General features: G+C 37.3%; 135 protein-coding genes, 1 pseudogene and 1 riboswitch (2 of these 137 running past the window's edge). Of the genes and pseudogenes, 102 read left to right on the top strand and 34 right to left on the bottom strand.

Annotated features, from left to right (window positions below; genetic code table 11):
* On the top strand, positions 1-511 hold the 3' portion of the coding sequence (locus MY533_RS19080; protein ID WP_132363425.1) for a radical SAM/SPASM domain-containing protein. Its footprint begins 365 nt before the window's first position; the window shows 511 of its 876 coding nt (coding positions 366-876); its start codon lies off the left edge, out of view; it ends in the stop codon at positions 509-511.
* 139 nt (positions 512-650) lie between these two features.
* Here MY533_RS19080 and MY533_RS19075 read toward each other — a convergent pair whose 3' ends face one another.
* A complete protein-coding gene (locus MY533_RS19075; protein WP_132363424.1) occupies positions 651-1,040 on the bottom strand; it encodes a helix-turn-helix domain-containing protein in 390 nt (129 codons plus the stop codon).
* Between the two features lie 193 nt (positions 1,041-1,233).
* Here MY533_RS19075 and MY533_RS19070 point away from each other — a divergent pair, with 193 nt between their 5' ends.
* Entirely contained in the window at positions 1,234-1,866 is a 633-nt protein-coding gene (locus MY533_RS19070; protein WP_248717190.1) for a restriction endonuclease subunit S, read from the top strand.
* Positions 1,867-2,034: 168 nt separating this feature from the next.
* Here MY533_RS19070 and MY533_RS19065 read toward each other — a convergent pair whose 3' ends face one another.
* Entirely contained in the window at positions 2,035-3,708 is a 1,674-nt protein-coding gene (locus MY533_RS19065; RefSeq protein ID WP_248717189.1) for a ribonuclease J, read from the bottom strand.
* 182 nt (positions 3,709-3,890) lie between these two features.
* Here MY533_RS19065 and MY533_RS19060 point away from each other — a divergent pair, with 182 nt between their 5' ends.
* A complete protein-coding gene (locus tag MY533_RS19060; RefSeq protein WP_248717188.1) occupies positions 3,891-4,655 on the top strand; it encodes a DUF2935 domain-containing protein in 765 nt (254 codons plus the stop codon).
* A gap of 247 nt (positions 4,656-4,902) precedes the next feature.
* Here MY533_RS19060 and MY533_RS19055 read toward each other — a convergent pair whose 3' ends face one another.
* Positions 4,903-5,397: a L,D-transpeptidase family protein gene (locus tag MY533_RS19055; protein WP_248717187.1), complete on the bottom strand. Its 495-nt coding sequence runs from the start codon at positions 5,395-5,397 to the stop codon at positions 4,903-4,905.
* A gap of 148 nt (positions 5,398-5,545) precedes the next feature.
* Between MY533_RS19055 and MY533_RS19050 the strand changes: the two genes are divergently transcribed.
* The 5 genes from MY533_RS19050 to MY533_RS19030 all read left to right on the top strand — a co-directional run bounded on the left by MY533_RS19050 (position 5,546) and on the right by MY533_RS19030 (position 7,367).
* Complete coding sequence (locus MY533_RS19050; protein WP_142510125.1) at positions 5,546-5,779, top strand: hypothetical protein; 234 nt, start codon at positions 5,546-5,548, stop codon at positions 5,777-5,779.
* A 44-nt stretch (positions 5,780-5,823) separates the two neighbouring features.
* Positions 5,824-6,036 carry a hypothetical protein gene (locus MY533_RS19045; RefSeq protein ID WP_248719248.1) on the top strand — a complete coding sequence of 71 codons (213 nt, stop codon included), beginning with the start codon at positions 5,824-5,826 and terminating at the stop codon, positions 6,034-6,036.
* Positions 6,037-6,051: 15 nt separating this feature from the next.
* On the top strand, positions 6,052-6,249 hold the full coding sequence (locus MY533_RS19040; RefSeq protein WP_142510126.1) for a gamma-type small acid-soluble spore protein: 198 nt from the start codon (positions 6,052-6,054) through the stop codon (positions 6,247-6,249).
* Positions 6,250-6,366: 117 nt separating this feature from the next.
* Positions 6,367-6,537: a cysteine-rich CWC family protein gene (locus tag MY533_RS19035; RefSeq protein ID WP_132363410.1), complete on the top strand. Its 171-nt coding sequence runs from the start codon at positions 6,367-6,369 to the stop codon at positions 6,535-6,537.
* Between the two features lie 248 nt (positions 6,538-6,785).
* Positions 6,786-7,367, top strand: coding sequence for a DUF305 domain-containing protein (locus tag MY533_RS19030; protein WP_248717186.1), 582 nt, complete (start codon positions 6,786-6,788; stop codon positions 7,365-7,367).
* A 98-nt stretch (positions 7,368-7,465) separates the two neighbouring features.
* On the opposite strand, the gene MY533_RS19025 is transcribed toward MY533_RS19030, so the two are convergent.
* Positions 7,466-8,062 (bottom strand): metallophosphoesterase family protein, encoded by a 597-nt coding sequence (locus MY533_RS19025; RefSeq protein ID WP_248717185.1) that lies wholly within the window; start codon positions 8,060-8,062, stop codon positions 7,466-7,468.
* Positions 8,063-8,628: 566 nt separating this feature from the next.
* Here MY533_RS19025 and MY533_RS19020 point away from each other — a divergent pair.
* The 9 genes from MY533_RS19020 to MY533_RS18980 all read left to right on the top strand — a co-directional run bounded on the left by MY533_RS19020 (position 8,629) and on the right by MY533_RS18980 (position 21,677).
* Entirely contained in the window at positions 8,629-10,125 is a 1,497-nt protein-coding gene (locus MY533_RS19020; protein WP_248719247.1) for a class I adenylate-forming enzyme family protein, read from the top strand.
* A gap of 394 nt (positions 10,126-10,519) precedes the next feature.
* Positions 10,520-11,509 (top strand): C39 family peptidase, encoded by a 990-nt coding sequence (locus MY533_RS19015; protein WP_248717184.1) that lies wholly within the window; start codon positions 10,520-10,522, stop codon positions 11,507-11,509.
* Between the two features lie 120 nt (positions 11,510-11,629).
* Positions 11,630-12,859, top strand: coding sequence for a carboxylate--amine ligase (locus MY533_RS19010; RefSeq protein ID WP_248717183.1), 1,230 nt, complete (start codon positions 11,630-11,632; stop codon positions 12,857-12,859).
* On the top strand, positions 12,859-13,572 hold the full coding sequence (locus MY533_RS19005; RefSeq protein ID WP_248717182.1) for a cysteate racemase: 714 nt from the start codon (positions 12,859-12,861) through the stop codon (positions 13,570-13,572). The genes MY533_RS19010 and MY533_RS19005 overlap by 1 nt, the downstream gene beginning before the upstream one ends.
* 237 nt (positions 13,573-13,809) lie before the next feature.
* Positions 13,810-14,958, top strand: coding sequence for a DEAD/DEAH box helicase (locus tag MY533_RS19000; RefSeq protein WP_248717181.1), 1,149 nt, complete (start codon positions 13,810-13,812; stop codon positions 14,956-14,958).
* 1 nt (position 14,959) lies between these two features.
* Positions 14,960-16,189: an aminopeptidase gene (locus MY533_RS18995; RefSeq protein WP_248717180.1), complete on the top strand. Its 1,230-nt coding sequence runs from the start codon at positions 14,960-14,962 to the stop codon at positions 16,187-16,189.
* Positions 16,190-16,219: 30 nt separating this feature from the next.
* The gene (locus MY533_RS18990; RefSeq protein WP_248717179.1) at positions 16,220-17,161 is read left to right on the top strand and encodes an SGNH/GDSL hydrolase family protein; all 942 of its coding nucleotides are present in this window, start codon (positions 16,220-16,222) and stop codon (positions 17,159-17,161) included.
* Between the two features lie 281 nt (positions 17,162-17,442).
* Positions 17,443-18,600, top strand: a complete 1,158-nt coding sequence (locus tag MY533_RS18985; protein WP_248717178.1) for an exonuclease SbcCD subunit D — start codon at positions 17,443-17,445, stop codon at positions 18,598-18,600.
* On the top strand, positions 18,597-21,677 hold the full coding sequence (locus MY533_RS18980) for an SbcC/MukB-like Walker B domain-containing protein (RefSeq protein WP_248717177.1): 3,081 nt from the start codon (positions 18,597-18,599) through the stop codon (positions 21,675-21,677). Before MY533_RS18985 ends, MY533_RS18980 begins: the two co-directional genes overlap by 4 nt.
* Before the next feature lie 213 nt (positions 21,678-21,890).
* On the opposite strand, the gene MY533_RS18975 is transcribed toward MY533_RS18980, so the two are convergent.
* Complete coding sequence (locus MY533_RS18975; protein ID WP_248717176.1) at positions 21,891-22,226, bottom strand: magnetosome magnetite crystal formation protein family; 336 nt, start codon at positions 22,224-22,226, stop codon at positions 21,891-21,893.
* A gap of 122 nt (positions 22,227-22,348) precedes the next feature.
* Positions 22,349-22,457, top strand: a riboswitch (TPP riboswitch).
* 128 nt (positions 22,458-22,585) lie between these two features.
* Between MY533_RS18975 and thiT the strand changes: the two genes are divergently transcribed.
* From thiT to map, 6 genes are all read left to right on the top strand, one after another.
* Complete coding sequence (gene thiT / locus MY533_RS18970) at positions 22,586-23,146, top strand: energy-coupled thiamine transporter ThiT (RefSeq protein WP_248717175.1); 561 nt, start codon at positions 22,586-22,588, stop codon at positions 23,144-23,146.
* A 239-nt stretch (positions 23,147-23,385) separates the two neighbouring features.
* Positions 23,386-24,000 carry a hypothetical protein gene (locus MY533_RS18965; RefSeq protein WP_248717174.1) on the top strand — a complete coding sequence of 205 codons (615 nt, stop codon included), beginning with the start codon at positions 23,386-23,388 and terminating at the stop codon, positions 23,998-24,000.
* Between the two features lie 505 nt (positions 24,001-24,505).
* Positions 24,506-24,958, top strand: a complete 453-nt coding sequence (locus tag MY533_RS18960) for an SMI1/KNR4 family protein (RefSeq protein ID WP_256469475.1) — start codon at positions 24,506-24,508, stop codon at positions 24,956-24,958.
* A gap of 322 nt (positions 24,959-25,280) precedes the next feature.
* On the top strand, positions 25,281-25,544 hold the full coding sequence (locus MY533_RS18955; protein ID WP_248717173.1) for a CPCC family cysteine-rich protein: 264 nt from the start codon (positions 25,281-25,283) through the stop codon (positions 25,542-25,544).
* Positions 25,545-25,706: 162 nt separating this feature from the next.
* On the top strand, positions 25,707-26,279 hold the full coding sequence (locus MY533_RS18950) for a hypothetical protein (protein ID WP_248717172.1): 573 nt from the start codon (positions 25,707-25,709) through the stop codon (positions 26,277-26,279).
* Between the two features lie 531 nt (positions 26,280-26,810).
* Positions 26,811-27,566, top strand: a complete 756-nt coding sequence (map, locus tag MY533_RS18945; RefSeq protein ID WP_132363372.1) for a type I methionyl aminopeptidase — start codon at positions 26,811-26,813, stop codon at positions 27,564-27,566.
* 26 nt (positions 27,567-27,592) lie between these two features.
* Here map and MY533_RS18940 read toward each other — a convergent pair whose 3' ends face one another.
* The gene (locus MY533_RS18940) at positions 27,593-28,306 is read right to left on the bottom strand and encodes a hypothetical protein (RefSeq protein WP_248717171.1); all 714 of its coding nucleotides are present in this window, start codon (positions 28,304-28,306) and stop codon (positions 27,593-27,595) included.
* 200 nt (positions 28,307-28,506) lie between these two features.
* Here MY533_RS18940 and MY533_RS18935 point away from each other — a divergent pair, with 200 nt between their 5' ends.
* Both MY533_RS18935 and MY533_RS18930 read left to right on the top strand, forming a co-directional pair.
* Positions 28,507-29,337 carry a polyphosphate kinase 2 family protein gene (locus MY533_RS18935; RefSeq protein WP_248717170.1) on the top strand — a complete coding sequence of 277 codons (831 nt, stop codon included), beginning with the start codon at positions 28,507-28,509 and terminating at the stop codon, positions 29,335-29,337.
* Positions 29,338-29,499: 162 nt separating this feature from the next.
* Positions 29,500-30,087, top strand: a complete 588-nt coding sequence (locus tag MY533_RS18930; RefSeq protein ID WP_248717169.1) for a GNAT family N-acetyltransferase — start codon at positions 29,500-29,502, stop codon at positions 30,085-30,087.
* Between the two features lie 50 nt (positions 30,088-30,137).
* On the opposite strand, the gene MY533_RS18925 is transcribed toward MY533_RS18930, so the two are convergent.
* Together MY533_RS18925 and MY533_RS22205 are read right to left on the bottom strand one after the other, a co-directional pair.
* On the bottom strand, positions 30,138-30,701 hold the full coding sequence (locus MY533_RS18925) for a beta-class carbonic anhydrase (RefSeq protein ID WP_248717168.1): 564 nt from the start codon (positions 30,699-30,701) through the stop codon (positions 30,138-30,140).
* A 193-nt stretch (positions 30,702-30,894) separates the two neighbouring features.
* Entirely contained in the window at positions 30,895-31,029 is a 135-nt protein-coding gene (locus tag MY533_RS22205) for a hypothetical protein (RefSeq protein WP_256469474.1), read from the bottom strand.
* An 829-nt stretch (positions 31,030-31,858) separates the two neighbouring features.
* Between MY533_RS22205 and motA the strand changes: the two genes are divergently transcribed.
* Together motA and motB are read left to right on the top strand one after the other, a co-directional pair.
* Complete coding sequence (gene motA / locus MY533_RS18920; RefSeq protein WP_248717167.1) at positions 31,859-32,662, top strand: flagellar motor stator protein MotA; 804 nt, start codon at positions 31,859-31,861, stop codon at positions 32,660-32,662.
* Positions 32,646-33,416, top strand: a complete 771-nt coding sequence (motB, locus tag MY533_RS18915) for a flagellar motor protein MotB (protein ID WP_248717166.1) — start codon at positions 32,646-32,648, stop codon at positions 33,414-33,416. Before motA ends, motB begins: the two co-directional genes overlap by 17 nt.
* 67 nt (positions 33,417-33,483) lie before the next feature.
* Here motB and MY533_RS18910 read toward each other — a convergent pair whose 3' ends face one another.
* On the bottom strand, positions 33,484-33,705 hold the full coding sequence (locus MY533_RS18910; protein ID WP_049668842.1) for a DUF1128 domain-containing protein: 222 nt from the start codon (positions 33,703-33,705) through the stop codon (positions 33,484-33,486).
* 551 nt (positions 33,706-34,256) lie between these two features.
* Between MY533_RS18910 and MY533_RS18905 the strand changes: the two genes are divergently transcribed.
* On the top strand, positions 34,257-34,583 hold the full coding sequence (locus MY533_RS18905) for a YtxH domain-containing protein (protein WP_132363360.1): 327 nt from the start codon (positions 34,257-34,259) through the stop codon (positions 34,581-34,583).
* Between the two features lie 23 nt (positions 34,584-34,606).
* Positions 34,607-35,545, top strand: coding sequence for a YihY/virulence factor BrkB family protein (locus tag MY533_RS18900; protein WP_132363358.1), 939 nt, complete (start codon positions 34,607-34,609; stop codon positions 35,543-35,545).
* A gap of 55 nt (positions 35,546-35,600) precedes the next feature.
* Here the strand turns inward: MY533_RS18900 and MY533_RS18895 are convergent, their stop codons facing one another.
* Together MY533_RS18895 and MY533_RS18890 are read right to left on the bottom strand one after the other, a co-directional pair.
* Positions 35,601-37,505, bottom strand: coding sequence for a heavy metal translocating P-type ATPase (locus MY533_RS18895; RefSeq protein ID WP_248717165.1), 1,905 nt, complete (start codon positions 37,503-37,505; stop codon positions 35,601-35,603).
* A gap of 489 nt (positions 37,506-37,994) precedes the next feature.
* Positions 37,995-39,533, bottom strand: a complete 1,539-nt coding sequence (locus MY533_RS18890; RefSeq protein ID WP_132363354.1) for a fumarate hydratase — start codon at positions 39,531-39,533, stop codon at positions 37,995-37,997.
* Positions 39,534-39,779: 246 nt separating this feature from the next.
* On the opposite strand from MY533_RS18890, the gene MY533_RS18885 reads away from it, so the two are divergent.
* Positions 39,780-40,568 (top strand): YwqG family protein, encoded by a 789-nt coding sequence (locus MY533_RS18885; protein ID WP_248717164.1) that lies wholly within the window; start codon positions 39,780-39,782, stop codon positions 40,566-40,568.
* Positions 40,569-40,621: 53 nt separating this feature from the next.
* Here the strand turns inward: MY533_RS18885 and MY533_RS18880 are convergent, their stop codons facing one another.
* On the bottom strand, positions 40,622-40,807 hold the full coding sequence (locus tag MY533_RS18880) for an SE1561 family protein (protein WP_049668848.1): 186 nt from the start codon (positions 40,805-40,807) through the stop codon (positions 40,622-40,624).
* Positions 40,808-41,176: 369 nt separating this feature from the next.
* Between MY533_RS18880 and MY533_RS18875 the strand changes: the two genes are divergently transcribed.
* Positions 41,177-42,355: an MFS transporter gene (locus MY533_RS18875; RefSeq protein WP_248719244.1), complete on the top strand. Its 1,179-nt coding sequence runs from the start codon at positions 41,177-41,179 to the stop codon at positions 42,353-42,355.
* Positions 42,356-42,817: 462 nt separating this feature from the next.
* On the opposite strand, the gene MY533_RS18870 is transcribed toward MY533_RS18875, so the two are convergent.
* Both MY533_RS18870 and MY533_RS18865 read right to left on the bottom strand, forming a co-directional pair.
* On the bottom strand, positions 42,818-44,245 hold the full coding sequence (locus MY533_RS18870) for a recombinase family protein (RefSeq protein ID WP_248717163.1): 1,428 nt from the start codon (positions 44,243-44,245) through the stop codon (positions 42,818-42,820).
* 82 nt (positions 44,246-44,327) lie between these two features.
* Positions 44,328-45,005, bottom strand: a complete 678-nt coding sequence (locus MY533_RS18865; RefSeq protein WP_248717162.1) for a LexA family protein — start codon at positions 45,003-45,005, stop codon at positions 44,328-44,330.
* A gap of 154 nt (positions 45,006-45,159) precedes the next feature.
* On the opposite strand from MY533_RS18865, the gene MY533_RS18860 reads away from it, so the two are divergent.
* The 45 genes from MY533_RS18860 to MY533_RS18640 all read left to right on the top strand — a co-directional run bounded on the left by MY533_RS18860 (position 45,160) and on the right by MY533_RS18640 (position 72,223).
* Positions 45,160-45,387 carry a helix-turn-helix domain-containing protein gene (locus MY533_RS18860; RefSeq protein WP_248717161.1) on the top strand — a complete coding sequence of 76 codons (228 nt, stop codon included), beginning with the start codon at positions 45,160-45,162 and terminating at the stop codon, positions 45,385-45,387.
* 139 nt (positions 45,388-45,526) lie between these two features.
* Complete coding sequence (locus MY533_RS18855; RefSeq protein ID WP_248717160.1) at positions 45,527-45,679, top strand: hypothetical protein; 153 nt, start codon at positions 45,527-45,529, stop codon at positions 45,677-45,679.
* Positions 45,680-45,710: 31 nt separating this feature from the next.
* Positions 45,711-45,980, top strand: a complete 270-nt coding sequence (locus MY533_RS18850) for a hypothetical protein (protein WP_248717159.1) — start codon at positions 45,711-45,713, stop codon at positions 45,978-45,980.
* A gap of 22 nt (positions 45,981-46,002) precedes the next feature.
* Entirely contained in the window at positions 46,003-46,353 is a 351-nt protein-coding gene (locus MY533_RS18845; protein WP_248717158.1) for a hypothetical protein, read from the top strand.
* Between the two features lie 287 nt (positions 46,354-46,640).
* Entirely contained in the window at positions 46,641-47,564 is a 924-nt protein-coding gene (locus tag MY533_RS18840) for a rolling circle replication-associated protein (protein WP_248717157.1), read from the top strand.
* On the top strand, positions 47,536-48,312 hold the full coding sequence (locus tag MY533_RS18835) for a ParA family protein (protein ID WP_248717156.1): 777 nt from the start codon (positions 47,536-47,538) through the stop codon (positions 48,310-48,312). Before MY533_RS18840 ends, MY533_RS18835 begins: the two co-directional genes overlap by 29 nt.
* A 30-nt stretch (positions 48,313-48,342) precedes the next feature.
* Positions 48,343-49,320, top strand: a complete 978-nt coding sequence (locus MY533_RS18830) for a ParB/RepB/Spo0J family partition protein (RefSeq protein WP_248717155.1) — start codon at positions 48,343-48,345, stop codon at positions 49,318-49,320.
* 11 nt (positions 49,321-49,331) lie between these two features.
* Positions 49,332-49,589, top strand: coding sequence for a hypothetical protein (locus MY533_RS18825; protein ID WP_248717154.1), 258 nt, complete (start codon positions 49,332-49,334; stop codon positions 49,587-49,589).
* 15 nt (positions 49,590-49,604) lie between these two features.
* Positions 49,605-50,171, top strand: coding sequence for a Holliday junction resolvase RecU (locus MY533_RS18820; protein ID WP_248717153.1), 567 nt, complete (start codon positions 49,605-49,607; stop codon positions 50,169-50,171).
* 17 nt (positions 50,172-50,188) lie between these two features.
* Positions 50,189-50,416 carry a MucR family transcriptional regulator gene (locus tag MY533_RS18815; RefSeq protein ID WP_248717152.1) on the top strand — a complete coding sequence of 76 codons (228 nt, stop codon included), beginning with the start codon at positions 50,189-50,191 and terminating at the stop codon, positions 50,414-50,416.
* The gene (locus tag MY533_RS18810; protein ID WP_248717151.1) at positions 50,416-50,730 is read left to right on the top strand and encodes a hypothetical protein; all 315 of its coding nucleotides are present in this window, start codon (positions 50,416-50,418) and stop codon (positions 50,728-50,730) included. Before MY533_RS18815 ends, MY533_RS18810 begins: the two co-directional genes overlap by 1 nt.
* Positions 50,731-50,878: 148 nt before the next feature.
* Positions 50,879-51,073 (top strand): hypothetical protein, encoded by a 195-nt coding sequence (locus MY533_RS18805; protein WP_248717150.1) that lies wholly within the window; start codon positions 50,879-50,881, stop codon positions 51,071-51,073.
* 75 nt (positions 51,074-51,148) lie between these two features.
* Positions 51,149-51,667 (top strand): hypothetical protein, encoded by a 519-nt coding sequence (locus tag MY533_RS18800; protein ID WP_248717149.1) that lies wholly within the window; start codon positions 51,149-51,151, stop codon positions 51,665-51,667.
* 206 nt (positions 51,668-51,873) lie between these two features.
* Positions 51,874-52,038 carry a hypothetical protein gene (locus tag MY533_RS18795; protein ID WP_248717148.1) on the top strand — a complete coding sequence of 55 codons (165 nt, stop codon included), beginning with the start codon at positions 51,874-51,876 and terminating at the stop codon, positions 52,036-52,038.
* Positions 52,039-52,091: 53 nt separating this feature from the next.
* A complete protein-coding gene (locus MY533_RS18790) occupies positions 52,092-52,493 on the top strand; it encodes a hypothetical protein (RefSeq protein WP_248717147.1) in 402 nt (133 codons plus the stop codon).
* On the top strand, positions 52,465-52,770 hold the full coding sequence (locus MY533_RS18785) for a hypothetical protein (protein ID WP_248717146.1): 306 nt from the start codon (positions 52,465-52,467) through the stop codon (positions 52,768-52,770). Before MY533_RS18790 ends, MY533_RS18785 begins: the two co-directional genes overlap by 29 nt.
* Complete coding sequence (locus MY533_RS18780; RefSeq protein ID WP_248717145.1) at positions 52,767-53,114, top strand: HNH endonuclease; 348 nt, start codon at positions 52,767-52,769, stop codon at positions 53,112-53,114. The genes MY533_RS18785 and MY533_RS18780 overlap by 4 nt, the downstream gene beginning before the upstream one ends.
* Positions 53,115-53,247: 133 nt before the next feature.
* The gene (locus MY533_RS18775; RefSeq protein ID WP_248717144.1) at positions 53,248-53,772 is read left to right on the top strand and encodes a phage terminase small subunit-related protein; all 525 of its coding nucleotides are present in this window, start codon (positions 53,248-53,250) and stop codon (positions 53,770-53,772) included.
* Positions 53,769-55,514, top strand: coding sequence for a terminase large subunit (locus tag MY533_RS18770; protein WP_248717143.1), 1,746 nt, complete (start codon positions 53,769-53,771; stop codon positions 55,512-55,514). Before MY533_RS18775 ends, MY533_RS18770 begins: the two co-directional genes overlap by 4 nt.
* A 14-nt stretch (positions 55,515-55,528) precedes the next feature.
* Positions 55,529-56,737 (top strand): phage portal protein, encoded by a 1,209-nt coding sequence (locus MY533_RS18765; protein ID WP_248717142.1) that lies wholly within the window; start codon positions 55,529-55,531, stop codon positions 56,735-56,737.
* Positions 56,706-57,287, top strand: coding sequence for an HK97 family phage prohead protease (locus tag MY533_RS18760; protein ID WP_248717141.1), 582 nt, complete (start codon positions 56,706-56,708; stop codon positions 57,285-57,287). The genes MY533_RS18765 and MY533_RS18760 overlap by 32 nt, the downstream gene beginning before the upstream one ends.
* A complete protein-coding gene (locus MY533_RS18755; RefSeq protein ID WP_248717140.1) occupies positions 57,277-58,644 on the top strand; it encodes a phage major capsid protein in 1,368 nt (455 codons plus the stop codon). Before MY533_RS18760 ends, MY533_RS18755 begins: the two co-directional genes overlap by 11 nt.
* Before the next feature lie 4 nt (positions 58,645-58,648).
* Positions 58,649-58,909 carry a head-tail connector protein gene (locus tag MY533_RS18750; protein ID WP_248717139.1) on the top strand — a complete coding sequence of 87 codons (261 nt, stop codon included), beginning with the start codon at positions 58,649-58,651 and terminating at the stop codon, positions 58,907-58,909.
* Positions 58,887-59,225 carry a phage head closure protein gene (locus MY533_RS18745; protein WP_248717138.1) on the top strand — a complete coding sequence of 113 codons (339 nt, stop codon included), beginning with the start codon at positions 58,887-58,889 and terminating at the stop codon, positions 59,223-59,225. Before MY533_RS18750 ends, MY533_RS18745 begins: the two co-directional genes overlap by 23 nt.
* Positions 59,222-59,650 carry an HK97 gp10 family phage protein gene (locus MY533_RS18740; protein WP_248717137.1) on the top strand — a complete coding sequence of 143 codons (429 nt, stop codon included), beginning with the start codon at positions 59,222-59,224 and terminating at the stop codon, positions 59,648-59,650. Before MY533_RS18745 ends, MY533_RS18740 begins: the two co-directional genes overlap by 4 nt.
* Positions 59,647-60,129 carry a phage tail terminator family protein gene (locus MY533_RS18735; protein WP_248717136.1) on the top strand — a complete coding sequence of 161 codons (483 nt, stop codon included), beginning with the start codon at positions 59,647-59,649 and terminating at the stop codon, positions 60,127-60,129. Before MY533_RS18740 ends, MY533_RS18735 begins: the two co-directional genes overlap by 4 nt.
* A gap of 3 nt (positions 60,130-60,132) precedes the next feature.
* Entirely contained in the window at positions 60,133-61,191 is a 1,059-nt protein-coding gene (locus MY533_RS18730) for a phage tail sheath subtilisin-like domain-containing protein (RefSeq protein WP_248717135.1), read from the top strand.
* A gap of 13 nt (positions 61,192-61,204) precedes the next feature.
* Positions 61,205-61,639: a phage tail tube protein gene (locus MY533_RS18725; RefSeq protein ID WP_248717134.1), complete on the top strand. Its 435-nt coding sequence runs from the start codon at positions 61,205-61,207 to the stop codon at positions 61,637-61,639.
* A 24-nt stretch (positions 61,640-61,663) separates the two neighbouring features.
* Positions 61,664-62,056, top strand: coding sequence for a phage tail assembly chaperone (locus tag MY533_RS18720; RefSeq protein ID WP_248717133.1), 393 nt, complete (start codon positions 61,664-61,666; stop codon positions 62,054-62,056).
* A 209-nt stretch (positions 62,057-62,265) separates the two neighbouring features.
* Complete coding sequence (locus MY533_RS18715) at positions 62,266-64,290, top strand: phage tail tape measure protein (RefSeq protein ID WP_248717132.1); 2,025 nt, start codon at positions 62,266-62,268, stop codon at positions 64,288-64,290.
* 13 nt (positions 64,291-64,303) lie between these two features.
* Complete coding sequence (locus MY533_RS18710) at positions 64,304-64,723, top strand: hypothetical protein (RefSeq protein WP_248717131.1); 420 nt, start codon at positions 64,304-64,306, stop codon at positions 64,721-64,723.
* A gap of 2 nt (positions 64,724-64,725) precedes the next feature.
* Entirely contained in the window at positions 64,726-65,703 is a 978-nt protein-coding gene (locus tag MY533_RS18705; protein ID WP_248717130.1) for an XkdQ/YqbQ family protein, read from the top strand.
* Positions 65,704-66,063: a DUF2577 domain-containing protein gene (locus MY533_RS18700; RefSeq protein WP_248717129.1), complete on the top strand. Its 360-nt coding sequence runs from the start codon at positions 65,704-65,706 to the stop codon at positions 66,061-66,063.
* Entirely contained in the window at positions 66,063-66,509 is a 447-nt protein-coding gene (locus tag MY533_RS18695) for a DUF2634 domain-containing protein (RefSeq protein WP_248717128.1), read from the top strand. Before MY533_RS18700 ends, MY533_RS18695 begins: the two co-directional genes overlap by 1 nt.
* A complete protein-coding gene (locus MY533_RS18690; protein WP_248717127.1) occupies positions 66,510-67,553 on the top strand; it encodes a baseplate J/gp47 family protein in 1,044 nt (347 codons plus the stop codon).
* On the top strand, positions 67,550-67,897 hold the full coding sequence (locus tag MY533_RS18685; RefSeq protein ID WP_248717126.1) for a phage tail fiber protein: 348 nt from the start codon (positions 67,550-67,552) through the stop codon (positions 67,895-67,897). The genes MY533_RS18690 and MY533_RS18685 overlap by 4 nt, the downstream gene beginning before the upstream one ends.
* An 8-nt stretch (positions 67,898-67,905) precedes the next feature.
* Positions 67,906-68,721, top strand: coding sequence for a putative phage tail protein (locus MY533_RS18680; protein ID WP_248717125.1), 816 nt, complete (start codon positions 67,906-67,908; stop codon positions 68,719-68,721).
* A complete protein-coding gene (locus MY533_RS18675) occupies positions 68,721-69,059 on the top strand; it encodes a hypothetical protein (protein WP_248717124.1) in 339 nt (112 codons plus the stop codon). Before MY533_RS18680 ends, MY533_RS18675 begins: the two co-directional genes overlap by 1 nt.
* Entirely contained in the window at positions 69,059-69,913 is an 855-nt protein-coding gene (locus MY533_RS18670; protein WP_248717123.1) for a glycine-rich domain-containing protein, read from the top strand. Before MY533_RS18675 ends, MY533_RS18670 begins: the two co-directional genes overlap by 1 nt.
* Before the next feature lie 11 nt (positions 69,914-69,924).
* Positions 69,925-70,194, top strand: a complete 270-nt coding sequence (locus tag MY533_RS18665) for a hypothetical protein (protein WP_248717122.1) — start codon at positions 69,925-69,927, stop codon at positions 70,192-70,194.
* Between the two features lie 12 nt (positions 70,195-70,206).
* Positions 70,207-70,386, top strand: a complete 180-nt coding sequence (locus MY533_RS18660; protein ID WP_248717121.1) for a hypothetical protein — start codon at positions 70,207-70,209, stop codon at positions 70,384-70,386.
* Between the two features lie 66 nt (positions 70,387-70,452).
* Entirely contained in the window at positions 70,453-70,740 is a 288-nt protein-coding gene (locus MY533_RS18655) for a hypothetical protein (protein ID WP_248717120.1), read from the top strand.
* Positions 70,730-70,990, top strand: a complete 261-nt coding sequence (locus MY533_RS18650) for a phage holin (protein ID WP_248717119.1) — start codon at positions 70,730-70,732, stop codon at positions 70,988-70,990. Before MY533_RS18655 ends, MY533_RS18650 begins: the two co-directional genes overlap by 11 nt.
* Positions 70,990-71,733, top strand: coding sequence for an N-acetylmuramoyl-L-alanine amidase (locus tag MY533_RS18645; RefSeq protein ID WP_248717118.1), 744 nt, complete (start codon positions 70,990-70,992; stop codon positions 71,731-71,733). Before MY533_RS18650 ends, MY533_RS18645 begins: the two co-directional genes overlap by 1 nt.
* Positions 71,734-71,866: 133 nt before the next feature.
* Positions 71,867-72,223 (top strand): YhjD family protein, encoded by a 357-nt coding sequence (locus tag MY533_RS18640; protein WP_248717117.1) that lies wholly within the window; start codon positions 71,867-71,869, stop codon positions 72,221-72,223.
* A 448-nt stretch (positions 72,224-72,671) separates the two neighbouring features.
* On the opposite strand, the gene MY533_RS18635 is transcribed toward MY533_RS18640, so the two are convergent.
* From MY533_RS18635 to MY533_RS18615, 5 genes are all read right to left on the bottom strand, one after another.
* On the bottom strand, positions 72,672-72,887 hold the full coding sequence (locus tag MY533_RS18635) for a hypothetical protein (protein ID WP_248717116.1): 216 nt from the start codon (positions 72,885-72,887) through the stop codon (positions 72,672-72,674).
* Between the two features lie 96 nt (positions 72,888-72,983).
* Complete coding sequence (locus MY533_RS18630) at positions 72,984-73,505, bottom strand: PH domain-containing protein (RefSeq protein WP_248717115.1); 522 nt, start codon at positions 73,503-73,505, stop codon at positions 72,984-72,986.
* A gap of 62 nt (positions 73,506-73,567) precedes the next feature.
* Positions 73,568-74,065 (bottom strand): hypothetical protein, encoded by a 498-nt coding sequence (locus MY533_RS18625; protein WP_248717114.1) that lies wholly within the window; start codon positions 74,063-74,065, stop codon positions 73,568-73,570.
* Positions 74,066-74,189: 124 nt separating this feature from the next.
* Complete coding sequence (locus MY533_RS18620; RefSeq protein WP_248717113.1) at positions 74,190-74,690, bottom strand: hypothetical protein; 501 nt, start codon at positions 74,688-74,690, stop codon at positions 74,190-74,192.
* Between the two features lie 16 nt (positions 74,691-74,706).
* The gene (locus MY533_RS18615) at positions 74,707-74,916 is read right to left on the bottom strand and encodes a helix-turn-helix domain-containing protein (protein ID WP_248717112.1); all 210 of its coding nucleotides are present in this window, start codon (positions 74,914-74,916) and stop codon (positions 74,707-74,709) included.
* A 147-nt stretch (positions 74,917-75,063) separates the two neighbouring features.
* Here MY533_RS18615 and MY533_RS18610 point away from each other — a divergent pair, with 147 nt between their 5' ends.
* The 3 genes from MY533_RS18610 to MY533_RS18600 all read left to right on the top strand — a co-directional run bounded on the left by MY533_RS18610 (position 75,064) and on the right by MY533_RS18600 (position 77,018).
* Positions 75,064-75,240 carry a hypothetical protein gene (locus MY533_RS18610; RefSeq protein WP_248717111.1) on the top strand — a complete coding sequence of 59 codons (177 nt, stop codon included), beginning with the start codon at positions 75,064-75,066 and terminating at the stop codon, positions 75,238-75,240.
* 31 nt (positions 75,241-75,271) lie between these two features.
* Positions 75,272-76,168, top strand: a complete 897-nt coding sequence (locus MY533_RS18605; RefSeq protein ID WP_248717110.1) for a helix-turn-helix domain-containing protein — start codon at positions 75,272-75,274, stop codon at positions 76,166-76,168.
* 382 nt (positions 76,169-76,550) lie between these two features.
* Positions 76,551-77,018, top strand: a complete 468-nt coding sequence (locus tag MY533_RS18600; protein WP_248717109.1) for a GIY-YIG nuclease family protein — start codon at positions 76,551-76,553, stop codon at positions 77,016-77,018.
* A 330-nt stretch (positions 77,019-77,348) separates the two neighbouring features.
* On the opposite strand, the gene rlmD is transcribed toward MY533_RS18600, so the two are convergent.
* A complete protein-coding gene (gene rlmD, locus MY533_RS18595; RefSeq protein WP_248717108.1) occupies positions 77,349-78,728 on the bottom strand; it encodes a 23S rRNA (uracil(1939)-C(5))-methyltransferase RlmD in 1,380 nt (459 codons plus the stop codon).
* Between the two features lie 44 nt (positions 78,729-78,772).
* On the bottom strand, positions 78,773-79,591 hold the full coding sequence (locus MY533_RS18590) for a polysaccharide deacetylase family protein (protein WP_248717107.1): 819 nt from the start codon (positions 79,589-79,591) through the stop codon (positions 78,773-78,775).
* 169 nt (positions 79,592-79,760) lie between these two features.
* On the opposite strand from MY533_RS18590, the gene recX reads away from it, so the two are divergent.
* Genes recX through MY533_RS18575 form a run of 3 tightly spaced genes read left to right on the top strand, consistent with a single transcriptional unit; the run spans position 79,761 to position 81,160 of the window.
* The gene (recX, locus tag MY533_RS18585; protein WP_132363346.1) at positions 79,761-80,564 is read left to right on the top strand and encodes a recombination regulator RecX; all 804 of its coding nucleotides are present in this window, start codon (positions 79,761-79,763) and stop codon (positions 80,562-80,564) included.
* Positions 80,561-80,890 carry a YfhH family protein gene (locus tag MY533_RS18580; RefSeq protein WP_053483069.1) on the top strand — a complete coding sequence of 110 codons (330 nt, stop codon included), beginning with the start codon at positions 80,561-80,563 and terminating at the stop codon, positions 80,888-80,890. Before recX ends, MY533_RS18580 begins: the two co-directional genes overlap by 4 nt.
* Complete coding sequence (locus MY533_RS18575) at positions 80,891-81,160, top strand: YfhJ family protein (protein WP_132363344.1); 270 nt, start codon at positions 80,891-80,893, stop codon at positions 81,158-81,160.
* Between the two features lie 39 nt (positions 81,161-81,199).
* Here MY533_RS18575 and MY533_RS18570 read toward each other — a convergent pair whose 3' ends face one another.
* A complete protein-coding gene (locus MY533_RS18570; RefSeq protein ID WP_248717106.1) occupies positions 81,200-82,186 on the bottom strand; it encodes a metal-dependent hydrolase in 987 nt (328 codons plus the stop codon).
* Positions 82,187-82,394: 208 nt separating this feature from the next.
* Here MY533_RS18570 and mutY point away from each other — a divergent pair, with 208 nt between their 5' ends.
* The 9 genes from mutY (at position 82,395) to nikC (ending at position 92,939) form a co-directional block, all read left to right on the top strand.
* Positions 82,395-83,429 (top strand): A/G-specific adenine glycosylase, encoded by a 1,035-nt coding sequence (mutY, locus tag MY533_RS18565; protein WP_248717105.1) that lies wholly within the window; start codon positions 82,395-82,397, stop codon positions 83,427-83,429.
* Between the two features lie 85 nt (positions 83,430-83,514).
* Positions 83,515-83,694, top strand: a complete 180-nt coding sequence (locus MY533_RS18560) for a gamma-type small acid-soluble spore protein (RefSeq protein WP_142510774.1) — start codon at positions 83,515-83,517, stop codon at positions 83,692-83,694.
* Positions 83,695-84,026: 332 nt separating this feature from the next.
* Complete coding sequence (locus tag MY533_RS18555) at positions 84,027-84,572, top strand: nucleoside tri-diphosphate phosphatase (RefSeq protein ID WP_248717104.1); 546 nt, start codon at positions 84,027-84,029, stop codon at positions 84,570-84,572.
* Positions 84,573-84,774: 202 nt separating this feature from the next.
* Positions 84,775-86,520 (top strand): ABC transporter ATP-binding protein, encoded by a 1,746-nt coding sequence (locus tag MY533_RS18550; protein ID WP_305883962.1) that lies wholly within the window; start codon positions 84,775-84,777, stop codon positions 86,518-86,520.
* A 608-nt stretch (positions 86,521-87,128) separates the two neighbouring features.
* Positions 87,129-88,142, top strand: a complete 1,014-nt coding sequence (locus MY533_RS18545) for an ABC transporter ATP-binding protein (RefSeq protein WP_248717103.1) — start codon at positions 87,129-87,131, stop codon at positions 88,140-88,142.
* Positions 88,117-89,106, top strand: a complete 990-nt coding sequence (locus tag MY533_RS18540) for an ABC transporter ATP-binding protein (RefSeq protein ID WP_248717102.1) — start codon at positions 88,117-88,119, stop codon at positions 89,104-89,106. Before MY533_RS18545 ends, MY533_RS18540 begins: the two co-directional genes overlap by 26 nt.
* Before the next feature lie 21 nt (positions 89,107-89,127).
* Entirely contained in the window at positions 89,128-90,744 is a 1,617-nt protein-coding gene (locus MY533_RS18535) for an ABC transporter substrate-binding protein (protein WP_248717101.1), read from the top strand.
* A gap of 281 nt (positions 90,745-91,025) precedes the next feature.
* Positions 91,026-92,030, top strand: coding sequence for an ABC transporter permease (locus MY533_RS18530; RefSeq protein WP_132363326.1), 1,005 nt, complete (start codon positions 91,026-91,028; stop codon positions 92,028-92,030).
* A 15-nt stretch (positions 92,031-92,045) separates the two neighbouring features.
* On the top strand, positions 92,046-92,939 hold the full coding sequence (gene nikC, locus MY533_RS18525) for a nickel transporter permease (RefSeq protein WP_132363324.1): 894 nt from the start codon (positions 92,046-92,048) through the stop codon (positions 92,937-92,939).
* A 194-nt stretch (positions 92,940-93,133) separates the two neighbouring features.
* Here nikC and MY533_RS18520 read toward each other — a convergent pair whose 3' ends face one another.
* Together MY533_RS18520 and MY533_RS18515 are read right to left on the bottom strand one after the other, a co-directional pair.
* Positions 93,134-94,222 carry an FUSC family protein gene (locus MY533_RS18520; protein WP_248717100.1) on the bottom strand — a complete coding sequence of 363 codons (1,089 nt, stop codon included), beginning with the start codon at positions 94,220-94,222 and terminating at the stop codon, positions 93,134-93,136.
* A gap of 194 nt (positions 94,223-94,416) precedes the next feature.
* Positions 94,417-95,703: a glutamate-1-semialdehyde 2,1-aminomutase gene (locus MY533_RS18515; RefSeq protein ID WP_248717099.1), complete on the bottom strand. Its 1,287-nt coding sequence runs from the start codon at positions 95,701-95,703 to the stop codon at positions 94,417-94,419.
* A 131-nt stretch (positions 95,704-95,834) separates the two neighbouring features.
* Here MY533_RS18515 and bcp point away from each other — a divergent pair, with 131 nt between their 5' ends.
* The 3 genes from bcp to perR all read left to right on the top strand — a co-directional run bounded on the left by bcp (position 95,835) and on the right by perR (position 97,809).
* Positions 95,835-96,311 (top strand): thioredoxin-dependent thiol peroxidase, encoded by a 477-nt coding sequence (gene bcp, locus MY533_RS18510; protein ID WP_248717098.1) that lies wholly within the window; start codon positions 95,835-95,837, stop codon positions 96,309-96,311.
* The gene (locus MY533_RS18505) at positions 96,308-97,252 is read left to right on the top strand and encodes a D-2-hydroxyacid dehydrogenase (protein ID WP_248717097.1); all 945 of its coding nucleotides are present in this window, start codon (positions 96,308-96,310) and stop codon (positions 97,250-97,252) included. The genes bcp and MY533_RS18505 overlap by 4 nt, the downstream gene beginning before the upstream one ends.
* Before the next feature lie 113 nt (positions 97,253-97,365).
* Positions 97,366-97,809 (top strand): peroxide-responsive transcriptional repressor PerR, encoded by a 444-nt coding sequence (gene perR, locus MY533_RS18500; RefSeq protein WP_132363287.1) that lies wholly within the window; start codon positions 97,366-97,368, stop codon positions 97,807-97,809.
* 56 nt (positions 97,810-97,865) lie between these two features.
* Here the strand turns inward: perR and MY533_RS18495 are convergent.
* From MY533_RS18495 to MY533_RS18485, 3 genes and pseudogenes are all read right to left on the bottom strand, one after another.
* Positions 97,866-98,096: pseudogene (locus MY533_RS18495) on the bottom strand (IS3 family transposase); the annotation flags it as partial.
* The gene (locus tag MY533_RS18490; RefSeq protein ID WP_248717096.1) at positions 98,090-98,284 is read right to left on the bottom strand and encodes an HTH domain-containing protein; all 195 of its coding nucleotides are present in this window, start codon (positions 98,282-98,284) and stop codon (positions 98,090-98,092) included. The pseudogene MY533_RS18495 and the gene MY533_RS18490, both read right to left, overlap by 7 nt.
* A gap of 103 nt (positions 98,285-98,387) precedes the next feature.
* Positions 98,388-98,738 carry a YgzB family protein gene (locus MY533_RS18485; protein ID WP_132363284.1) on the bottom strand — a complete coding sequence of 117 codons (351 nt, stop codon included), beginning with the start codon at positions 98,736-98,738 and terminating at the stop codon, positions 98,388-98,390.
* Between the two features lie 209 nt (positions 98,739-98,947).
* Here MY533_RS18485 and MY533_RS18480 point away from each other — a divergent pair, with 209 nt between their 5' ends.
* Positions 98,948-99,841, top strand: a complete 894-nt coding sequence (locus MY533_RS18480; protein ID WP_132363281.1) for a nucleotidyltransferase-like protein — start codon at positions 98,948-98,950, stop codon at positions 99,839-99,841.
* 115 nt (positions 99,842-99,956) lie between these two features.
* Here the strand turns inward: MY533_RS18480 and MY533_RS18475 are convergent, their stop codons facing one another.
* The gene (locus MY533_RS18475) at positions 99,957-100,358 is read right to left on the bottom strand and encodes a hypothetical protein (protein WP_248717095.1); all 402 of its coding nucleotides are present in this window, start codon (positions 100,356-100,358) and stop codon (positions 99,957-99,959) included.
* Between the two features lie 211 nt (positions 100,359-100,569).
* Between MY533_RS18475 and MY533_RS18470 the strand changes: the two genes are divergently transcribed.
* The 7 genes from MY533_RS18470 to MY533_RS18440 all read left to right on the top strand — a co-directional run bounded on the left by MY533_RS18470 (position 100,570) and on the right by MY533_RS18440 (position 108,814).
* Positions 100,570-101,601, top strand: a complete 1,032-nt coding sequence (locus MY533_RS18470) for a sugar-binding transcriptional regulator (RefSeq protein ID WP_248717094.1) — start codon at positions 100,570-100,572, stop codon at positions 101,599-101,601.
* A 116-nt stretch (positions 101,602-101,717) separates the two neighbouring features.
* Positions 101,718-102,734: a type I glyceraldehyde-3-phosphate dehydrogenase gene (gene gap / locus MY533_RS18465; protein ID WP_132361980.1), complete on the top strand. Its 1,017-nt coding sequence runs from the start codon at positions 101,718-101,720 to the stop codon at positions 102,732-102,734.
* Positions 102,735-103,148: 414 nt separating this feature from the next.
* The gene (gene pgk / locus MY533_RS18460; RefSeq protein WP_248717093.1) at positions 103,149-104,333 is read left to right on the top strand and encodes a phosphoglycerate kinase; all 1,185 of its coding nucleotides are present in this window, start codon (positions 103,149-103,151) and stop codon (positions 104,331-104,333) included.
* Positions 104,334-104,363: 30 nt separating this feature from the next.
* The gene (gene tpiA, locus MY533_RS18455) at positions 104,364-105,125 is read left to right on the top strand and encodes a triose-phosphate isomerase (RefSeq protein ID WP_248719242.1); all 762 of its coding nucleotides are present in this window, start codon (positions 104,364-104,366) and stop codon (positions 105,123-105,125) included.
* Positions 105,118-106,659: a 2,3-bisphosphoglycerate-independent phosphoglycerate mutase gene (gene gpmI / locus MY533_RS18450; RefSeq protein ID WP_248717092.1), complete on the top strand. Its 1,542-nt coding sequence runs from the start codon at positions 105,118-105,120 to the stop codon at positions 106,657-106,659. The genes tpiA and gpmI overlap by 8 nt, the downstream gene beginning before the upstream one ends.
* Positions 106,660-106,661: 2 nt before the next feature.
* Positions 106,662-107,954 (top strand): phosphopyruvate hydratase, encoded by a 1,293-nt coding sequence (eno, locus tag MY533_RS18445; protein ID WP_132361974.1) that lies wholly within the window; start codon positions 106,662-106,664, stop codon positions 107,952-107,954.
* Positions 107,955-108,301: 347 nt separating this feature from the next.
* On the top strand, positions 108,302-108,814 hold the full coding sequence (locus tag MY533_RS18440; protein WP_248717091.1) for a GNAT family N-acetyltransferase: 513 nt from the start codon (positions 108,302-108,304) through the stop codon (positions 108,812-108,814).
* A gap of 295 nt (positions 108,815-109,109) precedes the next feature.
* Here MY533_RS18440 and dltD read toward each other — a convergent pair whose 3' ends face one another.
* The 6 genes from dltD to MY533_RS18410 form a co-directional block, all read right to left on the bottom strand.
* Complete coding sequence (gene dltD / locus MY533_RS18435) at positions 109,110-110,285, bottom strand: D-alanyl-lipoteichoic acid biosynthesis protein DltD (protein WP_248717090.1); 1,176 nt, start codon at positions 110,283-110,285, stop codon at positions 109,110-109,112.
* Positions 110,282-110,515: a D-alanine--poly(phosphoribitol) ligase subunit 2 gene (gene dltC, locus MY533_RS18430; RefSeq protein ID WP_053485840.1), complete on the bottom strand. Its 234-nt coding sequence runs from the start codon at positions 110,513-110,515 to the stop codon at positions 110,282-110,284. Before dltC ends, dltD begins: the two co-directional genes overlap by 4 nt.
* A 62-nt stretch (positions 110,516-110,577) precedes the next feature.
* Complete coding sequence (dltB, locus tag MY533_RS18425; protein ID WP_248717089.1) at positions 110,578-111,741, bottom strand: D-alanyl-lipoteichoic acid biosynthesis protein DltB; 1,164 nt, start codon at positions 111,739-111,741, stop codon at positions 110,578-110,580.
* Positions 111,738-113,210 carry a D-alanine--poly(phosphoribitol) ligase subunit DltA gene (gene dltA / locus MY533_RS18420; protein WP_248717088.1) on the bottom strand — a complete coding sequence of 491 codons (1,473 nt, stop codon included), beginning with the start codon at positions 113,208-113,210 and terminating at the stop codon, positions 111,738-111,740. Before dltA ends, dltB begins: the two co-directional genes overlap by 4 nt.
* 18 nt (positions 113,211-113,228) lie before the next feature.
* Positions 113,229-113,366, bottom strand: a complete 138-nt coding sequence (locus tag MY533_RS18415) for a teichoic acid D-Ala incorporation-associated protein DltX (protein WP_132361964.1) — start codon at positions 113,364-113,366, stop codon at positions 113,229-113,231.
* Between the two features lie 620 nt (positions 113,367-113,986).
* On the bottom strand, positions 113,987-114,251 hold the 3' end of the coding sequence (locus MY533_RS18410; protein ID WP_248717087.1) for an alkaline phosphatase. The gene runs 1,376 nt beyond the window's last position; the window shows 265 of its 1,641 coding nt (coding positions 1,377-1,641); its start codon lies beyond the right edge, outside the window; its stop codon occupies positions 113,987-113,989.

Raw genomic sequence — 114,251 nt, 5'->3', positions numbered from 1 at the left:
ATATTTAGGGGATATATTAGATTTTGTGCGTGCTTCGAAAGACTATAATACGATTATTTCATATCGATTATGGAATTTACAAAAGGATCATGTAACAGATATTGCAGCACGGAGAAATCGTGAAACGCTTGAAATTCTAGAAAATGAATATAATCTTGATTATCGCATCGAAGAAAAAGTGCAGCCTGGTAAAGGGGTAAAGATTGCTAATAATATTTATTTAAATCAGGATCATGAATTCAAGTGGCCAAGCTTACTGGAAGCGGAGGATGAAGGCAAAGGCTTTTGCCATGCACTACGAAGCCAAGCCGCTATTTTAGTGGACGGTACAGTAGTGCCTTGCTGTCTTGATGGTGAGGGCGTTATTAATTTGGGAAATGTGAATGAGCAATCCTTTACAGACATTGTTCAAGGACAACGGGCAAATAATATTGTCGACGGATTTTCACGTAGAGAAGCTGTAGAAGAGCTATGCAGAAAATGTGGCTATCGTCAAAAGTTTGGAATGTAAAAAAAGATCCATTTGGTTGTAGACTAAATGGATCTTTTATATGGTTAAAACAATGGCATGCCACCATGATAAAACAGGCTCATCACCAATGGATGATATCGGTTGAAAAAATAAGGCTAGCCATCAAACAGCTCCAACGTTATTGATTATTGGAGCTGTTTTTCTTTGATTGTGAATCAATAGTATCTAAAAAATCCTTCGTAATGCGTACTACGTATTTCACTTCGTCTAAATTGCGCTCCCTTAATACTGATCGATGTATATCAAGCATAAGATTTTTTTCTTCAATATCAGTAACACCGGATAATTTTTGAAAATTAAAAAGCTCCTCAGGGGCAATATCTAATGCTTTCATTAGCGTTTCTAAAGTGCTTAATGTGATATTAGACTGTCCGTGTTCAATGTTTGAGATTCGTCCTTTACTAAAACCTAGTTTCCCCGTTTTTTCTGCCACTTCTTCCTGACTAAGCCCTTTAGATACCCTAATAATACGGAGTTGTTCGCCTACTAGCTTTAAAAAGTCTGACATATGATTCACCTCTATGTAAAAAGCTAGTGAAAAACATTAAAAATGCCTATACCATTATAGTGGTATAATAGAGATAATGTTCTAATAAAATGGTACAATGATTGATGGTAAGTTTTTATTGGGAGAAAAGCCATGTGTAAAACGGTGTTGATTTATTCTTAGAAGCTTGTTTTAGAGATTGGAGGATTCATGCATGGTAAAGCGTTATCGATTAGATGAAGTTGCTAAAATAGAAGAGGGGAAAATAGTACCGACGAACAAGTATTTTACAAACGTCGGAGTCCCCCTAATTACAGCAGAAAATTTAAAAAAGTTAATGCTAAATGGTAATATTGAACAATTACCAAAAGTTAATATTACATTGAAAGAACATTTAAAGTGTTCACTAGTACCAGCTAAAACCATCATTTTTACGAAAGCTAATTTGAAGGAAGCAAATAAATATATTTATCAATGCGAAACTGAAATGTGTATTACAAATGATATCGTCGCTATTATTCCAAATGAAACAATTATTTTGAGTGATTATTTATTACACTTTCTCAAATGGTATCAAATTCATAAAGAATGGCATCATTTGTACGATATACCTATAGATATCCCGATGTTAGCTGTTCAACAGAAAATGGTGCAAATTTTAAATAAGATTCAGTTTTTATTAAAGAATAAAGAATCTTTAATGGCAGCTGTAGAAGTGTTACCACAAAATTTTCACAATTTCTCGATGCAAATAGAAAATCACTCAAAAAGTTTACATCATGGGTTTAATCAGGCTCAGCATCGTTATGATGTTATGCTACATAAAATTTTTAAGGGTGAGCATTAAAAAATTGCACAATAATCATTCTTTATCTTCACAGGAATTAGCTAAAATAAATTTAGTCGGTGTAAAGGTCAACATCTTTCACACCGACTTTCATCAATTATGTCGAGGCATAATTGTACCTGTCGCTATGCTTTTAATTCAAAAGACATCATAAAACATATGCCTGAGTTAAATTTCGATAATTATTGGTAAAATCATTGGTTTTCTTTTTGTTTGTGTAAATAGATATTGACCGACAGCTCTTTTCATTTCTCTTTTTAAGACATGGATTGACTGCTTAGTTTCTTCCTGCAGCTCATTGACCGTTTCTTTGACGAGAACATTTACTTTCGTTAACAGCTCCTCAAAGTCTTTGGCATAAACAAAGCCTCGTGAAATTGTATCCGGTTCTGAAATGAAGGTGCCATCTATTTTATTAAGTGTTATAACGATAACGAGCATGCCGTCTTCTGATAGCTGTTTGCGATCTCGTAAAACAATTCCTTCGACTTCACCAATTCCGATACCGTCGACATACGTATCACCTGAAGGGATTTTACGTGTTTGCCTAGCCATAGCATTTTCAATATCTACAACATCCCCGTTTTTCATAATAAATGTATGCCCTCTTTTGACACCAACGGACTCAGCTAACAAACGGTGCTGATGTAACATACGGAATTCTCCATGAATCGGAATAAAAAATTTAGGCTTCATTAGCGTCAGCATTAGTTTTAAATCTTCCTGGTAGCCATGACCTGAAACGTGCATACCTGTATGACTAGCCGAACCATAAATAACCTTTGCACCTAGCTGGAATAAATTATCAACAATCCGTGAAACACCCTTTTCATTTCCTGGAATAGGGGATGAAGCTAAGATAACTGTGTCATCAGGTAAAATTTTCACTTCACGATGATTTCCATTTGCTAAGCGAGAGAGTGCAGCTAATGGTTCACCTTGACTACCCGTACATAACACAACAACTTCTTCGGGTGGAAGATATTTCACCTCACGAGCATCTATTAACATATCCTCTGGAATGTTTAAATAGCCTCGCTCAAGCGCAACATCCACAACATTCACCATACTCCGACCAAGTAAGGCAAGCTTTCTATTTGTCGTAATCGTTGCATCTACAATTTGCTGTATGCGATTAACATTAGAAGCGAAAGTAGAGATAACAATTTTACGCTCGGCATGTAAAAATGCATCTTCTATATGACCACCGACAAGCTTCTCTGAAGGAGTTAAACCAGGTCGTTCAGCATTCGTACTTTCAGAAATAAGTACTAGCACGCCTTCTGATCCTATCTCGGACATTTTATGAATATCTGCAAACTGATTATTGACAGGCGTTAAATCAAATTTAAAATCTCCAGTGTGTACGACATTTCCTTCGGGTGTATTTATAACGATACCTAAGCAATCAGGTATACTATGGTTTGTTCTAAAGAAACCAACATCAACTTGTCCGAAATTTAATGATGAATCGGAGCGAATTTCTATTAATTCAGTCTCTCTTAAAAGCTTATGTTCTTTCAGCTTTAGCTCGATTAAACCAAGAGTAAAACGTGTTGCATAAATAGGGACATTTATTTTTTTTAACAGATAAGGGATACCGCCGATATGATCCTCATGTCCATGAGTTACAATTAATGCTTTGATTTTCTCTTTATTTTCCAGTAAGTACGTAATATCAGGAATTATTAAATCGATACCTAGTAGGCTTTCGTCTGGAAATTTAGCGCCGCAGTCGATAATTAACATCTCATTCCCGTACTGTACTACATACATATTTTTGCCAATCTCATTAATGCCTCCTAAGGCGAAAATCGATAATGTATTGTCTTTTGTGGACAAGCATATCCCCTCCTAATTTTTTTCAGTATGTTCCTTTAATGAAAATTCAGCATTAGTAGTATAGCTTTAAGCGTTTCATCCTATACGAAAAGACCATTTTAGGTTTAGCATTAATATTAGATTTTCATGAAGAATAGAATAGAATAGAATAGAAGAACGTAAAGAATAAAGGGGATGACTGGTTGTCGAATTACTTACAACATGCAGTGTTTGAACATAGGTTTTGGCTAAGGATATTGAAAGACCATTCTCAATTTATTCATGATTCCTTGTATCCATCGGAAACAGAGGATATTAAAAGAGCGAGCGCATTTATTCTCAAATTTTCTCAGCTTCTTGCTTATGTTAATTCGATAGATGCCAGTAATGCGGTGTCCTTCTCACTTACAGTCGATGAAGCTGTAGAACAACTAAAGCAATTTAAATTTTATTTGCTTAGAAAGCAATTAACGGGAAATATTAATATCCATCTACCACCTACTTTTATTAATCATATGGTGAATGAATTAGAGGAGTATCAAAATGTCCTTAGCTATCTGAAGAAGGGAGAAGTCCCGCCAATCTTTCATGAGCTACATCATCATTTACTCTGGCTGTTAGATGCATCAGGACATGCAGGTATCATTCATGACGATCTGGATGGTGTAGAAAGAAGGTTGAGACAAAAAAGTACTACCTTTGCTCAACATTTTGAACAATTTTATTTAAAGGCAGTGGAGCTTACAGGATATTTGCGTTCAAATATAGACTCATTCCCCGCATTAACTCGCTTTAATCATGATGTGGATATAGAAATGGGATTATTCAAAACTTTTTTACGGGAGTTAGAGGAGATGGAGTTAAGTGCAGAAGTATTAGGTACATTTACAGCTCTAATGGCGGATCATATGCTAAGAGAGGAGCAATACTATTTATCGAAGCTTGCACAATCTAGAGGTGAAGGTTAATTTGCAAGATGAATCGCTGATAAACATCAAAGAATCGCTGATAAAACCAAGTAAATCGCTGATAAACATCAAAGAATCGCTGATAAAACCAGGTAAATCGCTGATAAACATCAAAAAATCGCTGATAAAATGATGGCAATCTGAAGGTTTCAGGTTGCTTTTTTTATTCCGATAAATCAGCATAATGTACCGATAAAACTAAAAAACATTCCGATAAATCTAGGAATGTTTTTAGTCTGGCAGATTTTTATGGATGAATAAAAACTCCAGTACCGATTGGAACGATGCTGGCGAGCTCTTCGACATCCTTATTATGCATGCGGATACAGCCACGTGAAACGGCATGACCGATTGAGCTAGGATTATTAGTTCCGTGAATTCCGTAATGTTCTTTAGATAAACTCATCCACATTGTCCCAAACGGACCACCAGGATTTGGATCCTTATTAATGATTATAAAATGGCCAGTAGGTGTATCATGTAACATCCTACCGACTGCTATTGGATATTGCTTTTGAAGAACATTATTCTTATATAATCGTAGCCATCGATTTTCAGTAGAAATATCTATTCTATAAGGGATAGTATTTGGATTAGGAAATCCAGGTATAACGATTTGTTGTCCTATATAAAGTACATTCGGATCTAGCCCTGGGTTAGCAGCCATTATGGACGCTAATGGCGTACGATAATTTCTCGCTATTTGGGACAAGGTTTCGCCTGCTCTAACTGTATGGATCAAAATCATCACCTCCTATAAAGTGGTTGCTTTAATACAGGTTATGCCGAAGAAATAGAAAATACCTTTATATTTTTATAAGGATAGCAACTACAGTTAGTTGGACATGATAAGCAGTAACAAACCATATCCGGTAATCGAGGAGATCTAGATGAAAGAATTTAAAATTACTTATTTTTTTGATGAACTACATTATGTAAGGAGATTTATCCATATAGAATCACAGGAAAAGGCAGAGGCATTAGTTCGCAGTGAACGAGATCAATATATATCCTTTACAGATAGTAGAGGGATGTATCATGAGCTGCATACAAGACATGTTCGGGTCATTCAAATATCTGAATATCATCGCATCGATAAAAGCTCGAAAACGAAAGACACATGATTTGTCCAACACTGCACATGCTATAAGTAAAGGAGTGAGTAATGATGGACTTAGAAAAAAACATACCACATGAAAAAAAGATGTTTATGAACTTATCGAGTAAGGATAAGCCAGATATGGTAGATTCTGATAATATAAGTCTTTTCGATTTACACGAAGATATGCAAACGGTTGATCCTATACCGGTTAGAGAGCTCAATAAAAGAGTAGAACGAGAAGGCGATGAATTAATTGAATTGCAGCCGGATGAATTATAGGAGGTAGGGATTTGTATGACTGATCATAATGAAGCTCAGTTTACTTCTGCTGGAACAAATATTAATGAAGTAAAAAGAAAAAATGCAGAAGGTGGGTTATCTTATAATGAAGTGAAAAAGCTGCTAGCCCAAAGAGGTGGGGCTGGTACGGAAATATATAGTGATACAGATGTCGAAGAAGTAAAGCAACAGATTCATGGGAAAAAGCAATAAGCTAATTGGGGAGGAGTATGAAAAAGTACTCCTTTTTTATTTTGTAAGGATGAAAAAATCACTGATAAAAACTTCACTTTACTTTACAATGAAAAGTAAATGTATGGAGGTGTCCGAATGGAGGAAAAACGTTGCCCGTTATGTGGACAAGATAATCATTGTGGGGTAGTAAATGGGCAAAAGGATTGCTGGTGTATGACAAAGAGTTTCCCTAAAGAAATCCTTGAAGCAGTACCTAAAGAGCAATGTATTTGTCAAAAGTGCCTGGATACATACAAAAAAGATTAAACATATCCACGTTTTTAGTTTGTTCTATGCACGACTTCCACGATTCTGTTGGTTCTTCGTGCAATCAATTATGCCTCGCCTCGACATAATTGCGCTGACGCATCGCTTTCGCTGTCGTACAGAAAACACTCGCAGAAAGAAGTTAAAAATATTTTAATGCTGTTACAAAACAATAGAGATCAGTTGGTACAATTGTCTACCGCACAACAACCTATCGGACATATATTACTCTGAAAGGAGTGTGTCTAATGACTAAAACAGTTTTACTCAGTAATGTAACAAAGGTTTATTTAGAGGAAAACCAAAGGATCCTCGATAAAATGATTCAGGGCATGACCTATGTGACAATTACATGTAGTATTTCAGATAATTTTATTAAGCAAATATTACCGCATCAAGTAGCTGCTATTAGATTGTCGGAAAATGTTTTGCGATACACGACAAATATACTTGTACAAAATCTCGCGTTAGAAATAATAGCAACAAGTACGGAGACTGTTGAATGCCTCGAAGCGATACAAAATAGATGCTGTATCGTACAAAATTCGGAATGTGAATTGTACGATTATATGTGTGCTTTTAAGGAAATTACTGGGGCTATGTTCCAAGCAATGAGTTTACCGCCAGTTTCCAATAATATTAATATAAACTTCCTGCGAGCAATGATTGTTCACCATCAAGCGGGCGTTCGACTAGCGCAAAACGTTTTAAGGTTCTGTATTTGCCAAGAATTAATACCAATCCTTCGAAATATGATTCAAACTATGTGCGATCGTATTTGCGAAATGGAAAAATTACTAGATGCTTTAAAGGATTGCGAGAATTGCTAGTTTGAACGGAACATTTACAAAGTGAAAAAACGCTAGAGTCAAAGTCGATTTTAGCGTTTTTTTATGACAGCAAAACTCAAACGCTTGATGAAAAATAATCAAGCATTCTCAACAGAAGGTGCGCGCATAAATGTTACTGTTCGTTTGTTACTATCGTAAAGACACCACTCTCGATGATCAACAACCGATCCAACATTGATACCGTATTGCTTTTCTTGTAATGCGATTGGTTGGCCATAGCGAATACGAATAGGTAGCTTTTTATTGCGATGATAAAGACCTGATTCATGACTATGCCCGAAGAAAAGAAGCGATTTTGTAAATGGCGGAAATGTTGGTTGCCAAGTAACACTCCATTTGAATTGATGTCCATGCATAAGTGTTGCACCATCAATCTCCATAGTTTCAGGTAACTCTGTAAATCGTTCAATGCCAGTTACACGTGTAATACGCTCTTCCTGATTGCCACGAATAGAGGGGAATGTTAGTAAATTTTCAAAATCATTTTCTACTATTGCAGCTTTTTGTAGCGGTATACCCGACATTGTTTGAGCCTTTTTCTTACTTACAGTACATTCGTATAAATCACCTAATCCCAATACCTTTGCATCTTCCGCAGTTTGCTGAATATGGGCTAGAACCGCCTTAGTATCTTCTATATTAGAATGTAAATCTCCTAAAAGTGCGTACAGCATTTTAAATCATGCCTTTCATTAATTATGCCTCGGCATAATTGTGTGACATCCGCCGGGCTTAAACTTCTTTCAGCAAATGTGTGAAACCTACTGACAAGTAATCTCTCGAAGCTACACTTTCGCTCAAAAGACATTTGTTGAAAGAAGTTAATCATTATACAAATATCATACACCTAACAGAAATTGATAGAAAAGTAAAATGTATAAATATATTTAGTTACATATGGATTATATGTTGGTACATGACCATAACGTCGAGTTAATTCCCGTTCTGAGCTGTATACTTTCCTAGAATTGTCCGATGAGCCGCTTAGGCCAATAGATATTTGTACAAAGGCATTATCATTTAGCCTGCATTCCTCAATTGCTAATCTCAAAGAGTTATTTGTCTCCCTCGATTCAATTTTTCCGCATGACCTATGATTTAACAAAATGAGCCTTAATAAGTATAGAAAAATTGCCAACAATTTCATAGATTGATAAAATATAATTGTAATTTTCTGAATCTTCAAGATAATCCTACATGTTATGAAGGACATGAATATTATTAATCTGGGGGGCTTATGATGACGATGTTAATGACAGATATGCTACAAAAATATGCTATGCAGCAACCAAATGGGATTGCAACAGTTTACGATGGGACAAAGCTATCCTATAGTGAGTTTTATAAAAGTGCCGAAACATTCGCTGCATACTTACAAGAGCAAGGTTTTAAAAAAGATGATGTAATTGCATTATATACGCTCAACTCAGATTTATTTTTAATCGCTTATATCGGTGTTCAGTTAGCAGGCTATGTTGTCATGCCCATTAATACAAAACTAGCAGCTCCAGAGGTCGAATTTATTTTTAATCATTCAGAAGCTAAAGGACTTATTTATGATGAAAGGTTAGAGGATGTACTTGCAACTATTGGCTATCCGTTTCAACATATTGTAGGGCTCGATGTAATGAAAGACGTCATTAAAAACTATCCCGGTCAAAGAAAAGCTATCAAATTGGAGCCTCATGATACTAGTGTTGTTATGTATACTTCTGGGACGACGGGTAAACCAAAAGGAGTAATGCTAACTCATCAAAATATTGTATCAACTGCGGACATATGGTCGTCCTCAATGGATATGACCAATGAGGATAGAATGTTTATTTGTACGCCTTTATTTCATTGTGCAGGTCTTCATGTATTTGCGATGCCGATGTTTTATAAAGGCGGTACAATAGTTATAGAAGAGGCTTTTTCTTCGACTAACACATTAGAACAGTTAGTTGTTACAGATTCAACAATTTTCTTTGGTGTTCCGTCAATGTATACAATTATTTTAAATACACCTAACTTTAAGGAACATACATTTAAAAATTTACGTTTATTATGTTACGGAGCGGCACCGATGCCTTATGAGCTTGTTAAGCAAGTGAAGGAGGCATTTCCTAATGTGAAAGTACAAAACCTGTACGGACAAACTGAAAATACTCCTGCCACCACTTCTCTTTTAGATGCTGATGCATTGACAAAGATTGGATCAGTGGGAAAACCATTAGCCCAAACGGACGTCCGTGTTGTTGATAGCTTTGGTGAAACGGTGCCAGCGGGTGAGGTAGGAGAAATTTGTGTCAAAGGACCACAAGTTATGAAAGGTTATTTACGTAATCCTGAAGAAACAGCTAGAGCCATTAAAGATGGTTGGCTCTATTCAGGAGATTTAGGGCGTTTTGATGAAGACGGTTATCTCTATATTGTTGATCGTAAAAAAGATATGATCATTCGAGGTGGCGAAAATATTTATCCTATCGAGGTTGAAGAGGTTTTATATCAACTACCAGAAATTTTAGAGGCTGCCGTTGTCGGTTTTCCACATGAAGTATATGGCGAAGTTCCGAAAGCGTTTGTCGTATTGAAGGAAGGTAAGTCTTCCGATGAAGAGGCGATATTGGCGTATTGTCGGACTCAGCTCGCGAAGTATAAAGTGCCACATGAAATTGAATTTTTAACTGAATTACCACGTAATGCTTCTGGGAAAGTTTTGAAGCATACATTACGACCAAGAGTAAGTACGCCATAACGTGTAAAACAGTTTGATAAAATATGAAAATAGCAAACGAAGTAATACCTTAATCAGACGCACAATATAGAGATGCTTTTGTGTAGGGGAAATAGGTTAGGCCTGGTGCGCAATTGCGTTCGAGGCTTTAGGTAAACAGATATTTATGACGCCAAGCGTAGTGCTATCGTAGCGGCAGCTGCATGAAATTGGTTACTCAGTCGTTGTTGCTGTCGCTTCGCTTTCGCACAGATAAATTGCCACGTGACGTGACGTTCTTAGAGTGTTTGGACAACCGCTAATAGAAGTTAAAAATAGGAACGTCTATGAAATTAGCGTATAATAGAGTCTGCGACAAATTGAAATAATAGAATTGAAGTAATTGTCTTCAAACAAGATAGGAGCGGAATTTGTCTTGTGGACGGGGGATAAACGCCTTTTACTAATAGGTTTAATGATAATCATGCTACTACTTTCGGGTTGCCATCCGTTTTCGCAGCAGGAAATACAAAACAAAGGATTAACGGTGTTAACGGTAGAGTTTAATAGTGGTGCGCCCATACCTAACCTGTATATTACTGCTACAGATGTAGAGTCAGGTGAGGTAGTAGAGGATGCGGTTGGCTCTGAAGAGGGTGAAGCAATATTTTCGAAGCTAATAGCGGGACGAAAATATGCTATAGCTGCAACTACGCTTGAAAATAGTACGAAAAATGATGGCTATACGACAATCGAAAATTTTACATATGATGCGACAAAGCCGTATTATCGATTGGAGACACATTTTTCAAGGGACGAGCAAGAGCTGGATGTACCAGTTGTTATGCAAAAACCTGAACTACCACATGGCTGTGAAATAACATCATTAACGGCTGTATTAAATTATTATGGGCTAGACGTTACGAAGCTAGAAATGGCTGATAACTATTTACCAAAGCAAAAAATTAGAACTATAGACGGACAACGATTTGGTCCAAATCCGGCACAGGCTTTTGCAGGAAATCCTCGTGATAAAGCACATGGTATGTATGTCTTTGCAGCTCCGATTGTCAAAGCCGCAGAGGCAGTAATAGCAGATAAACAAGCAGATTTACGAGTGACAAATAAGAGTGGTGCCTCGCAGGACGAAATTTTACAGCTTGTTCGGGAGGGAGTCCCTGTTGTAACTTGGGTTACATTAGATTTATCAGAGCCCCAAAGAAAGCTAGCTAAGGGCTGGATCTATGAAGGTGAAAAAGTGCTGCATGCCGCGTATATGAACTTGCATGCTGTTGTTTTAACTGGGCATTTAGGCGATAAAGTTGTTGTTATGGACCCATTAAAAGGCTTTGTCACTTATAATGTGGATCAGTTTTTTAAAAGCTATAAAGAGTTAGGTGAACAAGCTGTAGCCGTTCATAAATGATTCAAAGAAGAGTTGTAAGGCGTACAAGGAAAGTATGTTACACTTGTAAAAAAGGCTTGTTAATGGGGATGCCCCCACGTTATATGAGAGCCTAATAAAAGCTAAAGGGAGTTGAGTAGAATGGCCATTGAGCACGCTTTTTTACCGGTTTTATTAGGAGATGAAATGAATGCTTACGGCATGGCAAGAGCATTTTACGAGTCCTATGGCGTTAAACCACTTGCATTAAATCATACGAATATGGAGAAAATACAGCAGAGTGATTTATTAATATTTCGTGAAGTTCCAAGACTCCATATTGAAGAACGTTTTGTCATTGCGTTAAAGGCAATTGCAGAGGAATTTGCAGGTAAAAAATTGCTGTTATTAGCCTGCGATGAATTTTACGTAAAAAAAATCGTAGAACATAAAGCGGAGCTAGCAGAGGATTTTGTAATTCCTTATGTGGATGCAAACCTTGCTAACGAGCTATTAACGCGTGAGAGCATGTATGAACTTTGTGCGAAGTTCGGCTTTCACTATCCGGCAATGCATGTTTGCACCGTCAATGATTACGAGGAATTTGTCATCCCTTTTGAATTCCCAGTTGTCATTAAACCTTTGAATATGACAAAGTATGCTACATGTATTTTTCCAGGCAAGAAAAAAGTGTATATTGCTAAAGATAACGACGAAAAGGATGCTATTTTCCATGCCATTTATAAGGAATCGGCATACCGAGATGATTTAATGGTACAGCAATATATTCCTGGCGAAGATGCTCATATGTACGTCGTAAATGCTTATGTTGGGCAAGATAGTAAGGTACAGCTATTATCTGTAGGTAACCCAATTTTAGAGGAGCATTCCCCAGAGGGGATTGGTCGCTATGTAGCCATCATGACAGCATACGATAAAGACTTAATGGACCGCGTAAAATTGTTTCTAGAGGAAATACAATTCCAAGGCTTTGCCACGTTTGATATGAAGTACGATGAACGTGACGGTCAATATAAGTTATTAAGTATTGAATTACATAATGAACTTTCAAATTATTATGTGACAGCAAGTGGCTATAATTTAATGCAATATGTTGCGGATGATTTTATCCGCGGAAGTAAGAAACAGCTAACATATGTTCAGAACAAGCATCTTTGGACAATTGTGCCGAACGGTGTCCTCTTTAAATATGTACAAAATGAACAGCTTGTAATTGAAGCGAAAAGTCTTATTCGCCAAGGAATGGCTACGGACTCCATCTTTAATTATAAGGATATGAATGCGAAGCGTTGGTTAAATATAACGCTAGATAATTTAAGCTTTTATCGCCAATATAAGAAATATTTTAACAACAAAGGTCTGTCGAACTAATGAAAAAACAAACTTTAGGTATAATAGGTGGCGTTGGTCCACTAGCAACGATGTTTATCGGTGAAATGATTGTAAGACGTACGAAGGCAACGAAAGATCAGGAGCATTTACATACAATCATTGATAATGATACGAATATTCCTGATCGTACTGCCTTTATTTTAGATAGTACAAAGGAAAATCCCGTACCAGTGATAGTCGCAGATGCTAAAAAGCTTGCTTCTGTTGGAGCAAATGTCATTGCTATTCCATGTAATACGGCACATACCTTTTACGATGACATAGTTGAAGGTTCTCCAGTTCCCGTCTTACATATGATAAGGGAAACAGCAAAGCGCGCTTCTGACTTAGGGGCAGAGCGTGTAGGGATTTTAGCGACAACGGGTACATTAACCTCACGCATGTATCAAGATGCGTTAGAGGAATTTGGTATAACACCTGTTGTTCCAGACGATGTGATGAAAGAGAAAGTCATGTCTATTATTTACGATTATGTAAAGGCTGGAAAAGATGTCTCTTGGGAGGATTGGCAGCCGATAGAAGAAGCAATGCTTGTACTAAATTGTGATCGTATTGTATTAGGATGTACTGAATTATCAATCGTCAATCGAGATTTAAAACTAAGTGACAAATATATCGACTCATTAATCGTTTTAGCAGAACGTGCTATATTAGCATGTGGCTATGAAATTGTAGATAAACAAGCGTATTAATCAAATAAAATCTGCACACTTTTCGCAGGTAAGTTGTAAACCTTCAAAAAATCTCAAGTTTATAAAGTGCTTGAAGGCTGGCAAATCCCGTGATGAGTCGTGCAGATTTTTTTATCTGTAGGGAGATTAAGAAAACCCCATTTTTGAAACGATTATACAAAGGTTTACGTACATATGAAGTAGGAAAATGATTAGTGTGTTAAACTAGTGTCAAGCAGATAGAAGGTGGGAAATTACATGTCAGTAATAAATTTATTAAATGAAGATTTACAAGCAAAATGGAAATTTGAAGAGCCGATGAAAATTCAAGAGGAAATGATTCCAGCAATGCTTGAGGGCAAAGATATTGTAGCCGAGTCACCGACAGGGTCGGGGAAGACTTTAGCTTATGTACTTCCTTTATTAAATAAAGTAACCGGTTCAAAAAAACAAACACAAGGACTTATCGTAGCGCCATCACAGGAGCTAGCAATGCAAATTGTAGAGGTTATCCGCGAATGGACAGCAGGTTCTGATATTACGGTTCAACAACTAATTGGTGGTGCGAACTCTGCACGTCAAATAGAAAAGTTAAAGAAAAAACCGACGATCGTTGTAGGTACACCTGGCCGATTAAATGAATTAGCGCGTGCTGGAAAACTAAAGTTAAAAGAAATTGAAACAGTTATTTTAGACGAGTGCGATCAGTTACTAAGTCGTGAATATCGTGTTGTCGTGAAATCTTTTATCGAAGGGTCAGCATATGGGCGACAAGTAGTTGTTGTTTCAGCAACAATTACGGAGGAAATTGAATTAGTGGCTAGTCGTATGATGTTTGAGCCAGTACGCTTTAAAATTAAACCTGAGGATATGTTAAAGGTTGGTAAAGTTGTACACTCTTTCGTGAAAGTAGAGGAACGAGATAAAACTGATTTCCTACGTCGACTATCACATACAGAAGGATTACGTGCACTTGCTTTCGTCAACAATATCGATCAATTGCTAATGAAAGAAACGAAATTACAATATCGTTCGGCACCGATTGTGACATTACATTCTGACATGAAGAAAGAAGAACGTAAAAAGGCGTTAGATGCATTCCGTAAAGGTGACGCGCGTATTTTAATCGCTACAGATATTGCTGCACGCGGTTTAGATATTGAAGGTTTAACACATGTTATTCATGTTGATGTACCGAGAACAATTGAGCAGTATTTGCATCGTTCTGGACGTACAGGTCGTGCTGGAGCAGATGGTGAAGTATTAACGTTATTATCTTATCGTGATGAGAAAACGTACAAAAAATGGACAAGAGAAATTTCTGCGAAACCTGTACAGAAAATATGGCATGAAGGCAAGCTAGTGGAGGGTAATTCAAAAACAATTGGACAGAAGCGAGGTAAATAATATGACGTTTGAAGAAAAATTACAAGCATATGCAGAACTTGCGGTAAAAGTCGGTGTCAATATTCAACCTGGGCAATACTTATTAGTTAATACTTCCGTGGAAGCATTAGATTTCGCCCGTTTAGTCGTAAAAGAGGCTTATAAAGCTGGTGCAGGACGTGTTCATGTTAATTTTTCAGATGATGAAATGGATCGTGCTTACTTTGAGCATGCTTCAGATGAAGAATTTAATCGTTTCCCAGAATGGGTAGTTAAAATGCGTGATGAGGTAATCGAACGTAAAGGGGCATTCTTATTGATTGATGCTGCAGACCCTGATAAATTAGCAGGTATTTCAGCAGATCGCCTAGCTACTCATCAAAAGGTATCGGGAGCTGCTCTGAAAAACTATCGTAACGCCGTAATGAAGGATTTAATAGCTTGGTCGATCGTTGCTGTCCCTTCACCAAAGTGGGCATCGAAGGTATTCCCAAACTTAGCGGCTAAGGAACAAGTACCAGCATTATGGGATGCTATTTTTAAAACTGTTCGTATCGGTGAAGGCAATGCTGTTGAAAGCTGGCGTGAGCACGTAGTAAATTTAGAATCTCGCGCGGCCCTGCTGAACAATAAAAAATATGCAAAGCTTCACTATACAGCACCGGGCACTGACTTAACAATTGCTTTAGCGCCACAGCATAAATGGCTTACTGGGGGTAGTAAAACGCCAGATAATACTACCTTTATTGCTAATATGCCGACAGAAGAGGTCTATACGTTACCAATGAAACAAGGTGTAAATGGCTATGTCAGCAATACGAAACCATTAGTTTATCAAGGGAATATTATCGATGGCTTTAAACTAACGTTTGAAGAAGGAAAAATTGTTAAGGCTGAAGCACAGGTAGGCCATGATTTATTACAGGAGCTTATAAATGTGGATGAAGGCTCTTGTTATTTAGGTGAGGTCGCACTTGTACCGCACGAATCCCCAATTTCAGCATCGGAGATTTTATATTTTAATACATTGTTTGACGAAAATGCATCGAACCATTTAGCGATTGGCGAAGCTTATCCAACTTGCTTAGAAGGTGGAAGAGATTTAGAAAAAGGACAGCTTGAAGCGCTAGGTGCCAATATTTCAGTGACACATGAGGACTTTATGATTGGTAGCGGTGAGATGGACATTGACGGTATTTTACCAGATGGAACTGTAGAGCCAATTTTCCGCAAAGGTAGCTGGGCATTTTAAGTTCTTCATTTGAAGAAAGGAGCTGAGCAGATGAAACGATTACTAAGCATACTAATTGGTGCAGCTATACTCATAATGGCATTAGGTGTTTCATCTGCTTTTGCTCAGACTGAAAACTACCTATCAATTGGAGATTCCTTGGCGGCTGGTCAAACGCCTTACCAACAAATTGATACAGGCTACAGTGATTTAATCGCCATGAAATTAGGAATGTCTGGGCAATTGAGCTTCTATACAAAGGAGCTCGCTTTCCCAGGCTATACAACAGCTGATGTCTTGAAACGAGTACAATCAGAGGAAGCAAGTGACTTACTAGCTAATGCAACACTTATTACTGTTTCGGCAGGTGCCAACGATTTACTGCGTCTAGTGCAGGTCAATCCAACTGCCGGTACATTAGCCTTTACGCAGCTGCAAACGGATTATGCATTAAACATTGCCAGAAAAAATATGGCGGAGATTTTGGAAGAGTTGAAAGTGCGAGCACCTAAGGCAAAGGTCTATGTAATGGGCTATTATTTTGCTTATCCAAATGTTCATGCTACGCAAAAAGAAGGCACAAATGCACAGCTTGTAAAGCTAAATAAGATTTTACAGCAACAGGCAGAGCATGCTGGAGCAGTTTATGTAGACGTCTATAATGCTTTTGGGATAAACGCTAGAAACTTTTTACCCAATATCTCTGACGTCCATCCAAATTTTGAAGGCTATCGCCAAATGGCAAATGCTTTTTTACATGAATATAGCGGAAATAAAGCACTAGCCATTGCTTCAAACGAACTGCCAAAGCCGAACCCTATGTCATTCGAGCACATATTAGAAAAACTAGCAAAGGCAGAGCAGAAACAAAAAGCAAAAGAGCAAGAAAATGAAAAGCCAAAACCTACTGCGCGTGCCATTCAAGGTTTTACAGGATACGCTGCTTTTATGGAGAAGGTAAGAGCAACACGTTTTAATCATAACTATTTGTAACAGGGCATCGACAGTGATGCTCTTTTTTATGTTAAATATTTATAAAATTATAAGTGACGGAAAGAATAGTCGGAGCGACGGAAAGAATTGCCGGGCGACGGAAAGAACTGTCGGAGTGACGGAAAGAATCGCCGAATCGATGGAAGGAACCCCCTCAGGGCGACGGATAGCCGGCTCCCTTAGTTCCCCGCGTTATGATAAGGAACCTTTATCAAACTAATAAAAGGAAAAACAATCAATCCATCAGCCGTGATAAAATAAAAAAACAGGAGGCGCAAAGAATGAAAATATTTCATACAGCAGATTGGCATTTAGGAAAGCTTGTACAAGGCGTCTATATGACGGAGGATCAACATTATATTTTACAGCAATTTATGCTAGCGATTGATGAGGAAAAACCGGATGTTATCGTTATAGCAGGTGATTTATATGACCGATCGATGCCTCCTATTGAGGCAGTGAATTTACTAAATGATATTTTGGCGGAAATTGTGCTTGATAAAAAAATCCCTGTGTTAGCGGTAGCGGGGAACCATGATAGTGCAGGTCGATTGAACTTTGGCAGTAGTTTAATGAGTGATAGTGGATTACATATTAAAGGCCAATTTACGAAAGATCATGCGCCGATCGTACTCCATGACGACTATGGTGAAGTACATTTTCACCTCGTACCATATGCAGAGCCGGCTTCAGTACGGACTATTTTAGAGGATGATTCCATTCGATCTCATCAAGAGGCGATGGAAAAAATTATCGACCATATTGGTCAAAGTTTAGATCCAACAAAACGTAATGTTTTTGTAGGACATGCCTTTGTGACGAAGTATGGGGAAGAGGAAGCGAACACGAGTGATTCTGAGCGTCCTTTATCAATAGGAGGCTCGGATTGCATAAATGCAGCGTTGTTTAAGCCTTTTCATTACACAGCACTTGGCCATTTGCATAAAGCACATTTTGTGTTGAATGAAACGATTCGCTATGCCGGTTCTCCTTTGAAGTATTCATTATCTGAGCACTTACATGAGAAGGGCTTTTTAATAGTGGAGCTAGATGCACAAGGGGAAGTCACTGTCACAAAACGTAAGTTTATAGCGAGACGGGATTTACGTGTGGTAGAGGGCTTAATGGATGATTTATTACAACTACCACCTAGTGATGATTATGTATTTGTACGTTTAACAGATGCTACGTCAGTAACTTCGCCGATGGAACGTATCCGTACGGTGTTTCCTCATGCGATGCATGTTGAGCGCAAAGTAGCACGCCAAGACGTATCACATGAAATTCAGACGATTGAGACAGAGAAAATAGAAGACATCGATTTATTCCGATCATTTTTTACAGATATAATTGGCGTACAGCCAGATCAAGATACAGAACGTCTATTTACAGAGATGCTACAAGAATTATTAGATGAGGAGCGGGAGACAGTAAAATGAAGCCTTTAAAGTTAACGATTACTGCATTCGGTCCATATAAAAATACAGAGGTTATTGATTTTCAACAGCTTGGTGAACATCGTCTATTTGCGATTTCCGGAAAAACAGGCGCAGGGAAAACGACGATTTTTGATGCGATATGCTATGCACTTTACGGATCGGGTAGCGGTGAAGATCGTCAGGATACTGCTATGCTTCGAAGCGGGTTTGCGGATGATGATGTGTATACTGCAGTGGAGCTCGTTTTTGAAATGCATGATAGAATCTATCAAATTTTACGTCAGCCAGGCCATATTAAAGCAACGAACAAAAGTGTCACTGGCAGGAAAATTGAACTGGCTGAAATCAAAGGAAACACGCTTGATTACAATATTGTAGAAAAGCAGCAAACGCTTGAGGTAGATAAAAAGCTACAGGATATAATCGGCCTCACAAAGGATCAGTTTAGTCAAATTGTTATGCTACCACAAGGTGAATTTCGCAAGCTGTTAACCTCAGATTCTACAAATAAAGAAGTTATTTTACGCAAAATTTTTAAAACAGATCGCTTTGGTGCGATGACAAAAAGACTTGATGCGAAACGAAAAGAGGCGGAAAGTGATTTACAGCATGCTCAACAATTAAAGGAACATCTTCTTGGCCAAATTGCAGGTGCTTTACCACAGCGTTCGTCATCTTTATTTACTTGCATTACTACTAATACTGACAATATGCATCAGCTGAAGAAGGCTCTGGAAGAGGAGCAAACCTATTATACGGAATGTATACAATTGGAATTGCAACGCTATAAAGAGGCTTATGCGCATCATCAAAAAGAGCAGGAATTTTACAGCAGAGCGAAAACATTGAATGAGCAATTTGATGAGCAAACTAATCGTCAAAATCGCCTACAAGCATTGCTACAAGAACAAGATATATATAGCGCAAAAGAACGCGAAATTGCATTAGCAGAAAAAGCAGAGCGTCTTGTCATACTTGAGCAACAATGTATCGATTTACGTGCTGAGCAAAATCGTAAAGAACAATCCTATCAGCAAGCAATGACAGAGCAGAAAAATACAGAAGCTCAGTTAAAAATAGCGCAGGAAAAGTTTAACGTTGAAGAGGCGAAAGAACCTGAGCGTCAACACGTTTTACAACAGGAATTACAGCTACAGGCATTATTACCGACGTTCGAGACGTATGAGAATAATCTGCAGCAGCTGCAAATAGCTGAACAATATGTTGCAACAGCCAAGCTAGCAGTAGACGATAATAGTAAAATCGTAGAAACAGAACAAATGCAAGTTCAGCAGTTAACAAAAACAATTGAACAATATGAAAAACAACTGGAGCCATATGAAAGTTATTTAGAACAGCTACCTAAGTTAAAAGAGCAAGTATCATTACTAGCGCAAGTTGAAAAATACACGAGAGCAGTTGCAACGGTGGAGCAGGATGTAGCTACTGCTAATAGCCATTATCAAGAAAGTAAGCAGGCTCTTCAAAAACTGGAGCAACAATGGATTGCGAGTCAGGCAAGTATTTTAGCACAGCAACTCAAGGACGGAGAGCCTTGTCCAGTGTGTGGTAGTACAACACACCTCGAAACACATCGTGAGCAATTAGAGATGATTGAATTAGCAGAGGTGGAGGCTTTACGAGGAAAGGCTAGTACTGATGAGCGCAAGTTTTTAGAGAAAGAAGCTTTATTGAATTCTACAAAGCATCTTCTACAAGAGGCGCTAGAACAGTTAGAGACGAATGCGATTAATCAATCGAATCAAGCACAAATTGTAGCTTCGTTGCAAAACGTAGAGCAACAAATAACAATCTTAAAAGTAGTGAGCCATCAATTATCTGATGTACGTATGCAACAAAAGGATCATCATGCGCGAATGGAGCAGCTACAAGAAAAGCAAATAAAACTTGAGCAATATTTAATTGAGAAGACGAAGGAATTGATGAAACAACAAGCAGTCGTGGAAGAGCAGCAAAAGCATATTCCAGAAAATCTTACGACGCTACAAGCATTGCAACAGGCCATCGCTCATATAGGATCACAAAAGCTTGCATTACAAACTGCGTGGAATAATAGCCAGCAAAATTTGCAATCTGCCAAGGAAGCCGCACATAATGCTAGAATGACCGCAGAAATAGCGAAACAGGCTTTTCAGGAATTAAAGCTGAAAATGGATGAAAAACGCGAGCAATTTTCAGTGAGTATGAAGGAAGCAGGGTTTGAAAGCTATGATGAATTTGCTGCTGGGAAGCGGAGCGCGTTGCAAATAGAAGCTTTACGGAAATCTTGCCATGAATATGCACTACAAATCCACACATTACAAGTACAAATTACTGAGGGGGAGAAGCATCTTAAAGGGCAAGAGAAGCAAGATTTAACGACCATGGAAGAAAAGTTAGAGATGCTTCGTGTCACATATGAGGAAGCTTTTAAAGTATTGCAACAAATGGAAGGATTTGCAAAGGCTTGTGCAAACTTTATCAAAAAGGTTGAGGAGACCGAACAGGAGATTCATTTACTTGAGAAAGAAGCGGGGCGAGTAAAGGAGCTCTATGCAATGTTAAATGGACAGAATGTGAAAAAGCTGTCTTTTGAGCGTTATATTCAAATCAATTATTTAGATAAAATTACAGAGGCGGCAAATGTTCGACTTTATCATTTATCCAACGGTCAATTTGAGCTACGACGTTCAGATCGTTTAGAAAAGCATGCCAAGCAAAGTGGGCTGGGACTCGATGTGTATGATGCTTATACAGATCAATTACGAGATGTCAAAACATTATCAGGGGGAGAAAAGTTTAATGCGTCTTTAAGTCTTGCCCTTGGGATGGCAGATGTCATTCAAAGCTTTCAAGGTAATATCCGTATTGAAACGATGTTTATTGATGAGGGCTTCGGTTCTCTCGATGAAGAAGCATTAAATAAGGCGATTGATACGCTTATTGACTTACAAGATTCCGGACGTATGATTGGCGTCATTTCTCACGTTGCGGAGTTAAAAGCTACAATGCCTGCTGTGTTGCATGTTGAAAAAGCAATGAACGGTCATAGTCAAACATATTTTGAAGTAAAATAACAAAGAGGCGTATCTCCGTTTGTTGGAAATACGCCTTGTTGTTATTTTTTTTTAGTTACGTTAGGATTTGTTCCTTTTTTTGCAGCGATTACTTTTTTGACAATGGGGATGACGATAGGTGCTAATTTTACAGCGGTTTTAACAACTTTAGATACTTTCACAAAATAACAGCTCCTTAAGTACTATGTGTTCAAGGAGAGGTTAAGATGAAACTTATCGGACCACCCGAACAGCTTGAATAATATTCCAAATAACGACTCCTAATGAAACGAGAATATAAATTGCGAATGAAACAAACCAAATGATAAGAAAATTATTACTATCTGAATTTAGATCAAAATTAGTGTTGAATGATAAAGTTGAGAAAATAAAGACTGCAAAGAAAATTATACCGAATGCGACTGGGATTAAATGTGATATTAGTGCTCGAATAGAGTGCCTCTTTACGTCGCTATCTTTTGTCACAAAGTAAACGACTAATGGCACAATAAAGGGTGCAAATAAAATACTGAGATAACTAAAGGCAGATAATATTTTTTGGTTCTCCATAGTAGTACCTCCTTTTTTAATATTTACGCATGAAAAACGTTAAAGTTTCAAAAAAAATGTGGAAGAGGTTGTAATCATAACAGTGTTTGCGTACAATGAGGTTGTTCAATCAAATTAAGATGTACGACCACAAGGGGAGCTGATGATGTCAGCTGAGACTGGGCACGTAATGCCTTGACTCTTCGAACCTGTAAGTTAACACTTGCGTAGGGATTGTGGATAGAAACCGACACTTTTACGATGTGAGGCTCTGTCCTGGCATCGTTTTTTATCTTTTTAATGTCGGATAGGGACATATTTGCCAACTGATTTCTATTCCTGCTCTTGTATCCTACATCGGAACAAAGGAGAGAATATTTATGGACAATAAAAAACTGTTAATGCTTGTGGAGATTGCAATATTCGCAGCGATTGGCCTTGTGCTCGATCAGGTTTCCTTTAAAGTATGGGCACAAGGCGGCTCTGTTAGTCTAGTGATGGTACCAATAATTTTAATAGCATTCCGCTGGGGCCTTATTCCAGGCATGACAACCGGTTTACTCATTGGTGTAATGCAAACAATGTTTGGTGCTACAATTGTGCATTGGCTACAAGGAATACTTGATTATGGTGTTGCCTTTACAGTAGTTGGCTTAGCGGCCGTTGTACGTCGACCGGTGCTTGAGGCTGCAAAAAATTTAAACAAAAAGAAAATGGCGCTTTATATTATTTCAGGAACTGTATTAGCAGGTTTTTTACGCTATGCAGCACATACCATTGGTGGCGCTGTATTTTTCGCAGAGTATGCAGGCGATCAAAATGCGTGGATTTATTCAATCATCTATAATGGAACATATATGCTACCAGCAACAATTTTAACAGCAATTGCCGGTGTTCTGCTATTTACGGCAGCACCTCAATTAATGCAACGAAAATCATAATGATTAAGCCCTTCACATGAGTGAAGGGTTTTTGTTTTGGCTGTTTTCGAAAAGATTGTTGCTATTCAACGAACGGGCAGGTTAGTTCAATAGTGTTGGTTAACTTGTGTTCAACTACAATAAGAAATTCATATTAAAACATCGGAATTGTGGTTAATTTAAGAACTATTGGAATATAAACCTATTTTGTGTAAACTTAAACATAAGAGGTGAATTCATAAAATGGAGGAATGTAAATAATGCAACCCATACTTTTATTTCGATCTGTCGGAGGATTCGCAAGTGTTATATCTGGTTTATTCTTAGGAATCGGACATTTGATTAACCTATTAGGGGAAGCAGATAATGGAACTGTTTTTGGGCAAAGCTTAGTTTTATTTGGTCACTTAGGTCTTAGCTTTGCTTTTATAGGATTATTTGAAGCGCAGGGTAAAAAAAATGGGCTGTTGGGTAATCTAGGAATGTTGTTGGGTCTGATTGGTACTACTTGTGTAACAGCAGTTGTATTTGTAGAAATAGCAGGTGTTTCTGGGGTGAATGTAAAGCCTATTTTTGATGAAGGCGTTTCAGGCATTATATATTCAGTTGGACCATTGTTTTTCGTTTTAGGTATGATTCTATTTGGAATTTCAGTGATGAAAGAAGGCATTCTTCCTCGTATGGGTGGATTGTGCTTAATAGTAGGAACACTCGTTTTTGCTTTGGCTACTTTGATACCAAATGCCGAAGGAATCATCACTGTCATTGGAGGAGCAATTACAGGTATAGGATTTGTATTGCTAGGAGGATATTTACTTTCGGCTAATGGTAAAAGAGAACTAAACAATCAAACAAAAATGAGCGCGATTGTTTAATAAGCGTCGCTGTTCTTGTTCAACTAACGGGGTGCTTTAGTGAAATAAGGAGTACAAAAATAATCAAACTTTATTAAAAATCTAATACTAAATAAAAAAGGTTAAACTCCATTTTGATTTATATTTTTTAGAATGGAGTTTGTTTAAATTAGCTATTTAAAAAATCTGATTTCTAATCAAGCATTACTCAATAATAGAAAGGCTTAGGAGTTGTTCCTAAGCTTTTTTGAGGTTTTAAATGAAAGAAATTTTATGAATATAGCATTGGTTTTATGTAGTCAAAAAGATTCTTTTGTTAGCGTTTGGTACTCCAAATGTAGGAAACAAAGAATCTTTTTAAGTTGTTTAATTCTTATTGAACTACGGAGCAGGTTAATTGAATAGCATTGTTTAACTTGTGTTCAACAATCGGGCCAGATTGTTTTATCGGAATAACACAGTATAATAATTTTAGAAATAACTATTGGAAAATGAGAGCAAAAGAACATTTAGAAGGGGAAAAAAAATGTATAACAAGATTTTTTCAATCATTTCTACATATGAAAAAGATGGAGATTTTATGGGTGGTGTAAATGAAGAGACGATTCGAGAAGCAGAGCAAATGCTAAACGTTACATTCCCAAAGAGTTATCATTGGTTTTTAAAACAATATGGTAGTGGGGGGCTTCAAGGAATATATACATATGGTTGTAGGACACCAGCCGCGGATTCTGCCGTTGTTTACCACACGAAATTGTATAGAGAGGAGTATGACCTACCATTACAGTATATTGTTTTAGAAGATATCGATGGTTCGGTGAGATGCCTAGATACTAATCAAATGAACGATGGCGAGTGCCCTGTTGTCTTTTGGGATCGTTTTTCAAAGGAACCGTATGCTATTACTTATGAAAACTTCAGCGATTATCTATTAGATTATTTACAAGAATCTGTAGATAATTGTTATGATGAGGATTAATTGATTATAGAATACTAAGAATCGTGATTTCAGAAATAATCAATCTTTATTATAAAAACCAAACGAGATAAATAAAGAATCAACTGTTTAGATCAAACTTTGTTTCAAAACAGTTGGTTTCTTTCTGTATAAAATCAGCGTTTGCAACTTACTTTTAATCGAACTTTAAAGAATAAATTGGATTAGTAGGAACGCCGTATGCGATGAAAGTCGCACGTACGGTGTGAATAGGGGGAAAAGCTGGCGATAACTTCAAAAGCTTACTTATCTGTATGAATAAGTAGTATGATAATATTTAGTAAAAAAGGGGCGGTAAAATTATATGAAATATACTTGTCCTTGTTGTGGATATAGAACATTAGAAGAACCAGCAGGAACTTTCGATATATGTGAAATTTGTTTTTGGGAAGATGATGGAGTTCATTTTGATGATCCTGATTATAAAGGAGGAGCTAATATTCCATCCTTAAGGCAAGCTCAAAAAAACTTTATTGTATTTGGGGCTTGTGAAGAAAGGTGTATTGAGTTTGTAAGACAACCTATTGAAAAAGACGAAAAAGACCCTAATTGGAAACGGTTATTATAGTGAATAGTTATTCAGCTAGTAGGTGTTTTAGTTAAATTTTAATTCACGAAATATCGAAACAAAAAGACAGAATTTAATCTACACATTTTGTAGATTAAATCTGCCTTTTTGTTTTAAAAGCAACAATCTTTGAGAAAACGGCAAAAAATAAAAGGAGCTACTATGAATTTTTATTTATTATGGGAAAAATCGGACAAAAAGGCACTCTTCAAGAATACTAGAGAAGATTCCGATATAAGGAAATGTAATAAATGTGAAGGGGTAAGATCAATTTTAAAAAAACCTCTAAAATTCCAATTACGAGATAAGAAAACTAGTGACTTTTATGATGTGATGGGACATGATGTTATTGGAAGTGGAATTCAAGATATTTTATTAAAACATTCTTTTAAAGGGTTCAGTTTATCCCCTGTAGAAATTGAAGTTGTAAATGAGAAGCGATTATTAGATAAGGAATTATATAAATTAGCCCGCATTGAAGCTACAGGTAAAGGGGGATTTCTTCACGATCTTTCAGGAAATAAAATACCGTGTTGTGAGAAATGTGGACGAATAAAAATATTACGTAATCATAAAGGGATAAGCGTAGATGAAAAAGAGTGGGATGGTAGTGATATTTTCTACTTTAATAACTGGCGCGGTAATTTAATTATTACTGAAGATGTTTACAAGGTTTTAAATGAATCTAACACTCAAAACGTTAGGTTTATAAATTTAAAAGAATTTGTGTTTTAATACCAATAGAAGGAGTCTGAAATGAAGGGATTATAAACAATCAAATAAAGGAAAAAGTTTGTGAAAAACTGTACTTAAACGAGCGGATGTTTTAGTTGAAGAAGGTAGTCAAACCAGAAGCAACAATCTAGCTAGCAAGGGCTGACATTTGTTAAAAGTATAATTGTATATTTGTTGATTGGAGTGAACTCCTCGGGGATTAGCGTCACAGATGAGACCCTGCAGCGAGCATCGCGAGTGAAGCGGCTCATCGGACGCCCCTAGGAAGCTCTGCTTTGCGCGAAAGCGAAGCGTCAGCGGCAAATGTTTTATCTGCGCGAAAGCGAAGCGTCAGCGGCAAATGTTTTATCTGTGCGAAAGCGGAGCGGCAGCAACAAAGCGCTCAGCCGGAACGGAAATCAACCTCACGTTATGGAGATGTCGGCACTTTACAATTTATGATGGCATATAATATTTAAAGCGTTTAGCGTTTTATGCAAAGAAAGTTATGTTATATTAAGTTGTAGACATTAGATGAAAGGGACGTTAAAAATGATTGTAAAAACGCAAGAAGAGATTGAAGCATTTAAAAAAATCGGCCGTATTTGTGCTGAAATTCGTGAGGCAATGAAGGCTGCTACAAAACCAGGTGTAACAACACTTGAATTAGATGAAATTGCAGGTCGTATGTTTGCTGAAGCAGGAGCAATTTCTGGACCTAAAGGGGAGTATGATTTCCCAGGCTACACATGTATTAGTGTGAATGAGGAAGTCGCACATGGTATTCCTGGTAAACGAGTGATTAACGAGGGAGATATCGTAAATATAGACGTATCTGGTTCACTAAATGGCTACTTTGCTGATACGGGCATTTCATTTGTAGTTGGCGAAGGCTATGAGGATAAAGAAAAGCTTTGTCGCGTAGCTAAAAGTGCTTTCGATCGTGCAATGACAAAAGTAAAAGCTGGATCAAAATTAAACCAAATCGGTAAAGCTGTTGAGCGTGAAGCATATGCCAATGATTTAACAGTGATTATGAACTTAACAGGTCATGGTTTAGGTCGTTCTTTACATGATGAGCCAAATCATATTTTAAACTACTATGATGCTTGGGATTCAACAATTATGAAAGAAGGCATGGTGCTTGCAGTCGAGCCATTTATATCAGCGAAAGCGGAGCATATTGTAGAATCTGGTGATGGCTGGACATTCATTACGCCAGACAAATCATTAGTCGCTCAAATCGAGCATTCAATTATCGTTACTAAAGACAAACCAATTATTTTAACTTCTCTAGACGAACAATAAAAAAGCTAAAAATCCTGCTAACCAATTTATTTTTGGTAGGCAGGATTTTTTTTAAGAAATAATATACCGACAAGTAGCACTCCGCATAAAAACAAGGCTGCAGTTGTCACAAGTAGCTCATCGAAACCATTATGTAATGCGACCCCGATATAGGACCAGATAAATACACTTGGGTAGATAATATCAAAATAATGGAATCGAATATGTAGCGCTATTGCTGCTCCAATGGTCAGTAAAATAACTGCCCAAAGTGGATCACTAAGGCCAAGACCATTCCATTGATAAGATGTTAGCATGAAGCTTATATTTGTCATTAGGCTAAATGTAATCCATGCTAAATAAATCGAGAAGGGTATACGCCCTGTTAGTGAATTATTGCTAAGAGGGTACGTTTTGTACAACTTAAATAAATACAGTACTAAAACAAACGTACTGATAATTGACATGATAAATAGTTCGTGATGCCAAACAACAATTGCTAACGTCTGCATGATACATATGCTACTAAAGAGAACAGTCTGTTTAAAAGATGTCTTTTTTAGGTTCATGACTAACCAATAACCAAGTAACATGTAAACCACAATCCAAATGATATAACTAACATTAAATGGTGCAAATATTACTGGAAAACGATTTAAGATCTCTAAAAAAGAATGATCGTTTATTTTCATAAAATAGGATGAAAAGGTTAGGATGAGTGAGACAATAAAAGTTATTGTCATCAAAAAAAATCGAGGCATGGTTTCTCTCCCTTCGTGTTAAATTGTATAGGGAAAAGACAAATAAGTATAGGACTGAACATTATATTTTCATTATAACGGAAATTTCCAACAATGTATCGCGTGTTTCGTTAAAAATATCTACAATTTACCATTTGCATAGTTATTCATATACTTCTTTAGTACAATGAAAATATTCGAATGTAAGGAGTGAAGTTTTAATGACTCAAAATTTAAATGATCTAGATTTATCAGTTAAACTGGATAAGAAAATGTATAAAAAGAAATTAAAAGTACTCCAATATGAAATGTTAAATGCCCAACAGTTTTTATTAAAAAATAAAATTGGATTAATTCTAGTGTTTGAAGGTATGGATGCTGCTGGTAAGGGTGGCGCTATTAAGCGTCTCATTGAACGTGCTGATCCGCGTGGCTATGTCGTGCACCCAATTGCAGCACCTCAGCCTCATGAACTGCGCTACAATTATTTACAACGTTTTTGGCGAAAGCTGCCACAACATGGACAAATCGCTATTTTTGATCGCTCATGGTATGGTCGTGTATTAGTTGAGCGAATTGAAGGATTTGCAACAAATGAAGAGTGGTCTCGTGCATACGAAGAAATTAATAACTTTGAAAAAATTTTAACAGCAGGAGATTATATTGTTATTAAGTTTTGGCTTCATGTATCTGATGAGGAGCAGCTTAACCGTTTTAGAGAACGTGAAGAGGATCCATATAAGTCTTGGAAGCTAACTGATGAAGACTGGCGAAATCGCGAAAAAACACCTCAATATATAGAAGCTGCAAATGACATGTTTGCGAAAACCGATAAGAAAAGTGCTCCGTGGGTTCTAATACCAGGGGATGATAAAAAATATGCTCGTGTACAAGTGCTGCAAGAAACACTAGCACATATCGAAAGTGAAGCAAAAAAACGTGGCTTACATTTAACGAATGTATTAGACACAGCACATTTAGAAGATACGGAATCGTCTAGCCTTGAACTGCTAGAGGAGAAGCCTAAAAAACAAAAGCAAAAAGTGAAATAATGTTATAGATGCTGTAACAACAAGACGAGATGTTTTAGTTGTAGCAGCATCTTTTTTTACATACAATAAAGTAAAACTGCAATTAGTGGGTGTTTCTTCCATTGGTAAATGAACGCAGGCATTAAAACGTATTGACAATTATCGGAAGGTTAGTGTGGAAAAATGGTGCTTAAAATTTGGAGATTATTAAGGAAAAAGGGTGAAAATGTGGTATCAATTCAAGGGGGGAAATGCTACATTCGCACATTTTATGAAAAAGATGCACAAAGTTTAACTGATCTCGTAAGTCGCAATAAATACTTTTGGTCTACACATGAGCCGTTACAACGACCTGAATATTATACAATTAATGCTCAATATAAAAAAATTCAAGAATGCTTATACTTAATGGACTCAAAGAGGGAATTTTCCTTTGGTATTTTTGAGCGGGGTACAAATAATTTAATAGGACATATTGCTCTTTATGCAGTAAAACGTTTACCGTATTCTAGTGCGTTTGTTGGTTATGCGATGGATGAAATTTATATTGGGAAAGGGATCGTTACCGAAGCAGTTAATATGGTCGTGCAATTTGCGTTCGAGCAAGTAGGCTTACATCGAGTAGAGGCTTATGTTTCGACACAAAATAATCCTTCTATCCGAGTCTTAGAAAAAGCTGGATTCCAGCGTGAGGGTCTTTTGAGAAAGCTGCTGTACATTAATGGTAAATGGGTGGATCATTATATGTATGCACGTTTAGAGGGTCAATAAAAAGAAGCGTCTATCTTTCGGTGTTTGAAGGATAGACGCTTCTTTTTTTATTATTGTTTGCTACCGTCTATGATTAAATCAAGGCGACCTGTATTTGGGTCAATCACTAATCCATGAACAGGTACGTCTTTAACCATTAACGGGTGATTGCGAATTGTATCCACGCTTTTCTTTACACTTGTTGCTACGTCACCAAAGCCACGTAAAAACTCTTTTAAATCAAAACCTGAATATTCGATCGTGTCGATAGTTTCAGGGGTAATCCCTCTAGCCATCATTTTATTTAACATGGCTTCTGGGTCAACTGCACTCATACCGCAGTCGTAATGGCCAACAACATACACCTCATCTGCTTGTAGCTCATAAACAGCTACAAGTAAACTACGCATAATTGCACCAAAAGGGTGACTAACTAATGCCCCAGCACTTTTAACGATCTTTACGTCGCCATTACGCAAATTCATAGCTTTAGGTAACAGCTCTACAAGTCGAGTATCCATACAAGATAACACAACGATACGTTTATCAGGATACTTTGTTGTAATAAAAGGCTCATATTTCTTTTCTTGAACGAAATCTTCATTAAACTTAAGGATATCTTGTAACATTGTCATGAAAGATTGCTCCCTCCCTTACAGGAATTATTTTAGAGCAAAACTATAAATATGCAAATAATAATGACAATATTCACGCAATTTTTTGCGAAAAAAAAAGAAGTTTAGTAATTTATTTTGCGAATAGAAATAATTAAACTCCGCCGGAAGATAAATAAAAAACAGCTACTTACTGTAGCTGTTTTTAACAAAATTAAAATTTTTCGTTTGGTTTTGGATCTACAGTTACTGAAGACTTAGAATCTAAACCAACTTGTAGGTAGTGGATGAAGAATGCCAAAGAGATTAATAAAACGGCACTAAAGCCTAGTACAGTCGTTACGAACATAATAAAAGCCCCTCTCTACTAAAATAATCTACAATATTATCTAAAGTAATTATACAATAGGTTACTAGGAAAATCTAAGGAGAATTTATGACATCCACAACATACCTAGTTTAGACTAATATTAGTAGGTATAAATTACTTGAATTGTCCAGTTAGTAATATGGAAAAGTAATTATTTTTGCCTAATAGTAGTGGTGTGATGTACTGAGCTTTGTGCATTTCGTCTGCTGAAATAATTAATTTTAAATTTCCTTGTCCGTGCTTAGCCACGACGTTTTTTGTACCGAAAGCATAGCGGCAGGTATAGAAGTCTCCATCTTTAGTTGGTAAAAGAAGCGCTTTGTGCCAGCACAAAGCCGAGTGATGCAATTATGCTAAGGCGTAATTGATTGCATATGGGAAGAAATCAAATGAGTCTTTCGGAGCGTTTTCATAATGAGTGCGAAAAAAGAATTTTGTCGGATAAATCGACATTAAACTGTTTTATATCATTTTCGTTCGATGTTTTAGTGATTATTTGATGTGGTTTTTCGTTTTCAGCCGATTTACTTATATGAATGTGTGGATTTTTTTGGATATTTAATCCTGATTTTATGACTAATCAAGCGTTTTTTAGTAATTTTGTGTCGAAGAATAATAACAAATTCTTAACTTTTTTCAAATAAAGACAATTTAGTGTATTATTCTTAATTCGATATAATCAAATATGGTCGAAAGGTGATAAAAAGTATTTATTTCATCGAAAAAAATGTGAAATACATTTATACTATATTAAAAATATGGAAAAAAGGACGAAATAAAGTTTAATAGGAGATTTGGAGGTTCTAGAATGGATATATCGTCGATTGTAGGGTTAATTATTGCGCTAGTAGCGCTATTAACAGGAATGGTGTTAAAGGGTGTAAGTTTAAGTGCTTTTTATAACCCAGCTGCCATTCTAATTATCATCTTCGGTACAATTTCCGCGGTAACAATTGCCTTCCCCATGAAGGAGTTAAAGCGTGTACCAAAGCTATTTAAAATTCTATTTAAAGAAACGAAATTAGCAGATGATATTGAGATTATTAAGATGTTTTCACAATGGGCTGATTTAGCTCGCCGTGAAGGTCTATTAGCGCTTGAAAGTAAAGCTTCTGAGATTGAAGACCCATTTTTGAAAAATGGACTTACATTAGCAATTGATGGTCAGAATGCTGACTATATTCGTGATGTCCTAACGGAAGAAGTCGAAGCGATGGAAGAACGTCATGCTAGTGGTTCTGCAATCTTTACACAAGCTGGTACATATGCCCCGACTTTAGGGGTACTTGGTGCGGTAGTAGGGTTAATCGCCGCATTAGCAGATATGAATGACATAGAAAAGCTAGGACATGCTATTTCAGCTGCTTTCATGGCTACATTATTAGGTATTTTTACAGGTTATGTTTTATGGCATCCGTTTGCGAATAAATTAAAACGTAAATCAGCTATCGAAGTTAAGCAAAAAAGAATGATGATTGAAGGCATCCTTTCTGTCTTAGAGGGGGAGGCTCCACGTGTTATTGAACAAAAATTAGCTTCTTACTTAACAATGGAAGAACGTCGTCAAATTTCTGATGAAAGCGGGGCGGGCGGCCTTGGCAAAGAAAGCTAAGAAAAAAAAGCATGATGAACATATCGATGAGTCTTGGCTAGTTCCGTATGCAGATATTTTAACGCTGCTCTTAGCTGTATTTATCATATTGTTTGCATCCAGTTCAGTAGACCAAGAAAAGCTAGAGAGAATGTCAGCGGTGTTTAATCAAGTATTTGATGGTGGAACAAGCTTTTTAGATCAGCCTTCACCGATACAAAGTCCAAATGCTGATAGTGACCAAACACCACAAACGCAACAAAATTCAGCTTACTTGAAGGATCAGCAGGAGTTAGCTCAAATTAAAGATAGTGTTGATAATTTCATTGCTGTTCATGAGATGGAAGGTCAATTCGCAACAGCGATGACTGATGAAGGGTTACTTGTTACAATTCGTGATAGTATCCTGTTTGATTCTGGGAAAGCGGACATTAAACCAGAGTATAAGACAATAGCTAAAGAGCTTGCGGATGTGTTGGTATCTAATCCACCACGTAGTATTGTTATTACTGGTCATACGGATAATGTTCCAGCTGGACCAAACTTCTCTTCTAACTTACAGCTCTCGGCGTTACGTGCAGTAAACTTCGCTGAAATTTTATTGCAGAGTAACTCGAAGTTAGATGGTCGAAACTTTAGTACACAAGGTTTCGGTGAGAACCGTGCCGTTGCACCGAATGATACTAAAGAAGGGCGTGCGAAAAATCGTCGTGTAGAAGTGTTAATACAACCACTTGTAACTGAGGATGGTTCTGCCGTAAAAAGTACAAAATAGAAAAAAGCTATTAGCAATCGGCTTTGGTGCCTTTATTGCTAATAGCTTTTTGTTTACAAACTTCTACTTATTTGCGTAAAGCTCCTAATTCAGCAACGATAGCCTGCATCTCGCTCGGACTAAATGTATCACGCTTCATGATCATTTCGTATAAATAGACTAGGTCTTCGTAATTAGCTTCATCGAAATTTTCCGATTTCATCGCATCAACATTAACCATGCGAAGCTTGTCTTTCATTTGATCAATCATATAAATAACGTTTTCTTTTGACGGTACTGATAAATCCATTATTTAAACCTACCTTTCGTAATCCTCGAAAATATCATTTCATTGAATAAAAAAAATGTCAACACTGTATTTCGTCATTGCTTTAAAAATAGACTGTTATTGGGTAGAATAAGGGCAGTGAGTAGTTTAACTTCTGTCGGCAGGTGTTCAAACATCCGCTTAAATAGAGGAACACAGTCAAGAACGCCACGTCCAGTGACAATTTATCTGTGCGAAAGCGAAGCGACCGTAACAACAACAAAACGCGTGACCGAGTGACCAACATCATACTATAGTTGTCGCTACGCTCTGCCGCTGCGATTTCGCGCAAAAAAACATCTGCTGCTGCCGCTATGCTTTCGCGCAAAAACATCTGCCGCTGCCGCTATGCTTTCGCGCAAAAAACATCTGCTGCTGCCGCTACGCTTTCGCGCAAAAAACATCTGCTGCTGCCGCTACGCTTTCGCGCAAAAAACATCTGCTGGCCTAAAGCCTCCGGACGTAATTATGCCGGGGCACAATTGATTTATTATTCTAAAAAACAAATACATTTAAAGCAGGGGGTATTTAATATGGGACAAAGTAAATTATTAGCATCTATCGTAGTTGGTGCCACAGTTGGTGCTGCGTTAAGTATGTTGGACCGTACAACGCGTGAAAAAACAATAGCTTCAACGAAAAAGATGAAAGAAGCAATATCGTATTATGCAACCAACCGAGAGGAATTACAAGTTCTAGTTGAGGAAAAAGTATTGGCCACTAAAGTGCTATGTGAAAGTGTTTCAGAAAATGTCAACTCAATCATTGATAAAGTTGATGAGTTTAAAGAATTACCTTCCACGATCGAAGGCATGATTAAAGACACGAAATCAGCCTTTTCTTTACCTAATAAAGAATAGTTGTCGTACAGGAGGGAATTTGTATGGAGAAGAAAAAAGCTTCGATACATTCAGCTGTCGGTGTGGTGAAATCATTTGTCTCACCAGACGAAGATACTGTAGATGTGATGACATCAAGAGGCTTTATGCAAGATTTAATACTACGCTTACGACGAGCAGAAATATCAGCTCTTGCAGCGCAATTGGCTTATTTCTTTTTACTGTCTTTTTTCCCGTTACTAATTTTTCTAGTTACATTACTACCATACTTGAATTTAAAGTCGACGCAAGTGTATTCATTTCTAGTGAATATAATGCCGGACGAAGTATATAGGCTTATTGAAAGCACATTAGATGAAATTTTAACAAGCCGAAATAGTAGTTTATTATCTGTCGGGGTACTCGGTACAATTTGGTCTGCCTCCAAAGGAATTAATGCATTGATTAGAGCCTTGAATAAGGCTTATGATACAGAAACTAGGGCGAGTCTATTAGATCGAGGGCTATCCCTTGTTTTCACCTTGGTATTTGTCGTTGTTATTGCTGTCGTTCTACTGTTACCGGTTTTTGGGCAACAGGTGGGGCATTTCTTATTTTCGATCGTTGGCATTGAGGAGCAGTTTGAAATAATCTGGCATAGAACGCGCTGGTCAATACCACCTCTACTTATTTTTATAGTTTTAATGGGGATATATAGATTTATTCCAAATACAATTCCTCGTTTGAAGTTAAAGGGAGTTTGGCCAGGTGCATTATTTTCAACTATTTCCTGGGTGGCAGTAACATATGCTTTCTCCTTTTATATTAATAATTTCGCGAATTATTCGGCTACATATGGCAGTATTGGTGGCGTTATTATTTTAATGCTTTGGCTATATTTCACGGGAATTATTTTAATTTTTGGTGGCATTTTAAATGCGACGATGCAGAAAAAAGTATTGCAAAAAGAACGTATGAAGCAGAAGACACTAGCAAATAGGTAGGAATATGACAAGAATAGCCTCGTATCACGCTTTGTGATACGAGGCTGTTTGTGTTTTAGGCGTTTTTATTAAGCATACGTAAGCCGTTTAAAATAACTAAAATAGTGCTTCCTTCATGTCCAATTACGCCAAGAGGTAAATCAACGACCTGTAAAAAGTTTGAAGCAATTAATAAAACGATAACGCCTATAGAGAAGAAAATGTTTTGTTTGATGATGCGTTGCATTTTACGTGATAAACGTACAGCATAGGCAATTTTTGATAAATCATTTTTCATTAAAACGACATCTGCTGTTTCTAAAGCAACATCTGTTCCTTCGCCCATCGCAATTCCGGTAGTTGCAGTTGCTAATGCAGGTGCATCATTAATACCGTCACCGACCATCCCTACAAATTTATGTTCAGAAAGGAGTCGTTTCATCTCAGTCACTTTTGTTTCAGGGAGACATTCTGCAACGTATTCTGTCACGCCTGCTTCTTTGGCAATTACCTTTGCAGTCTTTTCGTTGTCGCCCGTTAGCATGACAACATCAATGCCTAGCTCTTTTAGTAATGCTATTGCTTTTTTTGCTTCACTACGAACTGTATCTTTTAGGGCTGCCAATGCGACAATGCCATCTTTGTCACGAATGAAAATAACACTTTTTCCTTCTGAGGCAAGGCTTTCTGCTGCGCCATTTGCAAATTCGATTGCCTCATCTAGACCAACAAAGTCTGGTTTCCCAACAAGATATTCGACCTCATTAACGTTACCTTTGATACCCCAACCTGGAATATCTTCAATAGTCGCTTGAGGAAACTGTGTAATACCTTCTTTTCTTGCGAATAAAGTAATTGCTTGTGCGAGTGGGTGGTTCGATTGTGCTTCAATACCTGCAAGGATTGTTATTGCATGTTCACGGTCTAATCCTTCTCGAACGATAAAATCAGTAACGGTTGGTTTACCTTGTGTTAAAGTACCTGTTTTATCTACTGCTAATGCACGTAATACACCTAGATGCTCTAAATGTAAGCCTCCCTTGAATAATACACCGTGTTTTGCACCGTTTGAAATTGCTGCAAGTGTTGCTGGCATAATGGATGCCACAAGTGCGCATGGAGAAGCAACTACTAGGAGTACCATTGCACGATAGAAAGTTGTTGTCCAGTCCCAACCGAGAACGAAGTGAGGTAGAAACATCATAATGGCAACGGCAAGTAGCGCAATTTTCACGTAAGTACCTTCGAATTTTTCTATAAACTGTTGAGATGGAGATTTTTCACTCTGAGCACTTTGTACAAGTTGGATAATTTTTTGGAAAAGTGTTTCTGAATTTGGTTTTGTCATTTCCATCGTAATGGCGCCATTTAAGTTCACGGTACCTGCAAATACCTCGTCGCCTTCACGTTTCGCCACTGGGAGTGGTTCACCGCTTATTGCGGATTCATCGATAGAAGACTGTCCTTTGAAAATCACGCCGTCTGCTGGAATACGTTCACCAGGTTTTACGAGTAGGTGATCTCCAATTTGTAATGTAGAGATAGAAACTTTCATTGGTTCAAAGTTTCCTCGTACGAGCCAAGCTTCTTCGGGTTGTAAGTTCATGAGTGCAGAAATTTCACGATGACTTTTATTCATTGCGTATGTTTCCAGAGCGCCACTTACGGCAAAAATGAAAATTAGAATAGCGCCCTCTGTCCAATAACCGATTGCAGCTGAGCCAATTGCAGCTAATACCATTAATAGCTCGACATTAAGCTCTTTATTTTCAATGGTTTCTTCGATGCCTTCTTTTGCTTTAGCGAATCCGCCGACACAAAATGCAACTATATATAAAATAATAGAAGCTGTCGTTTGCCCGCTAGTATCTAAACGCCATGCAAGCAAAATAAAGAGACCCGCTATAAGGGCGGCAATTAATTCCGCATGCTCTTTTATTTTCTCAATTAAATTATAATTTTCTCGTTTAGAATATTCCACTTTTATTCCCCCTGATAATGAAAATCAATATCAAAACCCGTATAAATCAATGTATATAAACAATGTCTAATTGAAAATCGCTTTCGATTAGCTCCTCTCTAATTTAGAATTATTATAACAAAGGTATTTGGAAAAAGAAAGTAAGAAATTTGAAGGGACTTTTAAAGAGTAGGGATAAAAGCAGGCCGGGATTGAGATGGAGACACTTTGAGGGTTTTTAAAATAATTTTTGAACATAAGAAAAGCACAGTTATTCATAGGAATATTCTGTGCTTCTCAAACTTGTGCAGGCTTATCACTATAAAGTGGGGCAGATTTCCGTTCTGGCTATGCGCTTTCCTAAGGGCGTCTAGTCTTCACTTCAATCAACTGACATACGTTTTAATCAATGTCATACCTAACTTTTGTTGATGAGCCATAAATTATTAAGTTATAAATGGTTTTTGCATTACACCACAGCTTAAAAACTATGGTTACTATTCAACGCAATTAGAATACTCGTTCTGCGTGTAGGGCAAGTTTTTCTAGGGATGATTTGTCTACATCTGCGTGTAATGAGTTACCGTGAGAGTCCATTGTTACAACAGCCGTGAACTTCTCAACGTTTAAATGCCACATTGCTTCTGGAATACCGAATTCCATTAGGTCAACGCCTTCAACACCTTTAATGCAGTCTGCGTAGTATTGTGCAGCACCACCGATTGCATTTAAGTAAACGCCACCGTGCTCTTCTAAAGCAGCAAGTGTTTTTGGTCCCATACCGCCTTTACCAATTACAGCGCGGATACCGAATTTTTTCATGATGTCACCTTGGTATGGCTCCTCACGAATAGAAGTAGTTGGACCAGCTGCTTTAACTGTCCAGTTGCCTTCTTCGTCTTTTGCCATTACAGGGCCACAGTGATAAATAACTTGTCCATTTAGATCAACTGGAGCATCATGGCTCATTAAGTGATGGTGAATTGCGTCACGGCCAGTATACATACGACCCGTAATTGAAACAACGTCACCAACTTTTAGAGCTCGAATTTGTTCTTCAGTAATTGGTGCAGTAAGCTCTACTACATCTGTAGTAGTATCTTCTGTTGTTGCTGCAACTTCATCTTCTTTAAAAGTAATTTTTTCGCCTTCTTGGTAATGCCAGTTAATAATTTCACCAGTTTGAGGATTGATGTCCACAGCCATACGACGGTAAGCCCAGCAGTTATAAGCTACAGATACGTAGAATGATGCAGGGATACGGTGCATGACACCAATTTTACAGCCAAGTAATGTTGCTTCACCACCGAAGCCCATTGTACCGATACCGAATGTGTTTGCAGTTTTCACTACATATTCTTCTAATTTAGCAAGATCAGGATTTGGATTTGTATCTTCTACATGACGGAATAACTGTTCTTTTGCTAAGTCGTAGCCAGAAGAGCGGTCGCCACCGATACCTACACCGATGAAGCCTGCTGAACAGCCTTGTCCTTGTGCTTGGTATACTGAGTGAATAATACATTTACGGATACCATCTAAATCACGACCAGCGCGGCCAAGACCTTCAAGCTCACATGGTAGGCTATATTGAATGTTTTTGTTTTCACAGCCGCCACCTTTAAGGATTAACTTAATTGTAATATAGTCTTTTTCCCATTGTTCGAATTTCATAACAGGAAGACCATCACCAAGGTTATTACCACTGTTTGCGCCTGTTAATGAATCAACCGCATTTGGACGTAATTTTGCATCTGCAGTAGTATCATTAATCGCTTTTTTAATCGCTTCTTTAATTTCTAATTGGTTTACACCAACAGGCGTATAAATTTTGAATGTTGGTAGACCAGTATCTTGACAGATTGGTGATACATTATCTTCTGCCATAATAATATTATTTGAGATTGTGTCTAAGCTCATTGCAGCACGAGTACCAGCATTCTCAGCTTCTTTAGCTTTCTTAATTGCACGACGTACGTCTTTTGGTAGATTAGTAGATGTTTCAGTAATTAAATCGTAAAGACTTTTCTCCAAATTTTGGATATTCATTTAGTGTTGCCCCCCATAGAAAATTTGATTATTTCCACGATACATTATACTCTTTTCAACTAATGAAAAAAAGAGTTCAACTCATTGTGGTCGGAATTAAAGGTCTATTCTCAAAAAGAGGTATTTTAATGTGAAATTATGTAGCTATTATTTATTGAAGCTGTGCTGATCAAATTCCTATAAAGATTGCTAACAAAGAACATTTGTTCTATAATAAATTTAAAATTTCCTTTAGGAGGTAATATTATGAAGTTACTTAATTTACCCGAAGTATTTGAACAATATCGGACAATAATAGAAGAAACACTACAGCCTACTGTATTTATTGACACGGAAGAACGAAAAACATCTTTATTTGAAAGTAAGTTCGCAGGCGATCCGTATTTTCCGCTGACAATGGAATATCCGAAAAGTCCTGAGGGGCAACCATTAAAATTACTAGCGCAAATTAATTTTGCAAATGTATCGAAGCATTTACCGAATTTTCCTGAAGAGGGAATCTTACAGTTTTTTATTGATGGCTATGATGATGTATTAGGGATGGACTTTGACAATGGTCAAAATCAGGAGGGCTTCCGCGTTATTTTCCACGAACATATTGTTAGTGATGAGTCACAGTTACTACAAGATTTCTCATTTGTTGAAGTGAAAGAAGAATTATACTTTCCAGTGGAAAAAGAAATGGCATTGTCCTTTGAAGTGGGCTATGAACCATTATCGGCAAACGATTTTAGAAGTGAAAAACTCTATGCAAAGATACTTACTAATATAGAGGACAATGATAATTTAGTAGACTCATTTTTTGAGACTTTGAATAGTACGGGTCATAAAATCGGGGGATACCCATTCTTTACTCAGAATGACCCACGAGCTTATGGTGATTATACAGAGTCAACAATCTTATTGCTTCAGATTGACAGTATAGGTGATCATATTCTATGGGGAGATGTTGGAGTCGGCAACTTCTTCATTACAGAGGAAGAGCTAAAACGTAAAGATTTTAGTAAAGTTCTATATAATTGGGATTGCTATTAAATAACAAAAGATAAAAGCAAGTGGAGAGCTTTATGTCCACTTGCTTTTATCGGTTATTGTTCACGAGCATTAAATTGCTCCATTTTGTCTTCTAAATCATCCATCATTTGAATTAAACGATCGATATCCTCTAATTCAGTTGTTTCAGGATCTATTGCATCTAAAACTTCTAAAAACATTTCAAGACGCTCTTTTAAGTAGTTCATTTGCTGTTTTTTATCAGTGATTGGATTTGACATACATACACCTCATTTCATCCCCTTCATCTTAGCTGATTTGGGACTAAATTTCAATGTTTAGGTAAACACCTAGGACTTAGCGATTATTTTGCGAAAACCTATAGACTGAATATTTACAATATTGAAGGCGTGTGTTAAATTAATATTAAGAAAAAGTAAAGGAGCTGATTTGAAAAATCAAAAAAACTCTAACTCGAAAAGGAGGGAGTTTAAACAAGTACTCGGCCGATGTAAAAGCCGAAATTCGTGTTTATACAATTAAATGGAGATACGTGTTAGTTAGGCCTTAGCGTAAAATCACATGTGGTGAGCGCTAAGGCTTTTTGCTATGCTGTTATTTGGAAAAACGACTTGATGTTGGAGGAAATGATGACATACTTCTCAGATTACAGCAAAAAAAGGTTTGCCATTCTAGTGTTAATTGTATCTATTTCTGGCTTTTCACAAGGGATGCTATTACCGCTAATTTCAATTATTTTCGAACGTGATGGAGTATCCTCTGCGTTGAATGGATTGAACGCAACAGGTCTATACATAGGAACTTTATTAATCTCACCGTTTATCGAGCAGCCATTACGAAAATGGGGCTACAAAACCATTATTTTAATAGGCGGTTCACTTGTCTTCGCTTCACTGCTTGCATTTCCCTTATGGAAGAGTGTGACTTTTTGGTTTACCCTCCGCTTACTCATTGGGATTGGGGATCATGCATTACATTTTGCAACACAGACGTGGATTACAAGTACTACGGATCATAAAAGCTTAGGAAAAGGTATGGCCATTTACGGCTTGTCCTTTAGTACAGGTTTTGCGGTTGGTCCTTTGATGGTGAAGCTTATACAAGTTTCAGAAGCATTACCGTTTATTGTGTCCTCGATTATGTGCTTATTAGCATGGGCTTTTGTCTTCCTTTTACAAAATGAAAAACCAGAGAGATTAACGGGAGACTTGCATGCAAGGGGGTGGCATCGTTATAAAATGGCTATTGCATTCGCGTGGCTTGCATTTTTAGGGCCATTTGTTTATGGGTTTTTAGAATCTTCTTTAAATGCCTTGTTCCCAGTTTATGCGTTACGAAAAGGTTTCGACGTGGATATGATTCCTATTATTTTATCAGTCTTTACATTTGGTGGGATTTTGACACAAGTACCACTTGGAGCTATAGGGGATAAAGTAGGACGACGCAATGTCTTGCTGATAGGTTCATTCGGTGGGGCTGTTATTTTTGGCATTGCAAGTTTTGTAGAGCATTCACAAATCGCAGTAGCTGTAGCATTTTTCTTTACAGGTACATTAGTCGGTTCGATGTTTTCATTAGGTATTACTTTTATGGCTGACTTAACACCAAAGGAGTTACTACCAACAGGAAATCTGCTTTGCGGTATTGCTCTTAGTATCGGTAGTTTAACAGGACCATTTTTAGGGGGCATTTATTTAGAATATGTAAATTACAGCTTCCTTTTATTAGTGGCGATGCTTTTGCTAGCTATAGCCATTGTTTTATTAGTATTTGGGCGAAATAAAAATAAGCGACCAGTGTCAATATAAGGGGGATCGTTTTTCCTTGAAGCGGAAAAAAGAGAGTCAGCCCGGAGACTTTTGAGTAGTATAAGTTTAGACAAAATAAAAGAGCGGGGCTCATCTTCCCGCTCATAAAACAAAAAAACGCCCAGCAAATCCGTGCTGTTATGGCGTTCTTTGCGTGACAAGGATGTTCCGTCCAAGTCACATAGGTTTGGCACCTAGAATAATATTATACAGACAAGTTAACATAAAATCAAATAATATTTGTAGATAGGGATCTCTATATAATAGAAGAACACTAACAGATGAATTATAATGAGAAGATATTGTCGATCCACCGTGCATTAACAGAATTAAAGGCGCTAAGATTTTAAAGGGCGTCACTCATTTTTTGAGGACGCCCGTTTTCATTACTTATTTTTCAACACAAGCTTCGCCACACACTCCACCTGAATAGAATGTTTTTGTAACATATATTAATACGATTTAAAACGCCCAATCTATGATAATATTGTCATTGGAAACGATTATTTTATTGATTAGTTTGGCGACTAACAATCGTTTCTGTTCTGTCTCCTCGTTATCCCAATTAAATGTGGTTAACTGGGAGACCGTTTTTCTTATTTCATCAAAATTATTGGGAACGTGTTCGCTTTTTAACTCGACTATATGTTGTTTTACTTTTTTCTTTTCTTCATTTAGAGCATCTATTTTTTCGCTCATTATTTCTAAAGGAACCTTGTTTAAACTGTATAAATCAACTAGCTTAGATATTTGCTTATCGAGATTTTGTATTTCGTTTTCAAGTGTATTTATTTTGGTTGAAACCTCGCTCATATCACCAAGGCGATAATTTTCTACAAAGCCCATGTTAATTTTCTTTATTTCATCAATAATGTATTGTTCAAGTATTTGTTTTTTTTCATGTGTTTTTTCACAACGTTCAACTTTCTTTAGATATTCACGGGCGTTTTGTCTAGAATAGCATGAGTAATAACGCATTGGACTGCCATTTTTCAATTTGCCTCCTGATCTACCAGTCATTCTAGCTCCACAATGACCACAGTAGAGCAAACCTGATAAAAGATATTTTTTTCTTGCTGGGTCAGAGGTACTTGCTCGTTTCTTTAATAAGTCCTGTGCTTGATTAAATCGATCTACAGAAATAATGGGTGTATGTTCGCCTTTAAAAAGTTCGCCTTTATGTTTTATTTTGCCTATATAAATAGGGTTTAAAAGAATGTTTCGTACAGTAGTTTCAGATTTAACGACATTGGGATACTTTTTAAGTGCCAACTTAAATATTGCATTAAGACCAGTTCCTTTAAGGTATTCATCAAATATCGTTTTGACACACTCGGCCTGATATTCGTTGATTATGAGTTGACCATCTATATAATCATAACCTTTAACTGTTCGTGATTCTCCGCCACCACCATGCCATTTTCCTTCTTTTGCACGTTCCTCTTTTCCCATTATGGTACGTTCTCTAATTTGTTCACGCTCTAATTGAGCAAACACTGATAATATACCAATCATAGCTCGACCGAAAGGTGTAGAGGTATCAAAAGATTCATTCATACTAACAAAATCAACGGCGTTCTTTAAAAACACATCTTCTATTAAGAACAATGTGTCTTTTTGCGATCTGCTTAATCTATCTAGCTTATATACCAACACAAGGTCAGCGGCACCTAATTCAACTTGTTTAATCATTTCTTGTAAAGCAGGGCGATTCATATTTGAACCGGAATAACCTGGATCAATATAAGTTTTTACCACAGTATAATTTTTCGCTTTTGCGTATGCGTGTAAGCGTTCTTCCTGAGCGCCTACTGAATAGCCTTCTTTGGCTTGTTCTATAGTAGATACTCTGATATAAAGAAATACTCTGAGTGATGCTTTATCATCCACAATAATCCTCCTAGGTAATAGAAAAGAGCGAGACATATGAGCCTGCTCTTTTCGGTGATTAATCTTTAGCGCTAAATATTAATTATAAGTTAGTACCATAATATATGATTTTTCCATATATTTTTAAATCATTCATGGCATCTATAGGTATCGGAATGTCTTTAAAGCTGCTATCAGTTGATTCAGATTTAAAGAGAACATAACCATCAAGATCATTAGGGGCAAACCTTTTAAGAGAAAATTCATTGTTGTAACTAAATATAACAATGTCTCCATCTTTATATTGGTCAAGTTCTAATGGTTTTGCTACGACTAAACTTCCATGCTGTATTACTTTATTCATGGATTCGCCATTTACAATCATTCCGAATAACCTAGAGCAATTTTTGTAATTGCCCAGCATCTGCTTTGGTAAGGCGATAAATTCAACATCATCAACTGTTACACCATCTACTGTAGACAATGCTCCAGCAAAAATTGAACCGTAAAGAGGTAGATTATATGTTGGTAATGAGATGGATAGTAACTGTTCTTCAGGGATTTGAACTAAGTCCAAATCAATTAATTCGCTGGGTGAAACTTTAAAGTAATGAGCAATGTAGTGTAAATCTTTGCCCTTTGGTTCAGCTCCGTTTTCCCATCTAGAGATAGTGCTCTTATTAACTGATAAACCATAATGTTTATGCAGTTCATTAACCAGCTCCTCCATAGACAATCCTTTATCTTCACGTAATTTTTTTAACTTGTGTTGAAAAGCCATTATGTGCACCTCCTTTCATAAATTATTATATCTTGTTTGTTGCGAATTTGCAACTATGTTGATTTTTGTTGGTTTTTGTATTGACAATGCAACAAAGCGGTTATAGAATACGAGTTAAGAAGTTGCAAAAACGCAACGATGGAGGTGGTCTTATATGCCAGTAGAAGGATATCCCAGACTTAAAACTTATTTGGCGCAGAATAATATCACGCAGGATGAAATTGCAGAATTATTAAAAATGAGCCGTACAAAGGTCAACACAATACTAAATGGTAAAAGAAATGCTGATTTTCTTATGTCAGAGATAATCATTTTGGCCCAACATTTTGATTGGGATAAACATGATATAGATAAGTTTTTTTTTAACCTTTGCGTTGCGTAAATGCAACGGCGGGGAACTGAGTTAAAAGTAAGTTTAATCTCAATGCGCTGTGATACCGAGCCAATGACGGTATAGTATTCGGATTTATAGCTTATATGACGGTAGCAACGTCAAACAATCTCTAGAGGGAGTGAAGAGGATGTTAAGTTCTAAAAAAATTATTAATAGAGATAAGAACGGGAACGTCATCGAGGATCTATCTAAAGTGAAGTTACCACAAGAACTAGAAATTAGCATTTTTAAAATTTTAAATCCTGAACTAAGAATTCAAGAAGTGAAGTTTGTTTCTTAAATTATTCCATATGAAAGAAGAGGTTAAAAATATGAAATTACAACCAGCAAGTGAAATGAGTAAAGTGGCAGATGAAAACTACGAAAAATTTAAACAAAGTGTTTTAGATAGTGAGGAATTTGAAGATTTAATCACTGGAATTAAAGAAGCGGCCGACGGTGGACAAAAAACATTTTTGTTCAATATTTGCACAATGAGTGATCCTCGTATTGTGGATATTTTCGAATCTGAATTAACTGAAGCTGGATACAAAGTAAAGTGTGGTCTATTCAATTTAAATGCCATGCAAATTACATGGTGATATCAGAAAGGGATGAAAGAAGATGCTAGAGCAATTACAAACTGCATTCGGACAAGTGTTGAAAAACCTAGTGTTTGTGGATTTTGCTAATAAAAAAGTGATTGCAAGTGGTGGTCTTAGAGATCTAGAAATAGAACTTGCAAAAGAAAAAGCTTGCCGTAAGGATTTAATAACAGTAATTAATCACCACTTTAAAAACGGGGATTTGGTTTTAGCGATAGAGTTGATTGATGCTCTGTCAAAACGAGCTGATTACATCAAAAAAATGGAAAATCAGGTTGAAGCACATCGAAGAAACAAATTATTCGAGATTGCTAGTCAGTTCGAATTTGGGAATGTTTCGGTGGTGAGTTGCGATGCAAATCCAAGTTGAAGGCATAAAAAAACTGCTTAATCGCTCCACCGATTAAACAGCATGTAAATCTTGAAAACTTACTAATCTCAATCGCTAACTACTGCATATAGTTAGTGACCTTTAAACCTTTGCCGTACTTATGAGAGGTACGGCTTTATTTGACTATTGCCAAACACCTTATTGCTAGTATAGCAACCTTCATGGCAACCAGTCAATTAGCGTCCTTGTAATAGATATTAGGTTTACGACCATACTCGAAAATTAACAAGGATACTAGATTATTAACACATCGGGAGAGAGTAGCCATGAAGAATGAAAAGTATAAGGTTAAACACGTTTTAGCAGCATACGAAGAAGCATTCAATGAATCGGAACTTACGAAAATGCACGAAGATAGCTTACTAGATAAAGTGATTGCGGGATATCGAGTGAAAAGTATTTGGAGTGGTGATGTTTTAGAGGTAGAGGCGTACCCGTATTGGAAGATACCTCAAGAGAAACGTGTAAAGAGGGATAAAAACAGCAGTAAGGCACAAGAAAGATTAAATGAAAAGAACAGGCAGAAGCATGTAGCAAGATTAATTAATACGAATTTTCGAGATTATCGCGATTTATATATGACATACACATATTCGGACAAGTATGTACCTGAAGACTATGAGCAAGCAAAAAGAGATATGACAAATCTAGTAAGGCGTATGAAACGTTGGCTAAAGAAACAGGAGAAGTATGAAGGTTTTGAGTTGAAATATATTTATTCAACTGAACATACAAGAAACGGCGAAAAAGTGCGCGCACATCATCACATGGTAACAAACTTCCCGGATAGGGAGGTTGCGGAAGAACTGTGGAATAGAGGGCGAGCTAATTCAAAACGTTTGAAAGCGGATGATCTTGGGTTTACGAAATTAGGGGAGTACCTTGTTAAGGAGAAGGGTCCAAAAACTGCAAAAGGCTATACACCTAGTCGTAATTTAAAACAGCCAAAGGTGACGGTTTCAGACACAAAGTTAACACGAAGACGTGCAGCCAAAATAGCAACAGAAGAAATAGGTGCACAAGAGATCTTTGAAAAAATGTATAAAAATTATCAGTTCAAACAAATGGAAGTGTCATTTTCGGAATACGTAAGTGGTGCATATATAAATGTGTACATGAAGCGGATTGACAAACCAATAAATCACAAAAGGAGAACAACATATGACGATGAAGATAATCAGCATTATTAATTTGAAGGGTGGGGTAGCAAAGACTATTTCAGCTATCAATATTGCCTACACATTAGTAAAAGTACATGGAAAAAGGGTGTTACTCATTGACAACGATAAACAAGGGAATACCTCTAAATTTTTCGGTTTGCATAGCTATGAGGATAAAAGTTTAGCAGATCTGCTGACAGATAAAGATTGCAGCATAGAGAGCGTTATTAAACCTACAGCATACGAAGGGTTGGACATTATTCCTGCAAATATGAATCTGTTACGTGCTAATAAAGAGATTTTACTAGATGTTTCCCGTCCGCAGCAAACACGACTACGTAAAGCCTTATCGCGGTTAACTAATGCATACAAGAACGAATACGATTATTGCATTATCGACAATGCGCCAGACATTAACATGACGGTTATTAATGCTCTTGTGGCTTCTGATGATGTTTTAGTACCAATTAAGGTGGATAAGTTCGCATTTGATGGTTTAGAGCTACTGGTGGAGCAAATAGAAGACGTAAAAGAATTTAATGAAAATATCAATTTCAAAGGCTGCTTTATTACGATGTTCCAGAAAAACGGTGTAAACGTTCAGGGATGCGAATATTTGTTTTCATCCACAAGTTATCCACTTTTCCATACTATGGTAAGAAAAACAGTGAAGGTTGATGAAACGACATTCGTCGGCAAACCGCTATTGGATTACAAGAAGTCAACTGCTGGACAAGACTATGAAAAATTGGTCGAAGAATACCTACAAATGTGTTAGTTTCGGACACAAAAAAGGGGGTACGGACACATGAAATTCAATCTAAGTCAGTTGATGAATGATAAATCTAAAGAAGCGGTAGAAAAGGAAGTACTTGCTTTCAAAATAGAACACATTCCGATTGAACGGTTACGGCCATCAAAAAAGAATAAATACATTGTAGAAGATGTAGAAGAGTTAAAAGCAAGTATTGAATTAATGGGGCTTCAACAAAATTTATTGGTACGTGAAGCAAAAGATGGATTTGAAGTCATAAGTGGTCACCGTAGATTGAAGGCTATGCAAGAGTTGTGTGCGGAAGGAAATGAACAATTTAAAAAGATTCCATGTAAGATTATGAAAACGGTAGACGACATTCAAGCTGAATTGCAACTAATACTAGCAAATTCGACAGCTAGGGAATTAACTGATGCTGAAAAAACATATCAAGCAGCAAGACTGCAGGAGTTACTAACGGATCTAAAGAAAAGTGGCTATCCAATATCGGGGCGAAAGCGTGAAATCGTTGCACAGCTCATGAAAGTATCGCCTACACAAGTTGCCCGCATGGAAAGTATTGATAAAAAGTTAGCGCCTGAATTAAAAGAGGAATTTAGCAAAGAAAACATTAATATCACCACTGCATATGAACTATCTCGACTTCCAAAAGAACGACAACAAGAAGCTGTTCAAGAATACAAAGAAGGTAAGACACTAACACCATCTGTTGCTAAAGAGAAGCGACAGGAAGTCATTGAGTCGGAACAAAAGGAAAAGCCCATGACGCATGAGTTAGATAGTTATATTGAACAGTTTGAGGACATAGTAAAAGGCTTGAAGACATTTATGTGCGGCTTTGATAACAGGAGCTTTCGAGTAGGTGACATTTTAAAAATAAATGAATATGATCGTGACGCAATTCTGTACACAGGGAGGTTTGTCGAAGTGAGGGTCACTTACTTACAACAGGGAGGAGAAAACGGACTTCCAGAAGATTTTATTATCATGAGTATTAAAAAAATAAGGTAGAGGTGATTCCGTTGATACAACATGAACCGTATGAAGAGGTATCAATGTATATCTGCAACACACCACTAGTTATAAACATTTTGGATAACAACACTCTTGCTGGAAAAGAAGCGGTTGTAATAGCTGGTTCCAAGTGGCGTAGAGATGATAAGCAAAAGCGCGGTCTAAGTACCGTGCACTTGCTTAACTTATCGGGCAAAGTAAATGAAGAAATTTTATGGCTTGAGATTGAAGAACAAGTTTTAGAAAAGCACTTCCTAAGAATCTAAAGGGGATGAAATAAAGTGAAAACACATAAGCGACATTATTCACGAAGTCACGCTAACAGAGGTGCAAAGCTAGAAATGCTAGTAGAAATGACAAATAACCAATATCGCAATGCTTGGTTAGCGGATATTAGAAAAATACCTACGCCAGTGAAGATTTTAAATAAGGATGGAAACAAGGTAACAGGACATCTTGATACACCGACATGGGTTGACTATAGCGGGATTTATGAAGGGTATTCAATCATCTTTGACGCAAAGGAAACAAAGTTAAAACGTTTCCCTTTGAAAAACATATCACCACATCAATATCAGCAATTGAAATCATGGAATAAGCATGGAGCAGTTGCATTTTTATTAGTGGCTTTTTGGTTGGAAGGTAAAAATGAACCGGAAATTTATGTGTTGCGTTTCGAACAGTTAGAAGCAGTATATGAAAACCAAAATGCTGGACGAGGTTCTAAATCTATATCACTCGATTTCTTTAGAGAAAACTGTGAACGTGTGAAATCAGATAATGGCATTCCTATTGATTATTTAACAGCTCTCAATTTAGACCAGTCGAAAAAGTTAGTACAGCAATAATGAAGAGGTGAATAGTGATGAGTGAAAATTATTGGAGTTCTAAAAATGGTGGATATATCAAGTGTCCTGTCGAAGGATGCAATCATATAGGTATTATCGTCACAGCAGCACACTGTCGATTGGAACATGGTATGACACGCGAAGAAGTGCGGGAGAAATATGGTCTTCCACAAACTGTATTGAAACTTAATCGGAAACAGAATAAAAGTTTGAAAGGAAAAGAGAATGCGAGGGGAGATCACTAATGATAGATATTAGAACCAAGCGAATGGTTAAAACGCGAAAAGAGCATACGTGCTTTGGGTGTACAGAAACCATAGAAAAAGGTAAAAGTGCAGTATCTTGTAATGCTAAGCAAGACGATCAGCATATGAATTTTCATTTGCATGAGGAATGTAACAAAACAATCGTGAAGGATAATTGGTTTTCCGGAAGCGGTCTTTATTATGGTTGTATTAAAGATACAAAGAAGACTATAGAAGATGTAAAAAATATTAAATTCAGTCCTGATGAAGCGTTACCTTTCAATATGATGAAATTTACCAGGGCGGAGGTATAAATGAAATTTAAAAAATGGTTGTCTTTGCCGTTGGAACAGCGATTGATGATAATTAGCAACGCAATTTATTCGAATGGAATTTTTAAAAGATGAATATCTGAAAGTGTGATGAATGTTCTAAAAATATTGTTCGATGGAGGTTGGTATATTGCAGACAGTAAAAATATTGTTTCAAATTTTATTTATTATGTATTGGGTTGTTCTTGGGTTATTAATTTTATTTAAAATTTACACACCTCCAAGATCCATTTTAGCAACAGCTTTTATTATGACTGGAATATTAATGGCCTTATTAATATTCGCTAGAATGCCAATAACAAAGGTGTATATCCACAATCATTGAGGATTGTTTGAAATATAAGAGAAAGTAACTGAACAATAGTGAAGAAAATGATGGTTAATTAATGGAGGTGTAAAAATGAATAATCTTAGCGCAGAGGATTTAGCAACTATAGCAAAGGTTGCAATTGGTGAATTTACTGCATTACAGCAAGAAGAGCAGAATAAAAAAATAGATAGGCGATTATTTAATACTAGGTTATTGCTAAAAAATTACCGTAGATTCAAAGAACGTTGTGAGAAATTAATAGAAGTAAATGAAGTAAAAGTTGAGGAAGATCCTTTTATTGAAATAGGAGGGCAATATCTTTCGATTGAGTCATTAACTAAAAGTAGCGCACGTACTTTAAATTTGATGCTCTTTATTGATAAAATGCTTGATTTCTATAAAAGTGATTGCGAGCGAAAAGGAAAAGGAGCTATACGAAAATATGAAACGTTAATGCATTATTACATCTACGATGAAAAAAAGACATATGATGATATAGCGGGATTAAATGATGTAGACGAACGTACTGTTAGAAGGGATTTAAAAGAAGCGGTATACGCAGTATCAGTATTGATATTTGGTGTTGATGGATTACGAATACAACTGTAATGTCAAAAAAGTGCCCTTTTTTATGTTATTCAAATATTTTATAGTGTATATGTAGAGTAATTGAATTTACTTTACAACATAAGTCTTCCAACTAGTATAACAACTTAATAGACGTTTGCTGAAACGTCAACACTACAGAGTCACACTTAACAAAGTGTGGCTTTTTATTTTGTCTGAAAAGAGGACAAATGAAAGGAGTGATAAGTTTGCTTGGATTGATAATCACTTTTGCGTTAGTAGGAGCTTTAGTCGAATTACCTTTCTCTATTTGGAGAGTAAAGGAGACGCGAAAGAAAATTGATGCATCTTATGTTGATGGTTTTCGTGAAGGAGCTAATTACATTAAAGAGATTTATGAACGGCAGTCGTAGTAATACGGCTTTTTATTGTGCCTGAAAAGAGGACATATGAAAGGAGTGATTAAATGAAATCGCCTTTAACTAGATATTACTGCATGTCAAAAGAATGTGACTATGAAGAAACAAATCACAAACTCCTTGAAGGCACTAATTGTCCAAAATGCAAAGGACCAGTTATGTCACAAAGAGTAAAGAAAGATAAATCAGCAACAGGAACAATCAATATCAATAATATATTTGCATTGAGTAATTGGACATTATCAGAAGGACGATTCTTTACAAGCTTACAAGTTGCAGTCGATGCAAGTAACGAATTTGAATCGACAAATGATGTAGCAATTATTGAAATGGAATTACAAGGTAATGAGTTTGTAGAAGTTAAACGATATGAATCGAATGGTGAGTTGATTGAAACAGACGAGGAAGGAGCTATTAAAAATGAAAGTACCGATTCGCACAACAGTTAACGGCACTGAATACTGGTGCACAGATGACAAGAAAACATTATTCGTACCTGTAGGTGAGCAGCCATTATTTGAAGTAACTGAGAGTCCTACAACAATGTTGCATAAAGGTGAAACAGTTAAGCCTTTAGATGAACCAGTAATTAATTTAGATGGTATGACTGGTACACAGCTAAGAGAGTTTGCTGCAGAAAACAATATCGAAGTACCAGGTAATCTAAAGAAGGTTGATGCAATCCGAGATTATATCGAAGAACAGTTAGCGGCTGATGCAGAATGAAATATTGTAGTGAACAAGGATGTCGACAGTTAATAAGCAAGGGTCGGTATTGTGATAAGCATAGAAGAAAGAAACGGAATGTAGGTGCCAGCAATAAGCCGTTCTATGGTACGGATGCATGGAAGGATTTAAAAGCGTTTTGTTATCAACGAGACAAAGGAAGATGCACACGATGTAATAAGTTTGTATTTGGTAAGACAGCACAGCATCATCACATCATACCTATCAATGTTAGGCCTGACCTAAAGCTTAATGCTGATAACGTGACAACACTATGTCCTAAGTGTCACATGATCGTTGAGAATGAGACAAAATCAAATACAAAATATAAATTTAATTGGTGATTAATAAGCGATAGCCCCCCTATCAAATTAATTTTTTGCCCATTTTGCTGTAGACCGTATGAGCATATAAACGCACGCCTCAAAATGATTTATTAAAAATTTTTTAGTGTGACCAAAGGCAGGTGAATAGGTATTGACCAAAAAACACGAACAGGCTTTTGAGCTTTTTAAGGAGAGTGAAGGAAGCCTTTCAAATGCAGAGATAGCAAAGGCTGTTGGTGCTGCAGAGTCTACGGTGAGAAAGTGGAAAAGTCGTTATGAATGGATTGAAAAAATGGGTTCTGAGGAATGTCACAGTGTGACAAAAAAGAATCGTTCGAATCGTGAACTACAGCACAAACGAATAATTGACTCATTGGCGGAGGCTGGGACCTATTCACCTGCTTTAGATTTGTTAATTGAAGTTTACTTAGATTGTTTCGAAGAATATGAACTAGCAAAAACTAACGGTGAAGAAACAGAGAAGTTACGAAAAGAATTAGCTCGTTTACTTGGCCAACTTGGATTAGACGGCAAAAACAAAGATCTCATAAAAAAATCAGGAACATTATTAGGTAAAGGTGACGAGGAGAAACGGAAAGTTCCTGATCCTGATCCACAACCTGAAACCGAAAGTAGTAAGCTCGTTCAATTTAGACAGAGGAAAATGAGATCATGATTGATTTTGAAGTAAATTATGCAGATGAATTTGTAAAAGAGTTCGATTCTAATCCAAAAGCTTATCCTCACAGTATTAAACAAATGGTGAAGCGTTATAAACGATGGAAGAAGCGCAAGGATATTTGGTTTGATAATGATAAAGCCAATGACATGCTTTATTTCACGGAAACTTTCTTAAAACATGCAAAAGGGAAATGGGCCGGCCAACCTTTAATCTTGGAATCCTGGCAAAAGTTTTACTTTGCTAATATTTATGGCTGGCAGCGTGAAAATGAATTTGGAAAAGCTGTGCGAGTTGTTCGAAACGCATACCTGCAGGTACCAAAGAAAAACGGTAAAACAATTATGGGTGGCAGTCCTGTAATTTATGGCATGTATGGCGAAGGTGTAAAAGGCGCTGATTTCTATATATCGGCCAATACATTTGAACAGTGTCAAAATGCTGCTATTCCTATTGGCCTAACGATTGAAAACAGCCCGGATTTACGTCCAGGAACACGAATTTACAAAGGTAAAGAAGATACAATACGTTCTATCAAATATACATTCGTAGAAGATAGCATTAAGTACGCAAATACCTTAAAAGTGCTAACGAAAGATAACGCAGGGAACGAGGGTAAAAACCCATATTGTAACTATTTCGATGAAGTCCACGCACAAATGGATCGTGAGCAATATGATAACTTGCGTTCTGCTCAAATTGCCCAGGAAGAACCTTTGAACATCATCACAACAACAGCTGGTAAACAAACAGGAGCTTTAGGCGCTCAGATTCATGCCTATGCCAAAGAAGCCATGAAGAATGACAATGATGATTCTTGGTTTGTAATGATTTATGAACCTAACAAGGGCTACGATTGGGAAGACCGCGAAGTATGGCGCATGGTAAATCCAAATATCGGTGTTTCTGTTAGCATGGAGTTTTTAGAGAATGCATTTAAAGAGGCTCAAAACAATAGCTTCAATCGTGCTGAGTTTTTATCTAAGCACTTAAATGTATTCGTCAATTATGCGGAAACCTATTTTGAATTAGATCAGCTTGAAAAAATGCTTGTGGATGATTTAGGAGGGATTGAGGGACTGACTTGTGTTGCAGGTGTCGACCTTTCACGGCGCACCGATTTAACATGCGTGGACCTTAATTTCCCGACTTTTGATGACAACGGCAATCCGATGCTTAAAGTAAAGCAAATGTACTTTATTCCTGAGTTCGGTATTGAAGAGAAAGAACAACAGCGCAATGTGCCATATCGTGAGCTTGCTGAAAAAGGTTTTGTTACACTTTGTCCAGGTAAAACAGTTGATGAGGATATGGTAGATGATTACCTCATACGGGCATTTGAAACTTATGATTTACGACAAATAAATTATGATCCAGCGTTGGCTGAAAAGTTGGTTGAACGTTGGGAAATGCTAGGCATTGAATGTATAGAGGTACCGCAATACCCGACTGTAATGAATGAACCATTTGATGACTTTGAAATATTGCTCTTGCAAGAAAGAGTACTGAATGGTGAAACGGTTCCAGCAGTTGTGACAGATAATCCATTACTTATTTTTTGTACAAGTAATGCGAAAATTGTCACCAACATTAATAACCTAAAAGCTCCGTCCAAAAGAAAGAGCCCTGAACATATTGACGGCTTTGTTGCTTTATTAATTTCACACAAAGAAACACTTAATATGATGGAAGCAAGTACAGATGGTTTAGATGATTTAATTTCAAGTATTTATCGATGAGAGGTGGTGAGAACGTGGGATTACGAAGTCGAATCTCTAATTTTTTGTATAGGCAAGCAGAAAAGCGAGGGTGGTTGGATGATTTCAAAGGGAACATCCGTTACGGTGGGCGATATGTAAGTAACAGTGAAGATGCTTTGTCTTCCAGTGATGTTTACTCGCTTCTCCAAGACATTTCTAATCAAATTGTTTTGGCCAAGTGGAAAGTAGTGAATGCAGCTGGCATTGAACAGCCTAACCATAAAATTAATAGAGTCTTAAATCGACCGAATAATTATTTAACACGTTCTGAGTTTTTAAAATTACTTACGAACGTTTTTTTATTGGATGGAGAAGTGTTCCCGATTTTCGATGGGCGAGAGTTGCACATTGCAAACGATGTTTATACGGAGCTTGATGAACAATTAATTGTTCATTTTAAAACAAATGGAACTGAAATTCCTGCATCGATGATTCGACACATCAAAAATATTGGCGCGGATCATTTAAGTGGAGTTGGTATTTCAAAACTTGGCCATGAAACTTTAGAAGGTGTGCTAAACGCAGAGAAGGTGCTCACAGATAAATACCGAAAAGGTGGCTTACTAGCATTCCTATTAAAATTAGACGCACATATCAATCCACAGAATGCTGCACAAAGTAAGTTAATTAATGCCATTCTAGACCAATTGGAATCCATTGATGAGAGCAGAACAGTGAAACTAATTCCACTTGGTAAAGGGTACTCAATTGATACGATGAAGTCACCGATTGATGATGAAAAAATTCTAGAGTACCTCAATGTTTATAAAAAAGATTTAGGAAAGTTCATGGGTGTGGATGTTGAAATTTATCGCGCATTAATGAAGGTAGATATTGAGAAGGCAATGATGTACTTACACAACAAAGCGGTACGTCCAATATTACAACTATTTGGAGAGCATTTGAGCGCTCTCTTTTTTGATGCCAATTCACAGCTCCGTATTGAATCGGAAATAGACATTTTGGACTTTGTGCCTTATTCAACCAAAACAAACATAGCTTTTAACTTGGTGCGAACGATGATTACGACACCGGACGATTCGCGAGCGATGCTTGGTTTTGATAAGTTGAATTCCCCTGAAGCAAGTAAGCTTTACATCTCGAAGGATCTTGTTGCTGGTGAGGATTTAGGAAAGGCAACAGACGATAGCTTGAAGGGAGGTGATGAAAATGGCAAAGAAAAAGGAGACACGGACATTTGACATCACTAGGTTAAATACTAGGGACGCTACAGAAGAACAATCCTCTTTGATAACGGGTTATGCAGCTGTATTTAACTCCAAAACATCTATTGGTGGATGGTTCGATGAAATTATTGAACCAGGAGCGTTTGCTCGTTCACTTTCGGAAAACGGAGATGTAAGAGCGTTGTTTAATCATAATTGGGATAATGTTTTAGGTCGAACAAAAAGCGGAACCCTACAGCTTGAAGAAGATAATAGGGGCTTAAAGTTTGAAATTGAATTACCTAATACATCTGTGGGCAGAGATTTAGCGGAGAGCATGAGCCGGGGAGATATTAACCAATGTTCATTTGGTTTTTGGATTACCGAAGAAACATGGGATTACTCAATAGAACCTGCTTTAAGGACCATTCATGAGGTTGAACTTTACGAAATTTCTGTGGTATCGATACCTGCATACGATGACACGGAAGCGTCGTTAGTTCGAAGTAAAGAAATTGGTAAAGAAGTAGAACAACGTATGAAAATAATAAAACAAATTAAAGGGGTTTTGGGAAATGAAAACTAGAAAACTATTACTTGCTTTACAACAACGAAATAATGCTCGTTTAACAGAATTGCGTGGTCAATTGGAAAGAAATGAAGTGCCTGCAGAAGATTTAGAAGCGGTGCAAGCCGAAGTACAAGAGCTTGCTAATCAAGCGCAAGAAATTGCGGATGAATTAGCTAATCTTGATGAAGGTGACCAAGGAGGAGGTGGCGAAGACACTGGATCGGGTGAAGGTGATGGCGAAGATCGTGGTGGTAACTCGGAAAGTGAAGAAGGGAACGAAGAAGGCGATGACGAAGGTGAAGGTCGTTCGGCTATTTCAGGTGAGCAACGTTCTGCAATCATGACTCAAATTGGCAAAGGTCTTTCAACACGTGGCCACAAATCCACGAAAAAACGTGAACAAGAAGTACGTTCAGCATTTGCAAATTTTGTAGCTGGGAAAATTACCGAAACTGAAGCACGTTCACTTGGGATTGAAGCTGGCAATGGTTCCGTTACTGTACCTGAAGTTGTTGCATCTGAAGTTATCACATATGCACAAGAAGAAAACTTGCTTCGTAAATATGGATCTACACATAAAACAAAAGGAAATGTAAAATATCCTGTTCTTGTTAAGAAAGCAGATGCAAATGTTAACAAGAAGGAACGTGCTGCATCAAATCCGATTTCAGAAACTACAATTGAATTTGACGAGATCTTATTAAGTCCAGCTGAATTCGATGCTATTGCAACAGTTACTCAAAAGCTATTGAGTATGTCTGATGCTCCTATTGAAACAATTGTTATTGACGAGCTGAAAAAAGCATACGTACGTAAAGAAACAAATTATATGTTTAATGGTGATGACGCAGGGAATGAGAATCCAGGTGCATTAGCAAAGAAATCAGTGAAGTATTATGAAACTATCCCAGTAGATGTTACAGCTGCAGGTTACTCTCAAAAGTTATATTCACAACTAGTAAAATTAAAAGGTCAACCAGTTACTGAGGTGCTAAAAAAATCTATGTGGATTGTAAACCGTGCAGCATTAACCATTTTAGAAGATATGACAGATACAACAGGTCGTCCTTTATTACATCAAGATGCAACAGATGGTGTTGGATATAAACTACTTGGTCATAAATTAGATTTTACAGATGCTGCAGATGGGGATGATTCTACTAAGCCAGTGTTTTACTTTGGGGATTTTAAAGCATTCCACATTCAAGACGTCATCGGTGGTATGAAATTGCAAAAACTACTAGAAACTTATGCTAGTACTAACCGAGTAGGATTTAAAATTTACAACTTACTTGATGGTCAATTAGTGTATTCACCATTTGAACCAGCCGTATACCGTTATGAAGTGGGAGCAACTAAATCAGGGAGCTGATTAGATGGATGAATTATTAGAACAATTTAAGGAACATATTCATGAGGACGGTGAGGGAGATTCTTCACTGTCCTTTTATTTAAGAAATGCCAGGCGGTATGTAAAAACTGCAACAGGTGCCGAACAAGAATACTTGGTACTTATGGTTGCTGGAATAATGTATGAATACCGTGTAGCAGATGATGAATTGCAAAAAGCGCTTGATGCCATCACACCTTTTATTGTTCAGGAGGCTTACAACGATGCCGAGACACCAGGCCAATAAATTAAAAAAAAGAATTAGTATTTTGGGTAATGTTGAAGTTGAAGATAGGTTAGGTGAAACAACCAATAAATTTGGGGAAATCAAAAAGATTTGGGCCGAAATAGTACCACAAACAGGATCACTTCAAAAACAAGTAGCCGATACCATACTGACTAATGTCACGCATAAAATTAAGGTTCGTTATTCAGCTGGAAAAGACATTACAAAGGAAATGCAAATTAGATTTAAGGGTCATAAATTTGAAATTAAATATATTCTAGATCCTTATTTTGAAAACAAATGGTTAGAAATCTTTGTCCAGGAGGTGTTGAAGTGAGCATTCAAATGAAAGGTTTAACTGACTTCCAAAGAGATTTATATGACATAGCAATAAAAGAGATGCCAAAAGAGGCACCTAAACTAATGCGTAAAATTGGCTCGAAAGCGAGGAAAACTGTAGCAAAAAAATCTCGAAGTCTCGTAAAAAAGAAAACAGGCATGTACCACAAAAAGTGGAAACGAGGAAAGGTCTTTGTCGGCTATCAGGGCGAACTAGTTGTACGTGTTTACAATTCATCCCCACACGCTCATTTAGTAGAGGATGGACATTGGATGGTAGACCATGAGGGCAATAAAACAGGTGATTTTGTACAAGGTAAAAAACCGTTGGACAAGGGCATGAGAGAATTTGAAACATCGGGTGACGTAGAAAAGGAAACAGTGAAATGGCTTGATGAACTGTTGAAGAAAAAGAAACTATGATTACATTTGAAAATATTAGAGCAACAGTGACCAGGAACCTAAAAGTAAATTTCGAAGGGCTAAAAGTAACTGGTGAATCAGTAAAGAAGGGCTTCAAACGTCCATCATTTAAAATAGAACTTGATAATGTGAAGCGTGAGGGCTATTTAACACAAGTTGAAAAGTCTTGCACGGTTCGCATTTTTTATTTTCCAACAGATGAAAATGATTACACGATTGAGTTATTAGATGTTCAAGAAGAGCTAGGTAATTTATTTGATCTTAAATTTACTGTAGAAGGACGCCATTTAGATGTATTTGAACCGAACTTTGATGAAATTGATGGTGTGCTGCAGTTTGAATTTGACATTCAATTCTTTGATGGCCGAGAACCAGGTTCGGGAATCAACATTGAAGATGAAATTAAGAACGGAAAAGATTGGTATGAGAAACATCCAGTAGAACTTATGGGCGAATTGGATGATGAGGAAGGGGATTAAACAATGGGCCTACCACAAATTAATATTGAGTTTATCGGAAAAGCCGTCACAGCTATTAAGCGAAGCCAGTTAGGAATTGTAGCATTGATTTTAAAAGATGATGTGCAAACAGCTGATACAGTGACGTACAAAAGCATTGAAGAAGTGCCAACAGATGGATGGTCACCAGCGAACTTAGATTACATTCAGAAAACGTTTATGGGTACACCAAGCAAAATTATTATTGAACGTTTGCCAACTACTGCAGAAGATTACAACGCAGCGTTAACACGATTAAATAACAAACGTTTTAATTATTTGGCCATCCCGAGTATTAAAGACAAAGAAACAACAAATATTGCATCCTGGATTAAAACAAAGCGTGAAAATAAAAAGAAAACATTTAAAGCCGTATTACCAAACTGTGAGGCAGACCATGAAGGAATCATTAATTTCACAACTGCAGGTATTAAGGTGGGTGATAGAGAATATACGACAGCTGGATATACAGCACGTATTGCCGGAATCATAGCAGGATTACCGTTTACTCGAACATCCACTTATTATGAGCTAAATGAGATTGATTCTATCACAGAAATTGAAGATCCTGACGCAGCTGTTGATAATGGTGAGCTTATCCTTATCAACGATGGTGAGAACGTTAAAATTGGACGAGGCGTTAACAGTCTTACGACAACAACAGGTAAAAAGACTGAGGACTTTAAATCAATACGTATCATGGAAGTACAGGACTTAATTAAAGACGATATTCGCACAACATTTGATAAGCATTATATTGGTAAGCACAACAACATTTATGATAATCAAGTTTTGTTTATTCGTTCTGTTAATGCTTATTATGATGGCTTGGAAGATGAAGAAATTCTTGATCCGAATTTTGATAATAAATCTGAAATCAATGTCCGAAAACAGCGTCTTGCTTGGGAAAATATTGGAGTCGATACTACAGATTGGGACGATCAAAAAGTAAAAGAAATGTCCTTCAAGCGCAATGTATTTTTAGCAGGCAATATAAAAATAGTTGATGCTATTGAAGACTTAGACATGGATATTGCTATATAAGGAGGATTGAAGGATGGGTAAATTAAAATCAAATAAAACCATTAACGGTACTTTTGGCAGCGTGTGGGTTAACAACGAGAAATGGCTAGATGTAGAGGAGTTTGAGGCTAAAGTAAGCATTGATTATGAAGATGTTAATATGGCCGAAGATTTGGCGACACATAAGAAAATGACAGGGTGGTCAGGTGAAGGAACGTTAAAGGTGAAAAAAGTCTATAGCCGGGGTTCAGGTTTATTAGCTGAAGCAGTTAAAAAAGGTATCGTACCGGACATTAACATTGTAGGGAAATTAGCAGATCCGGATGCATTTGGAGCTGAACGCGTGGCTATAAATGAAGTCACTTTCAATGAATTTATGCTACTTCAATTTGCACAAAAAACGATTGGATCGGAAGAATTACCGTTTAACTTTGCAGATTATGATCCAATCGATTTAATTAGTGCCTAAATAAATATATCGGAGGGAACTTAAATGACTAAAAAAGATATTAAACGATTAACAATTACGGATTTAATAAAAGAGAAAGAGAAATATCATGTGAAGGATGATGTCACTGAGGAAGTACTTGTAGAGCGTTTAGGCGTTGATATAGTTTTGCGTAAACCTGAAAAATCTCTTTGCGTAGATACTATGAAAATGGCTCGCGATGAAAATAACGATACAGACGCAGATGCGTACATGGTGTATAACACGATGGTTGAACCAAATTTAAAAGATGAAGAATTACAGAAAGCATACGGTTGTACATTACCAACCGACATTGTGGCGAAAATCTTTGATCCTGGTGAAATTGAACAATTATCAGGCATGGCACTTGAATTAGCAGGGTACAAAAAAGGCGGAGTTAAAGCTATAAAAAACTAATTGATAGTGATGATGATTTTTATTTTCTTCATCACTATATTCAAAAAGGTCGTAAACTCGATGAACTGTTAAATTTGCCTTATGATGAAAAATTATTTATGACGGCAAGTTTAGACAAGGAATTAGAAGAAAGAAACAAATATTTGAAAGCTGGAGCGATTGTTACAATACCGTTCTAGCTTTTTTCTTTTTATAAAGGCGGTGAGAAAGTGGGAAAAAGGGTTATATCTGCAGTCTTATCACTGAAAGATCGCGATTTTTCCAGCAATTTAAAGCGAGCTAGTGACCGATCAGATGATTTTGGTCGAGGCGTTACCAGGGTAGGAAATCAAATACAACGATTCGGTCAAGGGGCAACCAAGGTTTTTAAATCAGTCGCGACAGGTGCGGGCGCTTTAGGTGCTGCAGGTGTAGCGGCTCTAGGTGCTGGCGTTGCAAAATCTATTTTTGATATGAATGATGCATTTGCAACTTTACAAGCGCAAACTGGCGCTACTTCTGACCAAATGAAAGTGTATGAGAGCGCCGCAAAAGACGTATTCAAAAAAGGGTACGGAGAAAACATTGATGAAGTAACAGGAGCTTTAGCTCGCGTTAAACAAAACATGCGTAATATCGATGATGGAGAGATTGGTAATGTTACATCTAAAGCGATGTTATTAGCTAAAACGTTTGATGGAGATGTGAACGAAGTCACTCGTGGTACGAATAATTTGATGGAAGCATTCGGTATCACATCAGATAAGGCGTTTGATTTATTTACTGCAGGTGGTCAACGTGGTTTGAACTTTAGTAATGAAATGTTTGACAATGTAGCCGAGTACTCATCTTTATTTGGCACTATGGGATATACCGTTGAAGAATATTTCGGCATCATGGAAAGAGGCGCAAAAGCTGGCGTTTATAACTTAGATTACGTGAATGATGTCATGAAAGAATTTCAGATTCGCGTTAAAGATGGATCAAAAGGTACAAAAGAGGCTATGGGCGATCTATCAAAAGGCTCGCAGAAAGTATGGAAAGATTTTTTAGCTGGTAAAGGCAATGTTTCAGATGTAGCAAGTACTGTCGTCGGAGAGCTAAAAGGTATGGATGACCAGGTTAAGGCGAACCAAATAGGTGTCAGTCTATTCGGTACTAAGTGGGAAGATTTAGAGGCAGGGGCCATGTACGCAATGCTTGGTACAAAAGATGCTATGAAGGATTTTGAGGGAGCAACAGATGCCGCCTCAGCCAACGTAGAAGGAAGCTTTAAAAACAGATTAGTTTCATCTTGGCGAGAACTGCAGACCGGAATTGCTGATGTTGTAAACGGAGCCGGAGCCCAGGAGTTTTTACAAAGTGTTGCACAAAAAGCTGATGAACTTGTGCCAGCAATTCAGGGCGTTGTTGAAAAGGCGTTCGAATTTGGCAATACAGTAAGAGAGAATTGGGGGCCTATTAAAGAGACTCTTATTGGCGTAAGTACAGCGGTAGGCGTTGTAGCTGCAGGTATGGGAGCCTTAAAGGTTATCACGACTGTAACAACCATGATTAACGGTTTTAAAACAGCTATGGGCCTAGCAACAGCTGGACAGTGGGCAATGAATACAGCCATGCTTGCAAGCCCTCTTACATGGGTGGTTGTTGGTATCGCTGCCGTAATCGCTATAGGTGTCTTGTTATATCGAAATTGGGATGTAGTAAAGGAAAAAGCAGGTGAATTGTGGAGCAAAGTAACAGAGGTATTTGGAGGTATATATGACTGGGGTGTTCAAAAAATACAGCCAGTAACAGACTTTTTCAAAGGGCTTTATGATAAATTTATTGATTTCAAAAATGCAATTCTAAGTTTTAAATTACCTGATTGGGTGAGCTCAATAGGTAGCACAATAAGTGGTGCAGCAAGCAAGGTTGGCAGTTGGATTAGCGGATCACACGCAACTGGTCTAAATAGCGTCCCGTATGACGGATATATTGCCGAGCTTCACGAAGGTGAAATGATTATTCCGGCCCGACAATCTGAAAGGATTCGTGCAGCCGGTGGGTCAATTGATAATGTGGATCAAATGATTCAACCGAAATCTGTTGCAGTAGCAACACCTACACCATCGAGCAGTACACCACAAGCAGTGCCTTCGAATAATGGCGGTGTACAAGTTATTATTCAGAACTTAAACGCTAAAGGTGTAACGGCAAAAGAAGTTGTGGACGAGTTTGTACCAATGTTGAAATTAAGATTGGCCAATATGTAGGGAGGTTGGAAAGATGGATATATTTTTAAGTACAATGGATCGCAAACAAATTATTCAACTTCCTATCGTGCCATCTGAGTTTAAAATACCTAGTCCGGTGAATAATGAAACATTCACAACCATTAACCAGGGCGATATTAAAGCAATTGGTCGTAGGGGGTTGAAGTCGCTACCGATTGAAACCTTTTTCCCTTCTAAAGTATATCCATTCTCGCGAGACACTACCTATTTTGGTTGGGAGTACGTTGAAATTATTGAATCTTGGATTGATAAACGTTTTCCTATTCGCGTTGTTATATCCGGTACACCAATCAATGTACTAATGACAATCGATAACTTTGAATATGGCTTACAAGATGGATCGGGTGATGTTTATTATTCGCTCGCACTATCCGAATTTAAGGAGATTATTTTAGAAACAAAGAAGGTGTAAAAATGGCTCATGAATTGTGGTTAATTAAAGGTGATACAATGACCAATATTACGCCCATGCTTGGCACGTTAACCTGGCGTAGTAACATGGATGAATTAGGGGATGAAATTAATTTCAGTATTGCTTTTAACGATACAAACTACTTTCCAATTAATCCTTGTGATATTGGGGATATGGTTGCTTTATATAGTAACGGCAAGGAGATCACACGCGCTATTATTGTAGATGAATTGAAAAGCGGAACAGCGCCAATTGCCTATATTGCTTTTGACTATGCTTTTTACTTAAATAAATCTACTGCAGTCTATCAATTTAACAAATTATCTGCAGATGCGTGCATTAAGAAGATCCTTGCAGATTTTCACGTACCTATCGGAAAGGTTATTTCTATGCCTACACCAATCAATAAGATTTTCAATGATAAAAAGGTAAGTGAGATCATTAAAGAAATCATCACAACGGTTGAACAAGCTACAGGCGCCAAATATTTAATGGAAATGCGCCAGGGAAAGTTATACATCGAAAAACAAGGTGACTTACTTATAACAGGAACATTTCAATTATTTGAAGGTGGCCCGAAATATGATATTGCATCGGTCATTATGAGCCCATCTAAAAGGCGTAGCATAGCCGATATGATAAATACCATTCAGATAGTCGGCAACAATGATAAGGTGGTTTTAACGAAGTCTGATGATAACATGGTTAATAAATATGGCCGCCTAACAAAAGTAGTACAGTTAGATCAAAATGAGAAAAAGAGTGCTGCACAAGTAGCTGAAAACGAATTAAAACAGATATCTAAAGTTATTGAGGAAAATAGTGTTGATTTAATGGGAAATGACGATTTTCGAGCAGGTCGAATGTTTAAATTGAAGGAGCCAATCACCGGCATCAATGGCACATTCTTAATTAAAGATGTTCTACACACTATCAGCAAAGGCATTCACACGATGAAGCCTAGTTTAGAGGTGAAGTAAATGGATGCATTAACGGTTCTTGCAAAAATGTTTGATGACAATAAAAATCCAAAGCCTATATCGATGTCAACTGGTACCATAATTTCACCACCTCCAAATGTTCAAATACAATTAAATGATGTTGTAATTTTACGAAATCACCAATTAGTGTTTGCGGCTAATGTACTTGAAGATTATGAGCGTGAAGCAGAGCTAGAAGGAGACATTAGATTCACTGATAGTACGTTTCAGACTTTTGAAGCCAAAGATGTAAAAGCTAGAACAAAAGATACTTTAAAAGAAGGTGACGAAGTAATATTAATGCCAACTGCAGACGAAAATCTTTATTATGTTTTGGCCAAGGCGGTGAGGTTTGAATAATGTTACCTAAAATTACGCAACTAGAATTTAATAACCAGGATATTAAAACGGACTTGCCGCCTCTTGGTAAGTCTTTTTTATATGACTTTGAAAAAGGCGATTTCGTAATTAAAAACGGAAAAATGGTTGAAGTACATGGCCTTGAAACATTAAAGCAATGGATCTTAAAAGTGCTAAAGACTGAGCGCTTTCGATTTAGGATTTATAAAGGCATTCCATACGGTGTGACATTGGAAGATTTAATAGGTTCTAGTTTACCGCGTGCATTTATTGAAGCCGAGATTAAGCGAGAAGTTACAGCCTCATTAATGGAACATACGCATATTCAAGCGATTCAGGAATGGCAATTTACTCGTGATGGAAAATGGATGCGAATTAAATTTAGAGTTGTCACAGTGGAAGGAGCGTTTGATATTGACGAGCCTATAAAGGAGGTGGCCGCATAGATGGAAGATGAAAAAGTTATACATGAACGTATGCTTTCAAACATTAGTAACGATCACGACAAGTCAAAAGGTAACTTTATTTACGATGCAACAAAGCCTGCAGCTGTAGAATTTTCAAAACAACAAGTGAAGATTGCACAGGTACAAGATAAATTAGATGTTGAAAAGTTAACCGGTGACGAGCTTACACGTACTGTATATCAGCGTACAGGGCAAAGTAGAAAGCCAGCAACAAAAGCGACTACAACTGTTATTATTTCCGGAACTTCCGGAACGCCTGTAAAGGTAGGCGAGTTAGTAGGTACTGAAACATCGTTACTATACACAGTTATAGAAGAAGCGAAACTTAATGAAAGTGGATTTGCTCATGTACGTATACAGTGTAATGAGTTTGGCCAAATAGGTAACGTGCCAGCTAATACCATTACAAGCTTCCCTGTATCAATTAATGGCCTTATCAACGTTTATAATCCTGATCCAGTGGTGAACGGCTATGAAGCTGAAACAGATAACGATTTACGCCAACGATATTATGACAAGCTGCAGCGTCCAGGTAAATCCGGTAACAAGTATCATTATCGTGAATGGGCGCTAGAAGTAACCGGCACGGGAGATGCAAAAGTATTCCCTCGTTACAATGGCCCACTAACAATGAAGATTGTTGTTATCGATGCGAATAAGCTACCTGCATCGGTTGAATTAGTAGAAGATGTGAGAAAACACATTGAGCGAGAAATGCCGTTTGGTGTTGAGGATCTTCTTATAATGTCTGCAGTTGCATTGTTCCTCAATCTATCAGTGTCCTTAACATTAATGCCTGGTTACACGGAGGAAGTTGTAAAAACAAATATCAAAAAGAACGTTACTAAATACTTGAAAGAAATAGCTTTCAAAGCTTCGTTTGTGAGCTATGCAAAGATTGGGGCGCTCATTATAGACAGTGACGGAGTTATGGATTATCAGGATCTACTTATCAATGAATCAACAGCAAACGTTGTTATTCCTGATGATGCTGTGGCAATTATGGGAGGTGTTAACGAATGAATCACATGACCACGTATTTAAAGAATAAAGTATTAACGGACAATTTAAAAACAACACCGGTATTTGTTGCGCTTTTTAACGGTGACACAGAGGTAAATGCTGCAAGTTATTCACGACAACCAGGAATATTTGCAACGCCAACAGATGGTCAAACCTCTAATAATGCCGACATTTTATTTCCTATTGCTGCAGAGTCCTGGGGAGATATTTCACACATCGGCATTTATGATGCGAAAGCAGCCGGTAATTTGTTATTTAAATCGCAAGCAGAATTTACGAAAAACATCGATGTATCCAGCCAATACAAGATTCCTAAAAACTATCTAATTGTACGATTGAAGTAGGTGAGAACATGCACGCTATACCACAAACAGAATGGGGCCAGGTGTCCATATTCACATGGAGCGAGTTAACGCCTCACCAATGGGAATGTTTTAGATTAGCATTGATGATTACCGAAACAGAATTACAGACGCAAGGTGTTTCCATTGCTTCATCCGGTACAACAAATGAAGTTATAACCGAGTTACAGACGCAAGGTGTCAAAGTAGTTCAATCGCCTATTATCATGCAAACTCAAGCTGAAATGGTTACAAGTATTGTAGTTTCAACACAGGATTATCTAACGGATATGATTAAGTATCTACCGTTGTATGAGCGTAAATCTACAGTGTTTAGAACGGTGCTTACTGCAGACGATAGAGAGTTTCGCAATACTGAGCAACAACTTGAAATCGTCAATCGTAATATGTTTATTGATACAGCAATTGAAGCCTTGCCAATATATGAACGTGATCTTGGTATTAAATCGATTGGAACATTACGCTATGACCAACGTAGGGAGCAGATCACTTCAAGAAATCGTGCAAGTTTTGACCAAACCACAAAAGAAACAATCAAATCGGTTGCAGCTGCTTACAGTAATGGAGATGTAGAGGTTAATCCTACAAAGACACCGGGTATATACGAAATCAAGTTTGTAGGAACAAAGGGCATCCCTGATAATCTAAATGGATTAATGCAAGCAATAGAAATTATTGTTCCTGCCCATCTACAGTTTGACTATGCATACACGTTTAACGTTTGGGAGTTTGCAAGTAAACGTACATGGGGAGATGTAAGAAACATCACCTGGGATGATATACGAATATGGAATGAGGTGAGCTAATGAAATACACACCAAATTTAAACTTAAAGAAGCCTGATCTAACGGACAGTATTTTAATTTCAGATATAAACGAAAACATGGAAACATTAGATGGCGCAGTTAGTGAGTTACAAAAGGGTAGCGCGTCAATACCTGACTTAGAAACAGCTGATAAAACATTGGCCGGAGCTATTAATGAAGTTAAAAACGAAGTGAACAAGGCTAAAAAGGAATTGGCTAATCATGCAACCGATCCAATGCCTCATATATACACGAACAGTGATAACAATAAAAAATACCGTTTGGGCTTTGGTGTTGATGCAGGTGGCTTTTATTTCATTCAACAGGAGGTAGAGTGATGGCAGAGGTTGAAAAAGGATATTTTCCTGATAAAGCTACACAAATGGAAATTAAACAGGGTGTAGACAATATTAAAGGTACTTTGGATAGTACGAAAAATGAAGTTGCAAGCATTAAAAATATACAATCGGAGATAAAAGCAGCAGTAAACGAAACGCAAAAAGTTGTATCTAGTGTTTCAGGACTTGCAGTATTTGATAAACCAGGCACCTACTATTGGACTTGTCCAGCGAATGTAAAAGCGGTGAAGTTAACTATGTTCGGCGGTGGCGGAAGTGGTGACGTGCTTCAGGGGAATTTTGATTCAGGCGAAAGAGCGCAAGGCGGAGGTGGAGGAGCTTTTGTAGGTGGTAAATTCATTTCTGTTATTCCTGGCACGACATATCCATTAATTGTTGGTAAAGGTGCAGACCCAGCACCCGGCAATGCACCTATTAATAACGTTTCTAGAGGTCTAACAGGCGGTAGTAGTTCGGCATTTGGATTAATTTGCGCAGGTGGTCAAGGTGATGGTAAAGGAGCACCGAGTGGAAATTCTTCTTTAGTTACTGCAGGGGCGAAAGCGATTCATCCATATGGGCAAACTAGTGATGTTTATGCTGGATTCGAAGCTTATACCCCTTACGGAAAACCGGGAAATGCAGCTAGAGTTTCCGATAACGGTAAAGATTTGATGGCCGGTGGTGGTGGCGCCGGATATGGAAGTGGTGGCGACGGTGTTGCCGGTTACTCTTCTATAACACCTACTATAGCCGGAATCGGAGCTGGCGGCGGTGGAGTAGTATTCCAAGCTGGTAGAGGGCCATTTTCTTCTATGCCTGGTGGAGACGGCATTATAATTATCGAATGGTAGGAGGAACAGACATGAAAAGATATGCACAACTTATATGCGGAAGGGTACACTGGATATTTGAGGCCGAAGAATTACCTCCGTATCCAAATCCCGAAGATTTCTTAGACATAACAGGTCGTGAGGAAATTGAAGAAGGATATTTATATGATGCTAAAACAGGTGAATTTACTGCACCTGTAGCACCTGAACCAATTGAACAGCAACCGACTGTTGAAGAAATGCAAGCAAAGACACTATTAAATACTGAAGTATTAATAGCAATGAAAAATATCGGAGTGTAGGGAGGAACAAACATGAACATTGTTTATCGTGCTGCAGAGTTATTAATCACTAGTCCAGGATGTAATTACGATGTGATGGCAACAAATTTAAGTTTACTTATGTTAAATAAGCAGGTCAGCCAAGACGAGTATACAAAGTTATGTACTTTGATGACTAAACAACAAAAAGAAACAGACGAGACGCAGGCATAAGCCTAGCGTTATTTTTATGCCTTCCACACTGTGGAGGGCTTTTATATTGGTGAAAGTAGGTGTTCTATGAGTATAGAAATGTCCTTATTGTTTGGCGCTATCGGTACAGTGTTAGGAGTGCTGGGTGCAGTTATTACAATGAAAAAAGATAGTAAAAATCAAGGTGCATCGGAGGCCAGTATTACATCTAAAGTCGATTACATAGCGCGCGGTGTCGATGATATTAAACTTGATTTTAAAGACCAGGCACGAAAGATTGAATCGCAAAACGAGCGATTAATACGCGTTGAGGAATCAGCTAAACAAGCGCATAAACGAATTGATAAAGTGGAGGGAAACAGTCATGAAGATTAATTGGAAAGTTCGTATTCGTCATAAACAGTTTTGGGTGTCATTAATTGCATTACTTATTGTGCTTGCTAATCAAATAGCAGGCGTTTTTAATGTTGATATTACGATTTACAACGATCAAGTTACAGCCATTTCGGAGACGATTCTAAGCATTTTAGGTTTACTTGGTATTATCATCGACCCAACAACAAAAGGCGTTTCAGATAGTCAACTAGCAATGGATTATGACAAACCAAAGGACGGTGGACAATAATGGTTGTAACTCGTAAAAAATTAGTACCTGATGTTCAAGCAAACAAGGTTACTTATGGAAAAGGAAACGCTAAAAAGTTTATCGTTGTTCATGAAACAGATAATACACGTTCCGGAGCCGATGCAGACGCGCACGCACGTTTACAATACAACGGCAATAGTCGTTCAGCTTCCTGGCATTATACTGTGGACGACAAAGAGGCTGTACAATCATTTGAACATGCTTGGAGATGTTGGGCAGCAGGAAGCACGACAGGCAATAACCAAGGGATTCAAGTAGAGGTTTGCGTAAATAGTGACGGTAACTATCAAAAAGCAATGCAAAATGCTGCAGAGCTAGTTGCTAAAATCATGAAAGATGAAAACATTCCTATTCAAAACGTTGTTCAGCACAACCACTTTAGCGGTAAAAATTGTCCTCGAAACATGCGTGAAGGTAAAATTAGTTGGTCACAATTTATTTCTATGGTTAAAAATAAGAGTGGCAATGTACAGCAACCTACACCTATTGCAGATAATAATAAATACCGCGTACTTACAGGGACATACGCTACCAAACAAGCAGCTGAAAATGCACTCGATGTGTTAAAACATCGATTTGGTTGGGTAGCGTATATTGAGCCGGATGGAACTAAATGGCGTGTTAAAACAGGAACATTTACCGGAATGGCTGCAGCTAAGGCAGGAGCAAATAAAATTGAAACAGCTAAGTTAGCACAGGTAACAAATATAGTAGCAGAATGATTTAAAGCCCAGGTACTCAATTAATTTTGAGCCTGGGCTTTTTTGCATTCCTAAATTTATTCCTTGTCAAAACAAAAACATTTGTTCTAAAATAATACAAACGAATGTTCTTTTTTAAGGAGCGAAAGGTTGTATGATAAGTTTCGAACAAAGGCGACTACTTCATAAATTTGTGGTTTATGATATGGCTGTTCAGTCGTTACAACGTGATTATAAAGTGATTGAAAACCTTAAATTGAGCAAAGTATATTTGCCGATCCTTGATAAGCTTTTAGACGACATTTCACAAGAATGTTACAACTCTAAAAGGCTGTTGGCAAAAGATAAAATTAGAGTTGTGAAGTGGGAAAAGATTGACGAGTACTTTAGTGATTTGACCGTTGCCACAGCTGGTGAAGACCTAGTGCTAACGTATGCTAATATGGCGTTGAAGACACAAGTGGAAAAGCTATTATTAAGTCACCAAAATAAAGACCAGGCGCTCAATTGAAAGTGAGTACCTGGTCATTTTTTGTTTATTCATTTCTTTTTTATTACATGTTTTAGAATAAACAACACTAGCCATAACATCGAAACTGTAAAGCCTACCCACTTGATGGAACTCATTGATTCAAAATCTAAGTCCACTAAAAAAATAGCTACAATGATGAACACTAACCAATCAGTCGATGATATTCTTTTCATAAAGTAATGGAGGATGATATAATTTTTATAGAGAGGGAGCTAAGCCCCCTCTGCTATTTACTTTTCGTTGTCGTTCTCGTCTTTGCGTTTCATCCAGTCAATAATATCAAGTGACCCCTTGATACTAGCGATGATTCCTGCAATGATGAGGACGACATTTCTTAAATCATCCACTCTTGTTCACCTCCTTTCTATACTCTTATTATATATCAAGTGATGTATATAAATCAAGTGATTTATAAAAGTTTTTTTATTTATTTTGCAAGGTGATTATCATAGTATTCACCAAGCTTTTCAGCTACGCCTAATCCCATACGACTGATGTCACTTACTCCATCTACATAGCGTTTAATCGCTCCTTGTGTAAGCCCACACTCTTTAAAGATTCGATACGATGTATGTTCGCCCTCACCATTTTTAGCAGCCTGTGCAGCCATTACAACCGCCTCTACTTTTTCTGTAAGTTTCATGCCTAACACTCCTTTTTTAAATATCATTATAAATCATGTGAAATATAAATCAAATGATTTCTATGTCGAAAGAAAAAAGCCACTCATTTGAGTGACCTAGATACCTAATAATTGCTTTTTCTTCGCGTCAAATTCTTCCTGAGTAATTAATTCATCCTCTAATAGTTCCTTCAATTCTCGAATTTCATCGGCAACATCATACATATCTTTTTCCTTCTTAGCAGATGGTGCAGACGCAGTTTTGTCCATTACCTTTAAATTCTCGATACCCGATTTAATTTCAAGCGCAATATGCGCTGGCACATCGTCAATGATAGCCTTGTTTCCAGTTGATACGATTTCGATAGTAGAGTAAACAAGCTTATTTGAAATGTTGATACTGCTAACCGAAGACAAAGGGATACTTGTTTCATCATTGGATACGATCCCTTTAATTTCATGTAATAAGATTCGTTGGTCAGTAACATAAAGTTGTTTTGTACCTTTAACGGATGCACACACAGCGAGTAGTGTTTCACCTTGATCCGTCAGTCTATCATCAAACATTTGAATCTGTTTTGCCATTGCTTTCTTCTTTCCGAAGCCAGCAAATTTTATTGTTTCTGCTATTGTATCCATGTTATCGCTCCTTACAGAATTATGTAATTTTATTTTATTGAAGATCTTTATATTAGTACATATTAAAAATTAATGAACCTATAATGATCTTTTGTAAGAATAGTATCTTCGAAACCAATATCTTTTCTTATAACAAAAATACACTCAGAAATAAGCTCTTTTTCTCGGGCTTCATCAGAAGCTGAAAAATCTCCATAAACTGAGATTTTGAAATCTATAAAATTAGTGACAGCAAGTAATACTTCTTCACTAGCCCATAACCAAGAATTATCATACGCCTTTAAAAAGTTATTCTGATACATAATTCGTTCATCTTCAGACACTCGAGCTTTACTAAAGACTATCATTGCATTGATTAATTCCTTATATACATTTCTTTTTTGGTTTAATTTCTCTTGTTCATGCGAAAATTCTAATTGAAGGTAGTTTTTTAGGTGTTCTAATTCTTGCTCAAAATTCCTTTTTTGTTTTTGTAAACTTCGATTAAAGAAGAAAGTAAGAAATGGGGTTAATAAAGCCATTGTTAAAGCACTTGTTAAAACTTGTTTAAGAATTATCAATTGAAAACCCTCCCTTTATATTTCCATTTTAGGAAATAAGGAGTTGAAAGTACATAAAAAAAGACAGACAACTGTAATTAGTTATCTGTTAATAGAAATGACACTACAATGTCTACAATTATTATTAGTTCGATGATGTATACAAAATATAAATTGTTTTTGCCCAATTAACTAAGGTTTGAACATTTTGTACACCTTCGACAGTTGTATCTATTTTAGATAATAACTTACCCAACTTACTCTCAGCTTCTTCTTTTGTTGTAGATGCAGCAATTTCCAATGCTTCTTTAATTAATTCAAGGTGTTTAGATGAGTCGGCAACATCCTGTTGGATTAGTAGTATGACATTCGAAATTAATGAAGTATCTTGTTTAATGTCGTTAAGTACATCTAATTGTTGTTTCGCTAAACGTTCCAATTCCTCGTTAGGATTATAAGGTTTAGAATATTCAACAGCAGATAAGGTGGTTTTATCAAATGATAGCATTTGTTGTTCAATCTCATCAAAAGTAAAAGACTCAATTAATTCAGAGATTTTCGGATTTGGATTAGCTATAGCCCTGATTTGTTCTTTTTGTTTATCAATATCACGAAAGACCCTTTTTACTTTATCAGTCTCCTCCATTTACATCCCTCCGTTACTATATTTTCGTACCGTCTTCCATGATGAAATTAATCTCTAATTTAACGTCCAAAGCCTCAGCGATCTTTATTAAATCTGTTACCGAATATGATTCGTTTTTCATTTTGCGAGAAAGGTTTGATTGAGTTGTTTCAATCTTTTCTGCTAATTGAGTTGCGTTCATATCAGATTCAACCAGTAATCTTTTTACCTTCTTTGTAATCTCCATGTATTCACCTCATTTAATATTATTCCTAAACATATTATAGCACATTTTAAAAATAAATATGCATTAAAATCATAAAACAGTTGTAATATACATTTTAATCATTTATTATGTATTTAACAAATAATTTATCGAAATGGAGTATGTAAAATGAAATCCATTCAACAACGTAATGAGTACATCCGAATGAAGATGAAACAACAGGACGCAATTACAGACGTCCATAAGTATCAGAATCGATTGAAGTGGATTATGAGGTATCATAGTCTGCTTACAGAATTAGAAGTAAAACAAATACGTGAAAATTTACGTAAGGCATTTAAGTAGTTGCAAGTGGAATGAAGGAGAGGTGAAAACGATGGCATTTGAATACTTAGCACAATACAAAACATTTGAATCAATTGCAGATATGGACACAGCTGTTGAGAACCACATGGCAACACACTACTACGATTTGACTGAATCAGAACGTGCCGTCGTTTTCAAGCTTGCTAGTCATGCTTTGGAACATCCAGGGGCTTGTCACTTAAAAGCTGCTACTATTGCTGCAGCATTAGAGATCAGCACAAAGACGGTTTATCGTGCTATTTCAAAATTGGAATCACTAGGAATCATCAAGAAAGAAACGACTGTAAAAAGCAAAGGTGGACAAGGGGCAAGCATTTATATCATTTTGCCTCGCAATGTCCCAGCGTCAATGTCCGAGCGTGAAAAAGCTGAAAAGTTTTGTGAGAGTAAGGTTGAAGCGCAACAATTTGAAAACCTATCTTTTAACTCTTTTAATCTTTTAAGTTCTAAACAAGCAAATAATATTATGAGTCTTGAAAATGAATTAGCTTTGCAAGCTGAAAAGAAAAAAGAGCACATGAATGAGTACCAAGTGATGTTGTTCGATTTCATGAATAGTTTGCCATTAGCAGATAACTTAAAAGATGAATTACATAAATGTGTATTGGCTTCACAAGTGAATTCTATGGATGAATTTATAAAAGCTAAGAACGTGATGTTCAAAATTGCTATGGATATAAAAGAAGGTGTACTGACGGTTGCTAGTACATTAAGAGCCGTATTTGTAGGAGCATATAGTAAGGCTGTAGAGCGATTAAGTAATAAATCGAATAAACCCTCATATATAGAAGAAAGAGTGAATAGAGAACGTTCTGTACCGTTTTATAACTGGTTAGAAGAACGTGATAGTAGTACACAATCAAATAATAAAAGACCAGGTAATTTAGAGAACTGGCTTGAATGGTAGAGAGGGGAATATAAGATATGAAAGTACAAAAGCAAATGACTATATTTGATTTTCTTTCGGTCCAGGAATCGGACCATGGACTGCTTGTGGACCGAAAACCTTCCACACCTGTTAATAAGACTGTTGATAAGATGAAATATATAGGATCTCGTGTAAGGGTGTATATTGTGCGGAGATAAAGAAAAAAGATCACTCTGTGAAATGGTAAATGGAAATAGTTATCCAAACGGATGTGGTATGAGGTATTATTAAGCTAACGGGGTAGATTAATTGAACAGTGTTGTTTAACTTGTGTTCAACAATCGGGCCATTTCGTTGATAAACCTTCTAAAATGTAGAGGGTATTGGTAAATTTTGATTATTAAAGAATAGGGATGATTATATGGATTTGCTAGTAATTTTTCTTCTAGTATTCATTCTTTTAATCTTATTATCTCAAGATCGTCAGAGAAAAAAGATCAGACAACAAATTTTTGAATTAGCTAATAATACTTTGGAGTTAACTCCTGAAGAGTTTTTTGAAATGAGAAATAAAAGTTTCGGTGGAAGAGGAAGGGCATTGTATTCCAATAATTATAACTTTGCAGGGGTGTATATATTATATAATAAATCCAAAGATTTGTATTATGTAGGACAAGGAAAGAAAGTTTTAAATAGAGTAAACGATCATTTCACTGGAAAAGGTAACGGGGATGTCTACGCAGATTACAAATACGGTGATGATTGGACAATTAAAATGATAGCCCTTGAAAATTGCGGTTTTAATACTTTGAATGAATTAGAAAGGTATGCAATTGAGACCTATGCTTCTTATGAAAGAGGTTATAATAAAAATAGAGGAAATACGTAATAGCTTATTCCATTAACGGGTGTTGTAATTGGATAACATAAGAAAAGACCACTCCGTGATGGGTGGTCTTATTGTTATTTATCGTTAATTGCAAAGAAGTTTAACCCCAATTTAACCCCATCGGTTATTTTGGAATGAAAAAAGCACCTTAACCAATTTGGCTAAGATGCTGTATAAACATTGATATAACAGTATTTAGAGTAAAAGCCGCGTATGCCGTAGTTATTATAGAAAGTTTTAAACCACCACTCCTCAAAGATGAGGCTATAAAAAAGATGCAGCCTGTAATATACAGACAGCATCTTATAAAGTCGCCAAACTTTTATTTTGCTACTTTGATTTAAGAACCATGGAGCAAATACATTCCACCTGTGCAGTTTGTGCAAACATATCCACTGGCTGAATATACTCCACATCATAAAACTTCGATAATTCGTTTAAATCCTTCGCCAAAGTTGATGGATTACACGATGTATAGACAAAGCGCTTCGGTTTTAGCTTCAACACCGTGCGGATGAATTCTGGTGCTAGACCTGTGCGAGGTGGGTCAACTGTAATAACGTCTGGTGTAAACCCTTCTCTGCGCCATTTTGCTAGGACACTTTCTGCTGTGCCGACAGCGTATTTTGTATGCTTGAAGCCATGGTTTCGGGCATTTTTACGTGCATCCTGAATGCTTTCTGGAATAACATCCATCCCGCGAACTTCTTTTGCTTTGTCAGCCAGCCATAAGCCGATTGTTCCAACACCGCAGTAAGCATCAACAACTGTTTCTTTGCCTGTTAATGCTGCTGCTTTTTTTATTTCATCATAAAGATGAACCGTTTGTGTTGGATTCAGCTGGAAAAAGGCGCGAGCTGATAAATCAAAGGCTAATTCTCCAAGCTCCTCATGAATTGTTTCCTTGCCGTCAAGGACAATTGTTTCATCGCCAAAAATTAACGATGTTTTCTCACGGTTAATATTTTGGGCAATCGAAACAATACTTGGGTCGATTTTTTTAATACGTGCAATGAGTTCCGCTTGATGTGGAATTTCCTTGCGCGTTGTAACGAGCACGACTTGTGTTTCACCTGTACGAATTCCTGTACGTACAACAATCGTACGTACTAAGCCATCAAGTGTACGACCATCATAAATAGTAATATTTAGTTTTTGTAAAATTTTACGCGTTGCCACTGTGATTTTAGATGTAATCGGATGTTGGACAAGGCAATCATTGATGTTCAGTAACTTGTTACTACCTTCTGCAAATAACCCTGCATAGACACGTTTACCCTCTTTACGTACTTGATACTGACTTTTGTTACGATAATTCCATGGATTATCCATCCCTAAAGTTTTGCGAACTTCAACTGTATTAGCTAAAGGTTTAGCGTAACGTTCTAATGCTTGAATAACGATATCACGCTTTTCGATTAGCTGTTTTTTATATGTCATATGCTGAAGCTGGCAGCCGCCACATTCGTTATAAATTGGGCATGGTGCTTCCTGGCGATGTTTTGAAGCTTTGCGAATAGTAACTATTTCTGCTTCGGCAAAGTTTCGCTGTGTTTTAGTCACTTGTGCTGTAATTTCTTCACCAGGAATAGCGCCTTTTACGAATACAACATTACGCTTATAAAAGCCTACCCCTTCACCGTTAATACCAAGTCTTTTTATTGTTAGCGGAAATTTTTGTCCTACTTCCATTGTTGTTTGCTGCGTCAAGCGATCCACGTCCCTGTTCTTTTAATATCATCTCCCCATTATAACTAAGGAGTAGACGATTGCAAAGCGACAGGGGAATCTTCGTATTCTAAAACTAAATCGTCAATGGATAAAAATGTATAGCCTTGTTTTTTTGCATCGGCAATAAACCTTGGGAGAGCTTCTGCATTATCTTGTGCAACGGTATGCATTAAAATAACAGCGCCAGGGTGAAGCTGTTCCATTAATGCATTATACGCATAATCTGCACCACGACGGACATCTCTTTCCCAATCCTTAAAGGCAACAGACCAGAAAATATGACGGTAGCCCTCAGTATTTCCTACCTCTAATAATTTCGCATTAAATGTACCTTCAGGTGGTCGGAAGTATGTTGTACGCTTTATACCAGTCAATCCCCGAAGTTTATCGTCAAATTTTTTCCATTCTGTACGCATAGCATCTGGTGTTAATCTCGCCATATTTGGATGTCCATATGAATGGTTGCCGATTGTGTGACCATCTTTAATCATGCGTTTCACTATATCGGGGGCACTTTCTAAATAATGACCAGTTAAAAAGAAGGTGGCTGGTGCTTTTTCCTTCTTCAATGTATCTAAAATGCTTTCTGTAAACCCATTTTCATATCCGTTATCAAAGGTTAAATACGCAACTTTTTTATCAGGCTTACCTTTATAAATAGCACCATATTTCTCAAGTAGCTGATCAAGCTGTGCGCCAGCCTCAGCTGGTTCACCGTTTTTTGCTTTCTTTAATCCCCAATGGTATTCATCGGAGCCAGAAGCTGAAAATGGATTAAAGCTAATCGCCGCGGCAATAATAAAAGTAGCGATGACCGCACCTACAATATGCTGTTTCCACATATAAAAACGCATCCTTTCTTTTTCATTAGAATGCGTATTTTTAAAAAAATTATCCTATTTTATTTAATGCGATAAATATTGAAGAGGAAATACCGATGCAAAACTGGAGCATACCCACAGAGCAATACCTTTGAAAAATGTTATAATGGTCAGTAGCGAGGTGTTACAAATGCGTATTATTACGAAAATTGCACGTCAAAAAAACAACCCAGAACGTTATAATATATATTTGAACGAAGAATACGCTTTTCCTGTAGATGAGGCAATTCTCATTCAATTTGGATTAACGAAGGGAAAAGTACTTGAGGAATTTGATATTCAGGAAATTGCTTACGAGGATGAGATTCGAAAAGCTTTTAATAAAGGGTTAAATTTTTTGTCTTATCAAATGCGTAGTGAGCATGAGGTCAAGAAAAAGCTTCTCTCGTTAGAATTTGGGGAAGCGGTTATTTTAGAGGCTATCCAAAAGCTTAAATCATACGGCTTTTTAAATGATGAAACTTACTCCAAGGCGTTACTCGATACGAAAAAAGCTACGATGAAAAAGGGTCCTAAGGCAATTAGGCAAGATCTTATGAAAAAAGGAATTGATAAAAGCTTACAGGATGAGGTTCTTGCTACGTACAGTCATGCGGAACAGGTAAAGCTTGCCACACAATTGGCTGAGAAGGTCATTCGATCGGAAAAAAAGAAAACACCAACACAAATAAAAGCTAAAATTCAAGATTTTTTAATGCGAAAAGGTTATTCTTTTAGTGTTGTAGATGATGTGCTCAGTCAAATAGAGATTGAGCAAGATGAAGATGAATGGCAACAGCTACTTGATGGACAAGGCGAAAAAGTTTGGAAAAAGTATTCATCGAAGTATACTGGCTATGAATTAAAAATGAAAATAAAGCAGGCTCTCTATCAAAAGGGGTTTCCTATAGAGGTAATAGATCGTTTTATAGAAGAGAAGGAGAATGAGGAATGAACGAAAAAAATTATGCTGCAATGTCAGAGCACGAATTACGTGAGGAAATAGCAATGATAAAGGAAAAGGCACGTAAGGCGGAACAGCTAGGTATCATTAATGAATTCGCAGTATATGAGCGTAAGGCATTAATGGCAGCTGCTTATTTAGTAGATTTGGATACAATAATTCCTGGAGAAATGTATCGTATTGACGGCTCTGAAAATGAATTTTTTCAAGTGGATTATTTAAAAGGTCGCTTTGCTTGGGGACATCGCTTAGGGGGCGAAAAATATCAAGAGGCTTTACCTGTTTCCATGCTATCTCCTGTAAAGGTGGGCAAATAAATGGAAGAAAAAATTGAAAAACTAACTGCTGAATTACTTACAAAAAACCCGCAAATGTCAGTAGGACGTGCACGAGTATGGATTGAGCTTTTATGGAGTGATTTTGAATCGACTTCTGCAAAAGCAGGCTACTCCTATCGTGGTGCTGATTACACTGAAAATTTAGTGCGGCAATTAATTAACAGCTACGGCGATAAACTTCATGCATTTGCAGGACGCAATCCTAAATACGCACATTTACTCGATGCTAGTGATGATATAGTACAATAACAAAACCCTGACCAATATTTGGTCAGGGTTTGCTGATGTTTAATTACTTGCACCAACCTGTAATTTTTTTTGAAGTTTATCTTCGGTAAAAATCCAGCCTGTGTATGAAGTGATAATCTCATTGTCATCGTTTAAATGAGCGACAGCAACGAACGGATAGCGATTATCACTACGGTAACGCAGATCAATTAATCTTACTTCTGTTAAGCCATTATCGAGTTCTGAAATTTCCCAGCGATACAATGGTGAGAATGACACGAAAGCAGCGAGATTGCGATCTTTCAATGCTATTTCGATAAGAGGCGTTTTCGGTAAAGGTTTTATTTCGAATTTATCATAAATATTAACAGTTCGCCCATAAGCGCGCCCAACGTAATAATGTGTTTTGGATTTTGCTGCAATTCGCCAGTGGAAGAATCGCATTGTAGGGGCTACAATGACATACTCCTCATCCTGTATGGTTTTATGCACAGCGTTCTTTACAGCTTTTTGGACTGTAAAGCGTAAAAGATAGTAAACGATAATAATGAGATACATAATACTAAATGTCCAAACTGGATTTGCACCAAATGCCCAAAGTAAAATGCCAAGGCAATGTAGTGTAAAAATAATTGGATCAAATGTATTGATAACACCAAGTGCAACCCATCTTCTAGAGAATGGTCGAAGTGCTTGTGTACCATAAGCGTTGAAAATATCAACAAAGACATGAAGTGCTACAGCTAAAAATGTCCAAAGCCATAAATGAAACACATTTGCGTCTTGAATAATAAGTGCTAAAACCGCTGTAATTAAAATGGGCCAAAGAGCTACTGCTGGTAGTGAATGTGTAATTCCTCGATGATGTCGAATATAAACGGCATTGTTGCGTAGTTTTAACACTGTATCGACATCAGGTGCCTGTGAGCCAATAATTGTACCTGCCATTACTGCGGTAAAGGTCATTGAATGATCTGCTACTACGGGGTCGGCTAATGCAAGACCTCCGAGGGCAATACCCATAACGAAATGTGTGCCTGAATCCAAAAATATCCACTCCTTGTATGCAACAAAAAAGAGTACAATTACATACATGTATATTTCAATAATCCATAATACGTGATATTTACAATTAAGAAAGTTGTTTTAAAGCATGAAGAATTATGACGTTTTTTGTCGTTTTTGACAGATAATCTTTTCTTAATTGTATACTCTTTTTACCATAAATAAAATCGTAAAGACGCAGGAGGTCACTGTGAATTATCCATATGTAACAGAATTTCGACAATCTTTAGTTGAATGGTTTAATGTTGAGAAACGTGATTTACCTTGGAGACATACTACGGACCCTTATAAAATCTGGGTATCGGAAGTGATGCTCCAGCAAACACGTGTCGACACAGTTATTCCTTATTACAATCGTTTCATGGAAAGTTTTCCAACATTAGAATTACTCGCGGAAGCTCCGCAAGAATACTTATTGAAGCATTGGGAAGGCCTTGGCTATTACTCCCGTGCACGTAACTTACAAGCGGGTGTCCGTGAGGTATTAGAAAACTACGGTGGGATAGTACCCGATAATCGTCACGAAATTTCAACATTAAAAGGCGTAGGCCCATATACTGCTGGCGCTATTTTAAGTATTGCCTATAATAAGCCCGAACATGCGGTTGATGGCAATGTTATGCGCGTTTTAAGTCGTGTGCTTTCTATTCATGAGGATATAGCAGTTCCAAAGACTAAAAAGGTTTTTGAAGCGGCTGTTGAAGAATTGATAGATCCCGAAAATGCATCGTCCTTCAATCAAGGTTTAATGGAGCTGGGTGCACTTATTTGTACGCCAACCTCACCAAAGTGTTTATTGTGTCCTGTTCGCGAATACTGTACCGCTTATAATGAAGGTGAGCCAGAAAAATTACCGATCAAATCTAAAAAAGTAAAGATGAAGCATATCACATACGATGTGCTTGTATGCCAAGATGACGAAGGTCGATTTTTATTAGAACAGCGAGCAGCAGAAGGTTTACTTGCTAACCTATGGCAGTTTCCAATGCTTGAGCACGGTAAAGATTCAATAGAGACATTTATAAATGATTATGCTATGAATGTTCAATCGCAAGAAGATTTGTTAACATTTAAACATGTTTTTTCACATTTAACATGGCATATAAATAGCTATTTTATGAAATGCAATTCAGCAGTTAAGGGCGAATGGCTGACTCGAGAGCAAATTGAATTATTACCAATGCCCGTTCCAATGCTGAAAATTTGGCACCAAATTAAGGATTAATCAAGGAAATAAAATTTTATAAAAATTAATGAGCATAAAAGCATTCACCTCGGTACACAATAATGAGCGTGGAGGTGAATGAATAATGAAAAAGCAAAACAACAACCAAAATTTACAACCGAATAAAAACATGCAACGTCAAAGTCAAGAATTTGGTTATGAAACAGACGTTAATGAAGTGCAAAAGCAAAATGCTAAAGCAGAGCAAAACAAAGCTCAAGCTTCAGGTAACTTCAATAAAACTAACCAAGATCTTGGTGAATAAAACTTTGTAATTGCATAATTGCATTTACCTCTTAGGAGCTGTCTAAAATCGAAAAGATTAATAAAGGCAGCTCCTTTTTAATTTTTCGGAAGCGAGGAAGAAAGGCTTTGATTCAGAAAAAAATCCAATTTGTATATAAACACAAGCAAAAAACTTCAATTGGATTGTTGTTATGATAAAATTCGCTTCAAATTAACGAAATTTCGTACAAATTTAAAAGAGCGCAGGGAAATTTGTGGTTTTCTAACTACACCTTTCGCGTACACATTGCTATAATATACTAGAGACTGCTAGATTTAGGTAGCATATAGACGAAAAGGTGGGCTTCAAAAATGGCAATACCGGTAGAAGGAGAAACGATACAAATACATAGTTATAAGCACAATGGCCGCATCCACCGTGTTTGGCAAGAAACAACGGTTTTAAAAGGGACGAAAAATATAATTATCGGTGCGAATGAACGGACACTTGTGACAGAATCCGATGGTCGTACTTGGCTAACGAGAGAGCCTTCTATTTGTTATTTCCATGCGGAGCACTGGTTTAATATCATTTGCATGCTACGTGAGGACGGTGTGTATTATTATTGTAATCTAAGCTCACCATTTGTTTTCGATAATAATGCCATTAAATATATTGACTATGATTTAGACATTAAAGTTTTCCCTGATATGTCTTATTCACTCTTAGATGAGGATGAATATGAGCTACATCGTAAGGAAATGTCTTATCCAGATGTCATAGATAAAATTTTAAAGCGCAATGTCGATAAATTAATTAGCTGGATTCAACAAAAAAGAGGACCCTTTGCACCTGATTTCATCGATGTCTGGACAAGTCGTTATAAGTTTCAGCTCGATATGCAAGCAGATGATTAGTTGCACCTATTAGTTTTACTAATGGGTGTTTTTTTATGCCTTAAACAATCGGATTGCAAAATAGTTAGTGCTAAAGCTAAATTAAATGTACTTAAAGCAAAATATTGCTATAATACGTTTGGACATTCAATTTGTGGATGTCTGTTTCTTTTTATGTGCTATTTACATAAGAGGGTCTTATTAATAAGGATGTGATAATAAATTGGGTAGTATTAAGCGTTATATGAAATTTGTAAAACCATATACATGGGAAATTATTTTAACGATTATAATTGGTATAGTGAAATTCGCGATTCCGTTATTTATTCCATTACTCATAAAAATTGTGTTAGATGATATTATCGATGCAAAAAGTCTAACGGATGCAGAGAAGACAAAGGAATTGTTTTATTGGTTAGGTGGTACGATCATTGTATTCTTTATTATTCGACCACCGATTGAGTATTACCGTCAATATTTCGCTCAAAATGTCAGTAACAAAGTGCTTTTCGATATTCGAAAACAAATATATGCACATTTACAGCGATTAAGTTTAAGATACTATGCTAATACAAGAGCTGGCGATGTTATTTCAAGAGTGATTAATGATGTGGAGCAAACAAAAAACTTTATCATGACAGGCTTGATGAATGTTTGGCTAGACCTTGCGACAATTGTTATTGCTATCGGTATTATGTTTGCCATGGATGTTAAGCTTACGCTAGTAGCATTAGTTGCGTTCCCATTTTATGCATTTAGTGTGAAGTACTTCTTTGGTAAACTTCGATCTTTAACACGTAAACGATCACAAGCACTTGCGGGTGTGCAAAGTTATTTACATGAACGTGTAGCTGGAATGAGTATTATTAAAAGTTTGACGCTAGAAAAGCATGAGCAAAAATTATTCGACGAAGCAAATGGTGAATTTTTAGAAAAGGCACTAGACCATACGAAATGGAATGCTAAATCCTTTGCGGTGGTAAATACCATCACGGATGTAGCACCTCTCCTAGTAATTGCTTATGCAGGATATCAGGTTATTAATGGTTCTCTTTCAGTCGGGACGATGGTGGCCTTTATCGCTTATATCGAACGACTTTATGGTCCACTTCGTCGTCTTGTTAGTTCATCAACGATGTTAACACAGTCAATAGCATCAATGGATCGAATGTTTGAATTAATAGATGAACCTTTTGAAATAAAAAACAAGGCTAATGCGTTAGAGCTACCTCGAGTAAATGGTGAAGTCCGCTTTGACAATGTGAACTTTCAATATGAAGAAGATGGCTCACACATTTTAAACAACATCAATTTCACGATTAACCCTGGAGAGACAGTTGCATTTGTAGGAATGAGTGGCGGAGGAAAATCAACTATTATTAGTTTGATCCCTCGCTTTTATGATACTACTAGTGGCGCGGTGCGTATTGATGGAAATGATGTACGAGACGTAACATTACATTCTTTACGCTCACAAATTGGAATCGTCCTACAGGATAATATTTTGTTCAGCGATTCGGTAAAAGAAAATATTTTAATGGGCAAGCCGGGTGCTTCTGATGAGGAGGTAATGGCTGCAGCAAAAGCGGCAAATGCACATGATTTTATTATGAGCTTGCCAAATGGCTATGACACAAAAGTCGGGGAGCGCGGTGTGAAGTTATCAGGTGGACAAAAGCAGCGAGTAGCAATCGCTCGTGTATTTTTAAAAAATCCGCCTATTTTAATACTGGATGAAGCAACTTCTGCGTTGGATTTGGAAAGTGAGGCACTTATTCAAGAATCATTGGATGTACTTGCACATGAACGCACAACTATTATAATTGCTCATCGACTGTCTACGATTACACATGCAGATAAAATTATTGTTATAGATCATGGACAATTAATTGAAAGTGGTACCCATGAGCAACTAATGCAAAAAGAGGGGACTTACTTTAATTTATTCCAGGTGCAGCATTTAGATTGATATACCACTTTATAATAGAAAAAATGTGGCTCCCATAACGTAGGGTTGATTTCCGTTCCGGCCAGGCGCTTTGTTGCTGTCGCTCCGCTTTCGCACAGAGCAGAGCTTCCTGGGGGCGTCCGATGAGCCGCTTCACTCGCGATGCCCGCTCTAGGGTCTCATCTGTGACGCTCCTCAAGGAGTCGCCTGGCCTCCACTCCAATCAACTTATTCTCGAGACATACGTTTTAACAAAATGTCATTCTCAGCTTTAAATGATACACAGGGATTTATTCGGAACCTGCATCCGAGGAGTCGCTTGGACTAACAAGTTTTTTATATGCGAAAGTGTAATGTCGTCCCAATCTTTTGATAATGAGTCAATAATTTAAAAATAGCGTTCCGTTTAAGTATAAAAGGAACGCTATTTTTTTGTCTTATTTATAAAATATTATCGATTAAAAAGACATAATTAATATGGAACTCGAACGATGTAGAAAATCTTTGTTAATTGCAGAATAATTATGATTGAAAGAGCAATGTTTTTTGGTTAGAATTATCTGAAAATGGGGAATTGAGTGACAGTGAATGTAATTAAGTAAAATATAGGTAGGATGGGGCGATTGATCATGAGAAAAAAGCTGCTAGAAATAAAAGGTTTAAAGACAACCTTTTTTACAGATGATGGACAAATTCCTGCCGTAGATAATATCGATTTTGCTGTTCATGAGGGTGAAATATTAGGGATTGTAGGGGAATCGGGAAGTGGAAAAAGTGTCACATCACTGTCCATTATGGGGTTAATACCATCGCCACCAGGAAAAATAACGGGTGGAGAAATACTATTAGATGGCAAAAACCTTGTCACATTATCTGATAAACAAATGCAAAAAATTCGGGGGAAGGATGTGGCGATGATTTTTCAGGAGCCTATGACATCCTTAAATCCTTTGTTTACAATTGGGGATCAGCTAAAGGAAGCGATTTTAATTCATCATCCAAAATGGTCTAAAAAGGAAGCATTTGCAAGGGCCATTGATATTATGAAACTAGTAGGTTTACCACGAGCTGAGGAATTATTAAAAGATTACCCACATCAACTTTCGGGAGGGATGCGACAACGGGTCATGATTGCGATGGCACTTGTCTGTGATCCGAAGGTATTGATTGCTGATGAGCCGACTACTGCATTAGATGTTACGATTCAAGCTCAAATCTTACAGCTTATGAAAGATTTAAATAAACGTTTAAATACAGCCGTATTATTAATTACACATGATTTAGGCGTTGTAGCAGAAACATGCGAGCGGGTTATTGTGATGTATGCAGGCCAAATTGTAGAGGAGGCACCTATTCAGGAGATATTCGTTAATCCAAAGCATCCTTATACACAGGGGCTTATTAAATCAGTACCGGATATGCGTTATAAAAAGGACAATCTTTACTCTATACCAGGAAGTGTACCTAAGCCTGGTAGTATTCAGGAAGGTTGTCGTTTTGCAGCGCGTTGCGAATTTGCGATGGACCGCTGTGTACAAGAAACACCACCTTTATATGAAGCAACAGAGCGGCATAAATCGAGATGTTTTTTACTAGAGAAACAGGAGGTGGAGCAACATGTCGAAAGTGTTATTGAAAGTTGATGGGTTGAAAAAGTATTTCCCTATTCGGAAGGGCGCCTTGAATACACAGGTTGGAGACGTAAAGGCAGTGGATGATGTTTCCTTTGAAGTTTTTGAAGGAGAAACATTAGGTATTGTTGGTGAATCAGGGTGCGGTAAATCAACGACTGGTAGACTTTTAATGCGTTTGCTTGAGCCAACAGAGGGCGAGATTGAATTCGCAGGTAAAGTGATTTCAGATTTTTCGAACAATGAAATGCGCAAAGCCCGTAGAGACATTCAAATGATTTTCCAAGATCCTTATGCTTCTCTTAATCCTAGGCATAATATTGGAAAAATATTGGAGGAGCCTCTTATTGTTCATGGGATGGGCAACGCAAAGGAACGAAAACAGAAGGTATTAGAGCTTCTCGAAATTGTTGGATTAAATGAATATCATGTGAAACGATATCCACACCAATTTAGCGGTGGTCAAAGACAGCGTATCGGCATTGCCCGTGCTCTGATGACGAATCCACGTTTGATTATTGCGGATGAGCCCGTTTCTGCACTCGATGTGTCAATACAGGCTCAAGTATTGAATTTATTGCAAAACTTACAAAAGGATTTAAAGCTAACTTATATTTTTATTTCCCACGATTTAGGGGTTGTACGCCATATTAGTAATCGTGTAGGTGTCATGTATTTAGGGAAATTAGTGGAGCTGACAGCAAGTGAGGATTTATATGCTGAGCCACTTCACCCATATACACAGGCATTGCTATCCTCGGTACCTGTTCCAGATCCTACATTTGAACGTGAACAGCTCATTATTTCTGGAGATATCCCAAGTGCTTCGAATCCGCCAAGCGGGTGCACTTTCCATACAAGATGTCCATTTAAAAAAGAAGAATGCTCTCAAGTAGTTCCAAAAATGCAAGAGGTGAAACCGGGTCATTATGTTGCGTGCCATCTATATGATGCAATTCAACATTCAATGATATAAAAAAACTTAGGGGGAAAATCAATGAAGAAAAAGAAGCTTTGGACTTTGGGTGTAATGCTTATCCTTGTTCTTTCGACGATGTTAGCAGCTTGTGGCGGCTCAGATACTAAGGATACGGGTAGTAAAGATACTTCAAGTGGTGGCGATAAAGCTAGCGGTGGTTCAAAAACATTAGTATATGGTCGTGGTGGTGATTCCACTGCTCTCGATCCAGCGACAGTAACAGAAGGTGAATCATTTAAAGTAACGGTTAACCTCTATGAGACTCTAATTAACTTTGGAGAGCGAGATGTAACATTGCAGCCAGGGCTGGCAAAATCTTGGGAACCTTCAGAAGATGGATTAACGTATACGATGCAACTTGAAGAAGGAGTTAAGTTCCATGACGGTACTGATTTCAATGCTGAAGCAGTCGTGAAAAATTTTGAGCGCTGGAAAGCTGGTGGTGCTGAAAAATTCCCATACTACGCCTCTCAATTTACGGTAGATGACAAGCAAGTCATTGAGTCGATTACTGCTGATGGTGATTATAAAGTTATATTTAAATTATCTCAACCACAAGCAACATTCTTGAAAAATTTAGCGATGTCTCCATTTGCTATTGCTTCACCAACAGCTTTTGAAAAAGATGATGAGGCACTTAAAGATCATCCAGTAGGTACTGGTCCATTTAAATTTGTTGAGTGGAAACGAAATGATTCCATCACAATAGAGAAAAACTCAGATTACCGTATTGCAGATTTGCCGAAATTAGATAAAGTTATTTTCCGTTCTATTCCAGATAACTCCGCACGTTTCAATGCATTAACGAACAATGAAGTTGATGTAGTGGATGGTTTAAGTCCATCTGATAAAGCTTCAATCGAATCCAATACAGATTTACAACTAATCGAACGTCCATCTATGAATGTTGGTTATCTTGGATTAACAGTAACTCGTCCACCGTTCGATAACGTAAAAGTTCGTCAAGCAGTAAATTATGCAATCGATAAGCAAGCATTAGTAGATGCATTTTATGAAGGCTTAGGCGAGCCAGCGAAAAATCCAATGCCTCCATTAGTTGCAGGCTACAACGATGCCATTAAAGGCTATGAATATGATCCAGAAAAAGCAAAAGCATTATTAGCAGAAGCAGGCTATGATGGTAAAGAAATCGAACTATGGGCAATGCCTGTGCCACGTCCGTATATGCCTGATGGTCAAAAAATTGCGGAAGCCATTCAAAAAAATTTAGCAGATGTTGGTATGAAATCTAAAATTGTAACGTTTGAATGGGCTACGTATTTAGATAAGGCGGAAAAGGGAGATGCGGATGCGTTCTTACTTGGTTGGACAGGTGATAATGGTGATGCGGATAACTTCCTTTACACTTTATTAGACGGAGATAATATTCATTCTAACAACTATACATTCTATGACAACAAAGAAGTGCACAAACTATTAGTAGCAGCACAAACTGAAATGAATGAGGATAAGCGTAATGCCCTTTACAAGCAAGCACAAGAGATTATCTCTAAAGACGCACCATGGGTTCCACTTGCTCACTCTACTCCAATTTTAGCTGCTAATACTAAAGTTACAAACTATGTTGCACATCCAACAGGCTCTGACCGTTTAGAGTCAGTAGATATGAAGTAGGCTTATAGGGCTGTCTTGAACAGGTTTTAGTTTTAGAGGGAATTATTATAAAGAATCTGCTTGCTTTCTGCGGGTAAGCCGTAGGAATCTAGCGGATTCTTTTTACAAGCTAGAGGTATTTTTTCTGTATGAAAGACCAATCATCTAAACGATCCATTATGCCTCGGCATAATTGCGTCCTGAACCGTTTGGTGAAGGCTGACCCTTTCTACAGTATGTGTAAAGACTTTAATGCTTTTCATACAAAAGTATATTTTGAAAATAACAGAGGGGTGAAGAAAATGCTTCACTATATGGGAAGACGTTTATCTCAATTAATCCCAGTTTTGCTTGGAATGACTTTTATCGTTTTCATGTTAATTCGTGCAATTCCTGGTAATCCAGCACAAGTAATTTTAGGACAGCAGGCAACGAAAGAAGCGGTCGAAGCGTTAAACGCAAGTTTAGGATTAAATAAGCCATGGTATACACAATATTTTAGCTATTTAGGGGGCATTTTTCAGGGGGATTTAGGAATATCATTACGTACTAAATTGCCTGTATCAGAGGAAATTTTCCCGTATTTAGCGGCAACAGCTGAGCTAGCGCTATTTGCCATGATTATCGCAGTGATTGTTGGCGTGAATGCCGGCATTATTTCTGCATGGTTTCAAAATTCTTGGTTTGATTATGTGGCAATGGTAGTTGCATTAATCGGAGTATCTATACCCGTTTTCTGGCTCGGCTTAATGGAACAATGGGCTTTTAGTAATCAGCTTGGCTGGTTCCCGACGTCTGGGCGAGAAGATGTGCGGGATCCAATAACTACCATTACTCATTTTTATTTACTAGATACGTTAATACAAGGCCGCTTTGATCAATTTACTGAAGTATTAAAGCGATTAGTATTACCGGGCATAGCTCTTGCGACAATCCCGATGGCGATTATTGCAAGAATGACTAGGTCGTCTATGCTTGAAGTAATGCGCTCTGATTATGTACGCACCGCTAGAGCAAAAGGACAAAAAATGTTTATTGTTGTTTATAAGCATGCATTGAAAAATGCAATTATCCCAGTATTAACAGTAATCGGTTTGCAAACAGGGTTACTGCTAGGTGGTGCCATTTTAACAGAGACGATTTTCAGCTGGCCTGGAATAGGTCGTTATATTTATGATGCTATTGGCTTCCGAGACTATCCTGTTATTCAATCAGGTATTTTAGTAATTGCTTTTATTTTTATTATGATTAACTTAATTGTGGATTTACTATATACGGTGATTGATCCACGGATTAAATACAAATAAAGGGGAGAAGCAAAAATGACTGGAGCGATAAATATAAAAACAGAAGTAGCACCAAGTCGTGAACGAGCGGCAGGTCCTTGGAGAGAAGGCTGGCGTAGCTTTAAAAAGAGCAAAATCTCCCTAGTAGGTGCAGGCATTGTACTATTTTTTATTTTACTTGCTATATTTGGCTCGATGATTGCTCCTGAAGGTATGAATGAACAAAATCTTTCGAACCGTTTATTAGCACCGTCGAGTGAGCATTGGTTTGGAACAGATGACTTTGGGCGGGATATTTTCTCAAGAGTTATACATGGAGCTAGTATTTCTTTGAAGGTAGGCTTTTTTTCAGTTATTCTATCTGTAATTGTAGGTAGTTTCCTTGGTATTATTGCGGGTTATTATGGAAGATGGATTGATACGATAATATCGCGTATTTTTGATATTCTTTTAGCATTCCCAAGTATTTTACTAGCTATTGCGATAGTAGCAGTACTTGGACCATCATTACAAAATGCATTGCTTGCCATTGCCATTATTAACGTGCCGAATTTCGGACGCTTAATTCGTTCGAAAGTATTGAGTGTTAAAGAAGAGGAATACATTGTAGCAGCAAAGGCCATCGGAATGCGTGATTCGAGAATTTTGTTCTCGCATATTTTGCCCAACTCGATGACGCCAATTATCGTACAAGGAACGTTAGCGATAGCGACAGCGATTATTGAAGCGGCAGCACTAGGCTTTCTTGGATTAGGAGCTCAAGCGCCAGCGCCAGAATGGGGTAAAATGCTAGCGGATTCCCGTATTTATTTAATAAAGGCTCCGTGGACGATGATTTTCCCAGGTCTAGCTATTATGTTAACTGTACTCGGTTTTAATCTAATGGGGGACGGCCTACGTGACGCGCTTGACCCGAAAATGAAAAGCTAATAAAAAAGGGCGAAGGGGTGGATATAATGCCAACCCTTCGCTCTTTTACATGCTTTAACTAAGCAATTATCCCGCCGGAGGCTTTACTTCTGTCAGCGGATGTCTTTTGTACTGAAAGCGTAGCGATAGGGATAGATGTTTAGGCGCCCGCTAAAAACACCACCTATGAAGATGGGAGACATTTGCTTAAGAAGTTAAATAAACTCTTCTTCAAACTCCACATTGATCTCTTGGCCATGATGAGTTTGGTACGAAACGATGAGCGTATCTAAATGCTCTAGGTTTTCTTCGTAATCTAAAATACGCGATAAAATATAAAGCAAGTGATAGCTCGAGAATTCTGTGTCGCCTTCTTCATGCGCATAACTAATCTGTTTAATGAATATTTCCATTAACTCATTACGCTGAACATAATCGATGTTTTTGCTCCACTCGGAATGTTCGGGCTTTAATTTCCCAGTATATTTTAATAGGAGCTGTTCATGATAAGTTAGCAGGAAATCAAGTCGCTCTTGAATCATTAAATGAAATTGCGTCGGTAGCTGGGCTAATTCGTTTTCATGATTATGAAGACGATGAAGCAGCTCTAAACTTTTCTTTGACGTTGTAATCATTTGGCGATAAACAACTAATTTACGTGCTTTTACAAACTTTCTATTTTTTAAGTAATTACGCTCTTCCTTATAAAAATCATACAATGTGTCAACTCGCTGCATACGAGACTTAAATTTGCTTAATGCTTCTTTTGTAGAAGTATGCTCAGATGCCTGGCGAACAGCAAGTCGCGTCCATCGAATAATATCATCCTGTAAAAAGTAAATTTTACGGAAAAGCTTTACTTCATATTTTGGTGGTAGGAAGAACAGATTGACAACAAATGCTGCTAACACACCAACTAATATTGTAACAAAGCGGATAAGACCAAATGTAAGAAAGTCATCTCCTTGAAACTCCATAATAGCTACAACTGTAACGAGTGCTAGAGACAATGATTTTTCAAGTTTGAATTTTAACATGATACCAATCGCGACAATGACTGCAATGCCGATAGCTACTACATGGTGACTAAAAAGCAAGCCAAAAATAACCGCAATGGTAGCTCCTATAATATTGGCTTGTACTTGCTCAACAATTGTTTGATACGAACGATAAATAGATGGCTGAATCGCGAAGATCGCTGCAATTCCTGCGAAAACAGGTGAAGGTAGCTCTAGCAGCTCAGCAATAAATAGTGCCAACACGATGGCGACACCAGTTTTAAATACACGGGCACCTAATTTCATAGAAAATGGATGTCCTTTCTGTCTAAAATTTTAAGCTTCTTTACATTATAGAAGGAAGTGCTCATAAAATACATAGATTTGTATGTCATTTACAGAAAAAGACGACTCACAGGGGAGTCGTCTTTAAAAGTTAACCTTAGAAACTGTTTTATATTGCTCTTCTTACTATTCGTTTAGCCGTTACATCTTACAAATTACAATTGTGAAAATGCAATATCTACCGCTTTGATTGTTTCATGAATATCGGCTTCTGTATGCTCTGTTGTTAAGAACCATGCTTCATATTTTGATGGCGCTAAATTAATGCCTTGTGCAAGCATTAATTTAAAGAAGCGACCAAAGATTTCACCGTCTGAGTTTTCAGCCTGCTCATAGTTTTCTACTGTCACATCTGTAAAGTAAATTGTAAGAGCTCCTTTCAGACGATTAACAGTAATTGTTACATCATGTTTTTTTGCTGCAGCCAAGATGCCTTCCTCTAAAATGGCTCCAAGACGGTCCATTTCATCATAAATACCTGGAGTTTGTAATACTTCTAGGCAGGCAATACCAGCTTGCATGGATGCAGGGTTTCCTGCCATTGTGCCTGCTTGATAGGCAGGTCCAAGTGGAGCCACTGTATCCATAATTTCTTTACGACCGCCGTATGCACCGATTGGTAAACCACCGCCGATTACTTTACCAAGTGCAGTAAGGTCAGGTGTTAAGCCTAATAAGTTTTGAGCACCACCATAGTGGAAGCGGAAAGCAGTAATAACTTCATCGTAAATAGTTAATGCGCCTTTTTCCTTCGCTATAGCATGAACTAATTCTAGGAAGCCAGGGTTTGGCTCTACAATACCGAAGTTACCAACGATAGGCTCTATTAAAATAGCGGCGATTTGATCGCCCCATTTATCCATTGCTTCTGTAAATGCTTCAGGATTGTTAAATGGTACAGTTATTACTTCCTCTGCAGTAGAAGTTGTAACACCTGCTGAGTCAGGAGTACCTAATGTTGCAGGACCCGAGCCAGCAGCTACTAGTACTAAGTCGAAGTGACCGTGGTAGCAACCAGCGAATTTCATAACTTTTGTACGGCCAGTATAGGCACGTGCAACACGAATTGTTGTCATGACAGCTTCTGTACCAGAGTTATTAAAGCGTACTTTATCCATAGATGGGATTGCTTCTTTTAGCATTTTAGCAAAAGTAACCTCGTATTCAGTTGGTGTCCCGAACAAAGTGCCGTTTTCAGCTGCGTTTGTAATCGCTTTGGCGATGTGTGGATGACCGTGACCAGTTACGATTGGACCGTAAGCTGCTAGATAGTCGATATAACGGTTGCCATCAACATCCCAAAAATAAGCACCTTTCCCACGAGCCATTGCAACAGGTGAACCTCCGCCAACCGCTTTATAAGAACGAGAAGGGCTATTTACACCACCAACGATATGCTGTAGCGCTTCTTTGTGTACTGCTTCAGATTTTGTGTGATTCATATATATTGCCTCCTAAATCTTTATACTTCATCTATTGTAGACCTATCGCTGTAAGAAATCCAAAGAAATTAAGGGATATGATTTGTTTTACTGTTTAGAGTAAAATAGAGCGTACAGAGGAGGAGATTGATATGTCTTTAATAGAAGGTAAAAAAGCACCTGATTTTACTCTTATAAATGAAACAGGAGAAACAGTAAAGTTAGCCGATTACAAAGGACAAAATGTTATTTTATATTTTTATCCTAAAGATATGACACCAGGCTGTACGACGGAAGCTTGTGACTTCCGTGATAAGCATGAGGATTTTAGTAAATTAAATGCAGTTGTACTTGGCGTTAGTCCAGACGATGCAAAAAAACATACCAAATTTATAGATAAGCATGGATTACCATTCTCGCTATTAGTGGATGAGGATCATGCTGTAGCAGAAGCGTATGGCGTGTGGGTGTTAAAGAAGATGTATGGACGTGAATATATGGGGATAGAACGTTCGACATTTTTAATTGATACAGCAGGAAACCTAATTAAGGCTTGGCGTAAAGTACGTGTAAAAAATCATATTGAAGAAGTATATACATATTTAGCAGAATGGGAGGCGAAGCAATGAGAATTTATTTTACGTTTGAACCAAGACCGGATTTACGTGAGCCACTAGTAGCTGAATTTCCACAAGTTGATTTTATTTTTGAAAATGGCTTATCAAACGATGAGCTACAACAAGCGGATGTACTTGTCACATACGGTGAAGATTTAAATGATGAAAATATACAGTATGCAACAAAGGTTAAATGGATTTTCGTAGCTTCAGCGGGGATTGAAAAAATGCCAGCCGGGGCCATTATCGAACGAGGGATATTCGTTTCGAATGTACGTGGCATTCATAAAACGCCAATGGCAGAATCGATGCTTGCCCATATTTTAGCGATTAAGCGTGCGCTGCCTTGGATGTATGAACAGCAGAAGAAAAGTGAATGGTCAAGGAAAGCGAAACAAACCGAGTTGCGGGATAGTACAGCACTTATTTTAGGACCTGGGGCTATTGGCTCGGAAGTAGGTCGCCTATTACAAGCTTTTGGTGTTGTGACAATTGGCTGTAACCGTACAGGGAACGAAGCGGCATCTATGAATGAGATGGTGCGCTTTGATCAATTAATCGAAGCATTACCGAAGGCTGATATTGTCATTTCAGTATTGCCTAAAACAGAGGAGACGACACATTTACTAAAAGAAGAACATTTTAAAGCGATGAAAAATGATGCCATTTTCATGAATTTTGGTCGTGGAAACTTAGTAGATGAAAATGTGTTGGTGCATGCCATTCAAGTAGGTGAAATTGGTTATGCTGTTTTAGATGTATTTGAACAAGAGCCTTTAGCTGAGGATCACCCTTTATGGACTTTACCGAATGTCATTGTGTCTCCGCATATTTCGAGTCACTCTTCTCGTTATGTTGAACGCAGCTTAGAAATCTTTAAGCCGAGTTTAGAGAAGTGGTTACGCGGTGAAACAGATTTAGAAAATAGGATGGATTTATCAAGAGGTTATTGAATTAATCCAAATTAAACTGAAATGTGTATGAATGTTGACAGAAGTAAGAGTAATTCGATACACTAATTATAACAATTATAAATTAATAATCTTTATGGAAGAGGTGCATGACGATGTCTGAAACGCATTTACAGGATGCACTTGACACGTTAAAAACAACTGGTGTTCGTATTACTCCTCAGCGTCATGCTATTTTGGAATATTTAATTCAAACAATGGCACATCCAACTGCCGATGAAATTTATAAAGCACTTGAAGGGAAATTCCCAAATATGAGTGTAGCGACTGTTTATAATAATCTTCGCGTTTTTCGTGAAGTTGGTCTAGTGAAAGAACTAACATTTGGTGATGCTTCAAGTCGCTTTGATTTCGTTACAAATGATCATTATCATATGATTTGTGAATGCTGTGGCAAAATAGTCGACTTCCATTATCCTGGTCTCGATGAAATTGAACATTTTGCATCACAAGTAACAGGCTTTGATGTGCATGCACATCGTTTAGAAATTTACGGCACTTGCCCATCGTGTAAAGATGCATCTGCAAAAGTACAATAAAAAATCCTAGCTCTTAAATAAAGTGTACCCTTTGTAAAGGACATTTTGAAAAAAAGCTAGGCAACCTTTTGAAGCTGCTGTCTGTATTTTGCAGGCGGCAGCTTTTTCAAGTTCCATTGCCCTCGATAATGGTTGTAATATATCATATAACTTTTCACTTCTCGTTTTACTTCTTCTAATGTTTCGCACGCTTTCAGATTAGTTTCATCTTTAAAATGGCCGAAGAAGGATTCTTGCGGGGCGTTATCCCAACAGTTTCCTCGGCGTGACATAGATTGCCCTAGTCCCATATCCGTTCAACATCTAAACCGGCCTCTTCAAAAATCATTCTTGGGAGTTTTCCTTTTTCATTTTCTGCAATAAAATGGCGTTTAAATTCCTCAGTATAAGTAATCGCTTTATCACTAATAGCTTGGACATTAGGATTACAGTTAAGTTGTTCTTGCTCTTTTTTAGTAAATAATTTTTTCGTCATTTATTCCGCTCCGACATCTTTTTTCTAATTATAAACAAAAGTACCCTATAGGATAGACTTTTTTCAAAGTGTCTATCTTATAGGGTACAGTTTAAAATGAGGGCTAGGATTTTTTTGTCTTATTATAAGATTGGTCGAACTCTTTTCCTTCTAGAGTTGGATCCAGTGTTAATGGTTCATTACAGTACATACACATATCTACACGACCTAATACTTTTGTATGCTTATGGCAATTAGGGCATTCTACTTGAACAGCTTTTGTTGAGAGCAGTCCAATCCATGCATAAACGACTGTACTACCAATAATACAAAGTACACCAAGGGTCATGAAAATTAATACTAGAATAGGATAGTTTTTAAAGAAGATTCCCCCATACATAACTACAAAGCCGATAAAAATAAGTGCTAATGCAAATGAACGGATTTTATTAATTTTACTTTTGTAAGGTTTCATTTATCATCTTGCCTCCCAATCTAAAATCTACTATAACATATAAGAACAAAGTATTTTAGCTTTGAAAACGTGGGAAGAAGGAATACTTTTAGAGTATGTCGAATTTTTAACGAAATCAATTTCACATTGGTGTAATTGAATACGGTGAAAATCCGTGACATCCATTAAATGAAGTTAAAAAGTAACAAGCAAATAGAGGGGGACTGAACATGGAACAAGTTTTGCGTCCGATATATCAGGAACGTGCAAGTCAGTCGAATACGTTAGGCGTTATTTTAATGGAAAAACGCGAGGAAAAAAGTAATGTGACAGATACATTTGATACAATCTTACTTATTATTGTAAAGGAAGCAGAAAAGCCAGTTTTTTCGAAGCATTACTTATATGAAGGAAATAAAGTAGCTTTACATACTGTTACTGAGAAAATACTACGAAAATGGCTACTCATTGGCTCAAATAAAAAAGTGGTCGATTGGATTTTCTTTGGTAGAGTATTATTTGATCGTAATGAATTTCTTCATAAGTTAAAAATTGAATTACAGGAGTTTCCGTTTAGTGGTCGTAAAATCAAAACTGGTATTCAATTTTCAAAGTTAATTCGACGTTACTTAGAAGGAAAAGAATACTTTGATAAGGGTAGCTATCTCGATGCTTATAATCACGTAGTAGATTCATTACATCATTTAGGGCGTTTATCCATTATTGATAGTGGACTTTACCCTGAAGTAACTGTTTGGGCACAGGTGAAAAAAATAGAACCAGCGATTTATAAATTATACGAGGAGCTCGTTACAAGTAATGAGCCGATAGAAAAACGTTTAGAGCTATTATTTTTAGCAAGTGAGTTTTTAATACATTCACGTACTCGAGACGGCGCTCAACATATTTTAGAAGTAATGCAAACAAAAGAGACCTGGACAATTCAGGAATTGCACGATCATAATGAGCTCATGAACTACTCAGTAGATTTAGAAGTGTTTGTAGAATATTTAGTGGACAAAGGTTATATTCAAATTGAACCGATTGTTGCGAAAAGTGACATGATATTCCACCGTCATTATAAGGTAAATAAAGAAGCTCTAGAAATGGAGCAAGGACTGTAGTATGCTAGTTATCGAGGTATGAAAAATACCTCGATAATTTTTTATAAAAAGTTGTTGACTTTTAATTAATTGATATTGTATTATATTAATTGTCGCTAAGACATAACAAAACAACTCAACGAACGGAGAAATGTTGCTGTCGCTCCGCTTTCGCACAGAAAAGACCATGTTGCTGTCGCTCCGCTTTCGCACAGAAAAGACCATGTTGCTGTCGCTCCGCTTTCGCACAGAAAAGACCATGTTGCTGTCGCTCCGCTTTCGCACAGAAAAGACCATGTTGCTGTCGCTCCGCTTTCGCACAGAAAAGACCATGTTGCTGTCGCTCCGCTTTCGCACAGAAAAGACCATGTTGCTGTCGCTCCACTTTCGTACAGAAAAGACCATGTGGCTGTCGCTCCGCTTTTCGCACAGATAAAACTAACGCTACTTTCGCGCAGAGTAAAGCTTTCGAAGGTGTCCGATGACCAACTTCGCTCGCTATAGTATAACGGCCAACACGATCCGGAGGCGTTATCACAAGACGTGATGATTTTAGGTGTAAAAAACTTTTATAAGTCTTAAAGCATCCACATTTAGGTCACTATGCTTAAATTATTTTTCAATACCAAAACATAACATTTACTTGCTCTTTATTTTAAAGCGTATTATAATGAAGTTGTAAGTGGGACATAATTTTAAGTGGTGGGACAGAAACTAACCCACGACTATTATAAAGGGAGTAGATTAATATGTTATCTGTACCTGAGGCGCAGCAAAGGCTACTTCCAGAAATGTATCCGCTTCTGCAATCGAGATATCGTATTTTGCAAACAGTTCAGCTTATGCAGCCAATTGGGCGTCGTACACTTGCTGATTCACTTAAAATGACTGAACGAGAAATTCGTAAAGAAACGGATATTTTACGTGAGCAAGGGTTATTAGATTCTCAAAAGTCGGGTATGGTATGTACAGACGAGGGTGAAGTAGTGATTGATAAGCTTCGAGCACTCGTCTATGAATGGTCTGGCATTACACAGCTAGCTAAATTATTGCAAAACCATTTTGGCTTACAGCATGTAATAGTTGTTCCAGGTGATTACAATGAGGACGATACGATATTAACACTGCTTGGAAAAGAGGCAGCACAACAATTTATATCAACTACCTTTGATGGTCAAATAGTAGCTGTTACTGGTGGTAAGTCGGTTGCATCACTTGCGCAATTTTTACATCCAGCTGATACAAACAACATTACATTTGTTGCAGCCCGTGGAGGCATTGGGCATGAAATGCAAATGCAAGCCAATACACTTGTCTCAACATTTGCCATGCAGATGGATGCACAGTATCGTACATTATTTTTACCGGAGCATTTAAGTGAGCAGGCCTATCAAGCAATGTTAACAGAGCCAATGGTAACTGAAATGATGAATTATTATGATCGTGCAGATTGTGTTATTCATGGTATTGGCTCGGCAGAGGAAATGGCTGTTCGTCGTAACTCATCGCCTGAGGATTTACAGATACTCGAAGAAAAGGGTGCAGTAAGTGAAGCATTTGGATATTATTTCAATGCAGAAGGCGAAATTGTACATCGAATTCGAACAATCGGTATACAGTTTGAACAAGTGCAAAGAAGTAAGCAAGTCATTGCAGTTGCTGCTGGTAAACAAAAAGTGAAGGCCATGCTATCGTACTTTAAGGTAGCACCAAAGCAAACCATTTTTATAACAGATGAAGTAGCCGCAAAAGCTATCGCTGAAGGTTTACCTTCTTTATAAATTACTCAAATTTCAGCGAGTGCTCAACACTCTCTGAATGAGAATAGAGCCAATTGTGGATATTATAAATGTCCGAGGCAAAATAAATTATTTAAACAATATTGGAGGAATTAACAATGGCATTAAAATTAGCTATTAATGGATTTGGACGTATTGGACGATTAGTATTTCGTGAAGCAATGAAGCACGATGAATTTGAAGTAGTTGCAGTAAATGACCTAACAGATGCAGGACAGCTTGCACACTTATTAACTTATGATTCAGTACACGGTATCTACGATGCTGATGTTTATGCAGACGGTGATTCTTTCGTAGTAAATGGAAAAAACATTAAAGTTTATGCTGAAAAAGATCCTGCAAATTTACCTTGGGGTGAACTTGGTGTTGATGTAGTACTTGAATGTACAGGTAGATTCCGCTCAATGGAAGAAGTAGGTAAGCATATTCAAGCAGGTGCTAAAAAAGCTATTCTTTCAGCTCCAGCTAAGGGCGAAATGCCAACGTTTGTAATGGGTGTTAACCATGAGGATTATAACCCTGAAACAGATGATGTTATTTCAAACGCTTCATGTACAACGAACTGTCTAGCGCCAGTTGCAAAAATACTTGATGAAAAATTTGGTATTGAGCGCGGTATGATGACGACAATTCACTCCTATACAAACGATCAACGTATCCTTGACTTCCCGCACTCTGACCCACGTCGCGCACGTGCAGGTGCAGTGTCAATGATTCCAACAACAACAGGTGCAGCAGTAGCGGTTTCTAAAGTATTACCTCAATTAAAAGGTAAATTAGATGGCTTCTCTATGCGTGTACCAACACCGAACGTTTCATGTGTTGACTTAGTAGTGGAGCTAAAAGCAGAAGTAACGAAAGAAACTATTAATGCTGCATTAAAAGAAGCTTCAGAAAATGAGCTTAAAGGTATTTTAGGCTACAACGAACTACCATTAGTTTCAATTGACTACAATGGTAACCATAACTCTTCAACTGTAGATGGTCTTTCTACAATGGTATTAGAAAATAGTATGGTAAAAGTTCTAGCATGGTATGATAACGAAATTGGTTACTCTACTCGTTTAATGGACTTAGCTTTATATATCGCAGAAAAAGGATTAAACACTAAATAAGTGACATAATTCGATAACTAAAGTAAAAAGTGTGACATAATACCGCTTTTTGCGCACAAAAAGTATAGCCTTTATAATATCTTAAAGATATAATATACAAGGGTAATGGGAGTAAGGGAATTTACCCTTACTCCTTTTTTATACGAAATATAAGGCAGACACGTGACTAGTTATGTAATTGCAAGACATAGAACGTGACTTTTGCTACTATAAAAGCAAGTAAAAGGGTACTTCACCATAACGTGGGTTGATTTCCGTTCCAAGTGCTTTTTGAAAAGGCTTATTAAACAAAATTAATCCTATATGATGATGGATCAACTATTTTTATCTAATACTGTTAAGTGAATGATGTGAGGAGCCAAGATGGGTGAATCCAGGTAATTCATGACTAAAAACTTTGAAGGGGGTTTCTTCATGTTAAATAAGAAGACGATGAAAGATATTGATGTAAAAGGTAAGCGCGTATTTGTACGTGTTGATTTTAATGTACCGATGGCAGAGGGTGCAATTACTGACGAAACACGTATTCGAGCAGCAATTCCTACAATTGAATATTTAGTGGAACAAGGTGCCAAAGTAATTTTAGCTTCTCACTTAGGACGTCCAAAGGGTGAAGTGAAAGAGGATATGCGCCTAACTGCAGTAGGTGTACGTTTAGCTGAAATAATGGGTAAACCTGTTACTAAATTAGATGAGTCAATTGGTCAAGAGGTAGAAGAAGCTGTTGCAAATATGCAAAATGGTGACATTATTCTTCTTGAAAATGTTCGCTTCCACGCTGGCGAAGAAAAAAATGATCCAGCATTAGCAGAGCAATTTGCAAAATTAGCAGACGTTTATGTCAATGATGCGTTCGGTGCAGCTCACCGTGCACACGCGTCAACTGAAGGAATTGCTAAGTATGTACCAGCAGTATCTGGTTACCTTATGCAAAAGGAATTAGATGTGTTAGGAAAAGCATTATCTAACCCGGAGCGTCCATTTACAGCCATTATCGGTGGTGCCAAAGTTAAAGACAAAATTGGTGTGATTGAAAGCTTATTAGAAAAAGTAGACCATCTCATTATTGGTGGTGGCTTATCATTCACATTTATTAAAGCGCAAGGCTATGATATCGGTAAATCTTTATTAGAAGAAGATAAAATCGATTTAGCAAAATCCTTTATTGAAAAAGCAAAGGCAAAAGGCGTGCAATTACATATGCCAATCGATGCCGTAGTCGCAAACGAATTTTCAAAAGATGCTGAAACACAAATTGTAGATGTAGACGCTATTCCAGCAGACTGGATGGGCTTAGATATTGGTCCGAAAACAGCTGCTAAATATGCAGAAGTTATTAAAGATTCTAAATTAATCATTTGGAATGGACCAATGGGTGTTTTTGAAATGGATAAATTCGCGAATGGTACAAAAACTGTAGCTAACGCTATGGCGACAACAACTGGTTATACTGTCATCGGTGGCGGGGATTCTGCAGCGGCAGTAGAAAAGTTTGAAGTTGCCGATAAAATGGACCATATTTCTACAGGTGGTGGTGCATCACTTGAATTAATGGAAGGGAAAGAGCTTCCTGGAATTGTGGCATTAAACGATAAATAAAATGGAATAAAAACATAGGAGGCAAGAATGATGCGTAAACCAATTATTGCAGGTAACTGGAAAATGTATAAAACATTTGAAGAGGCAATTCAGTTTGTTGATGCGGTACAGGACAAACTTCCTTCAAATGATAAAGTAGACGCTGTTGTTTGTGCACCAGCACTTTACCTACCTACGCTTGTGCAAGTTGCTAGTGAATCTGAGCTAGCAATTGGTGCACAAACGATGCATTTTGAAAACGAAGGTGCATTTACTGGAGAAATTAGTCCAGCTCAGCTAGCAAGTGTGGAAGTAGACTATGTTATTTTAGGACACTCTGAACGACGTGAATATTATAACGAAACAGATGAAGCCATCAATAAAAAGGTTGCTGCAGCACTAGCGCATAATATCGTACCAATTATTTGCTGTGGGGAAACGCTTGAGGAACGTGAAGCGGGGACTACCGAGCAAAAGGTTGCTCATCAAATTACAGCAGCACTTGCTGGATTTGGCGCACAAGAAGTGGAGCATATGGTGATCGCCTATGAACCTATTTGGGCAATCGGTACAGGTAAAACAGCTACAGCAGAAGATGCTAACCAAGTATGTGGAGCAATTCGTGCAGTAGTGAAGGAATTATATAATGCTGAAACGGCCAATGCTATACGAATTCAATACGGTGGTAGCGTAAAACCTGAGAACATTCAGGAATTATTATCGAAAGAGCATATCGATGGCGCTTTAGTTGGTGGAGCAAGTTTACAACCAGAATCATATTTGAAATTATTGGAGGCGGCAGCAAATGCCTAAAAAGCCAGTAGCATTAATTATTCTAGATGGCTTTGCATTTCGCGACGAAACTTTCGGAAATGCAGTAGCTCAAGCAAACAAACCTAACTTCGATCGTTTTTGGAATGAGTTCCCACATTCAACATTAACTGCAGCTGGTGAAGCGGTGGGGTTACCTGAAGGTCAAATGGGGAACTCTGAAGTTGGACACCTAAATATAGGTGCTGGACGTATTGTCTACCAAAGCTTAACGCGCTTAAACAAATCAATTCGTGAGGGAGATTTCTTTACGAATAAAGCATTTTTGGATGCCATAGCACATGCTAAAGCTCATCAATCTAAGCTTCATATTATGGGCTTACTGTCAGATGGTGGCGTACATAGCCATTATGAGCATATGTTTGCACTATTAAAGCTTGCAAAACAACAAGGCTTAGACAAAGTCTTTGTACATGGTTTCTTAGACGGTCGTGATGTTGGACCATCAACAGCTTTAGGCTATATTGAAGAAACTGAACAACAAATGAAGGACATTGGCGTAGGTCAATTCGCTTCTATTCATGGTCGTTATTATGCAATGGATCGTGATAAACGCTGGGATCGCGTAGCCCTTACGTATAATGTGTTAGTAGATGGTGTTGGTCAAACAGCTGACAGCGCAGCAAGTGGCGTAGCTGCATCGTATGAGCGCGATGTAACAGATGAGTTTGTTATTCCATTTAGCGTTCAAGAGCATGGGGAAGCCGTGGCAACAATTGACGATAATGACGCTGTTATTTTCTTCAACTTCCGCCCTGACCGTGCTATTCAACTGTCTAAAGTGTTTACAAATAGTGAATTTGATGGCTTTGCTTTATCAAATAAGCATCCAAAGAATTTAAAATTTGTATCATTCACACACTACAGTGATGAAGTACACGCCCAAGTTGCGTATGAAAACGATAACTTGAAAAATACGATTGGTGAAGTGTTAGCCTCTAATGGCAAAACACAGCTTCGTATTGCAGAAACAGAAAAGTATCCGCATGTTACATTCTTTATGAGTGGTGGTCGTGAGGAGAAATTTGAAGGGGAAGAGCGTATTTTAATCGCATCTCCAAAAGTTGCAACATACGATTTAAAACCTGAAATGAGTGCTTATGAAGTAACAGAAGCATTACTTGCAGAGATTGCGGCCGATAAATTTGATGGCATCATTCTTAATTTTGCTAACCCTGATATGGTTGGGCATAGCGGAATGTTAGAGCCAACCATCAAGGCCATTGAAGCAGTCGATGAATGTCTTGGTAAAGTAGTAGATGCACTCCTTGCAAAAGGTGGCGCAGCTATTATTACAGCTGACCATGGTAACTCTGATGAAGTTCTTACTTTAGAAGGGGCTCCAATGACAGCTCATACAACAAACCCTGTTCCAGTAATTGTGACAAAAGCAAATTTAATGTTAAGAAATGATGGTATTTTAGCCGATTTGGCGCCAACCATGTTAGAATTATTAGAGGTGTCACAACCTTCTGAAATGACAGGTCAATCATTAATTGAAAAAGAGGAGAATTAATTATGCCATTTATTACACAAATTTATGCGCGCGAAGTTTTAGACTCACGTGGGAATCCAACGGTAGAAGTTGAAGTATTTACAGAATCAGGTGCTTTTGGACGCTCAATCGTACCATCAGGTGCATCTACAGGTGAATATGAGGCAGTAGAATTACGCGACGGTGACAAATCTCGTTACCTAGGCAAAGGTGTATTAAAAGCAGTTGAAAATGTAAACACAATTATTGCTCAAGAGCTAGAAGGTAATTACTCAGTTCTTGATCAAGTAGTCATCGACAAAGCTTTAATCGAATTAGATGGCACAGAAAACAAAGGTAAACTAGGTGCCAATGCCATTCTAGGTGTATCAATGGCAGTTGCACATGCTGCGGCAGATTACTTAGATGTACCTCTTTATCAATATCTTGGTGGGTTTAACTCAAAACAACTACCAGTACCAATGATGAACATCATAAATGGTGGCGCTCACGCTGACAACAACGTCGACATTCAAGAATTCATGGTAATGCCTGTAGGAGCAGAATCATTCCGTCATGCATTACGTATGGGTGCTGAAATCTTCCACAGCTTAAAAGCAGTACTGAAAGCTAAAGGCTATAATACAGCTGTAGGTGACGAAGGTGGTTTCGCACCAAACCTTGGTTCGAACGAAGAAGCCATTACTGTAATTTTAGAAGCAATCGAAAAAGCTGGCTATAAACCAGGTGAAGAAGTAAAACTTGCCATGGATGTTGCTTCATCTGAATTATTCAATAAAGAAGATGGCAAATATCACTTAGACGGTGAAGGTGTTGTTAAAACTTCTGAAGAAATGGTTGACTGGTATGAAGAGCTAACAAACAAATACCCAATCATCTCAATTGAAGATGGCTTAGACGAAAATGACTGGGCTGGACACAAATTATTAACAGATCGTATCGGTGCTCGCGTACAATTAGTAGGTGACGATTTGTTCGTAACAAATACGCAAAAACTAGCTGCTGGTATTGAGCAAGGTGTTGGTAATGCAATCCTTATTAAAGTAAACCAAATCGGTACGTTAACAGAAACATTCGAAGCGATCGAAATGGCAAAACGCGCTGGTTACACAGCAGTTATCTCTCACCGTTCTGGTGAATCAGAAGATGCAACAATTGCTGATATCGCAGTTGCTACAAACGCTGGTCAAATTAAAACAGGTGCTCCATCTCGTACAGACCGCGTAGCTAAATACAACCAACTTCTTCGCATTGAAGATCAACTTGGTGCAACAGCTGAGTATCTTGGTTTAAAATCATTCTATAACTTAAAATAAGCTATTACTAAAGTAGCTTTACTCGTATCGCCTCAAAGGTATTTACATACTTTTGAGGCGATTTTTTGGGTAATTGAGGGGTAGTTTTTGGCAAAGAGATCGGGAAACGTGGGAACTACTCAGGTAGGGAGAAAAAGCGCTAGTACCCTTAAGAACTACCCGGGTAGGAGAAGGGCCTGGGTAACCCAGAAAACTGCTTAGGTAGGATGAAAAAGTGCTCTGTATTGCTTTAATGGCATAAATACACTTATTGAAAGCTATGCAAGTGCATTTATGCCATTATTATATGTTTAATTAGTAAAACATAAATTACATATACGGAAAACAATACTGAAAGGAGAATTACGATGAAAATTTTTGAAACAGAACGACTTACCCTTCGCCTACAAACAACAGATGATGCCGATTTTATCCTAGCGTTAATGAATGATCCTTCATGGTTGCAGTTCATTGGTGATCGCGGTGTGAAAACGGTGGAGGAGGCATGTGAATATATAGTAAATGGACCACTTCGCATGTATGAGCAATTTGGCTTTTGTTTTTATTTAGTTGAAAGAAAGGACGATCAAATCCCCCTTGGACTTTGTGGTTTTGCTAAAAGGGAGTCGCTAGAAGATGTGGATATTGGGTTCGCTTTTCTGCCTAAGTATTGGGGAAAAGGATACGCCTATGAAGCGGCCTCAGCAACGTTGGCATATGGTATAGATATATTAGGGTTAAATCGTATTGTAGCTATTACAACCCAAGATAATGAGGCTTCAGCTAAGTTACTAGAAAAAATAGGCTTGAAGTTTGAAAGATTAGTCCAACTTTCCAATGATGCTGAAGAACTTAGACTTTTTTCATTTAACTTCTTTTAGCAAATGTACAGGTGAGAATTCTCTACCTTTAAGGGTGATTAAATGAATGGGCGTTAAAGCGATATATTTCAGCGGGTCACCAAACATTCGCTGAAATCTAGAAAACCAGTCTAAAAACGCCACTTCTTGTGGTTACGAAGGCGTTATCACAGAACGTGATAGTTTTAGCCTTCGTTCCTCTAGTTGCTTCAGAGTCTCATCTGTGACGCTAATGCCCTCAAAGAAAATCTACATAAAAAAAGAGACAGTCTTTAGTGCGTAACACTTTAGACTGTCTCTACGTTCGTTAAATGATTTATTTCTGTGCCCAATATTTGTCTAGCTCTTGATCTAAATAGACCCAGCCCTTCCATGCAATATGGATCGTATCCATAATGAAATAAGGATCATAGTCATGGCTAGAGAAATCAACAAATGGAACACCATTATCAGTCAATATTTGGTTCATTTTTGCGTAATATTTTTCACGGCGATCCGCAGGATATTCAGTGTAGTCATACCAATGACCATTTACTGGAATAGAGACGAATAGAGGCTTTGCACCAGCATCTTTTAAAATATCAATGACAAGCTGTAAATCCTCATATTCAGGTGAAGACGTATAATCTTCGTTTTTTCGGAATCCTTTAAACCTATCAAGATTAGAATTTTTAAGTCGCTTATAAAACTTGTTTTCAATCATTAAATCATTGGAAACACGCTTTTCGCCATATTTTTCGGCATTTTGTAGTTGTTGCTCAAAAGTTTGATTCACAACTAGTTTATCATTGTTCTTTAACTTACTCCCCTCTCGAGGGAAGAGCGAGTAATACAAATCTTTTTTCTCTAAAAGTGCCTTTTGGAAATGGCCAGCAAACACTGCCAGTCGCCCTATGATTGGTTTTTTCTTACCATCAGATAATTTATATTCATAAATTGTTCTTAGCAGGTCATCGCGGTTTACAGTATCAAATTCAAGCAGGCGTTTCATTCCTCGATTTCGAAGATCTTCGTCAATGTCCTTATTGTAGGCTAAATCATAAGCATGCAACATCGAATAGTTTGGAGAGAAATGTAATTCATTCATGCCCTTTTTCGTAAACCATTGAGGGGAAATGATGAAAACAATTTTCTTATCCTTTAAATTCTTTTCCTGTGCAGCAAAATTTAAAAAGTGTGTAATAGACTGCATTCCACCACGCCCGACCATAAATGTCGTATACGGAGCATTTGTAGCACGCGTATAGTTATAAGGGTGGAACGGATCAAAACGATTTAATTCTGAGGAGCCATATAAAGGCATAGTATTAGGCTCCTGCAACATTCGCTCTTGGAAATACATCCCTTGGAACACTAACGGAGACATACTAGTCTTTGCTTGCTCCACATCTTCATCTGAAATCCAAGCTTTTATCCAGGAATTAGGGAAGAATAGTAAGGCAGCAAAAAGAGCAAAAGCAATTAATAATGATAAAAAGCCTTTCTTAATCATTGTCTTTCAGCTAATTCCGCAGCAATACGATTTGGCGTGTTCCATTCCTCACGGTTGAAATCAGTAATTGGCACTGAGATATTAAAGCGACTTTCAATTTCCACTAATAAATTAATTGTACCGAATGAATCAAGAAGTCCTTCTTCAAATAAATCGATATCCGGATTTTCTAAAATGATATCGTCCTCGCATAATTCTACTAGCATTTCTAAAACTTGTTGTTTATCCATATTATAAATCTCCTTTATTGTTTAGGCTGCGTTATTCATAAAAGTATGAACAGAGCCGTTAATTAAAATAATGTTCCTGAAAAAATATAGAAACCAAAGCAAATGGCATTAAACGTTATAAATACGCCGATTGCATGCGTCCATTTATTTTTTGGCCAAATCTTGCGCTTTTTATTCCAACGTTCAAATTTATCGAAGCAGATAATTAACAAGGCATGGTAGAGACCGTAGACAACAAAGTGCAATTCTAATCCGTGCCAAATACCCATTAAAAAGAACAGTAAAAAGAAGCCAAGATAAGAAACTGTATATTTGTTTTTAATCCATTTTTTCTTCGTCATCCAAAGTACGAAGCGCATATAAACATAATCTCTGAACCAGAATGAAAGACTCATATGCCAACGGTTCCAGAAGTCTTTAATATTGCGACTCGAGAATGGACGGTTAAAGTTAATTGGCGTTTGAACACCCATAATGCGACTGACACCAACTGCAAAAGCACTATAACCTGCAAAATCGAAAAATAGATAAAAACTATACATATACATATACGCTATTTGCCCTTGAAAAGGTGTCAAATAGTTATAAGTTTGATTTGGTAAATAAATAAGTGTGTAATTGTATATTAAATAAGCCAAAATAAATTTATATAAAAAGCCTAAAAATATACAATTAATCCCACTTAACAGCAGTTTTTGATAGTCTTGACCAGACGGCACTGTATGCAAATCTTTATGAAAGCGTCGCCAACGGTCAATAGGCCCCGAAGTGATTGTTGGGAAGAACAGTAAGAAATAAGCAAGCTCAACTACTGAAATTTTATCCTTAATTAAGCCATCACGAGTTTCTAATATCATTTGTACCGATTTAAAGGTAATATAGGATACCCCTAAAAATCCAAATAAATTATTAAGGCCAAGCATAGGCAGAACCTTCACAAGTACAAGTGGCAAAATAGACAGCAGTACAGCAATTACGAATACGGACGTGCTATTCTTCTGTAAGCGATATTTTTGATAACCGACAATTAATAGTAACTGAAATACTGTAAATAGTATAAGAGAAGTTGAGCCATTAAGGGAGTTACCAAAAATAAGAGCTAATACGACAATCGAAATAAAAATATTATAGCGTTTAGCTGATTTCCCACGTAGTCCTAAAATAATGGTTGGTAATAATAAAATACCAATGATGATGAAGAAAAATATATTTCCATAAGCCGTCATACTGTTTCCATAACCGCCAATCCTTTACGATCAACTTTACCGTTAGTATTTAAAGGTAAAGTGTCAATGTATTTGAACGTTTTCGGAATCATATAAGATGGTAAATACTCCGCTAACAATGCTTTAAGCTGCTTCGTCATTTTGAAGGCAGAGTCTGTTAATGGTTCTCGTAGAACAACATACGCACTTAGTGAAACAATTTCATCATCTTTTGAAATAGGTATAACAACACAGCTAGCTACAGCTGGAAGATTGCCGATTTGCTTTTCAATTTCCTCGATTTCTAAACGATAACCGTGTAGTTTCACCTGGAAATCTTTTCGCCCAGAAAAGAACAGATAGCCATCTTTTTCATAACCAACGTCCCCAGTTTTATAAATACGTTGATCCCCTATTGTAGGAAACGCTTTAAGTGTTAAATCAGGTGCCCCAAGATAACCTGCACTTACAGTCGGTCCAGAAATAATAATCTCGCCATCTTCTTGCAAGGATAGATTAGGCTCAGATAGAGGAGCGATTGGTAATTGGTCAAATTGCTCCAGAAGCTCCTTTGTTACTTCCACATAAGATACGGCAACCGTTGTTTCTGTAGGACCGTATAAGTTAAAAATAGAAGCTTGTGGGAAGCGCTGCATTAATTCTTTCGATACAGATACTGGTAAAACCTCTCCGCAGAATAAAAACGTATTTAAAGAAGGCATTAACGCCTGATTCCATTCTTTGTTCATTAGGCAGATTTTCGCAAAGGAAGGTGTAGAAGTCCAAACGCGAATATCAGATGAAGCTAATGACTCAAATAACGCTTTTGGATTAGCAATCTGCTCCTGCGTAATAGCGTAAAGAGTTTGCCCACTAACGAGTGCAGGATATAAATCCATTACCGATAAATCAAAGGAATAAGGTGCTTGATTTAGAAACACGCCAGATTCCTGTAAAGGGAAATGCTTATGCATCCAATCAACAAAATGTGCTAAATTATCAGCTGTAATTTGCACACCTTTTGGCTTACCGGTAGAACCAGATGTGTAAATAATATAATGAATTTCTTGATTCTTAACCCAAGTTGAAGGCTCTGTCGAAATGCTAGTAGCTTGAGCCACTAAATCACTTACTTCCACTACAGGAACTGATTGATTCGTGTTTAATGCTTCAGTTTTTAGTAATAAACAAGCCTGAGAAGCTTCTATTATAATTTGTAACCTTTCAGACGGAGTAGAAGAGTCAACCGGTACATATGGATGACCTGCCTTTACAGCTCCTAAAAAGGCAACGATTTGTAAAGGGGACATATGCCCGTAGACGACGATAGGTTGTTGTCTTTTTAAATCAAGAGCTATTAAATATTGCGCTACACAATCAGAAAGATGCCAAAGCTCACCATACGTTAAGGAATCATTATTGGTTTGATATGCAGTTCGATGTGGATGCTGTTGTGCCACTTTTTGAATAGCCTCTAAAATACTTAACATAGTTTATATCTCCTTTTCTTAAAATTCCGTATATATAAATGGTCCTGCGTTCATATCATGGAAGCCATGGATAAGAAACAAGAGCGTTAAAATGATGAAGTAAAATAACGTAAAACCTATAAAACGTAAAACCTCATTATTTTTAATGGATTGCATATGTCCACCTCCAATTAAAAATGAAAAAAGATTATAACTTTGTAAATATATAAATAATTAGATATTTTTTCAAGTTTTTTCTAAATTATTTTTCCACTTATTAATTTTTAACACTGTTTTGACGGATTGTAGATTAAAATGTTGCTAAATTTCTCGATATTCATAAAATCATAAGATTAATTTAAGGTAAAATTAAGGTTTCTAAAAACTTACCTACATGAAGGGCAGAAAATGATTATCCTTTGAACCTCAATTTGAATTTTACTAAAACTACAATCACCTTTATTATCGCTGTTTTTCCGCTTCAATGGTACTTAAAAAATCCTTAAATTTCGTTTTAGGGCATCGAAGCAATTCAATTTTTTGCTACATTAAGCATAATAAATGAAAGTAAAATCAAAGTAAATCGGACGGAAAATATTGGTATAATTTATAGTGAGAGGGGATAACCAAAATGGAAGCTGTAAAAATGTTAAGCAGATGATAAAAGTGGTAATCTTTTGAGGACTGTTGCAAAAACAAATTTGAGCAAAAAAGAAAAGTGCCACCATCAAGTTAGACATCTCAACTTATGATAGCACCCTTATTTTTAGCTCACTACAGACTTTCCGTAAAAGCCGTTATTTAATTACATTTAAAACTTGTTTAGAAACATAAAACTCAGTACCGTTGTAGACATTGATTGTATCAAAGGTATGTGTTTTGGCTGTCTTGTCTTGTTCGTATATTACAATGTTCTTATTAACTGGGATAGTAACAGTTACATTATTTTTTTGTGCAATCAATTTAGGGTTTTCTTTATCAGTTAAGTCAATTTTAGATGTGTAGCCTTTTTCCGTAAATACTTTTGTTGCTGGTATATATAAATCATCTGTAAGCTTATTT

This window comes from Lysinibacillus sp. Ag94 (assembly GCF_023242215.1).
Taxonomy (GTDB): Bacteria; Bacillota; Bacilli; order Bacillales_A; family Planococcaceae; genus Lysinibacillus.
This window is presented reverse-complemented; position numbering and strand designations above follow the sequence as displayed.

Coding starts and splice junctions, on each gene's coding strand:
- MY533_RS18940 (WP_248717171.1), bottom strand. CDS start 28,306: ATGCCTCGATTTTTTTTGATGACAATAACTTTTATTGTCTCACTCATC.
- MY533_RS18855 (WP_248717160.1), top strand. CDS start 45,527: ATGTTAAGTTCTAAAAAAATTATTAATAGAGATAAGAACGGGAACGTC.
- MY533_RS18750 (WP_248717139.1), top strand. CDS start 58,649: ATGGATGAATTATTAGAACAATTTAAGGAACATATTCATGAGGACGGT.
- MY533_RS18630 (WP_248717115.1), bottom strand. CDS start 73,505: ATGGATACAATAGCAGAAACAATAAAATTTGCTGGCTTCGGAAAGAAG.
- MY533_RS18770 (WP_248717143.1), top strand. CDS start 53,769: ATGATTGATTTTGAAGTAAATTATGCAGATGAATTTGTAAAAGAGTTC.
- MY533_RS18470 (WP_248717094.1), top strand. CDS start 100,570: ATGTTATCTGTACCTGAGGCGCAGCAAAGGCTACTTCCAGAAATGTAT.
- MY533_RS18840 (WP_248717157.1), top strand. CDS start 46,641: ATGAAGAATGAAAAGTATAAGGTTAAACACGTTTTAGCAGCATACGAA.
- MY533_RS18670 (WP_248717123.1), top strand. CDS start 69,059: ATGGCAGAGGTTGAAAAAGGATATTTTCCTGATAAAGCTACACAAATG.
- MY533_RS18490 (WP_248717096.1), bottom strand. CDS start 98,284: ATGACGAAAAAATTATTTACTAAAAAAGAGCAAGAACAACTTAACTGT.
- MY533_RS18860 (WP_248717161.1), top strand. CDS start 45,160: ATGCCAGTAGAAGGATATCCCAGACTTAAAACTTATTTGGCGCAGAAT.
- MY533_RS18695 (WP_248717128.1), top strand. CDS start 66,063: ATGTTACCTAAAATTACGCAACTAGAATTTAATAACCAGGATATTAAA.
- MY533_RS19020 (WP_248719247.1), top strand. CDS start 8,629: ATGACGATGTTAATGACAGATATGCTACAAAAATATGCTATGCAGCAA.
- MY533_RS18655 (WP_248717120.1), top strand. CDS start 70,453: ATGAGTATAGAAATGTCCTTATTGTTTGGCGCTATCGGTACAGTGTTA.
- MY533_RS18640 (WP_248717117.1), top strand. CDS start 71,867: ATGATAAGTTTCGAACAAAGGCGACTACTTCATAAATTTGTGGTTTAT.
- MY533_RS18600 (WP_248717109.1), top strand. CDS start 76,551: ATGGATTTGCTAGTAATTTTTCTTCTAGTATTCATTCTTTTAATCTTA.
- map (WP_132363372.1), top strand. CDS start 26,811: ATGATTGTAAAAACGCAAGAAGAGATTGAAGCATTTAAAAAAATCGGC.
- MY533_RS18830 (WP_248717155.1), top strand. CDS start 48,343: ATGAAATTCAATCTAAGTCAGTTGATGAATGATAAATCTAAAGAAGCG.
- MY533_RS18615 (WP_248717112.1), bottom strand. CDS start 74,916: ATGGAGATTACAAAGAAGGTAAAAAGATTACTGGTTGAATCTGATATG.
- MY533_RS18790 (WP_248717147.1), top strand. CDS start 52,092: ATGAAATCGCCTTTAACTAGATATTACTGCATGTCAAAAGAATGTGAC.
- tpiA (WP_248719242.1), top strand. CDS start 104,364: ATGCGTAAACCAATTATTGCAGGTAACTGGAAAATGTATAAAACATTT.
- MY533_RS18710 (WP_248717131.1), top strand. CDS start 64,304: ATGGATATATTTTTAAGTACAATGGATCGCAAACAAATTATTCAACTT.
- MY533_RS18935 (WP_248717170.1), top strand. CDS start 28,507: ATGACTCAAAATTTAAATGATCTAGATTTATCAGTTAAACTGGATAAG.
- MY533_RS18605 (WP_248717110.1), top strand. CDS start 75,272: ATGGCATTTGAATACTTAGCACAATACAAAACATTTGAATCAATTGCA.
- MY533_RS18755 (WP_248717140.1), top strand. CDS start 57,277: ATGAAAACTAGAAAACTATTACTTGCTTTACAACAACGAAATAATGCT.
- MY533_RS18730 (WP_248717135.1), top strand. CDS start 60,133: ATGGGCCTACCACAAATTAATATTGAGTTTATCGGAAAAGCCGTCACA.
- MY533_RS18960 (WP_256469475.1), top strand. CDS start 24,506: ATGTATAACAAGATTTTTTCAATCATTTCTACATATGAAAAAGATGGA.
- MY533_RS18650 (WP_248717119.1), top strand. CDS start 70,730: ATGAAGATTAATTGGAAAGTTCGTATTCGTCATAAACAGTTTTGGGTG.
- MY533_RS18575 (WP_132363344.1), top strand. CDS start 80,891: ATGGAAGAAAAAATTGAAAAACTAACTGCTGAATTACTTACAAAAAAC.
- MY533_RS18910 (WP_049668842.1), bottom strand. CDS start 33,705: ATGGATTTATCAGTACCGTCAAAAGAAAACGTTATTTATATGATTGAT.
- MY533_RS19030 (WP_248717186.1), top strand. CDS start 6,786: ATGACTAAAACAGTTTTACTCAGTAATGTAACAAAGGTTTATTTAGAG.
- MY533_RS18660 (WP_248717121.1), top strand. CDS start 70,207: ATGAACATTGTTTATCGTGCTGCAGAGTTATTAATCACTAGTCCAGGA.
- MY533_RS18635 (WP_248717116.1), bottom strand. CDS start 72,887: ATGAAACTTACAGAAAAAGTAGAGGCGGTTGTAATGGCTGCACAGGCT.
- MY533_RS19075 (WP_132363424.1), bottom strand. CDS start 1,040: ATGTCAGACTTTTTAAAGCTAGTAGGCGAACAACTCCGTATTATTAGG.
- MY533_RS18610 (WP_248717111.1), top strand. CDS start 75,064: ATGAAATCCATTCAACAACGTAATGAGTACATCCGAATGAAGATGAAA.
- MY533_RS19010 (WP_248717183.1), top strand. CDS start 11,630: ATGGCCATTGAGCACGCTTTTTTACCGGTTTTATTAGGAGATGAAATG.
- MY533_RS18785 (WP_248717146.1), top strand. CDS start 52,465: ATGAAAGTACCGATTCGCACAACAGTTAACGGCACTGAATACTGGTGC.
- MY533_RS18415 (WP_132361964.1), bottom strand. CDS start 113,366: ATGCAATCCATTAAAAATAATGAGGTTTTACGTTTTATAGGTTTTACG.
- MY533_RS18520 (WP_248717100.1), bottom strand. CDS start 94,222: ATGAAATTAGGTGCCCGTGTATTTAAAACTGGTGTCGCCATCGTGTTG.
- MY533_RS18540 (WP_248717102.1), top strand. CDS start 88,117: ATGTCGAAAGTGTTATTGAAAGTTGATGGGTTGAAAAAGTATTTCCCT.
- MY533_RS18810 (WP_248717151.1), top strand. CDS start 50,416: ATGATAGATATTAGAACCAAGCGAATGGTTAAAACGCGAAAAGAGCAT.
- MY533_RS18905 (WP_132363360.1), top strand. CDS start 34,257: ATGGGACAAAGTAAATTATTAGCATCTATCGTAGTTGGTGCCACAGTT.
- bcp (WP_248717098.1), top strand. CDS start 95,835: ATGTCTTTAATAGAAGGTAAAAAAGCACCTGATTTTACTCTTATAAAT.
- MY533_RS18890 (WP_132363354.1), bottom strand. CDS start 39,533: ATGAATATCCAAAATTTGGAGAAAAGTCTTTACGATTTAATTACTGAA.
- perR (WP_132363287.1), top strand. CDS start 97,366: ATGTCTGAAACGCATTTACAGGATGCACTTGACACGTTAAAAACAACT.
- MY533_RS22205 (WP_256469474.1), bottom strand. CDS start 31,029: ATGTTCGTAACGACTGTACTAGGCTTTAGTGCCGTTTTATTAATCTCT.
- MY533_RS18555 (WP_248717104.1), top strand. CDS start 84,027: ATGGCAATACCGGTAGAAGGAGAAACGATACAAATACATAGTTATAAG.
- MY533_RS18985 (WP_248717178.1), top strand. CDS start 17,443: ATGAAAATATTTCATACAGCAGATTGGCATTTAGGAAAGCTTGTACAA.
- MY533_RS18620 (WP_248717113.1), bottom strand. CDS start 74,690: ATGGAGGAGACTGATAAAGTAAAAAGGGTCTTTCGTGATATTGATAAA.
- MY533_RS18925 (WP_248717168.1), bottom strand. CDS start 30,701: ATGACAATGTTACAAGATATCCTTAAGTTTAATGAAGATTTCGTTCAA.
- MY533_RS18645 (WP_248717118.1), top strand. CDS start 70,990: ATGGTTGTAACTCGTAAAAAATTAGTACCTGATGTTCAAGCAAACAAG.
- MY533_RS18705 (WP_248717130.1), top strand. CDS start 64,726: ATGGCTCATGAATTGTGGTTAATTAAAGGTGATACAATGACCAATATT.
- MY533_RS18685 (WP_248717126.1), top strand. CDS start 67,550: ATGAATCACATGACCACGTATTTAAAGAATAAAGTATTAACGGACAAT.
- MY533_RS18980 (WP_248717177.1), top strand. CDS start 18,597: ATGAAGCCTTTAAAGTTAACGATTACTGCATTCGGTCCATATAAAAAT.
- MY533_RS19005 (WP_248717182.1), top strand. CDS start 12,859: ATGAAAAAACAAACTTTAGGTATAATAGGTGGCGTTGGTCCACTAGCA.
- pgk (WP_248717093.1), top strand. CDS start 103,149: ATGTTAAATAAGAAGACGATGAAAGATATTGATGTAAAAGGTAAGCGC.
- MY533_RS18995 (WP_248717180.1), top strand. CDS start 14,960: ATGACGTTTGAAGAAAAATTACAAGCATATGCAGAACTTGCGGTAAAA.
- MY533_RS18815 (WP_248717152.1), top strand. CDS start 50,189: ATGAGTGAAAATTATTGGAGTTCTAAAAATGGTGGATATATCAAGTGT.
- MY533_RS18535 (WP_248717101.1), top strand. CDS start 89,128: ATGAAGAAAAAGAAGCTTTGGACTTTGGGTGTAATGCTTATCCTTGTT.
- MY533_RS18885 (WP_248717164.1), top strand. CDS start 39,780: ATGAAGTTACTTAATTTACCCGAAGTATTTGAACAATATCGGACAATA.
- eno (WP_132361974.1), top strand. CDS start 106,662: ATGCCATTTATTACACAAATTTATGCGCGCGAAGTTTTAGACTCACGT.
- MY533_RS18725 (WP_248717134.1), top strand. CDS start 61,205: ATGGGTAAATTAAAATCAAATAAAACCATTAACGGTACTTTTGGCAGC.
- dltB (WP_248717089.1), bottom strand. CDS start 111,741: ATGACGGCTTATGGAAATATATTTTTCTTCATCATCATTGGTATTTTA.
- MY533_RS18990 (WP_248717179.1), top strand. CDS start 16,220: ATGAAACGATTACTAAGCATACTAATTGGTGCAGCTATACTCATAATG.
- MY533_RS18480 (WP_132363281.1), top strand. CDS start 98,948: ATGGAACAAGTTTTGCGTCCGATATATCAGGAACGTGCAAGTCAGTCG.
- MY533_RS18965 (WP_248717174.1), top strand. CDS start 23,386: ATGCAACCCATACTTTTATTTCGATCTGTCGGAGGATTCGCAAGTGTT.
- MY533_RS18505 (WP_248717097.1), top strand. CDS start 96,308: ATGAGAATTTATTTTACGTTTGAACCAAGACCGGATTTACGTGAGCCA.
- MY533_RS18440 (WP_248717091.1), top strand. CDS start 108,302: ATGAAAATTTTTGAAACAGAACGACTTACCCTTCGCCTACAAACAACA.
- MY533_RS18880 (WP_049668848.1), bottom strand. CDS start 40,807: ATGTCAAATCCAATCACTGATAAAAAACAGCAAATGAACTACTTAAAA.
- dltD (WP_248717090.1), bottom strand. CDS start 110,285: ATGATTAAGAAAGGCTTTTTATCATTATTAATTGCTTTTGCTCTTTTT.
- MY533_RS19040 (WP_142510126.1), top strand. CDS start 6,052: ATGACTGATCATAATGAAGCTCAGTTTACTTCTGCTGGAACAAATATT.
- MY533_RS18835 (WP_248717156.1), top strand. CDS start 47,536: ATGACGATGAAGATAATCAGCATTATTAATTTGAAGGGTGGGGTAGCA.
- MY533_RS18930 (WP_248717169.1), top strand. CDS start 29,500: ATGGTGCTTAAAATTTGGAGATTATTAAGGAAAAAGGGTGAAAATGTG.
- MY533_RS18850 (WP_248717159.1), top strand. CDS start 45,711: ATGAAATTACAACCAGCAAGTGAAATGAGTAAAGTGGCAGATGAAAAC.
- MY533_RS18485 (WP_132363284.1), bottom strand. CDS start 98,738: ATGAAACCTTACAAAAGTAAAATTAATAAAATCCGTTCATTTGCATTA.
- MY533_RS18545 (WP_248717103.1), top strand. CDS start 87,129: ATGAGAAAAAAGCTGCTAGAAATAAAAGGTTTAAAGACAACCTTTTTT.
- MY533_RS19000 (WP_248717181.1), top strand. CDS start 13,810: ATGTCAGTAATAAATTTATTAAATGAAGATTTACAAGCAAAATGGAAA.
- MY533_RS18865 (WP_248717162.1), bottom strand. CDS start 45,005: ATGGCTTTTCAACACAAGTTAAAAAAATTACGTGAAGATAAAGGATTG.
- MY533_RS18665 (WP_248717122.1), top strand. CDS start 69,925: ATGAAAAGATATGCACAACTTATATGCGGAAGGGTACACTGGATATTT.
- MY533_RS19035 (WP_132363410.1), top strand. CDS start 6,367: ATGGAGGAAAAACGTTGCCCGTTATGTGGACAAGATAATCATTGTGGG.
- recX (WP_132363346.1), top strand. CDS start 79,761: ATGCGTATTATTACGAAAATTGCACGTCAAAAAAACAACCCAGAACGT.
- MY533_RS18675 (WP_248717124.1), top strand. CDS start 68,721: ATGAAATACACACCAAATTTAAACTTAAAGAAGCCTGATCTAACGGAC.
- MY533_RS18760 (WP_248717141.1), top strand. CDS start 56,706: ATGGCAAAGAAAAAGGAGACACGGACATTTGACATCACTAGGTTAAAT.
- MY533_RS18680 (WP_248717125.1), top strand. CDS start 67,906: ATGCACGCTATACCACAAACAGAATGGGGCCAGGTGTCCATATTCACA.
- MY533_RS18875 (WP_248719244.1), top strand. CDS start 41,177: ATGACATACTTCTCAGATTACAGCAAAAAAAGGTTTGCCATTCTAGTG.
- MY533_RS18690 (WP_248717127.1), top strand. CDS start 66,510: ATGGAAGATGAAAAAGTTATACATGAACGTATGCTTTCAAACATTAGT.
- MY533_RS18560 (WP_142510774.1), top strand. CDS start 83,515: ATGAAAAAGCAAAACAACAACCAAAATTTACAACCGAATAAAAACATG.
- MY533_RS18780 (WP_248717145.1), top strand. CDS start 52,767: ATGAAATATTGTAGTGAACAAGGATGTCGACAGTTAATAAGCAAGGGT.
- MY533_RS18800 (WP_248717149.1), top strand. CDS start 51,149: ATGAATAATCTTAGCGCAGAGGATTTAGCAACTATAGCAAAGGTTGCA.
- MY533_RS18900 (WP_132363358.1), top strand. CDS start 34,607: ATGGAGAAGAAAAAAGCTTCGATACATTCAGCTGTCGGTGTGGTGAAA.
- dltC (WP_053485840.1), bottom strand. CDS start 110,515: ATGGATAAACAACAAGTTTTAGAAATGCTAGTAGAATTATGCGAGGAC.
- MY533_RS19050 (WP_142510125.1), top strand. CDS start 5,546: ATGAAAGAATTTAAAATTACTTATTTTTTTGATGAACTACATTATGTA.
- MY533_RS18975 (WP_248717176.1), bottom strand. CDS start 22,226: ATGGAGAACCAAAAAATATTATCTGCCTTTAGTTATCTCAGTATTTTA.
- MY533_RS18735 (WP_248717136.1), top strand. CDS start 59,647: ATGATTACATTTGAAAATATTAGAGCAACAGTGACCAGGAACCTAAAA.
- dltA (WP_248717088.1), bottom strand. CDS start 113,210: ATGTTAAGTATTTTAGAGGCTATTCAAAAAGTGGCACAACAGCATCCA.
- MY533_RS18950 (WP_248717172.1), top strand. CDS start 25,707: ATGAATTTTTATTTATTATGGGAAAAATCGGACAAAAAGGCACTCTTC.
- MY533_RS19025 (WP_248717185.1), bottom strand. CDS start 8,062: ATGCTGTACGCACTTTTAGGAGATTTACATTCTAATATAGAAGATACT.
- MY533_RS18845 (WP_248717158.1), top strand. CDS start 46,003: ATGCTAGAGCAATTACAAACTGCATTCGGACAAGTGTTGAAAAACCTA.
- MY533_RS18515 (WP_248717099.1), bottom strand. CDS start 95,703: ATGAATCACACAAAATCTGAAGCAGTACACAAAGAAGCGCTACAGCAT.
- MY533_RS18580 (WP_053483069.1), top strand. CDS start 80,561: ATGAACGAAAAAAATTATGCTGCAATGTCAGAGCACGAATTACGTGAG.
- gap (WP_132361980.1), top strand. CDS start 101,718: ATGGCATTAAAATTAGCTATTAATGGATTTGGACGTATTGGACGATTA.
- motA (WP_248717167.1), top strand. CDS start 31,859: ATGGATATATCGTCGATTGTAGGGTTAATTATTGCGCTAGTAGCGCTA.
- MY533_RS18955 (WP_248717173.1), top strand. CDS start 25,281: ATGAAATATACTTGTCCTTGTTGTGGATATAGAACATTAGAAGAACCA.
- nikC (WP_132363324.1), top strand. CDS start 92,046: ATGACTGGAGCGATAAATATAAAAACAGAAGTAGCACCAAGTCGTGAA.
- MY533_RS18700 (WP_248717129.1), top strand. CDS start 65,704: ATGGATGCATTAACGGTTCTTGCAAAAATGTTTGATGACAATAAAAAT.
- MY533_RS18745 (WP_248717138.1), top strand. CDS start 58,887: ATGCCGAGACACCAGGCCAATAAATTAAAAAAAAGAATTAGTATTTTG.
- MY533_RS18530 (WP_132363326.1), top strand. CDS start 91,026: ATGCTTCACTATATGGGAAGACGTTTATCTCAATTAATCCCAGTTTTG.
- thiT (WP_248717175.1), top strand. CDS start 22,586: ATGGACAATAAAAAACTGTTAATGCTTGTGGAGATTGCAATATTCGCA.
- gpmI (WP_248717092.1), top strand. CDS start 105,118: ATGCCTAAAAAGCCAGTAGCATTAATTATTCTAGATGGCTTTGCATTT.
- MY533_RS18590 (WP_248717107.1), bottom strand. CDS start 79,591: ATGTGGAAACAGCATATTGTAGGTGCGGTCATCGCTACTTTTATTATT.
- MY533_RS19070 (WP_248717190.1), top strand. CDS start 1,234: ATGGTAAAGCGTTATCGATTAGATGAAGTTGCTAAAATAGAAGAGGGG.
- MY533_RS18720 (WP_248717133.1), top strand. CDS start 61,664: ATGACTAAAAAAGATATTAAACGATTAACAATTACGGATTTAATAAAA.
- MY533_RS19045 (WP_248719248.1), top strand. CDS start 5,824: ATGGACTTAGAAAAAAACATACCACATGAAAAAAAGATGTTTATGAAC.